The following is an 83,930-nucleotide window of genomic DNA, read 5'->3' on the forward strand; positions in this document are numbered from 1 at the left end:
CTCGATGAGGTGTGTGAGGGGGGAGGGCTCGTTGCGGGAGGCCGGCTGCAGGCTGCCGTCAGGATTTCGAAGCCCCGCGCCCACGGCGGCTGCTTTTGGAGTGGTGACCGCCCGCTCCAGCAGCGCGTCCACGCAGCCGGCATGCACGAAGGCGTCCGGGTTGAGTAGCAGCGCAAAAGGGGTCTCGACCAGCGCCAGGGCGGCGTTGACGCCTGCCGCGAATCCCAGGTTTTTCGTGTTCTTGATGATCCGCGTAGGCACGCCGCCGGCGTCGAACCGTTCCAGGCTGCCGTCGCTCGAGGCGTTGTCGATGACCAGCAGCTGCCACGGGGAGCGGGTATTCTCGGACAGGGCGCGCACGCACCTGGAGAGGTCGTCTCCAGAATTCCAGTTGACTACGCAGACCGTAACCGCTGGCCGATCCCTCTGGTTAGCCGCCCGCCGGCGACGAGCATTCCGAAGAAGACCCAGGTAAACCCGAGCCAGGTCCCGTCGGTGAACTCATAGGTCACGAGCAGCGCCAGCGCGGCGGCTACGAGGCCGAACAGGATGTAGTGCGTCGTCTCCCAGGTCACCACGGCCGAGCCCAGCGCACGGAACGCGGGCCGGGCGGCGGCAACCAGCGCCGCGAGAAGCAACAGGAACCCCACGATGCCCGTATCGAAAAGAATGTGGAGCGGGAGATTCCCGATCCAGCCGCCGGACGTCGCTCCAAGGAGGTAGACATACGAGCCCGTCCCATTGCCGAAAACGGGGCGATGCAGCCAGCCGTTCAGGGCGAGTCGGGCGACCTCGAATCGGCCCGTGAGCGACGACGTGCTCCCCGCCTGGAAGAAGCCTCGTCCGTGTTGCATGAAGACGGAACCACCCTTGACGCATCCCGGAGCCTGGGTTGGGTTGGAGGTTGCGGGTGGTGGCCCAGATGCCGGCCCCGCGCCGACTGTGGGTATCGCCGCTGCGGGCTGGCTCGAGCCTGGGGCGGCCATTGGACAATCGACGACCGACATTGCCGTCGCCAGCGCCAGGCCGACGGCGATTCCCGCCAGGCTGGGGTTGACGAAGTCGGCCAGGCGCCTGCGCCGCCCAAACAATCCCCGCCTCAGCGCGAACGCCAGCATGGAAAGCATCAGTAGTGGTCCAACCACCCAGACGACGCGCGTCGTGCTGATCACGAGCCCGGCGACGATGATGCCCATCGCGATCCGCAGAGCCCATGTTCGCCCGCGTGTCTGCGCGCCCGGGGACAGGCTGAGTGCAAACGCCAGCGCCCAGACGGTCAGCAGGTAGCTGGCGAAGATGTTGGGTTCCCACATCGTGCTCGCGACCCGCGGAGCAATGATCACAAGGTTGCCCGCGGCCGTGCCGTCGAAGGCGATGCCGACGTGCGAGTCGACCAGGGCGTACAGGATCGCCTCAACGATGCCGATGGCCGCCACGATCGTCCCAACCGCGATCCAGACGAGGGCGGCGCGAACGAGGTCCGCCCGAGTACGAATGAAGACAACCGCCAGGCCGTAGAGGGCGACCATGCCGACCAGCACCAGCGTCAGACGCAGACTTTCCCGCGGCGCCGGTGAAAAGACGAGGGACGAGAACGCCCCAACGGCCAGCCAGCCGGCGAGGCAGTATTCGATCAGGCCGATGCGCACCGGGGCGATGCGCCAGGTCACGATGGCCCAGACGGCCAGCACGACCGCGACGATCAGCTCCAGCCGGAGGTTGATGCCGTGCCAGCGGATGCCGAACCTGTCGGCGGAAACGGCTCCCACCAAAATGACGAGAGGTAGGAGTCTCAGCAGCTCGGTCGACATCGGCCGGCGATCCTCCGGCGTGGACGCTTCAGGTTCGTCGAGCGACCCCCAGGCAAGCGTCCGGGGCGCGCTCATTTCTGTCCAGCTTCCTCGCGAGCCGCTTCGGCCGCCGGCTGCGCCGTAGGGACTGTCGTCGGTGCCGGGACCGCAACCAGGATGAATTGGTAGGCGAACACCGATGGACGCAGCCCGGTGAGCCAGGCCCGCAGCCGTCGCTTGGACCGGGCCCAGACCCGGGTAACGCGGTTGAGCCCTTCCGACAGCGGGTACCCGTGGACACCCTCACGATGGACGACGGTGAAGCCCCCCTGGCGCAACATCTCCTGGGCCGTCTTCAACGTAAAGAAACGCAGGTGGGTCCGATCCATGATGCCCCAATCCTCATAGTCGAACTTCCCGAGGAGCAGGCGCAACCGTACTTTGAAGTGGCCGATGTTGGGAATCGACACCACGATCAGGCCGTCATCCGAGAGCTTTGGCCGCGCCATCCGAAGCACCATCACCGGGTCTGCCGTGTGCTCGAGCACATCGCCGAAGATCATGGCATCGACCTGCCGGCGGAGCTGGGTCCAGACCGCCGGGTCGTCGATGCTGCCCACGATGACTTGGTCGTAGTGCGGCCGCGCCTTGTCAGCCGCGCCCGGATCGATCTCGATGCCCGCGAGCCAGCGCGGTGGGCTGCTGCGGCGCAGGAACTCGCCGATGTACCCGACGGCGCATCCGACGTCGAGCACCGCCGCGCTCTCACGCGTCAGCCGCGCCAGCCGGTAGCGAGAATCCTCTGCCGTGGCCGCCACGCGCCCGACGTAAATAAACTCGTCCCGGTTGAACATGGGCACTGTCCAATTATGGCTGCCGAATAGAGGGGGTCGTACAAGCACCCGATGCTATGCTGGCAGACGGGATATGTCGGAGCCTCGCGCCGTCGCAACGGTCGATGCAGCGCCATCGGCGGAGTCCGACGCAAGCCCGAGCGGTTCGCGTTCGACCGGCATCGAGGTGCTGCGACAGCACCGCGTCGGCTTGATGGTCGTCGCCTACGACGCCGCGCGACACATCGAACGACTGCTGTCGCGCATTCCGGCGGATGTGGTCCACAACCTCACCGAGATCTTTGTGCTGGATGACTCGTCGACCGATAACACCTACGACGCCGCCGTTGCAGCCGGCAAGACCCTTGGCTTGACCAACCTTCGAGTTTTTCGGACACCCATGAACCGCGGCTATGGCGGAAACCAGAAGATCGGATACTCCTATGCCATCGACCGCGGCTTCGATTTTGTCGTGCTCCTGCACGGCGACGGACAGTATCCGCCCGAACTCATCCCGGAGCTACTTGCCCCGTTCAAGGATCACCGGGTGGACGCCGTGCTCGGGTCGCGGATGCTCAAGCCAAGAGACGCTCTGCGTGGTGGCATGCCGCTGTACAAATGGCTGGGTAATAAGGTGTTGACGGCCTTCGAGAATCTCGTCCTCTCCAGGCGCCTTTCGGAATTTCACACCGGGTACCGCGCCTTCCGGGTAGCCAACCTGCGCCGCGTCCCCTACCGATATGACAGCGACGACTTCCACTTCGATACCGAGATCCTGATTCAGCTGCTCTCCGCCCACAGCCGCATCGTCGAGGTTCCGATCCCGACCCACTACGGTGACGAGGTTTGCCATGTCAACGGGGTGCGATACGCCTGGGATTGCGCGAAGGCAGTTGTGAAATACCGGCTCTTCACGATGGGCCTCCTGTATGACCCGCTGCTCGATTTTTCCCTGTTCGACACCGAAACCTACTTCTTCAAGCGGGCCCCCAACTCGCTCCACCAGTACGTCCTCCGCCGCAATACCGGGCCGGGGCAGAGGGTCCTCGACCTCGGGGCCGCTGCCGGCTACATCAGCGCCGAGATCGCCAAGCGCGGAGCAAGCGTGGTCGCGGTCGATGCGACCGCGCCGGCGCACAGTGGGACGGCTCAAGCGGTCGCCTACGATCTCGATGCCGACTTCGACGCTTTCTTCGGGCCGAACCAATTCGATACCGTGATCGCCCTCGACGTCATCGAGCATCTCAATGAACCGGAGGCGGCCGTCCAGAAGATCGCGCGCGTGCTCAAGCCCGACGGGCGCCTGGTCGCAAGCACGGCAAACATTGGCTACTTCATCGTGCGCGGGCTCCTGCTGCTTGGGATCTTCAATTACGGAAAGCGAGGCATCCTCGACAAGACGCACAAGCGGTTGTTCACGGTCCGGTCCTTTCGGCGGCTGCTGCGGACCTACGGGTTTGCCGTCGAGGAAGTCCGTGGCTTTGGTCCTCCCATCCGGGACCTGATCTCGGATCGGGGCGCCTTTCGCCTGCTCGATTCGTTCCTGGGAACGCTGGCGAGAATCCTGCCAGGCCTGTTCGCCTACAACTACGTGATGATCGCACGACGCCTGCCGAGCCTCGAGGAGCTCTACACGGCGACGGTCGGTGAGGCGGCCCGCGTCGGCTAGCGTTTCCCCCGAGGACGCCGCGCTCGCCCGCGGTCTGCACCGGCTGCGTGCGCTGGGCCCGCGAGTTCTTCTGATCACCGCCGCCGCCGTGCTTGGGCTGATCGTCAAGATCGTCATCGACGCCACCACTTTCGGCACGAACGATATGTTCGCCTGGCGGAACTTCCTCCACGAGGCCCACCGGTTCGGTGGCATTGGCCTCTACCAGATGGATCCGCAATTCAACCACCCGCCGTTCATCATCACCTTCCTCTATGGCATCGGAGGCGCTACCCGCATCAGCGGCCTGCCCTTCCAGTTCTGGCTACGCCTCCCCGCAATTGCCGCTGACCTGGGGAGCCTCGTCCTGGTCTATCGCATCGCCCAGCGGGAGGGCCTCCAGGTGCGGACCTCGACGCTGGTGCTCCTGGCAATGGCACCCGCCTCGATCATGATCTCGGGCTTTCACGGCAATACTGACCCGGTGATGATCTTCTTCGTCCTGCTCTCGATCTATTTCCTGGACCGGCAATCGCCCTGGGCGGCAGGAATCGCCGCCGGCATGAGCCTGAACATCAAGGTCGCGGCCCTCATCTTCCTTCCGGCGATCCTCTTCGCCTTCGTCGGCTCCCGCCAACGCGGCAAATTCCTCGCGGCCGCCGTCCTGACCGTCGTCGTCGGGTCCCTGCCCTACCTGGTCGAAGACCCCCTGCTGATCGCCCGCCATACGCTGGGCTACACGAGCCTGGCCGGTCACTGGGGCGTGACCAGGCTGATGAGCTGGCTGCCACCTGGCTTCAGCATCGTCGAAAAGGCCTACGTGCGATGGGGCGGGGTGGCCTTGCTGGTCGTGATCGCGGGGATCGCCTGGTGGCTCAACCGCTCACCGCGGCGGCCACCGCCATTCATGCAGGCCGGGCTGAGTGTCTTCCTCTTCCTTGGCCTGACGCCGGGCTTCGGCGTGCAATACCTGGCATGGACCGTCCCCTGGGTCGTCGCCCTCGGGCGCACCGCCACGATCGCCGTCTACGCGGCCTGCGGTCTGTTTCTATTCGCCGTGTACACCTTCTGGTCGCAAGGGTTCCCCTGGTACCTGGCGGACTCGAACGTCATCGGCGATTGGCGTGGTGGCATCATCGTCCTCGAACTGCTCTGCTGGCTCTCGATCCTGGCGGCGCTCCTGATGAGCATCGCGAGCATTGCCCGGCGTCGCCAGCGCAATAAGGTGCTGGCGTGACGGATATTGCGGCACGAACCCTGGAGACACTCCAGGGGGTCGATCGGTATAACCGATGGATTTTTGAGCGGATTCGGCCAGGCCTTGGCCAGCGTGTGCTCGAGATCGGCTGTGGAACAGGGACGATCACGCAATTCCTCGCGGATCGGGACCTGGTCGTCGGGGTCGACGTTTCCCCCGAGTACATCCGCGAGGCGGCCGAGCGGAACCGGACTCGGGCGAACGTCGTGATCCGGCTTTATGACATCACAGACTCCATCGAGGAGTTGCGTCAGTACCGGTTTGACTCGGCGGTCAGCGTGAACGTTTTCGAGCACATTGATGACGACATGAAGGCCATGGCCGCTGTCCATGCGCTCCTCGAGCCGGGCGGCCGCTTCAACCTGCTCGTCCCGAGCCATCCTCGCCTGATGAGCCCTTTCGACCGAGCCATTGGGCACTATCGTAGATACACGAAGGCGGAGTTGAGGAGCAAGCTCGATGCGGCGGCCTTCAAGGTTCATGCGATCCGGAGAAGCAACCCTGTCGGCGCCCTTGGCTGGGCCGTGAACAATTGCCTGTTACGTCGGCGGCAATTGGGTGGAGTGGCGATTTACGATCGGCTTGTGCCGGCCATGAGCTGGTTCGATCGGCGCCTTGAACTCCCCATCGGGCTCTCGCTGACCGCGTGGGCGAGCAAGGTCTGAGTGCTAACGAGTGATCTGGTTGGGCTCTCGAGCCGCTTCGGCGGAGGTTAGGCGGACGAGTCGTTCAGCGGGGACGGGCGGAACGCGGGGCGCCGACGCCAGCTCGGCGAGACGCGCGACATGGTAGTCGTCGTCTTTTCCGAAGAGCCATCGACGCGGCGTGAACCGGATCCGTATCAATGAGCCGAAGGCCTTCACGCCGTCCAGCCAGGTGAGTTTCTTCCCTTCTTCTCGGCTCCGCGCGTAGTAGGTGATCGGAACTTCGTGAATTCGGTACCCAAGGCGCAGCACGCGACCGGTGATCTCAGGCTCGATTTCGAATCGTCGCGCTGAGAGCTTGAGACGGCGCATGAGGTCCGCTCGCATTGCCTTGAAGCCGGTTTCCATGTCCTGGATGTAGCAGTTGAACAAGACGTTCGTGGCCGTGGTCACCAGACGGTTGCCGAGGACGAACCAGTAGGAGTAGGCGGTGTGGCTGGCGAAGCCGCGCACTCCGTAAACAACGTCGGCCCGTCCTTCGCGAATCGGCCCGATGATCCTCTCGTACTCCATCGGATCGTATTCGAGGTCAGCGTCCTGGATGATCACGACCGGTGCCGAGAGCCTGGACAACCCAGTCCGGATCGCGGCGCCCTTGCCTTGATTGGAAGCATGTCGGACGCATTCAACCCGCGGGTCGCCGGCGTAAGTCTGGGCAACCTGGAACGTTCCATCAGTCGAAGAGTCATCCACGATGACGACCTGCTGGACGCAGGGCTGAAGCAGGACTCGCTGGAGCACCTGACCGAGTGTGCGCTCTTCGTTGAACGCCGGGATGATCACACCGAGCTCGGGCTTGATCCCGGCGGATTCAGCGTCCGCGGCTGCCATCTCGGCCCCAGTCTAGCAATCGGGACCATTGGCTATGCTCTACGCACAAAATGGCCGGATTCCTCAATCGCGTCACGGTCCTGTTCGTCGCTGTATGGGCAATTCGAAGCCTCATCGTCATGGGCACCGCCACGATGAACGAACACTACCGAACGGTGTTGAAGACGCCGCCCAGTGTGACCCAGTCGATGGTTGGAACGAGCTTCGACCAGAGCCTTCTCAAGATTGACCGGGCGATCCCCCGCACGGCGCGGGTGGCGGTCATCTGGAGCGAGCCAGCGCCCGGCTATTCGACGGCATTTTTCTGGTCAACCTACTACCTCTATCCACGCCGGGTCGTGCTGGGCCTCTTAAACGACCCGAAAATCGACTACGGAGAGGATGTGATCATTTTCGTCCGGGGTCCCGGGCAGCCGCCACCGGCGCCGGCAGGCTTCACGCCTGTCTCCACCGATGCCTATCCCGATGCCATCGTGACAACCTATCGACGCGACAATGGTTGACGGACACATCGTCATATCGATCCTGACGTTGATCGCCTACCTTGCGATTTCGTATGTCGTCGGCAGGCTGCTCGTCGCCCGCTTGACCACGCACCCGAGTCCGCTGCTCCTTACCGGAGCGCCGCTCATCGGTGCTGGCATTCTTGCTCTACAGCTGTGGCTCTACGGAAGCGTGCGGCTGCCGTGGAACCGCGTGACGCTGCTCCTGCCGTGGTTGGTCCTCGTCCTCCTCAGCCGGCGCCGATTCTGGGCAGCCCTGGTCGGCGATTGGGAGCTCGCGACGCAGGTTGGGCGCGCCCTAACCCGGCTCGAGCCGCTCGAGCTCGTACTGGCGGTTACCGGCATGGTCTTCGCCCTCACCTACTTGCTCAACCTGGTGACGCAGCCGGTTACGGGGATCGACGCAATCGCCATGTGGCTTTACAAAGCCAAGCTGTACTACGCGCAGAACGCCGTCGATTTGAGGCCGGTCGCCCCCGACGACGTTTACCGCAACCTCGACTACCCGCCGCTCTTCTCGCTGATGGTCAGCACCCTCTATGTGCTGATGGGTCGGGTCGACGATATTTTCGGCAAGTCGGTGAATTTCCTCTTCTTCGTCGTCGGGACCGCGAGCTTTCTCGCCCTGGTGCGCTCACTGATGAGCCGCGTGCTCACCGTCCTGTTCGGCTTCCTCCTCGTCGCGATGCCGATCTTTTCCTTTGCTCTCTTCAGCTCCCACTACATGGGCTGGGCTGACTACCCCTTTGGAATCTGGATGCTGGTCGCGCTGATCTACCTGTTCGATGGCGTGCGTGCCGACGACGGTGTGTCGCTCCTCTTCGCGATGATCGCGGCGGCGATGGCAGCCCTCACGAAAAATGAAGGGTTGAGCTTCCTCGCGATCATTCTGCTGCTACTCGGCTACCGACTCGCCCGCAAGCTCGCCGCGTCTCGGGCGCTCCCCCCGATCGAACCCCGTCTTCTCGCGACCGGTCTGCTGGCCCTGGCCCCGGTTGTCCTGTGGCAGCTTTACATCAGGAGCCGGGGGTTTGACCACGCGGTGCTCAGCCACCGCCAGTGGGGCCAGTTGCTGGCCGCCCTCCCCGGCAGGGCCGTGCAGATTGTTCGAGGCACCCGCCCGCTAGCGACCTTCGCCCTTGACTACCCGTGGATTGCCGTCAGCTTCGTCCTGGCAAGCCTGCTGCTGTTCATCCGGCGGCCGCGGATCAGTGGATGGGTCTACGCGGCGGTGGCCGGCCAGATCGCCGCCTATTTCATCGCGTACTTGCTGACCCCCTACGACCTGGACTACATCCTGTCGACGACGCTTGGTCGCCTGTTCCTGCAGCTGGCTCCATCCATCCTCCTGCTGCTGGCGATCACGCTCGGTCAACCCGAGGCGGCCGTGCAGGATGCAACGGTCAAGCCAACGAACAACGCGGCCAATGTCGAACGTGCGGCCCGGTGACTCGGATGCTCAACGGGTTCTGCCCGGGCCGACCAGCCGCCCGACCACGATGCTCGCCCTCCGGCTGAAGCGGGCGGCGAGCGCGGTGTCCGCGGCCGTTAGCGGCTTCAAGACGAACAGACCCGCGGCAAACAGGATGAGATACAGCGCCGTAACGATGAGTGCGCCGGTCACGTTGGCGGGACGAAAGACGAGCCCGGGGACCGACGCCACCCCGGCCGCGACAGCGAGCCGAAGCGCGAACGACCAGGGATAACGGGCCCGGATCCGGTGCGCCGCCACCAAGTAATCACTGAGATGGGCGATCACGTTCGCTGTTCCAGTCGCGGCGATCGCGCCCAGAGCGCCGAGTGGCGGAATCAGGGCGATATCGAGGACGACATTGAGGCCGCCGGTTGTGGCGCGGATGACCAGCGCCTGGCGCTGCGATCCGGTTGCGAGCATCGATGAAAGCGGAATCCCCGCGGCGAGGAAGCTGGAGATGAGCCAGAAGCCACCGTAGATCGCCATCAGCTGCGCGGCAGGCGCGTACCCCGGCCCGAAAACGCGTCGGGTGATCACACCGGACAGCAGGATGAGCGGTGGGTAGACAACCAGCGCCAGCAGGAGGTGGACGCGGACATACACGCCGAAGAAGGGTCGAACGCCTTCCGGTCCGCGGCGAGTCTGCACCTCAGCGAAGCTGGAGATCGCCGTCCCCGCCCATCCGCTGAGCAGCTGGCCGAGTTTGACGAAAATCAGCGTGGCTACGGCGTAATAGGCGATCTGCGCGGGGTCGCGGCGCAGGGCGCTGAGCAAGATCACGTCGATCTGGCCCGCGAGGCCCAGGTTAAATACGGTAGCTCCCCAGGCGGCGACCGCGAATCCGGCGATCGGTGCAAGAGCCGTCCTCGCGCCCGGTCCCCTGAAGAGCATCTGCCCGAGGCCGCGAAACAGAAGGATGACCGTCGCCGCGAGGTAGGAGATCACGACCGTCAGGCTGGCCGAGACCGGGCTGCTCAGGCCCATCCCGACGACCGCCACGAAGAATGCCAGCGCCACTAGCTGGCCGACCGTGCGGGCGATCGCGACGTCACGCGCACGTAGGCGCGCATAGGCGTACGAGGTCGTGAACTCGATCGCCCCCTGGCTGACGAGGAGGGCCGCGATCGCGGTCCAGTAGCGGTCGACGAGCGGGAGGTGGAGGACACCGGCCAGGGGGCCATGAAAGAGGCCCAGCGCGACGACGGCGCCCCCGTAGACGAGCAGCCGGACGAGCACCAGCCGGCGGACAACGAAGCCAACCCTGTCGATCGCGCCTTGCGCGAGCAGGGACGATACGTAGCGCATTACCGTCTCGGGAAATCCCAGGCTGAGTGCGATGGCGGTGAAGGTTGCGGCGTTGACAAGGAAGGAGTACTGGCCAAAGTTATCCGGGCCGAGCGCGCGCACCAGGACGAGACTGAGGGCGAGCGAGGTCAGCACCTCGGCAATCCGAGACACCTGGGCCCAGCCCGCACCGGCGGCCACCTTGCGCGCCAGGTCCGGTGGTCCCGGGTCAGGCAGCAGAGGATCGTCGGCCAAGCTTTCCGCCCCTCTCAGGCAGCGCCCGAGGTGGCTCCGCGCACCGTCGAACCCGTCAGCCCCGCGAGGAGTATCTCGTACTCGTCGGTGATGCGATCCCAGGAGTAGGCCTGGGCGCGATTGCGTGCCCGCTCGCGCATCCGGTCGACGAGCGGCGGATCGCGCAGCACGGATTCGATCGCCCCCGGCAGCTCGGTCTTGGGGTCGCGGAACATGATCGCCGCATCGGCAGCCACCTCCGCATTGCTTTCCGTCCAGCGCGCGATGACGCAGTTGCCGTGCGCAAGCTGCTCCACCAGTACCGGGTGGGTCCCGCCCACTTCGGCGCCGAAGAGATAGGCAAAGGCGTTCGCGCTCAGCTCGTGGTAGGCGTCGCCGAACTGATACCCGGTGAAAATCACGCCGGGCGGGGCGATTTTCCGAAGCTCCCGCTTGTAGTCCTCGCTGTAGGGGGCATCGCCGACGACGACGAAGGGAAGCGACGGCGCAACCTTCGCATAGGCGGCGATCAGATTGTGCAAGCCGTTTTCCGGAACGAAGCGCCCGACGGCGAGGAAATAGCCGCGCGGCTTGAGCCCGAAGGCTTGAAGCGTCTGCGTGCCAACGGCGGACGGCACCTCGGCGCCATACGGGATAAAAGTGGACTGCCTCCCATACTCGCGCTCGTAGTAGGTGGCGACGGCGTTTGAATCGGCGATGACCGCGTTAGCCATCCTGGCAGCGGCACCCTCCGACCATCGGAGGTAGCGGCGTCCCAATCCGCCCCACTTTCGCCGCGCCCAATCCGCACCGTCGACGTTGATCGCGACCGGGATGTGGGCCAGGCGGAACGCCCGAGCGAAGACGGCGTTGCCGACGCCGAAGATGAGAGCCGCATCGGGGTGGTCGCGGATCAGCGCGTGCGCCGTCGACAGGGCCGAGTGCGTGAGCGTCTCGAGACCCTTGGTCCGCACCGCGGGCAGGACGACCCGCTCCATCCCGAGATAGGTGCTGCCCGCGGCGCCAGGTTGTCCGGCGCGGCAGTAGACGAGCACGCGGTGACCGCGTGCCACGAGCCGCTTGCCGACCTGTTCCACGCAGGTCTCGAAGCCGCTGTAAGAGGCCGGCACACCACGGGTGCCCAGCATGGTCAGCCGCATTCAGCTCGTGACCGGCGAGAGACTGGCGTTGAGCGCCTCGGCGTAAACGGCATGGGTCTGGCGGGCAACCTTCTCCCACGAATAGCTGGCCGCGCGGCGTAGGCCTTTCTCTCGAAGCTCCCGGCGCAGGTCGTCGCGCTCGAGGACGGAACGCATCGCCCCTGCGAGTGCGCTCGTCGAGGTGGGATCGACGAGGACTGCCGCGTTCCCCAGCGTTTCGGGCAGGGCCGACGCCGAGCTTGCCACCACCGGGCATCCGGAGGCCATCGCCTCGACCGGGGGAAGGCCAAACCCTTCGTACAGGGACGGATAGACAAAGAGTGCGGCTCGATTGTACAAGAGGTTCAGCGCGGCCTCGCTGAGGTAGCCGGTGAAGACCACGCGATCTTCAAGCCCATGACGTCGGAGCGCGCGCACGAGGGGGTGGGCCGCGGGCTGCTGCCTGGCGACCAGCACCAGCTTTCCTGGGAATTGCACATCGCTCACGAGCGAGGCAAAGGCGTCGATCAGGCGTAGGAGATTCTTACGCGGCTCGAGGCTGCCGACAGCCAGGATGAAGGGATCGCTCACACCGCCGGGGAGGGCCTGGTGGCGCGCGTCGGGGAGCGGTCGGAACGCGCTGGAGGGGGCAAGGTGGATGACCGCGACCTTCTCAGGGGCGAGCCGGTATCGTCGGATGAGGTCCGCGCGGGTGTGCTCCGAAATCGCGATCACCCTCGAAGCCCGTCGCACCGAGGGCGGGACCAGGGGCGTCAGGATGAGGCGGGTGCGCCAGGGGACAGCCTGCGGATAAACGGCGAAGGAGAGGTCGTGCACAGTGACGACAGTCGCGCATCGGGCGGCAGGCGGCGCCACGTAGGTCACGTGCAGGATGTCGGAGCGGTGCCGGCGCACGGCGCGGGGCATGGCAATGGGGATGCGCAACAGCGCCTGGCTGGGCCAGATGCGGACCAGCTCGAACCGTTCGGGCAAGGTGAGCATGGCTCTCAGCTCGTCGGGGCGCGGCGTCAAGACCTGGTACCGGTCCTCCGAGGGGAGCGAGGCCAGCCCGCGCAGCAGGTTGAGGATGTAGGTCTCATTCCCGGTCTCCCGTTCGCCCACCATGTGAGCGTCGACGGCGATCCTCACCGGTGACCGCAGCAGGCGTGGCCCATCCGTTGCCAAGGATAGTCTCCGCCGGATCGGCGTTCGACTCGCGCACAGGCCCACAGAGTGACCTCCCCGGTTTTGCTACTTAGATGCTACTCATGGTAGGATGCAGGTATGAAAGTGAGCGTGAGCTTGCCCGAGGACGATCTTGTCTTCGTCGATCAATACGCCAAGCAGGAGGGGTATGACTCGAGGTCGGCTGTCATCCACAAGGCTGTGCGATTGCTGCGTGCTTCAAGATTGGGAGCGGCCTACGAGGAGGCCTGGCGTGAATGGGCGGCTAGCGGCGATGAGGAGCCGTGGGGATCTACCTCCGCTGACGGACTTCCGTCCTGATGCGTCGCGGTGAGATACGGGTTGTCGACTTTAATCCTGGTCGTGGCACTGAAGCGAAGAAGCGCCGCCCAGCTGTGATCGTTAGCAATGACGGAGCAAATGCCGTCGCGGCCCGCCTGGGGCGCGGCGTCATCACCGTACTTCCCATCACGTCGAACATCCGGCGGATTTATCCGTTTCAAGTGCTGCTTCCAGCGGCTGCTACCGGCTTGCGGCAGGACTCAAAGGCCCAGGCTGAGCAGGTAAGGTCCATATCGGTCGAACGTCTGGGCGAGCCGATCGGCCTGGTTCCCGGTGCGATCATGCCGCAGATCGATGAGGCCCTGCGACTGCACCTGGATCTCTAGCCGGGAGCCGCTCGAGTCACATCGCTTCTGGGGACCTGCGACGGACCCTCCGTAGAATGCAGCAATGCCGACCTACCAGGCCGACGCGATCGTGTTGCGCCGGTTGGATTACGGAGAAGCCGATCGCATCCTGACGTTACTGACGCGCGAGCACGGCAAGCTGGCGGCCATCGCCAAGGGATCGCGGCGCGCGAAGGCGCGAAGCGGCAGCGGCCTCGACCTTTTCACCCGGTCGCAGATGATGCTGGCGAAGGGCCGCAACCTGGACGTCGTGGCGCAGTCGGAGCGCCGTGGCGATACGAGGAACATCAGCGGTGACCTGCAACGGACGGCATATGCCTGCCTTGTCGCCGAGGTGGTCGACAAAGTCCTGGAGGATCGCCACCCGGTCGATGAGATCTTCGACCTCGTCGTCGTGACGCTTGCTGACCTGAATGTCCTCGAGCGCTCGCCGCGCGCCGATGGGGCGTGGTTCCTGATGCGTATGCTCGACGTGCTGGGTTACCTGCCGCAGCTGCAGGACTGCCCCAGCTGTGCCGCCGTGCTGCCCGAGGCGCCGGGCTGGTTCTCGCCCTTGCTCGGTGGCGTGCTCTGCAGCTCCTGCGGTGCGGACGACCAGGCCGGCTCGCCGGTCTCGGTGAACGGCCTGAAAGTCCTGCGCTTGATGGCGGCCGGCCAGCGAGAGCTCTATGACCGGCTCCGGCTGTCCAGCGAGCTCTTGCACGAGGTCGAGCAGGCGCTCGAGGCGCAGCTCGAATACCATCTCGACCGCCACTTGAAGAGCATCGAATTCATCCGGACCATCCGCTGATGGCGACCGAACCGGAGACCCCCCACCCTAACCCTCCCCCGCAAGGGGGGAGGGAGATCATGGAAAAGCTGGTGTCGCTGGCGAAGCGGCGGGGCTTCTTCTTTCAGTCGAGCGAGATCTACGGCGGCATCCAGGGCGTCCAGGATTTTGGACCGCTGGGGGTGGCCTTACGCAACAACATCAAGCGTGCCTGGTGGCGCGCCATGGTCGAGCTGCGTGACGACGTGGTCGGCATCGACGCCGGCATTCTGATGAACCCGAAGGTGTGGGTCGCATCCGGGCACGTCCAGAATTTCACCGACCCCCTCGTCGAGTGCAAGAAATGTCACCAGCGGTTCCGCGCCGACCAGGTGAACGGGCCGCGCCACGAGACGGACGGCGGTGAGTTCACCGAGGCCCGGCAGTTCAACCTGATGTTCAAGACGTTCATGGGTCCGGCCGAAGATTCGAGCACGCAGATCTACCTGCGGCCGGAGACGGCGCAGGGCATCTTCGTGAACTTCGCGAACATCCTGAATTCGACCCACATGCGGCCGCCATTCGGTATCGCGCAGATCGGCAAAGCCTTTCGCAACGAGATCACCCCGGGGAACTCGATCTTCCGGCTGCGCGAGTTCGAGCAGATGGAGCTCGAGTACTTCGTTCCACCGGCGGACGAGATGAAATGGCTCGAGTACTGGAAGGAGCAACGTCTCAACTTCTACCTGGCCCTCGGCATCCGCCGGGATCGCCTCCGTTTGCGCGCCCACGGCAAGGACGAGCTGGCGCACTACGCGCGCGGAGCGTTCGACGTCGAGTACCAGTTCCCCTTCGGCTGGTCGGAGTTGGAAGGGATCGCAGCCCGTGGCGACTATGACCTGACCGCTCATCAGCAAGCATCGGGCAAGGACCTGACCTACTTCGACGACCTCATCCGCGAGCGTTATGTGCCCCACGTCGTCGAGCCATCCGCCGGTGTCGACCGGACGATGCTCACCGTGATGATCGACGCCTATCACGAAGAACAAGTGCGGGATGAGCAGCGTGTCGTGCTGCGCTTCCATCCGTCGATCGCGCCGGTGCAGGTCGCCATCCTGCCGCTCTCCAGGAAAGAGCCCCTGCTGGCGACGGCGCAACGGGTCGAGCACGAGCTGCGGCCGCACTTTCGCACCGAGTACGACGACACGCAGTCGATCGGCAAGCGCTACCGCCGTCAGGACGAAATCGGGACGCCCTTCGCGGTGACCATCGACTTCGATACGATCAACGACCAGGCTGCGACCATCCGCTCGCGCGACGAGATGACACAGGTGCGGGTGCCGCTCGCCGGCCTCCGCCAGGCCCTCGAGGAGCGGCTCCGCTGAAGGCTCTCATCCTCAGCGGGGGAAGGGGGACTCGCCTGCGGCCCATCACACACACGAGCGCCAAGCAGCTGGTGCCGATCGCGAACAAGCCCATCCTCTTTTATGCGCTGGAGTGCGTCGTGGCCGCAGGGATCACCGACGTCGGCATGATCGTGGGCGACACGGAAGCCGAGATCAGGGCGGCCGTCGGCGACGGGGGCCGCTGGGGCGCGCGCGTCACCTATATCCGGCAGACGGCCCCACTTGGGCTCGCCCACGCGGTGAAGGAGGCGCAGTCCTTCTTGAAAGATGATCCGTTCGTCATGTTCCTCGGCGACAACCTGGTGCCCGACGGCATCGCGGCCTTCGTCGACCGGTTCCACTCCAGCCGGCCCGAGGCGCTCATCCTGCTGGCCCGCGTCCAGGCGCCGGAGCGCTTCGGCGTGGCCGAGCTGCGGGACGGCCAGGTGGTGAGCCTCGAGGAGAAGCCCAAAAAGCCCAAGTCGGACCTCGCCCTCGTCGGCGTCTACCTGTTCACCTCCCGGATCTTCGAGGCGGTGCACGCGATCAAGCCGTCCGCGCGCGGCGAGCTCGAGATCACGGACGCCATTCAGTGGTTGATGGACAACAAGGCGCGGGTCGAGCCCCACGTCATCGCGGGCTGGTGGAAGGATACCGGCCGGTTGGAAGACATGCTCGAAGCCAACCGCATCGTGCTCGACGGCCTCGAAGCGCGCAACGACGGGGAGGTCTCCGGCGACTCGAAAGTGATCGGGAAGGTCGTGATCGAGGCGGGAGCGCAGATCGTCAACAGCGTCGTCCGAGGACCGGCCATCATCGGGGAGCGGACCCGGATCGAGAACTCCTACATCGGCCCCTTCACTTCCATCTATTACGGCGTCGAGATCAAAAACAGCGAGATCGAGCATTCGATCGTGCTCGAGAACAGCAAGATCTTCGATGCCCCGGTCCGCATCGAGGGCAGCCTGATCGGCAAGGAGGTCTTGATCCACCGGACGCCGGCCCTGCCGAAGGCCCTGCGCCTGATGCTGGGCGACCACTCGGAGGTGGACCTGGCCTGACGCGTTATATATAAGGATGCAGCGCTTCCTCGCCGCCGGCGCCATCGCTGCGACGATCTTGCTGAGTTCGGCCATCTCGGGCGCGGCGGCAGGAATCCCGATGCCTGCCTCGTCCGACTATGTCCTCGGGTCTTTCGTCGCGCCGTGCGGGCCGCAGGCCACGTCGAGCTGCCCCCTCTATGCGGATGGCGCGAACCAAAGCGCGCCGTCGGGCGGCGCCTTACGGTACTCGCCTTCGGTGCGCCGTGCGTCGACGCGATGGGCGTCTACGGAACCCAGCTCTTCAACACCTCGAGCTGCACCACTGACGACAAGCTCGTCCCCCTTGCCCAGGCCTGGCTTCGCGGCTACCAGAGCACGCACGGGAGCAGCACGCCCCAGGCCATTCTCGTTCTGGGAACGAGCAACAGCCTGACGGCCGCGCCTGATGTCCTGAACGGCGCGCTCACTGATGCCCAAATGCAGGCCTCGGCCCAGGCCTGGTTCACCAACGTCGTGCAACCCGTTGCTGCCGGACTTTCCGGGCCGGCGCCGGTCACGGTTTGGGCCGGTAGCGACATCGAGCAGAGCAGCTCGGGCAGCTGGTATGGACCCGGTCCATCGAGGATATGGGTCGATGCCTTCGGCGCCGCCGCGGCCGGTTCGCTATCGTCCAATCGGCGCTGTTCGGGGAACGATCCATTCCGCCTCGCCGACTACGGCGACAACGTGCTCACCGGGGGCTGGACCAACGACGATATCTACCACGTGGCCTGGGGTGCGCCGGTCGCGTGCGCCGTGCCGCAGATCTATTTTCCGTTCATGGCGCAGAACTGGGCCGGGCTCAACCAGTGGGCGCAGGCAAACGCCAGGCCGCCGATCATCTTCACCGGCCCGATGTCACGCGGTGGGGCCGGGGGGACGCTGAGCGCTTCCGACAGCTGGAGCCAGCTAGCCGCGGCGACTGGACAGTCATCGCCATACCTCACCGTGATCGGCGCGCTGAACGCCATACCGCCTGATGCGCCGGCCGCGCCAGTCGCGATCGCATCGGACAGTTCGGCCACGGTGTACTGGTCGGCGCCGGCGTCAGACGGCGGCAGCCCGGTGACGGGCTACACGCTCACCGCATCGGCCGGGAGTGTCAGCGGTCCCTCGAAAACCGTCAGCGGCTTGCCACCGGTGACCAGTGCAACCATCGGCGGCCTGACGAATGCCACCGCGTACACCTTCTCGGTGACGGCGACAAATGCCGCGGGCAGCGGGGCGGCATCGCCTGGCTCGAACACCATCATTCCGGGGCGGGGTACCTATCATCCGTTGACGCCGGCGCGCATCTTCGATACGCGCCAGGGATCCGGAGCGCTCGCAGGCGGAAGCACCATCACGGTGCCGGTCGACGGCGCCGGCGGCGTCCCTGCGGATGGTGTCTACGCCGCAGTGATCAACGTCACCGTGACCAACACGACAGCGCCCAGCTACCTGACGATCTATCCGGCAGGGATCCCCCAGCCGCTCGCCTCCAGCCTCAACTGGACGGCGGGGCAGACGGTACCGAACCTGGTCGAGGTCGCGGTCGGTCCGGGAGGCCAGGTGAATGTCTTCAATGCGGCTGGATCGACTGATGTGATCTTCGACGTTGAAGGGTACGTGGCGACGCCGGCCGCGACACCCGGTCCGAGCGGCCTATTCAACGCGGTCGCGCCAACCCGCATCCTCGACACGCGCTCGACCGGGGCGGTCGGAGCAAACTCGAGCATTACCTTGCGCGTGGCCGGCAACAACGGTGTGGTCCCGACGAGTGGGGCCGCCGCCGTGGTGCTCAACGTGACGGTGACGAGACCTTCGGCAGCCAGCTACCTGACGGTGTACCCAACCGGTAGCAGGCCGACCGCATCGAATCTAAACTTCACGGCCGGCCAGACGGTGCCGAACCGCGTCATCGTGCCACTCGATGCCAATGGATCGATCAGCTTCTACAACGCCTACGGCACCGTCGATGTCATCGCCGACATCGGCGGATGGTTCACCGATGCGACCAATCCGAGCGCGACCGGGACCCGCTTCGCGCCCGTCCCACCCACGCGCATCCTCGACACCAGGAGTACGCAGATGCTCGGGCCCAACCAGTCGATGGCGGTCTCCATCGCCGGCAACGGACCGATCCCGAATTCCGGCGTGGTGGCCGTGGTCGTGAATGCCACGGTCACTGGTTCGAGCGCCGCCAGCTATCTCACCGCTTGGCCGGATGGCGATCAGCGCCCCTTGGCGTCCGACCTCAACTTCACAGGCGGCGCAACGATTCCCAATATGGTCGTGGTCAAAGTGGGCTCGGACGGCAAGATCGATCTCTACAATGCCGCCGGCGCGGTCGACGTCGTGATCGACGTGATGGGCTGGTACGGCTAGACAGTTACAGTCGTAACGCTTCTGTGCGTCGCGGCGCGTCTATATAACGGGCGCAAACTGGCCCTTGCCGGCCGCGTTGTATTGGCGTGAGGAAGCTACTCGCGGTTTGCGCCGCGTTGCTGCTGGCCGGCAGCCTTTGGCCCTCGAGCCGGCCCGCGCTGGCGGCCTCCGCCGACGTGTCGGTGCAGCAAACCTTGATCAACCAGGACCGCGCCGCGGCCCAGTTGGCGGCGCTGACCTGGAGCTCGTGCCTGGCCGCTGTGGCCGTGCAAAACGCCGAGCGGATCATGACCCAGGGCTACCTGTCGCATACGAACGGACCCACCCTCGACCTCGGCTGCGGGCAAGGCGCGACCCAGGGTGGAGAGAACATCGCCTACATGTCGGGTGGCATCAACGACGCCCAGGCGAATTCGATGTTCATGAACAGCCCACCGCACAAGGCCAACATCCTGGGGCCATATCAATACGTGGCGACAGCCTGGTCGGTCGCGCCAAATGGCTACGCCTACATCGCCGAGGAATTTCTCGGCGCGAGCGCAACCGTGGTGCCGAGCGGCTATCATCCGCTGCCTCCCGCGCGCATCCTCGACACGCGCACGGGAGTCGGCGGGATCCCGATCGCACCGCTTGGGCCGAACAGCACGCTAACCGTAACGGTGGTTGGCCAAGGCGGCGTGCCGGCCACGGGTGTGGGCGCGGTCGTCATGAACGTGACGGTCACCAACACCAGCTCGCCCGGCTACTTGACCGTGTTTCCGGCTGAAGATCCGCGTCCAACGGCGTCAAACCTCAACTGGATCGCCGGCCAGACCGTACCGAACCTGGTCCAGGTCGCCGTCCGTGAATCGGGCCAGCTGACCATCTACAACGCGGCCGGGTGGACCAACGTGATCTTCGACGTTGCCGGATATGTCCCGCTGATCACCGGCACACCGGGGCCGGACGGCTTCTACAATCCGCTCGTCTCCGCCCGCCTGCTCGACACCCGCACCGGAACGGGTGCGCTCCTCGGCGGCCAGACGCTACCGCTGCAGGTGACCGGGCGCGGAGGCGTGCCCTCGATGGGTGTTGCGGCCGTGGTCCTCAACGTCACGGTCACGGCACCCACGACGGGAGGGTACGTGACGGTTTTCCCAGCGGGGGCGGCGGTGCCACTCGCATCGAACCTGAATTTCACCGCGGGGCAGACCGTGCCGAACCGCGTCATCGTCAAGCTCGGGGCCGCCGGGCAGGTCGCCTTCTTTAACTCGGGCGGAAGCGTGCAGATCATCGCGGACGTGAGCGGCTGGTTCACGGATGCCAGCATCCCCTCGGCGACCGGAAGCGTGTTCACCGGTGTGACGCCGGTCCGCATCCTCGATACGCGCTCCGGAATCGGGGGATTCTCATCCCCGGTCGGACCGGCCGGCACGATCGTGCTTACGCTCGCTGGATGGGGTGGTGTGCCGCTGATGACCTCGACTTCGCCCGTTCCCGCCACGGCCGTGGTACTGAACGTGACGGCCGTCAACCCCTCGACGGCGAGCTACCTGACGCTGTTCCCTGATGGCGCGGCGCAGCCCAGCACGTCCGACTTGAATTTCATGGCCGGACAGACGATCCCGAATCTGGTGGTGGTGCGCATCGGCGCCAACGGCAACCTCGACTTCTTCAACGCCGCCGGCACCACCGACGTGATCGCCGACGTCGTCGGCTGGTACGGCTGATCACGTAAACAATTTTTCCCTCCCCCGCTGGCGGGGGAGGGAGATTTCGGCTAGGATTTCCGGGTATTGTTTCGCCGCTGCTCCGGCTTGCTTATGGCAGCCCTCTTGTTCGCCGGCGCGTCACTGCCGGCGGCTGCGGCCGATTGGCCCACCTACCATCGCAGTAACCTGCGCGACGGCAACGACACGAGCGCCTCACCATTCAGCGCGATCGGCCAGCAGTGGGTCTCGCCGACACTCGACGGCCACGTGTATGCCGAGCCGCTGGTGGTGGGCACGCAGGTCATCGTCGCCACCGAAAACAATTCGATCTATTCGCTCGACGCCACCACGGGCGCTGCCACCTGGGCCGCTCCCGCGCATGTCGGAGCGCCCGTCACCATACAGAATCCGCCGTTCTCGTGCGGCAACATCAGCCCGCTCGGGATAACCGGCACGCCGGTCGTCGACCCGGTTGCCGGCGTCATCTACGCGGTCGCGTTCATCCAGCCGAGGAACTACGAGCTCGTCGCCTACAACCTGAGCAACGGGACGCAGAAGTTTGCACCGATCCCGATCGCTCCGACCGGGTTCGACACGCGCGTGGAGCAACAGCGCGCGGCGCTGGTGCTCGCCAACGGCATGGTCTACGTGCCCTTCGGCGGATATGCCGGCGACTGCGGTAACTACCACGGGTGGGTGGTCGGGATCAAGGCGGACGGGAGCAGCACGACGCTCACCGTCTTCCAGGACCAGGCGCAGGCCGTCTGCCCAGCGGGTGCCACTGGACGTGAAGCCGGGATCTGGGGACCCTCCGGGCCGGCGGTCGACGCCACGGGCAATGTCTACGTCGCCACCGGTAACGGCGGCGACACCACGAACTACGACTGCGGGGAGACCGTCTTCAAGCTGAATTCGTCGCTGGCCTACGTCGACTCCTGGGCAACAAGCGACTGGGCCTCGCTGAACGGCAGCGATACCGATATCGGATCGCTCGGCCCGTCGATCGTCGGCGCCACGGGCAACCTCATCTTCCAGACCGGCAAGAACGGGTGGGGTTACCTGATGAACGCCGGCGCGCTATCGGGCAACGCCAACCACATTGGTGCTGAAGCGTTCAACGGACCGGTCTGCAACGCGGCGATCACCAGCAACAACCCGGCCGGATCGCAACGCGACCAGGTGTTCGGCGGCGTCGCCTATGCCGATCCGTACATCTACGTCCCCTGCCCCGAAGGGATCAAGGCGCTCAAGCTGGGGGCGGGGCCATCGTTCTCGATCGCCTGGAGCAGCAGCCAGGGATCGAGCCCGGGCCCGCCCATTGTTTCCGGCGGCGTGGTCTGGGCTGTCGACACCAACTCCAACACGCTATACGGCTTCGACGCGATCACCGGCCAGTTCCGCTTCAGTACCGGCGTCGGTGGCCAGACGCATTTCTCCACGCCGGCAGCCGGCCAGGGGCGGATCTTCCTGGCGGACGGTTTTGCGGACGTGATCCGGGCCTTCGGCCAGAGCGCCGGACGATACCATCCGCTTGCCCCCAGCCGGATCTATGACAGCCGCGGCGCCGGCGGGGCACTTGGACCGAACACGACTCGCGACATCCAGGTCACGGGGCAGGGCGGCGTCCCAGCGAGTGGTGTGTCGGCCGTCATCATGAACGTGACCGTCACGAACACAAGCGCGACGAGCTACCTCACCGTCTTTCCGACCGGGTTCACTCGACCCGTTACCTCCAACATGAACTGGACGCGGGGCACGACGGTCGCCAACCTGGTGGAAGTGGCGGTCGGGGATGCCGGCCAGGATACGGTCTATAACGCGTTCGGCAACACCGATGTGGTCGTCGACGTGGCCGGCTGGGTCTCGATCCCCGGTGGCACGGCGACGCCCGACGGGTTATACAACCCGCTGGTGCCGGCCCGGATCCTCGACACACGGAATGGGACCGGTGGATTCACCATGCCGATCGGGCCCGGGCAAACGATCGACGTCCAGGTGACCGGACAAGGCCTGGTGCCCGCCAGCGGAGTGGCGGCGGCGGTGTTCAACGTGACCGCGACCAACAGCACCACGGGCGGCTACCTGACGCTGTTCCCCACGGGCGGTACGGCGCCGCTGGCATCGAATGTCAACTTCTCCGCGAACCAGTCGGTGCCCAACCGGGCGGCGGTCGTGCTCGGGACCGGTGGCAAGGTCAGCATCTACAACCCCTCCGGGACCGTCCACGTCATCCTCGACGTCAACGGCTGGTTCACCGACGCGACCACGGGCGGCACCGGCAGCTTGTTCACGGCCGTGACGCCCAGTCGGATCCTCGACACCCGCAACGGCACGGGCGGCGTGTTTGTGCCGGTGGGTCCGAATCAGAGCATCGCGGTCCAGGTCGCTGGGAGAGGCGGGGTTCCGCCGATGGCCAGCACGGTTCCGCCAAAAGCGGTGGTCATCAATGTCACCGCCGTCGCTCCGACCGGAGCCGGTTACCTGACGGTCTGGCCTGACGCGGTCACGCGGCCGGGCACCTCTGACCTGAACTTCGCGGCAGGACAGACCGTGCCCAACCTGGTGGTCGTCCAGGTCGGCGCCACCGGCAAGATCGATGTCTACAACGCCTTCGGCAGCACGCACGTGCTGATCGATGTAATGGGGTGGTACGGCTAGCGTTTCTCTGTCCTACTGCAAGATGCCGAAGACGTCGAGCAGCACGTGGACCTTGGTGTTCCCCCCGTTTTGAATCCGTAGCTTGCCGGCGTTGGAGCCCGTCCCGAACCCAACCATGAAGAAGTTCGGGACCGCGTTCACTGGTCCGCCGTAGTTAACGTTCGACACCGGGGCCGCGACGCCTCCGGGCGTGAGCGCCAGCCAGCCGGGAATGGCAAAGGTCGGCGCGGGATTCCCGGCGCCATCGCTCGCCACGGCCGTCAGGTTGCCGAAGAGACCGACGGCATCGCTTGGGATTCCCGTGAAGGGGCCGAAGTCGAAGGACTGGCCCCCTAGGAGAGGGCCGACATGCGCGCCGGACCCCGTCCCATTTCTCGTGTCGAGGACCCTTGCGGCGACAAACGGGTTCCCCGTGCCGTCAAGGGCGTCCACTCGAACGGCGTTGAGGCGCTTCCAGGCAGCCTGGAAGGTCCCGATCGGGGCGCCGGCCAGGGCTCGCGATGCCCAGATCGAGCCGTCGTCTTCTCGGAGCATTTCGAGCACGCCCGCACCAGGGGTCATGTTCGGAGCGCCAGCCCCACCGAGACTGAATGGAACCTGCGCGAGCCGGCCATTTCCCCCCGCGATCATGTCGATCCCGCTGGCAGCCTGCCCGAACACCCCATAGCCGACACTCGCGGCGCCGACCACCCCCGCGGACGAGAGCGCGCCACCGGCATTGCCGACCACTCCGGCGGACGCGTTTCCGGGGCCGGCGTTGCCGACCACCCCGACGGAGCTGAGCCCCGCACCGGCGGTGCCGACGATCCCGTACGAGGTCACGCCGGCACCGGCCGTTCCGGCAACCCCGTTGGAGGTCGCGCCTCCGCCGGCCTGGCCGGAAACGGCGTTACCGAGATTCGAGCTTGCGGACAAGCCACTCCCGGTGCCGGATCCCTGGAGGACCGCCGCGTTGGCGTTGTTGGCGCCGGCGACCATGAGGGCGACCGCGTTATTCGAGGCGGCACTGGCGTCGATATGGAGGAGAGGACTCGCCGGCGTCGCGGTTGTGGGGTGGAGGTCGGTTGTGGCGTTGGCGTCGTTGGCCTGGCCGAGCGTCATCGCTCCGCCGTTTGCCGCGGAGACAGGGATCGCTTGCAGGGCGACGCTGCCGGCGGCACCGGCCACCGCAGCTCCCGCCAGCCGCAGCAGGTCGCGCCGGCTGGGGCTCCCATCCGTGTGCGGGAGAATTCGGCGAAGCTCGTCGAGTTCTCGTCGCTGCTCCTCGAGGATCGCGCTCAGTCGAGCGACTCGCTCTTCGAGACTCGCTTCGCCTCGGGTTCTATGGCGCGGCATGTTTCACCTGTGCCGCGGGTGGCCTCGACGTTTTCCGGCGGACCGCCGGGGCCTGGCTGGCGACGAGCTTTCCGAACCCGCTCGCGCGTTTCTTACCCGCGGGGGCCTGCGCGGCCGGTTTCCGCGGCGTTCCCGATCCTTCCATGCTCCGCCTCCCTGTCGTTCGGATTCGCGCGTTGAGGCGGAATTATACTGACTGAATTGGCCAAGCGCTTCGTGCTCTTGACCGTGGGGGCGATGCTCGCGTTGGGGTTTTCCTCGCCGGCTTTCGCCGGACGCCCCCACCCTGACCCTCCCCGGCAAGCGGGGGATGGAAATCATCCCGTTGCAACGCACCATCAGCGAATCCCGACGTCGGACGCCAGTCTCGAGTCGCGAGTCCCCACCCCGACCCGCGCCACACCGCGAACATCGCTTCGTCCGAATGTCATTACGGGCGGCACGTGGACACCACTCGGCCCGACCCCCGTCGCGGACGAGAAGAGCATCGGGGCGACGGCGCAAACCACCAGCGACTACGGCCGAGCGTCGGGTCGCGTCACCAGCCTGGCGACCGATCCGGCCAATCCCAACATCATCTACTTAGGGGCGGCGGGTGGCGGCGTCTGGAAGAGCGCCGACGCAGGCGCCAGCTGGAACACGCGCACCGACTCGCAGCCGTCGATCGCGATCGGCTCGCTCGCGGTGGATGCCGTCGGAACGACGATCTACGCCGCCACCGGCGAGGACAACGCGAGCGGCGATTCGCAACGCGGCCAGGGCATCCTCAAGAGCGTGGATAGCGGCACGACCTGGACCGACGTTGGTCAGACAACCTTCGCGCAGGCTCGAATCGGCGGGATCGTCGTCGACCGCACCACCAGCGGAGCCACCGAGCGAGTCTTTGCCGCGACCGACGGCGGCCTCTTCGTTTCGATGAATTCCGGCATGACCTGGAGCCAGGTCGTACTGCCGATTACGCCGCTCCCCGGCCAGACAGCGTCGCAGCGGGTCATGCAGGTGCTGCAGGATTCGACGGGCCGGTTCTGGCTCGCCGTCTCCGATTTCTGTCAGACGGAGCTGGGCAGCGTCATGACCAGCCCCGACGGCGTGACCTGGAGCACGAGGTTCGCGGCGCCGTCGTCCGGCGCCGGCCGCGTTGCACTCGGCATCAGCCCCTCGGGCACGGTTGCCTACGCCGCGCTGGCGACCTGCGCCAACTTCGGGAACGTGCTCGGGATCTGGAAGTCGGTTGACAGTGCCGGCAGCTGGACGCAGACCGCGGCGCCGCCCCCATACTTCAGCGTCCCCGGCGTGACTCCAGCGATAAGCCAGGGGTGGTACGACACGGCGGTCGCGGTCGACCCGACCAATTCCAACAATGCCGTGTTCGGTGGGATCACCGTGATCGCGACCGGTGACGGCGGCGCCCACTTCAGCGACGTCGGCCAGGCCTATCTGGGCGGCAGCATCCACGTCGATTTCCACGCGCTCCAGTTCGCGGGCGCGAACACCTTCTATGCGGGGAACGACGGCGGCATCTGGCAGGGGACGGAGACGCTCGGTTCCACTACGGTCAGCGCGAGCTGGACGAATCTCAACGCCAACCTGAACACGATCCAGGTGTATCGCGGGGCGGCGCTCGACACGAGTCACGTCCTCGGTGGCAGCCAGGACAACGGATCGCCGGGGATCTTTCCCGGATCGCCGGCCGTCGCGCCCGCATGGCAGGAATACCTGGACGGGGACGGCGGCTACAGCGCCATCGACCCGACCCCGGGCTCGACAACCATCTATGCGAGCATCAGCGGCGGCCAGATCTACAAGGGCAGTTACGCCCCGCCCGGCGGGCCGGATCCGTACTGGCCCTACGATACCTTCGCCGAAGCGGACCCCTGCCCGGCCGCCGGCGGGTTCTCGGCGTGCAGCGACCCGGTCGCGTTCGTCCCCCCCACGCTGATGGACCCGAGCAACCCCGCGAGGCTGCTCACCGCCAGGTCCCGGGTCTACCAGTCGACGACTGGCGGTCTCCCTGCGGGAAGCAGCTGGTCGGCGATCAGCCCCTCGCTGGCCACGGCGCCGACGCCCGTGGGGGCGACCGATGTGATCGCCAGCATGACGATGGGAAGCACGCCGGGCACGGCGGCCACGGTGTGGACGGGAAGCTACTTCGGCGCGGTGTGGCGGAGCAGCAACGCGACCAGTACCGCCGCCACCTGGACGAACGCCACCGGCAACCTGCCGGCCTTCAGTCTCACCGCGCACGTCCCCGGCGATGCCTGGATCTCCGGAGTCGCCGTCAATCCGACGAACACCTCGGAGGCATGGGCGACGATCGGGGCAATTGGGGTCGGCCACGTCTGGCACACGACAGACGCCGGCGGGTCGTGGACGGGCATCAGCGGCACCGGGGTGACCGGCGTCCCGGACGCGGTGGTCAACGACATCATCCTCGACCGATCCGATAACGCGACGCTCTACATCGCCACGGACTTCGGGGTCCTAACGTGCGCCACATGCACCGGGGCAACGCCAGCCCCGGCCTGGTCGGCACTCGGGACGGGCCTGCCAAACGTCAAGGTCGACGCCATCACCCAGACGCAGCTGGCGAACCAGGTGGTCGCCTGGACCCACGGGCGGGGTGCGTGGGTGATCGCGACCGCGCCGGTGCTGGCGGTCAGCCCGACGAGCATGACCTTCACGGTCGGCGCGGGCGGGGCGAAGCCGCCGACGCAGACGGCGACCGTCACCAACCAGGGGCTCGGCACTCTGTCCTGGGCGCAGACGTCGAACGCGACCTGGCTGTCGGCGATGCCGCTGTCCGGCACTGACGGTCCCGGCGCGTCCAGTCCGGTGACGGTCACGGCCAACCCCAGCGGGCTGGCGGCCGGCACGTATAACGGGACGCTGACGTTCACCAGCAACGCTGGTTCGGCCACGATCACCGTGACGCTGATCGTTCCCGTCTTTCCGGGCCGGTACAAGCCGCTGGTTCCGGCTCGCATCCTGGATACTCGCCTCGGAACCGGTGGATTCGTCTCGCCGGTCGGGCCGAACCAGAGCATCTCGGTGCAGGTCGCCGGCCAGGGGGGTGTGCCACAGATGGCCTCGGCGACCCCGCCTTCGGCGGTGGTACTGAACGTGACGGTCACCAGCCCGACCGCCGGGAGCTATCTGACGGTCTACCCAACCGGCGTCGTCCGGCCGACGGCGTCGAACCTGAACTTCGTTGCGCGGCAGACCGTTCCCAACCTGGTCGAGGTCGCGATCGGTCCCGACGGGAAGGTCAACGTCTATAACGCGTTCGGCAGCGTCGACGTCGTCTTCGATGTGCAGGGCTGGGTCACGACCCAGGGGACCGCCAGCGGAAGCGACGGCCTCTTCCGTCCCCTGGTCCCCGCGCGGATCCTCGACACGCGATTCGGCACCGGCACCGGGGGTGTGGTGGCGCCGGTCGGACCGGGCGCGACGATTCATTTGGAGGTGGCGGGCAACGGCGGCGTGCCGGGCGCAGCCTCGACCACACCGCCGGAAGCGGTGGTGATGAACGTGACCGTGACCAATCCGAGCGCGCCGAGCTACCTGACCGTGTTTCCGACGGGCGCCTCAAAGCCCGTGGTTTCGAACCTCAACTTCGTCGCGGGCCAGACCGTGCCCAATCGGGTCGAGATCAAGCTGGGTACGAACGGGCAGGTCGACATCTTCAACGCCGCCGGGTCGGTGGACGTGATCGCCGACGTGAACGGCTGGTTTACGGACGCTTCGGATCCAACCGCGGCCGGCGGCGCGACAACCGGCCTGACGCCCGCCCGCGTCCTCGACACCCGGTTTGGCACTGGCGCGCCCCAGACCCCGGTCGGGCCGGGGGCGACGATCTACCTCCAGGTTGCGGGCAGCGGCGGCGTGCCGGCGATGGGGAGTGCGGTTCCGCCCACGGCGGTGATCCTGAACGTGACGGTGACAAATACGACGGGCCCAAGCGACCTGAGGCTGTTCCCGAGCGACGCCTCCCCCCAGCCACCCAATGCCTCCGACCTGAACTTCGTGGCGGGCCAGACGGTCCCCAACCTGGTCGTCGTCAAGCTCGGCGCCGACGGAAAGGTTGGCATCTACAACTCGGGCGGACAGACCGACGTCATCGCCGACGTCCTGGGCTGGTACAACTGAGGCCGCTGCCCGAACTGTCGTAGGCGGCTGCCCATTCAGGCAGGCAGGCCTGCCTAGCCATCAGTCCCAACCGGCCTTGTCCGGAGTTCGCGCCGCCGGGAAACTGGGGGTCTGCGATTTCACGCCGCGTTACCGCCTCGGTCCGGCTGGCGCTTCGTCGCGCTGACGGCGCTTAGCCTTGTTGTGCCGGTTGCAACCGCCGGCTTCATCAACCCGTCGACGGCGCTGGCCGTTGCCCCGTCGCCGCCGGCTGTCCAATTCGTCAACACGAACCTCTCACTCTGGAAGGAAACCCTGTATGCCGGATTTCAGGTTCTGCATGTTGTCGGCGAGCTCCAGAACAACGATCCGGCGCGGAATGCCCAGAACATCATGGTCGACTGCCAGCTCTCGAACCAGGGAACGGCGCTCAACGTCGAGGCCAGGGACTCGGCGGAAGTGGAGGTCCTCCAGCCAGGTGAGAGATCGCCCTTCGACGTGCTCTTCTTCAATCCGCCCGCGGCCGATGCCGCCTCCTGCGTCATCAGCGATGCGGCGAGTCCGCTTCAGCCCAACCACAACTTCCTGGCGCAGATCACCAGCGTGACGACCGGGTCAGACGGCTTTCAGCACGTCAAGGGCACGGTGCAGAACCTGAACGCGGTCACCGTCGCCAACGCCAGGCTCCTCTTCACCTTCTACCAGAACGCGACGGACAATCCGCTGCGGACGATCGCGGAGGACCGTCTCTTTGTCAACGATGCCAACGCGATGGCACCCGGCTCCACCAGCGCCTTCGAACTGCTTCGCGCGCAGCCGGCGTGGGACGGGGTGGCCTCGGCGCTGCTGGTCGAAGCTCCAGTGCCCGGGGTCGGGTTCAGTCCTGCCAGCATCGCGCTCACGCAGGTGATCACGCGCAGCACCGCGCCCCAGGTGATCAGCCTCACCAATATTGGGACCGGCGATCTCCACATCGGCCTGATCTCAAAGGGCGGCGATCATCCGGGCGATTGGAGCGAGACCGATACCTGCGCGGGGTCGACGGTGGCCTCCACCGCGAGCTGCACCATCTCCGTCGTCTTCACACCGGCGAGCACCGGCGATCGGAGCGCAAGCCTGACCGTCGCCGACGATGCCAATCGCAACCCACAGGTCTTCACGCTTACCGGTACCGGCATCGATCCGCACGCGGTCGCGAGCCCGACCCCACTCAACTTCCCGCCGCAGCCGCTGGGGACGACCAGCGAGCGTCTGCTCACGGTCACGAACACGGGCGTCGGCGATCTGCACCTGACCAGCGTGACCAGCGGCGGACCGAACCGCGACGACTTCATCGTTGACGCGAGCGCGGACGGCTGCTCCGGTGCCACGGTCGCCCAAAGTACGGCGTGCACCGTCGGCATCCAGTTCTCGCCGACGGCGGTGGGCAACCGAACCGCCACGCTGACCATCGCTGACAATGCACTCAACAGCCCGCAGCTGGTTACGGTGAACGGCACCGGGATCACGGCGACGGTGAGCTTCAACTCTGCCGATGGGACCTACGCGTTCGGCAACCAGCTCTACCAGACGACGGCGCAACAGACCATCACGATGACGAACACCTCGCAGAGCGTGGTGAACGTCGCCGCGGTCACCGCGGGTGGGAGTAACCCCGGCGATTTCCCCGTCCTCTCGGACGGCTGCAGCGGACAGCGGATCGCGGCCCAGGGAACGTGCAGCGTAACGGTGGGATTCATTCCACAGGCGACTGGTCCGCGAAGCGCCAGCCTGTCGTTTGCCGACAACGCGCCGAACAGCCCGCAGATGGTGACGCTGACCGGGAACGGCACGCTCGGCGGGCAGTACCTTCCGGTCGCCCCCAACCGCATCTACGACACGCGCACCAGCGGCATCGGCCCGCTTGGACCCGGTGAGGAGCGCCCCGTGCAGGTGACCGGCTCGCAGGTGCCGCCCGGCGCGGTTGCCGTGGTGCTCAACGTCACGGTGACCAACACGACCCGCGCCAGCTACCTCACCGTCTTTCCGACTGGGATCTCGCGGCCAACCGCATCGAGTCTCAACTGGACGGCGCGGCAGACCGTGCCCAACCTGGTGGAGGTGCCACTCGGTAGCGGAGGCCAGGTGTCGTTCTTCAACGCCTACGGCAATACGGATCTGATCCTCGACCTGCAGGGCTATGTCAACCCCGCCGCCGCCACCCCGGGAGGTGCGGGTTTCTTCAATCCCTTGCCTCCGCTGCGCGTGCTGGATACCCGATCGGCCGGTGTGGGCGTAACGGCGGCGGGTAAGGTCGGAGCACAGGGCTCGATCGATGTCCAGCTCACCGGCCGCGGCAACGTGCCCGTATCCGGCGTCTCCGCCGTGGTGCTCAACGTCACGGTGACCAACCCGTCCGCGCCAAGCTACCTGACGGTGTTTCCGACGGGCGGAGCGGTCCCGATCGTGTCCAACCTGAACTTTTCCGCCGGGCAGACGGTGCCGAACCGAGTGGTCGTGATGGTGGGCACGGGTGGGAAAGTGACCTTCTTCAACGCCGCCGGCACCGTTGACGTGGTGGCCGACATCGGTGGCTGGTTCACGGATTCCAGCAATGCGCTCGCCACTGGCGCCGGGTTCGTCGGCGTGACGCCCAACCGCATCCTCGACACGCGAAGCGGCGCCGTTCCCCTCCGCCCAGGGGAGACGCGTTCCCTGATGGTGACCAGCGGCTCGGTGCCGTTGATGACGTCGCCGACGCCCCCTCGGGCCGTGGTGCTCAACGTCACCGTGACGAACCCGACGTCGCCCAGCTATCTCACGGTCTTTCCGGACGGCACACCGCCGCTATCATCCGACCTGAACTTCGTATCCGGACAGACGGTGCCGAACATGGTCGTGGTCAAGGTGGCATCGGACGGTACGATCAAGATCTTCAACGCCACCGGGTCGGTGGATGTCGTCGTCGACCTGGTCGGCTGGTACGGCTAAGCGGCGACCGATCCCCTTGACAGGCCCGGCACCCGGTTGGGTATAGTCGGCCAGAAGGGTCGGCGGACGGCAGCTCGAATTCCAATTCAAGGGAAGGGTTTTGGCGATAACGAGCTCAGACCACTATACGTGCACACTTATCTCACCCATCGTGGTGCTGGAGCACCGGCTGGATGGGGAAGATCTGGCGTGGGTGCGGGACCATCTTCGCCGTTGCGAAGCCTGCCGGGAGCGGGTCGACCTTTTCCGCGAGCGGCTCCTACGTGTGCAAGGACCGGCGCTGCCCCCCACGCCCAGCCTGCTTGCATCTGTTCGCCGGCGAGCGTCAGCCTATCGCGAGCGTGCGCTGCCGGCGCGCCGGTATGCGACGGTCGCCGTGATGGCCCTCCTACTCGCAGGGCTGTTCGTGTCGTCGAGTCCGCGATTCGCCGCCGACGCCGTAAAAGTGGCCCCGGTTTCATCCACCCTGGTCGACACGGGATCGGCCGGCGTGACCAGGCCGTCGACTGTGCCTTCGCGCTCCGCCACACTGGAGCCCAGCGCGGTGCCCGCCATTTCCCAGGCGGGAACAGTGCCGACCGTGGTCGTGCCCTCCGCGCACCCAGCCCCCACGCGCCCGCCGGCGCCCACTCCGGCACCCGTCGCGGCGGCGCCTCCAACCGTGCACTTGACGGTAACCCCGCTGTCCGGTCTGGCTCCCTTGACAGTGACCGCCAACGCCGCGGGGTCAGCGAGCGTAAATGGAATCGCCAGCTACGTGTTTGACTTCGGGGATGGCACGGGCCCCGCGTCGGGCGCTATCGCCTCGCACACCTATTGCCGAGTTGGGCATTATCAGTTGTCGCTTACCGTGACGGACACTGTGGGGCTGCACTCCACCGCCTACTGGCCCGTGGACGTGACGCCGCAGGATCCCCCGGCCCCTTCCTGCTAGGCGGCGACCGCAACCGCCGGCGCTACGGGCGGTGCGCGATCGCCTCCACGCCGCGTTTGGCGAGTTCGGCTTCGACGTCAGCGTCGAGGAATCCTCGCGCGGCATCCAACCCCCGTAGGGTTGCGTCCAGGTGGGCCAGCGTCAGCCCGCGCACGAAAATGTGAGCCTGTTCGCCTGAAGCGAGTTCCGCCATCGGTCGCATCGCGGCCGGGATCCATGCCGCATCACCAGGCAGCGACATCGAACGCAGTGCCTCGTGCTCGCCCTCGACGTCGTCGATAAAGTGCTGATGGTCGGCCCGCCGGAGAATGAACAACCGCTTCGACCCAGGCGTTCGGTCGAACAATTCGTACACGCTGGCCAGGGGGATCATCGTGTCTTGCTCGGCCGCGAGATACAGGGTGGGGACGTCGCGATCCCAGGAGAACGTGAGAGTCAGAGGAAGAATCCCCGGCCTCGGGCGCGAGCTTCCACCCGGGACCATCGCGACCACGCCCTTCACACGCGGCTCGACCTCGGCCGTGGCCAACACCGTCCATCCACCGAAGCTGTGCCCGACCAACCCAATTCGCGATGCGTCGAGCACAATCCCCGTGTCCGTCTCACCAAGGAGATGGTCGAGGAGGAATCGGATATCCGGCACCCGGCTGGCGATCACCGCATCGATCCGCGCGGCGCGTTCCGTATCCATCTCGCCCTCACGGCGCGCCAATTCCGATGCGACCCTCTCGGAGTGGTCCATCGCGGCGACGACGTACCCGTGACTGGCGAGATGGGTGGCGAGGAACGTAGCCGACCGCCGGTGTCCACCGCTCGAGTGGGAGTAGACGATCAGCGGGTGCGCCTTTCCCGGCTGCGCCGGATACCAGATCTCACAGGGGAACACCCGGCCCCGCACCAGATCGGATGCCTCGATCGTGCGGACACTGACCGGGAAACGCCCTGAGGCGAACGGATCGTAGTCGGCGACGGCCATCGCCCCCACCCTAGCAGCGCTTCAGAGTCGCCTAAACCAGTCTGACGCGGAGGGTCGGGTCAGGAGGATCGCGACCGGAACAGCGGCGAACGGGCCGGTGATCGCGAGGTAGGCGATGGATGCGAGGTCGTCTTGAGCCGCAATGCTGGCGGCTAACAACCAGAGCATCAAAGCCAGCCAGATCCCCTCCAACCCCAATGCGAAGATGCGTGAGATTTTCCAGAATCGCAGACCGGTAAGCGCGACCCACAGCAGCGCGATTCCGAACAGCAGCGGTGGATACACGGCAACGCGGCCGATGGTGTTGCCGTCCGGACCCAGCAAGAACTGTGGGTCGATGAGTGCCCGAACAGCCGGCGCGACCAGCAGGATGCCCTGAACGCACATGATCACCTGGGCTGCCACGACCGGACGAGCCGTTCGGCGCCGGCGGGATCTCGTCGGTGCGTCTGCGGTCACATCAATCACGACGCTAGCGCTGCGCCGTACCTGCAAGGGCGATGAACCAACAGTCGCTAATGGTGCCTTGCTACGGTACGCCTCATGGCGGCTGCTCGGTTGGCCAACGCCGGGATCGCCGTGGTCGTTGCCCTTGTGGCCACCAGCTGCCAGGGCTCGTCCGGTGCGGCGCCGACCGGATCCGCGCCCGTGGCCATGACGGCGAACCCCTCTCCCGCCGAGTGGCCCACGTACATGGGCGACACGATGCGCAGCGGCGTGGGCCCGGCAACGCCACGTGCCACCTCCCCCCATCGCACCTGGACGGCAAAGGTGGACGGCGACGTGTATGCGGAGCCGCTGGTCGCCGGTCTCTCGGTGATCGTGGCCACCGAGCAGAACACCGTCTATGCGCTGAACGCGGCGACCGGCGCCGTCCGCTGGCGTCAGCACCTCGGCGACCCGGTTCCGCGCCGGCTGCTCGAGTGCGGCAACATCGATCCCAACGGCATCACGTCCACGCCGACGCTCGACACGGCCGCCGGCATCGTCTACGCCGTAGCGATGCTGAACACACCCATCCGGCATGAGCTGTTTGCGCTGAAGATTTCTGATGGGAGCACCATCTGGCACCGCGTGGTGGATCCGCCGGGCGAAGATCCCGGTCACCAACAGCAACGCGGTTCGTTGAACCTGTTCCGCAGCCGCGTCTATTTTTCCTGGGGCGGCTTCACCGGCGACTGCGGCAATTACCACGGCTGGGTCATCGCGGCGCCGACGGACGGCACCGGGTCCTTGCTCACCTGGCAGGTCCCGTCGGTCAATCGCGGCGCGATCTGGGCTCCACCAGGACCGGTGATCTCCCCCGACGGAAATGTCTGGGTGACGACCGGAGACACCGACGTGCAGGCGCAGGGGGGCGTCTACGACGGAGCCAACGCCGTCGTCCGCCTGAACGCCGATCTTTCCCCGATCGACCAGTGGGCATCGAAAGAGTGGCGGTATCTCAATCAGTACGACATCGACCAGGCGTCGATGTCGCCCGCGCTCCTATCGGACGGGTTGGTCTTCATCACGGGCAAGGAAGGGGTCGGTTTTCTCCTTCGAGCGCGCCACCTCGGCTGGATCGGCGGCGAGGCGTTTAACGCCCGCGCCTGCAAAAGCGGCGGCCCGGCCCTCGGTGCGTTCGGTGGCGCCGCGGTGGCAGCGGGCCTCGTCTTCGTCCCCTGCAAGGACGGCCTCGCGGCCCTCCGCATCGACGCGTCGAAGCCGTCCTTCTCGCTGGCGTGGGAGGCCGCGCCCTACGCGAACTCCGCCATCTTCGCCTATGGGCTCGTGTGGACAGTGGCCTCGGATGCCGGGACCTATCGCGGCAACTGGAAGGGCACCCTCTATGGACTCGACCCCGTGAGCGGAGCTGTTCGCGCTCAATTGCCGCTCGGTCCGATCCCGCACTATCCCTCGCCGGCGGCGGCCGGTGGCAGCCTATATGTGGCGGGGCTCGGTGTCGTCTATGCGGTCAGCGTTTGACATGGGCCGGCCAGGGCGCGGGCGCCCTGACCGGGAAGTGTCGCGATCTGCGTGAGCTGACCGCCGTCCCATAGGTAGAGCTTGTCGAAGGAGAGCAGCCAGGTTCCGTGGCTGTCGGCAAGCGCGTCGTCGATCAAGGTGGAATCCGGTGCTAGCTGGACTGCTTGCTGCGGAGCCGTCACCACCCACGCGCCTCCGCGGCTGCTCCCAGGCACGCTGTAGTCGGCCTCCCCCTCGGCAATGGGAAAACCTCGAGCATCCAGTCCAAGCGGACGCAGGGACTTGCCTGGGACCTTGAACCAAACGGACACTGTTTTGCTGGCAAAATCAAACCGCGCCAATCCGCCCAGGGGATCCGTCGCCCAGGCCGCGTCCTGACCGACCACGGCCCAGATATGCTGGCTGAGCCCAACGGAAGGGTTGAAGGGAGCCGGCGCATCGGGCGCCTGTAGCTCTTCGATTTTTCGGGTTGAGGCATCAAGGGTCCATAGGCCGCCGCTATCGGCTCCGCAGCCTTCGAGGCATGGCTTGATCAGGTAGACCTGGCGGCCCGAGTACGCCACCGCCTCCCAGAGGGAGGGACTGTCGAGCAGCACACGGTCAGCGGCGGCATCGACGGTGACGACATGGACTTTCGAGCCGATTGGACCCGGACCGGGACCGTTCTGTGGGGTTGGTCCTGCTGGCGGATAGATCATCTCCGAGTAGGCATAGGAGGCACCGTTCGGCGATAGCAGCCGCGGAGGAACCGGGAGCCAGCGGCGCGCCTTCCAATCGTATGACGGTCCGCCGAGCCCACCAACCGAGGTGCCGTTTGAGCCGTGGTACCGCGAGCTGCTGAGGTCGCTTGACGGATCCGGCGTAAACGATCCCCCCGAATAATCCACAAAGCCGCTGATTCCGCGGCCAATCCCGATTGGCAACTTGCAGGGCGTCTTCGTCGATGTTTGGTTAGTGGGAGTCACGGAAGGGCCGCTGACGACGACCACAGTCGGGGTTGGAGTCGCCGTTTGTGCGGGAGCTGACGCAACCGGACCGCAAGAGCTCAGAGCGATGACGGCTACGGCTAGCCAGAGACGTCGCATGCATACGAAACCCATTCGGCGGGTCAGGAGTTACGGTCCTACCGGTAGACCCCGTTGTGGCCCAGGCTGTAGCGGCCGGCATTGGGGAAGTAGGTAAGTCCGTGGGGCTGGCCGCCCACACGAATCGTGTGCAGCAGCTTGCCGGAGCTCGTATCGATCACATAGAGCACGCCGTTATAGCGGCCCGTCGTCCAGAGCTGCGATCCATCGGGCGATAGCTGGACCATGTCGGGGCTACCACCAATTCGCCAGGTCGCCACAACCGAGCGGGAGGCAAAATCGATGACCGAAATCGTGCCCGCCAGCCGGTTCGTGACGTACAGGGACTTTGTGTCACGAGACACCGCCAGGCCATGCGCGCCGCGGCCGGTCTTGATGAAACCGACCTCCTTCATCGCCACTGGATCGACGACAGAGACGCCCCCGCGCCCCTGGTTCGCCACGTAGAAAACGCTGCCATCTGGCGACAACCGGACGTCGACCGGTAGGCCGCCGACCTGGACAAAACCGACGATCTGCATGTTGACCGCGTCCACCTTGACGACCACCCCGGCGAATTCCGTGCTGGCCAGCAGGTAGCTGCCGTCGGCCGAGAAGTCGAGATGGTCCACGCCACGCCATGGGATGGGCACGCTACGGATTAACTGAAAGGTATGGGGATCGCGAAAATCCAGCCGGCGCAACACCTCGGCGACGACGATCGCTTTGGTGCCGTCCGGCGTGAAGTAGAGGTTGTACGGGTCCGGCACCGCGATGCGTCCGGTCAGCGCTCCGCTGCGGGGGTCGATCACGGACAGCCTGCCGGAGCCCTCATCGTCGACGTAGAGCCGGCTGAGGTCCCACGCCGGGGCGACATGATGGGGGATAGCACCGACGTAGTAGTGGGCGATGACCCTGAACGTTGTTGGGTCGATGACATCGAGCGTGCCGCTGGCACTATTCGGCACATACACCCGTTCCGGGATGCCCGCGACCGATGGGCTCAACGTCCCGGCCATCGTCGCCTGGTAGACGTTGACCGCCGTCGGCGATGTTGCGACCACAGGATCAGCCGTCGTGTCGACCGTCGGCGCAAAATCCGGCTGCGTCGCGGCGACCGGCATACTCGGTCGCGCAGTGGCCTGGGCTAGGAATCCCATCGGATGCATCAACACCACGCCAGTCAGGCTGCCGCACAGGCCGATTCCCGCGGCCAGCGCGATCAGGCTCCGGCCCGGAGTGATCATTTTGCGCCCGGATGGTAGCAGTTTCACGACGCGGGTCCAATCGAGGTGCAAAGGCTGGTCGGATGGAGGTCCGGAATGTTCCCGCCGCCGCAGACCCAGGCCCGATTCATCAGCACCGCCACTTGTATCCCGTGCCGAGGGAGAAACATGCTCTGGCGCTGCCAGGTGGCGTCGATCAGCGTGAATAGCCAGGGAACGACGGCGTTGCCCTCTCCGCCCACGATGACAAGGTGTCCGCCCAGCATGACGGCGCCCGCGCCACTCGTTGCCGCCGGCAAATCGGGAAGCCGGTGCCAGGTTCTCGACGCGGGGTCGAGGCAGTCGACCCGTGCCGAGTATGGGAACTTCCCACCGGCCACACAGGCCATGCCCTGATAGGTGAAGCCGGCGACGTGGTGACGCGCTGCGGGTAAGGCGGGGAGGTCGGTCCAGGTTCCGAGGGCCGGGTCGTAAACCTCGGGTATGGGGACACTGTTCATCGACGTATCTCTTCCGCCAACCGCATAGAGTCGGTCGCCGAGGGGGATCAGGGCAAAGGCCGCGCGCGGGTGACGGACGGATGCGACCCGGTCCCAGTGATCCTGCGCAAACCGATAGACGGTGGCACGCGCCCGGCCCCCTGAGAATCCGCCCGCCACGTAAAGCTGGCCGAGCAGGACAGCGGCGGCCGGGTGGTCGAGTGCCTCTGGCAATGCAGGGCCGAGCGACCAGGAGCCGTTGTAGGTAAAGACCGTGTTCGTATTACGCCCCGTGGCATCAAAGCCAGCGATGACGAACAGGGTTCCGTCGAGCTCGGCTGAGGCGAGCTCTTCCCGTGGCTGGGGGAGTGACAACTCCTGCCGCTGTCCCACCTGAACATAGGCTGCCGGTGGAGGTGGACTGGCAACTGGCGTCGACGTGGGCACCGGCGAGGAAACGAGAGACGGCGGGCGGCTTGACGCCACGGTGCCAGCGGCCGGCACGCATCCAACGAGGAAGGCAGCGAGCCCGGCCACCAAGGGAAGCCGACCGATCATCAGAAAGTTAAAGCGTTGGAGAATGTGAAACCCGGCGGTAAGGTACCAGATTCTGTGCCACTCGCAGCTTATATGGCTCATGTCACCGTTCTGCTCTTGGGATCCACGCCTCAGTTTCGCCGCCTCCGGCTAAGTTAAGGGCGTGCCGACGCCCGGTTCAATCCAGCGAACCTACCTCGTGCTCCTGCTGGGCAACACCCTGGCGGCCTCACTGATCTGGGGAATCAACACGATCTTCCTGCTCGATGCGGGACTCTCGAACCTGGAGGCGTTTGCGGCCAATGCCTTTTTCACGGCCGGCATGGTGCTGTTCGAGGTGCCAACCGGTGTGGTGGCTGACACCGCCGGACGCCGCCTCTCGTATCTGCTCGGGACCGTGACGCTGGCTGCTTCGACGTTGCTCTACGTGCTTCTGTGGCGAATCCACGCGCCCTTCTGGGAGTGGGCAGTCGTATCGGTTCTTATCGGTCTGGGATTCACGTTCTTCTCCGGTGCGGTGGAGGCCTGGCTGGTGGACGCGCTCAAGGCGACGGGCTTCACCGGCGAGCTCGAGGCGGTTTTCGGCCGCGGCCAGGTCGTCACCGGGGTGGCGATGCTCGGCGGCTCGGTCGCGGGAGGCTTGATCGCACAACAGACCAGTCTCGGGGTGCCCTTCGTGCTGCGTGCCCTCATCCTTGCCGTCATGTTTGTGGTTGCGTTGCGGCTGATGCACGATGTTGGCTTCTCGCCCGAGAAGGCTGGCGGGGTGCTGACCGAAATCCGAAAGATCACCTCCGCGTCGATCGAGTACGGCTTGCGAGTGCCGGCGGTCAAGTGGCTGATGGTCGAGTCCTTGTTCACCGGCGGTGTCGGGATCTACGGCTTCTATGCGCTCCAGCCATACCTGCTGCAGCTGTATGGTGACCGACGCGCCTACGTGATCGCCGGTCTCGCGGCAGCCGTCGCCGCCGGCGCACAGATCCTCGGTGGCCTGGCGGCACCCCGGATCCGACGACGCTTCCGCCGCCGCACCTCGGCACTGATCGCGACCGCGACCCTTGGCGTGGTCGTCCTCGCCCTGATGGGAATCATTGAGAAGTTTTGGGTGGTGATCGGGCTTGTTGTGGTTTGGTCACTCATCTTCGCGGCCTCGTCGCCCATCCGCCAGACCTATATGAATGGCATGATCCCGTCGCGACAGCGAGCTACCATCCTCTCGTTCGATTCGCTGATGGGCTCGGCCGGCGGCGTTTGGGCCCAGCCCCTCCTCGGTCGGGTTGCCGATGTGTGGGGATACGGGCCGTCGTACGTCGTGGCAGCTGCCATCTCAGCGATCGCCCTGCCAGCACTCGCGCTCTCGCGACGTCAGAACGCACCGGCGGACACCGTTCAGCCGGTTGCGGCGGAGACTCTTCCCGGGCAGCCTGTACTGTAAAGGCGCCAGTGAACATGCGGGGCTCATCGCCTCGAGGGAATCAGCTCGAGCGATACGGGAGATGGGTTGCGATCGCCGGAATCGCGCTCGTGGTCTCGGGTCGCCTCAGCAACAGCTTTGGACTCCTGCTATTCGGTCTTGCCCTTGCGCTTCTTGGGATCGGCCTCGGCATCCAGGCGGGCAGGGGGTACATGCAGATATATGTCCGAGAGCTGATTCCGGGCGGGACTGACCAGGCGGATCCGTTCGCGGGCCAGATGAATAGCGGTCAATCGGAAGCTCCAGACGGGATCCGCCGCTATGTTGGCACGGTGGTCTGGCCGGGAGGCGTCGGCAAGGGAATCCTCCTGGAGTTGTCGTCGTCGGGAATGAGCACCAAGCCAACCTGGATGACAGGGCTACTCATGGCGAAGCGCCCGTCCTGGACATTGCCCTGGTCCGCGGTGCGTGGTGTTGAGATCGCGACAATTCCCGGGACCGGATCGGCTCCATCCCCCGTTAAGTTCTCGATTGCCCAACCGTCGACCGTCGTCCTCTTCTTCTGCCGAACGCCGGCGGCCCTGCTGGATGATGTCCTTGGACGTCAGGGTCAGCGGCAGAATTAGATGCCGGGTCGATAGACGGCCCCCACGCCTGTCAGGTGACGACGAAGAGTTCCGGATTCTTCCGCGGCCACACTGATAGCAATTAAGCGGGAGCGCTCGGAGATCGCCTGAGGAGCATTCCTGCGGCCACCGCAGCGAGCTCAGAACCCTTCAAAAAGAACATGCCGGTGGTTAACAAAGGATGGCGTGCGAGCTTCCTCCAGTTCCGGAAGAAGGCGGGCCGGAAGAGCAGATTGCCCTGGGAAAGCGATCGTGGATGCTTCCGCAAGTAGGTGCGTGCCGTACCGGAGTAATACCATTTCTTGGCCAGCTGCTCGGCCAAGTGAAGTCGGCCTTCGTCGTGAAGGATGATGGCCACCGCGCGAGGCAATCGCTGTCCCGCCGCAGCGCGAGCGCTGAGATCCCAATCTTCGGGCCCGGTCAGACTCTCGTCATATCCGCCGACGGACCGAAACACCTCTCGTCGGAAAAAGCGCGCCGCTTCAATCGTGTCATCTCCGAGATAGCAACTGCGTTCCAGGGCACGGCAGTGAGCCCAGAATCCCTGCCCGACCGAGACTTCCGGAATGATGACTGCTGGAGCATCGCCCGCCTCAAGCGTGGCTACACAACTGGAGACGACGCCTGGCTCGAGGCGCATGTCCGAATCCACGAAAAGCACATAGGATCCCCTCGCAAGCTCGGCGCCTCGATTGCGCTGGGCGCTTCGCTCCGGACCCCAAGTTTCGATTCGATCCGCGAACCGCTCAGCAATGGCCGCGCTGCCGTCGAGCGAGTGGTTATCCACCACGATTAACTCAAGGTCTCGATAGGTCTGCGCCCGGACACTGCGCAGACATCCTTCCAGCGTGCGCACCGAATTCCGCGTCGGGACGATTACCGAAACAACCGCCATACCAGAGGAGCCATTCGGACAATAACACCCTTCTCGTCGCTGGCGCCGCCTTTCTATGTCCGAGGCTGGCCTCGGCGGTCGGCGTCTGGTAACGGCAACCACAACGGCAAACTCGCGGCGAAGCCCGGCTCAAAGCCCGGCGGGGATTGTGACGAGGGGAGGCTTTAGATTGGTAGAGTCTCGACGGTGCGCATTCTCATTCTGAATTGGCGCTGTCCCCGAAACCCACATGCCGGCGGGGCTGAGGCGTTCACCTTTGAGGTCGCCAGGCGTTTAGTGGCTGAAGGTGATGAGGTCGAGTGGTTCAGCGCAGCATTTCCGTCCGCCGCCGCGGACGAGGAACTAGACGGCATTCGACTGGTCCGGAAGGGAAGGCAGTGGACGGTGCATTGGGAGGCCTACCGTCACTATCGACATTCCATCAGCGAGCGATTCGACGCGGTTATCGATGAAGTGAATACTGTGCCGTTTTTCACCCCTCTCTGGTGTCACATTCCGAGGTGGATGTTGATCTTCCAGCTTGCCCGGGAGGTCTGGTGGTACGAGAGCCCGTTTCCCCTAAATGCGCTCGGCTATGCCACGGAGCCGCAATACCTGAAGTTCTACCGGACAACGCCCGTATTGACGATTTCGAACTCGACCGAGACTGACTTGCGTCGCATGGGTTTCACCGGGCCAATTACCGTATTGCCCGTTGGCGTGGAGCCCATTGAGGAACCAGTTCGGAAGAAGCAGTCAGTACCGACATTTGTGTATGTTGGTCGGCTCGTTCCTTCGAAACGAATCGTTGATATTGTGCGCGCCTTCGCGGCTTTCCACGAGGCGGCTCGTGAGGGCCAGTTATGGCTGATCGGCGACGGCAGCGAATCGTATGTGCGGCGTTTGAAGGCGGAAGCGGCTGCTCTGAAGGTGATCGATAACGTCGAGTTCTTTGGCAGGGTCTCCGCTGGCGAGAAACACCAAAGAATGGCGGCGGCCCACATCCTCCTGATGGCCTCCGTTCGAGAGGGCTGGGGTCTGGCCACGACAGAGGCAGCGGCGTGCGGTACGCCGTCCGTTGTCTACGATTCCCCGGGTCTGCGCGATGCTGTCAAGGATGGAGAGACAGGCCGCGTCGTTTCGGCATCACCCGGCGCGCTCGCGAATGCGATGCTGCAGTTGTGGAACGATCCGTCGCAATACCAACGAATGGCGGCGGCCGCCACCGAGTCGGCCAGGCGGCTGTCGTTCGACACTACCACCGCGCTTTTCCGTGATGCGATCGGCCTAGCGAGCAACTAGGTGTCCTCGCGATGACTGCCAAGGAGTTGCCGCCGGCTGGCTCCGGCGTACATGGAGGAACTCAGTGGGGCTATCGTTCCGTCAGCGCCAGTTCAAGGCGAGAATCGACCGTCTTCCGATCCTTCGTCCTGAAATACCAATCGATCGTTCGGTGAAGACCTTCAACGAACGGCAGGCTCGGGCGCCAGTCTAAGAGCTCCTTGGCGAGGCTATTGTCGGCCACCCGGTTCATGGGGCCGGTTGGCATCTCCGGCCTGAGCAGAATCTCCGCCTCATGGCCGGTGTAGCGGAGAACTTCTCGGACTGCTTCGATTACGCGGGTGCGCTCCATGGTGCCCAGATTGATTGGAGATCCGTCCTCGACTCTTTCCGCCGCCCGAATCGTTCCATCGACGATGTCTGAGACATACGTCCAGTTCCGAATCTGCTGGCCGTTGCCCCAGACCTCAAAAGGGTTCTGCTTGGCAAAAGCCCGCGCAATCATCGCTATGACTGCATGATCCTCCTTCCCCCGCTCGCCGTAAACCGTGAAATAGCGGCACGAGACACCCTTCATCCCATAATCTCGCACGTACGCCTGAAGTGTCATCTCGCCCATCAGCTTGGCCCATCCGTACATGTTGTCAGCGTCGAAGGGTGGCCCGGCCATGTCCTCGGTCAAATAGAGGATTTCATTCGGGTCGCGCTGCCGAAAGTTTGGATAGATACAACCAGACGATGCGTACACCACTTTCTCCACGCCTGACTTGTGACACGCCAGGAACACCCGCCCATCGAGCGCGAGGTTCGATGCGCAGGCCGCCTGGTGTAGCTCCACGTACCCGCGTCCACCATGGTCCGCGGCAAGATGGAATACGATGCTGACCCCCTTTGTTGCTGCTTCCGCAACTTCAGGGTCGAGCAGGTCAGCGTAAACAAACGTAATACGTCCCCCTGCAAGATGGTCGGCGAGGTATTCTTCGCGTCCGGAACTTAGATTGTCGACGACCTTAACGTCAGCACCCTTGGCTACCAGGCGATCCACGAGGTGAGAGCCGATGAATGAAGCTCCGCCTGTGACCAACGTTCGACGCCCCTTCCATTCCACGACGTTGCCCTCCTCAATTTAGAGCTATGTTTGCGGACTATCTGAAAAAGCCGAGCTCCAGGAACCGAACGTAAACATCGCCAAAAGTCCTATTGTCGCGCACGGTGGTGAGAATCCGTTCGAGTTCGTGGGCGGTGACCCAGTTTGCGAGCGCCAATTGCAGCGACTCACCGACCGAATAGTTGAACTCGCAGGGACCCAATTTTGTCAGTATTCCCAGGCACTCTTGTGTGCCACTGATGAATTCGGGTGCGAACTCAAAAGACAGAACTCGGATGGGGCGCGACAGCCCCTTCAGGACCTCGGCTTCGTAGCCCTCTACATCAATCTTGCAGAACGCTGGAGCGCCGAATTCCTGAATCATTTCATCAAGAGTGGTGATCGGCACGGTTATAGATTCTTTCCAGCTGTGGCTCTGAAACGCCCGAAATCTTCCACTTGCCTTGACTGTGTCGAGCCAGTCCTCGGACATAGAGGAAAGGGCATTCGCGGGGCTAATCATCAGTTCGCCCACCCCCGGCCGACTTCCAGCGGCCTTAGGAACAACAGCTAGGCGGCCACTTCGGCCGTACTGCTTTCTAAGCGCTTCAGCACATGACGGCTGGGGCTCAATCGCGACCACCTTTGCGCCGAGATCCAAGAAGACAGCGGTTCGGTTTCCGACATTCGCGCCTACGTCGAAACACAGGTCGCCGTCGCGCACAAACTGCCTGTAAAAGGTCTCAGCATGGTGGCGGCGCCGGGCGGTGTTGCCACTCGCTCGTTGAACTCGATCCCAGGCCGTTTTCGTTGTACCCCAGAGACCGTGCCGTACAAGAAATTCGATAATCGCCCCTACCGCAGGCGAGCCAATGCGCTGAGCTTGCTCCCTTGCCTGAAGGTTGCCTGGCTGCCGCGAAAGGGCCAGGGCAACTGAATAGAGGAGGCAAGATAATGCCAGCGCTGCCATCGCTATGGATACGTAGAACGGTCCAGTCGCTGGCAAGGGTAGGCCAAGCCAAATCAGTGTGTAGGAAATGGCACCTGCGGCGACCAAAAGCACGCCAACAACTCCCAAATTCTGAGCACCGCTTGCGAGGATTCCATTAGGTGCGACGATCCCACCGGGAGAGTCAGGCTCCGGTTGGCGAGTAGGTCTCGTTGGACGTCGGCGAGCAAGGGCGTAGGCCAATACGGCTATGCCGAACGCCCACAGCAGCGTAAACCCAGTCCCGAGGCGTTCCCACGGGTGGGTGGAGAACGAGAAAATCTGGGGCCCGTGCGATGTCGCTACGAAAAACAAGTTGAACAGGGAGTCCCCCGGCAAGTGCGAGAGACCGTTGTTCACGCGCCAACCTACGTCGATGGTCCGCCTCAATTCGAACCATGCTGGGCCCGTGGTCGAGCCGGAGGCGACGACTTCTTCAGAATTTAGGAACGTGGTTGCAAGGCTTTGGCTTGATTCAGTACCCGAGACAACACTCTTTGCAAGAAGTGACGCCCTGATCAGCGGGCCAAGAGTGACGCCGTCAGACGGACTCAAGACGTGGGACCCGGCACTGACGGCGACGGGCCCGTAAACGCTCCACTGAGGCAACCGCTCGGGAGTCAGCTCGTTCTGCATCGATGTCTTAAGCGTGTCAATCGCAACGTTCAGTTTTGCCGCTCGTGACTGTGCCATGAGATAGAAGAGACCGGAAGACTTCAGGTCGTACCTGCCATCCGCACCGGGAATGACCTCAACGGTCTTGTCGTTGCCGACTGTGAGCGATGGCGTCGAGGGATCGACCTGATAGATGACCGGAAGGTCGAGTGCCTGAAGCGCGGGCAGGGCGTCATTGGTCTCACCAGCCGTGCCCACGATGAGAGCTACTGCGGGAGCCTGAACGACTGGCGAACCATTCCCAGGCAAGGTCCAAACAGCCAGCCCATCATCGTGGTTGCCTAACTGCTGGGGCGCGCCAAGTATTGTGGTTAGCTTTAAGACCAACGTTTCCGATGCAGTTCCCGTCGGCGATTCTCCAATGTGCGGCCCAGTCGGGCTAACAATGTAGGTCGCACCTACGCGACGAGCAAGGTATTGAAAAAGTTGGTCGGTCAGGTAACAATAGGCCACGCTCGGATCCTTACAGAACACCGTCAGCGCATCGCGAGCCCCTAAGAGCTCCACGACTGGATGAGTCGCGGACCCAGGGGAGAACGCGTGCCCCAAAGGGACCCTCTCCGGCACGGATAGGTCTGGAACGCCGGGCCGTGCCTGGGTCCAGGGGCCGCCGAACCATAAGACCGACCCGGGGTCGCGATCGCTTTCCAAGATTGTCCGGAGAGCAGAGAAAGAGGCCGGTTCATTTGTCGGTCGAGTGGTTGATCCTAACTGTCCAGTTGCCAATGGAAATAGGGACGCCAGCGCCAAAGCGCCGGTGGCTGCGGTGCATACAACGGCAATGAAAACACCCGCGCGCCGTACGATGGGCCTTTGCTTCTCAAGGGTCACCATGTGCCTCAGCCAGAAGGCGATGAGGATGGAGTATGGAATCACCACGAGGAAGTAGAGCTTTGAGGCCTCTCGAAACATGTTCCAACCCGGAACGTGGTGAAACATCCAGCTATAGATTTCACCGAAGGGTGCGTTCGTCTGTTTGATGAGAAATGCCGAACCCAATGCCACCAGGCCAAGCCACAGAATCTCGGGACTGACTCGGCGAGCGACGAGGGGAAGAAACGCAAGCAGAGGCAGTAGAAAAAATACGGGACTAAACTCCACCGTTTGGAACCAACTTGGTGCTCCCCAGGTCCAGAACGGGTCCACGGCGGCCAGGCCATGGAACAACGTCATGAAGGCAATCCAGGGCCCGGCAGGCAAGTTGAGTCCATAATCCCCGTGATACGTGAACAGCGCGAAGGTCCAATAGCTCTCGCAACCGGCGAGGGTTATTAATGACACTCCTACGAGCACTGCGCGATGCCCCACCAGCTTCCAGATCGGCTGGGTAACAGCAAGCACGATCATGTATGCAAGGCAAGCCAGGACGGTGAGGTACATGATGCGAAACTCGTACGCCGACTGGAGGGCAAGCAATAAGCCTGTCACCAGTGCCCACGCGAGCGATCGCAATCGCATCGACCTGATGAAGCTTGCGAAGACCAGCGGAGCCAGAACCTCGGCCACGGCAAGGAAAGTGTGTCCGACGGTTGAGACCTGCAACAAGGCCGTGTTCCCGGCAAAAATGATCGCCACGAGCAGCGCCCACCGCGACTTCCCGAGCAGCTCGCGGCCAAGCACCCACGGAGCCACAAAGCTGAGTGCAGCAAAGGGCCAGAAGTAGAGCAGCTTCTCGACCAAGCCCCATGACAATCCGAGATGTGTTAAGAGACCAGCTGTGGCGAAAATTGGAAACTCAAAGGACTGGCCAAAGTTCTTCAATCCGAATCCTAGGGTCGGATCCCAGACAAGCGGCCACGGCCACCACGTTTGCAACCTCCCCGGCGATTCCCAGGTCCAGTCGCCCGCGGTGAGAGTGGTGGTAGTAAGCCACTTGTTGTAGAAAAGAAGACCGAGGGCCGAAAGGCCCAGAACCTGTAGTCCAGTTGCAATGCGGTCGGATGGTCGGAAGCGTCTTGTCGCGCGCCTGAAGGGTTCATGCCACACAGACTGAACCGCACCCCGAATGACCCCACTTGCCGATGGCACCGTTACCTGGAGACGATTGGCTCCTCGCCTATTGATGGCGCTCACCGACGCGCGACACCTAAACGCGTTCTAGCCAGGTGTTTAGGTGCATGCCACTATCAGAGGATGCCGCCCTCGCATCGAATCGCTCGAGCCACCACCAGAGCCGCGTGTCGTCGAGGTGCAGCCTGTTCGCGGCCAGATGCAAAAGCAGCTGCCAGACCTTGGCCCAATGGGCTGAGTAAACGACCCTGGACGCCCGCAACCCCACACCCCGGCACATTGTCGTTAGATCTTTTGCCGAGTAGTGACGCAGGTGGCCGATCCGCCGATCATGGCGCGCGTACAGACCTCGAAGGAGCAGGGGCATCCGATCGAGCGCATTAGGTACTGCCAGAAACACGTGGCCAGCCTCGCGCGTTACGCGCGCGATCTCCGAAATGGCCTTGAGATCATCGGGTACGTGCTCGAGCACGGCGATTGCGGCCGTCGCTGCGAAAGCCTCATCGGCAAATGGCAGCCTCTCGCCGTCGCAGACAATAAAGAGGCAGCGCTCACCAACGCCCTCACCATCGGCGAACCGCCGAGCCGACTTCATACCACTCAGCGATATGTCGCAACCCACCGCAATCGCGCCCCTGCGGGCGCTCTCTATCACGGTATAGCCCGACCCGCCAGCGCCTACATCCAGGTAGAAACCGGGTGGTCCTCCATTGCCCCACATACTTGTGACTCGGTTCACATAGACGGACTCCCAGTGTTCCAAGCGATAAGCTCGATACTCGCTGTACTCCCGGTTGTAGAAGGTGCGCTGGTGAGAGTGTTGCATCTCCTCACTCGCGGCTTCGGTGCCCGACAAGATTGGGACCCCATCCTCGACTGGAAATGTGTGTCCTCCACGGCAGCGTAAATTGTCTCGAAACTCCAACTCAGTTCGGCAGATTGGGCATCGAAGGATCTTCGTTAAGATGCCGAGCGCGGTTGTGCGCGTCGTTAGTGCCGGTGTCATCCGTCCGAGGATCCTAACGTTCGGCCCCTGCGACGGCCATTCCGTTCCGTTGCGTTCGAGTCCATGCGTCTGAGAAAATCCGCCGCCATTCGAATTCGGAGCCCAGTTGCGTCGCTGCAGCTCGGGCGAGTTCGAGCGCCGGGCGGTCACTGAGATAGTCAGCGATGGCGTCCGCCAGGGCGTCAATGTCGTACTCGACGACGCGGCCGGCCCCTCGGCTTTCGACTAGTGATGCTATTGGCGGGACGCCGGTGAGAACGACTGGTAGACCGCACGCAAGGTACGTCCTGATTTTGCCCGGGTCGGCGTATTGAGTGAAGTTGAGCAGATCCGGCACATATGGCGCCACGGCGAGGGCGCAGCCTGTCAGCCGTGACTCGACCAATCGGTGATCCTCGATGGCTCCAGTGAACTCAATCGTCGTTTCCAGGCCGAGCTTTTTCGAGAGCTCCCGTAAGGTGCCGGCGTAGGGGCCGTCACCAACGATCATGAGAGCTGCCCGCGGAACTCGTGCCTGAACCTTCGGAAGCGCTTGGATCAGGGCCTGAACCCCCTGCTTTTCCAGTAGGTGGCCGAGGAAGGCAATCCTGTACGGGTCTGCCCGATCGAGTGGGATGCGCGTGACCCGCTCGAAGTTTGCCCCGTGGCGGACAATCAGTTGCGGGGTCCGCGGCTGGCGACCGTCGCGCTCAACACGAGCGGAGACGATCTGTTCGGACACACTCCATACGAGGTCGACATGCCGAACTGCAAAGGAATCGATGGCGTGGTAGGCGCGATTTAAGATAGGGCTTCGAAAGCGGCGCGGGCTATAGTCCACGGTATACAGAATTACCTGGCGCACCCTTCCCCGCGCCCGTAGATACAGTCCGGCCAGCGCCAACAGGCTATCTGCCGCGATAAATGTCTCGAATGGCTCGCCTCTAACGGAGCTCCACCGGACCGTTCTGAACAGCTCGGTTACGTATCGCGCTGCGCCTCGCGGACCGGGTCTGCGCACGCTCGCCAGCGATTTTCCCCGGGAGTACATCTCGCAGTACGAGTCGGTCGAATCCACAAATAGGGGATGGCCAATGAAGAGGAATCGCTCGGTTCGGGGGATAAGGTAGTCGCGGAGAGCGGTTCCAGCTCCAGTCTGCCAGTAGTGACTTGCCAGGACTGCGGTCGTGGGTGCCGTGCCGTTCGATTCGCTCATCGTGCCCGGTGTCGAGCGTAATAGCGGAGAATCCGGAGCCTGTAAAAGATGGCGGCCGTGTCCCATAGGACATTGAAGACTGCCCCAGGACTGACGGTGCTATCGAAGTGATAGTCGAGGTCGACCGGGGCCTCCATAACCTTCCTGTACCCGAGGCTCCGCGCAACCACCAACAGCTCCAAATCAAACGCGAACCGCTTGATGGCGAGGAGGGGAACCACCTCTTCGAGGACTTTGCGCTTAAAGAGCTTGAGGCCGGTTTGTGTGTCGCGGAGCTTCAACTGGAAAAGGGTGCGGATCAGAAGCTGGTAGATCGAGCTTTGAAATCGACGGAAAAACGGATAGTGAACGTTAGACATCGGATGCCGCTTCGACCCGATAACGGCGTCGCAGTCGAATCCGTCCATCACGGCCAGAAACGCCTTGACGTAGCGAGGATCGAGCTCCATGTCGGCATCGATAAAACTGATGAGCTCGCCGCTGGAGCGGCTGACTCCGCACCGCAGCGCGTAGCCTTTGCCCATGTTGACGTTGTACTGGACCACCTTGATGTGCGACGAAACAACGCTCTCCGCTTCGAGGACGGTGTCATCGGTATTGCCGTCTGAGACAACGATCACTTCATAGGTGATTCCCAACCCGTCAAGTTCGCCCAGCAGCCGCCGGAGGTTCTGGGCGATGCGCTTTCCCTCACGATAGGCAGGCACGATGACCGACAGGCGGGTGCCGGGCTTGGTCAGCTCATTCCCTGACGGAACAGTCAACCGGTCTGGCGGGCGATCGAGGATCTCGATGCTTATGAGATCGCCTCCACGGGCCCTGCGCCAACAACGAGCTCAGGCGGGGGGCAGAATACGATCGTCTGTGCGCTTGATCTTTGTGCTAGATACAGGACGCCGAGCCCAACGACCAAGGCCAGCATACAGATATCGACGACCTGCACCACCCGCATGAGGCTTCCGTGGAAGAACAGGATGGCAATCGGTTCCAGTGTGGCAAGCGGAATCAGAATAGCCAGGAATGCCCGCCGACCACTGGTCTGATGGGTGGCGATCAACACCGCGGCGGCGCCGAGCAAGGTCATCCCGGCCGCGTACCAGGGCAAGTAGGCCGCGCCGCGGATGTAGGCCTTGCCTGCGAAAGCTGACAGGAAAAAACCTGAGGCTAGCGTGAGCACCACGAGTCCCACGGCGCCACCCGCTGTAACCAGTCCGACCGATAACCAGACCAACGGCGAACCGCTTGCACCCTGCGACTCGCGGAAGATGACTTTGGGAAAGAGGACGATTGCAACTCCAGCCGCCGCGTAGTACAGCGCCCGACTCAAGGCAACCACAGCCGCGTATTCGCCGGCTGGACCCGGGCCGAAGAAGTGCTTGACGAGAAGGACGTCCGAGCTCAGTAAAACCGCAAGCGCGAGCGTACTGGGAAGAAGGATGCCGAGATAGGCTATCGCTGGGCGCTGCCAGGGCCACCTGGCCTTAATGGCAAGCTTGCGCCGAAGGAGTGCGTGCGCCACCGCGTACCCGATGGCGCCACCCAACGAAACGCCCAGGACGATGCCGACTGCGCCGAAAGCAATTCCAAGGATGACTGCGGCACCAAGCTTGAACGCGGCAAGACCGAAAGCTATGGACGAGAACGCCAGGAAGTGCTGCTCCCCCTGAAGATCGCCTATTAGGAGTGGCAGCGCTAACACAAATGGAAGCCCGGCCGACCCGGCGACGAGTAAGTCGATGGGGACTGCAAAGAAGCGACTGAGCCACGGCGACGCAACGAGCGCAAGCGCCGCGATGGCGAGACCGCCCAACAGGAGGAGTCGATTGCCGTCGTGCAGCATCGCTGCGCTCGAGGCATGCTGGCCGTTGGCCCGATCGCGGCTTGCTTCGCGTGCCATCATCAGGGTCAGTGCACTGGCAGGAAGCCCGACCAGCCCGAGCAGTGTCATTACCGTGAAGATCGCCCCATATTGGGACGGCTGCACGCGGTGGCTGATCACGACTTGAAACGCGAAGCCGAGCACCCCGGCCGCCATCGTGCCCGCCGACACGAGCACGTTGTGAACAACGATACGCTCGCCACGGGACGATGAAAGGACCTTTGCCCCCAAGAGCGAAATCTCTCCTCCTGCCTTTAGAGCCGCAAAGACAGCCTCAACCATAGAGAAGGTTATGCGCTCCGTCAACTCCTTCTCACTGTCAGGAAGGAGGCGCCCAGGCTGGTACCCGGTTACCTCTTTCTTAGGTAGAGGCCCGGCACGTGCCTATGCGGTCAACGAAACTACCCCGGCTGACAAACGTTTGCGGTTACGGATGGACGCCGGGCGTTGGACTCTCGGTCACAATGCGCAAATGCGTTGACTCTCTTGTGGATGGGTGCTAGTGTCCCGAGCGTAGCGTCCTAACGGGAGGGATTCTGGTGCCCGAACGTCGGGCTGTCTTGAGGATCGGATTCGACCGGAGCAAAGGAGGGGTACCTTGCAGTTCAAGAAGAGGCTTAAGCCTTCAGTAGTCATACCCGGAGCACTTGTAGTCGCGGTCCTTGTGCTAAGTTTTGCGGCGTCGCACACCTTTAACCTCTCAGGGGCCAGCCTTGTGAGTTACGGCTACGGATACGGCCCTGGCGGTGCTTGTGCGCCACCTCCTGTTCAGTTCCATCCGTTGGCGCCGGTCCGAATCTTGGATACCCGCGGCGGGACTCCGCTCGGAGGAAACACGACGATGGATGTACCGGTCGGTGGTATGGGTGGCGTGCCCGCCAACGCGACAGCAGCTGTGATCAACGTCACAGCGACAGACACCACCGCCGCGAGTTATCTCACTGTTTACCCCAAGGGAGCGTCACGTCCCCTCGCCTCGACCCTCAACTGGACCGCGGGGAAAACCGTCCCCAACCTGACTGAGCTCGAGTTGGGTGCAGGCGGAATGCTGACCGTCTATAACGCGTTCGGAAACACGGACGTCGTCTTCGACGTCAACGGCTATTGGTCGGCACCCTCGGCCGGCTGTCCGCCCGATGGGCTTTACCGCTCCCTGGTGCCGTCCCGGATTCTCGATACGCGCAACGCATCGAAGGTGGCTGCGAACAGCACCATCGATGTGCAGGTGACTGGCGCAGACGGAGTTCCGGCATCAGGCGTCGAAGCCGTGACGTTGAACCTGACCGAAACGAACGCGACCGCGCCGAGCTACATCACGGCATATCCGACAGGGTCTCCGCGCCCGCTTGCGTCCAATGTCAACTTTGTGGCCGGCCAGACGGTTCCCAACCGGGTGGTCGTCAAGCTCGGAACCGGCGGGATGATCACCCTCTACAACGCCTACGGGACGGTTGACCTGGTCGCCGACGTCAACGGCTGGTTCACGGATAACTCTGGGAGCACCCTGGCGACCGGCAGCGGGGACGTATTCGTCGGCGTAACGCCGAACCGGATCCTCGACACCCGTGGTGGAGGGGCCCTCCAGGCCAATTCGTCTGGGGTGCTAACGGTAAGCGGGGTCCCGGCAGCGGCACACGCAGCCGTTCTCAACGTGACCGTGACGAACCCGACCGCGCCGAGCTACCTGACGGTATGGCCCGATGGCGCTCCGCGTCCGCTGGCCTCGGACTTGAACTTCGTGAGTGGGCTGACCGTCGCGAACCTCGTCGTCGTCCAGCTTGGAGGCGGTAGCAAAGTCGACATCTACAACGCGTACGGCTCGGTTGATGTGATCGTCGATGTGGTGGGCTGGTATCAGTAAGCCAGCCGGAAGAGTCTAAGAAGCGCACGAGAGGGCCCGGGAGACCGGGCCCTCTTCAGTTACCGGCCAAACTGGCCAAATTCGGCGGCCTCTTCTGGTCCGCCGGCTTGACCCTGGTCATCGCCGCTCCCTGGTTGCTGCCGGGCTTCCTCTTCGGCACTGACTGGCCTGGACCGCGGCACTTTAGCGTTCCGGGCACGCTGTCGAACGACGCGCCGCTGCTGGCGCTTCTCGCCCTCGCGGCCCACATCGTGCCGGCCGAGATTGTCGGCAAGCTATTGATCGCCGGCACGCTGCTGGTCGCCGCCCAGGGCGCTTATCGCGCGATGCCGGGGGACGGGTTCATCCCCCGGGCGGTAGCCTCGCTCGTCTACACCGTCAACCCGTTCGTGTACGGCCGCTTGCACTACGGTCAGCTGTTTCTCCTCGCTGCGTACGCGATCCTTCCCTGGCTCGCCCTCTGGGTCCGCCATTTCCTCGCCGCCCCAACCCCCGTTCGGGGGTTGTTCGTGGCTGCGTGGCTGGTGCTAATCGGCGCGCTCGACCTTCATCTGTTTCTTGCCGCATTTGTCCTCTGCGGTGTGATGGGGATCGTCTACGGGATCAGCAAGGCCACGGATCATGGCTACCTGGCCCAGCTTGGCCTGGGCTCCCTGGTGGCCTCCGCCGCCGCGGGACTCGGCAGCGCTTACTGGTTGATTCCATTCGTTAGCGGATCGAGCCCAGAAGCCAGTACGGTCGCCGGGATCGGCGCTTCGGATATCCGCGTGTATCAGGCCGTCGGGGATCCCCACCTCGGGCTGATCCCAAATCTCCTCGGCCTCTATGGCTTCTGGGCCGAGAACATCGGACGCTTTCCATCGTTCAAGCTGTTTGCGCCGCTGTGGCCGATCGTTCTGGTCGCCTTGCTGATGATCGCCCTCGTCGGGTCGCTCTGGGTGCTTCTGGCACGCCACGAGGATAGCCAGCGTGACCTCAGGCCCTGGGTGATGGGGCTGCTGATCGCTGGGGCAATCGCCCTGGTCCTCGACGTCGGCGCGGCCGATTCACGCGTCGCCGTCCTCGTCACCTGGCTCGACCGGGCCTTCCCGCCATACCGGGGGATGCGCGATTCCGGAAAGTGGGCCGCGATCCTCGCCCTGGTCTACGCGCAGCTCGTCCCGCTTGGAGTCATCGCCGTTACTGCCTCGGTCAAGACGCGACTGCCCAGTGGCCGCCTTCGCGACCTCGCGCAGGCGCTCGTTACCGGCCTCGCCCTGGCACTGCCCCTCTACTACGGCAACGGGCTGCTATTCGGGATGCATGGCCAGCTCCGCCCGTCCCAGTACCCCTCCGGCTGGTACCAGGCAGATCGGCTTCTGCTGGCCGATCCGCATCCAGGACGAGCCTTGTTTCTTCCCTGGCACCAGTACCTCGCGATCTCGTTCGTGGATAACACCAACAAGGTCGTGGCCTCACCGGCTCCGTCGTTCTTCTCGATCCCGGTAGTGATCAGCCCGAACCCTGAAATCCCGGGGATCGCGGCACCCGGCGATCCGGACCAGATCGCCATCTCGGGCCTTGTCACCGCGGCCCGTGCAGGAGATTGGGCGCCGATCCTGGCCAAGCACAACATCAAATACGTGCTCGTGGCACGCGAGGTGGATTGGCGCGGGTATTCCTACCTTGCCGAAGAGCGCGGGCTGGAGCTGGTCGCCGACTACGGCTCGGTCGTGGTGTACCGCGACCTGCTCTGGACCACCTACTGAAGGTAGCCGGTGACGTCGATGATCACGTGGCTCGTCGCGCCCATGTAGACGGAAACGGTACCGCCCGCTCCAAAGAGCACGACAAAGGCGTTGGCCCATGCCGATGAGGCTGGGGAGAAGTTGACCGTGGAGTTGCCCGGCCACGCGGTTCCACCGGGAAGATGGCCAGGTACCCGGGTGCGGTGTAGCCGGCGGCTGTCAGGTTGCCGACGAGGCCAATCGCATTCGCGGGTATGCCGTTGCTGCCGGCGATCGTCCACGTTTGGGTGGTGCCGGCCGCCTGGATCCCGCTGACGCCACCAAGGCCGCCGCGGGTATCGACGACCCGCGCCGGCGTCATCGGGATGATCGTATTGAGGCGCCGCCAGTAGGCGACGGCCGGTGAGCCCTGCGGCGCGGGTTGCGAGACCCAGATCGCCCCATTGGCATCCCGGACCTGCTCGAAGTCGTTGGGCCGGTAATTCGGCGGCCCAGACGGCGGGCTGGAGAGGAAGCTATCGGGCAACGTCAGCTGCAGCACGCGGCCGTTTCCGAGAGCCGCCAGGTCGATGCCACCGCTCCCACCGATGACGCCGTACCCCACGTCTGATTCGCCCGAGACCCCGATCCCGGTGCTGCCCTTGCCCCAGCCGTTGAGGCCTTCGGAGACCGTCTTGGAGACCCCTCCGACGGTGATCACGCTGATGCCCCCTACCCCTGGATGGGGGCAAAGCCTGGATAGTCCGCAGCTGAGGTACCAACCGGTGGCAGGGTTCCGCCCGGTCCGATCGCGCCGATCAAGGGGATGCTCTGATTGGGCGAGTTCACCGGCACCGCCGGGGCCGGCACACCCTGGCCAAGCGCCTGCAGGATCGGTGACGGGCTGGTCGCTGACGTGGGAATGATGTTGGTGGGTAGCCCTGTGTCATTGGTGTGGCCCATCAGAATCGGACCGTCCCGTCGCCGCGGCGGCGGGAACGCCGCGAAGCACGGTGGCGCCGGCGGCCCCCACCGCGGCCGCGCCCGCCAGCTTTAGCAGGTCACGCCGGCAGTGCGCATTGCCGTTGCCGGGGTCGATGTCCGGCGTTCCGCCTTCGAGCCGCTCGAGGCGGGCTTTCATCTCCTCCACAAGGGCGGTGAGCTGCGCGACCTCGTCCTGAAGTTTCGCGCTTGACTGGCTTGCGGATCGACGGATCTCTGGCTTCATATCAGTGATCAGCCCGGAGGGTGAGGCTGTGGCTCAACCGGCGCGAGCCGGGAGCGGATCGGGCGTGCCCTCAGCGCCTGGGTCACCGGCGGCGGCCCCTCACGGTTAACCTGATCGGCGGCGTGATCGGGCACCGCGTGCAACGCCCGCCTCGTCGCTGCCGACGCGTTGACCGGTTCAGCGACCACCCTCCGTCTGGCCAACGGCCCTCCCTCCTCCTCCGGATCCCGCGGTGGGGACGCCACCGCACGAAGTTCCCGAGTTTACCGACCGATCTCCCAATGTCAAGAAAGGTTGCCCATTAGGGCACTCAGCCCCCACCCTGCCCTTCACCGCAGCGGGGGAGGGGAATTGAGACACCCGTACGCTCGCGAAAAGGGGAAGGACCGGTGACGGCAAGGGGGGAGTGAGATCGGTAAGCTACCCGCTCATGAGAAAACCGCGAACTCGGCGCTGGCTGCCGGCGGCGCTGCCGTTGCTGCTGGTCGTCCCGCTGGCGGTCGGCGGCACTTCGGCCAGGGCCGCAGCCGCGCCAACCTTCGCCAACTGGGCCCAGTCGCGCTTCGACCTGGCCAATAGCGGTCGCAACCCGAACGAATCGACCATCGATTCGACCAACGCGGCGCGCCTGCAGCAGGCCTGGGTTCGGACAGACGATGAGTCTTCCAATGCCGCCGCGGCGGTGGTCGACAACATCATCTATATGGGCTGCGGCGCCGCGATGTGTGCCGTTGAGGCGCCCAACCAGGTCTTGAAGTGGAAAGCGCGAATCCCCTCGGGAACGATCACCTACTCGGCGGCGGCCGTGGCCGGCGGACTCGTGTACGCGGGGACGAATACCAGCGGCGCCGTTTACGCCTTCGACGTCAAGACCGGCGCCATCCGCTGGAGTTTCCAAACCGCCGGCCACAACGTGTGGGCCGGGCCGTCGGTCGCCGGTGGCGTCGTTTACGTTGGGGGCGACGACCAGAACCTCTATGCCCTCGACGCTGGCACCGGCGCGAAATTGTGGAGCTTTAGCGCAGGAACGCCGATCGTGAACCCACCCGCGGTCGTCAACGGCGTGGTCTACCTTGGGGCCGGCGCCCTGAACGTCCTCTCCGCGAGTGACGGACGGCAGCTCTGGTCCGGGCTGGCGACCGCAGCCGGCGTGACGGCATCGCCGGCCGTCTCCGGTGGGCGGGTGTTCGTTGCTGCCTACACCCCTGGCATCCGCAGCACCCCGAACTTCTATGCCTTCAACGCGGCGGGATGCGGCGCCGCCTACTGCAGCCCACTCTGGTCAGCGGTCGTGGGCCTGCCGCCGCCCGCTCCGGGCGAGCTCGATGGGATCCAATCGTCGCCGGCCGTCGACCAGGGTTCGGTCTATGTCGGCGCTCCCGACGGGAGGCTGTATGCGCTCGACCCGGCGAATGGCGCGGTTCGCTGGGCCGGCCAGACCCACGGCTCGCAAACCACCGCGCAACACCCCAGCCCAACGCCGATCGCGTCATCGCCGTCGGTCGCCAATGGCGTCGTCTACGTCACCAGCTTCGATGGCTACATCTATGCCTACGCCGCTTCCGGATGCGGCACCACGGCCTGTTCCTGGCTGTTTGCCGCCAGTCTGGACGGTGGTCAGGGCAACGGGTATGTGTCGAATTGCTGGAACACGACGACCTCATCGCCGGTGGTGGTCAATGGCGTCGTCTACGTCGGCGGCTGCACCCAAACCTATACCGATGCGCTCTACGCCTTTACCGTGCTGCCCTGTCCACCGGGGAATCCGCCGGCGGGCGGCCAGTATCACGCGGTCTCCCCAACGCGCCTCCTCGATACGCGCACCAGCAGCGCGCTCGGAAACCAGGAGGCGCGCCGGCTGCAGGTCGCGGGAAGTGGCGGCATCCCGAGTAGCGGCGTCTCGGCGGCGATTTTGAATGTCACCGCGACAGCTACGACGGCGGCGAGCTACCTCACGGTGTACCCGAGCGGCGCGCTGCGGCCCATCGCGTCGAATCTCAACTGGGTCCAGGGCCGAACCGTGGCCAACCTGGTCGAGGTCGCTCTCGGGCCCGACGGTGCCGTGAACCTTTTCAATGCCGCCGGCTCGACCGACATCGTGGTCGATGCCCAGGGCTGGGTACAGGCGACCACGAGTACGGCCGCCTACGGCTCATACCTCAATCCGATGGCACCGTTCCGCGTCCTCGACACGCGGGACGGCACCGGTGGTCCCAATATCAAGTTGGGGCCCGGCGCCACGATCTCGGTCCCGGTCGACGGCGGCTTTTCCGACGCGCTCGCCGTCAACATGACGGTGACGAACGCCAGCGCCCCCAGCTACCTGGTGGTCTGGCCGGCCGGGCAGCCTCGCCCGAACAGCTCGAATCTGAATTTCGCGGCAGGGGAGACGGTCGCCAACCGCATCATGATGCCAGTCGCCGGATCCATCAACATCTATAACGCGGCCGGTTCCGTCGACGTGATCGCCGACCTCAACGGCGCCTTTCGCCCGGAGCGCTCCAACGGGACGACGGCCTGCCGCCTGATGCCCGTCACGCCCACGCGCATTCTCGACACCCGCAACGGTGGCAGACCGCTGGGACCGAGCACCTCGATGGCGGTGCAGGTCACCGGCACGGTCGTCCCGGCGAGCGCCAGAGCCGTGGTGTTGAACATCACGGTCACCGACACCTCCGCCGCAAGCTACCTGACCGCCTGGCCCGACCAGAGCCCGAGGCCGCTCGCGTCCGACCTCAATTGGACGGCTGGCCAGACGGTGCCCAGCCTGGCCGTGGTCGAGCTGAGCACCGACGGCAAGCTCGACCTCTATAACGCGGCCGGGACCACCGACGTGGTCGTCGACGTGGCCGGCTGGTATCAGTAGCTACCCGCTGCAGAGAATCGACGAGATTTTCGTGCTGAACGGCGGCCAGTGACAGAACTGGAGCACGATAGGGAGCTGAAGTAGTCCCACCGCGAGGTAGGCAATGGCGAAACCCACTACTAAGCCGGGCACGATCCACAGCTCGCGGAGGCGACGGGCAGCTACGCCCTGAATCACTCTCACCACTAGCGCGGCCAGGCAGAAAATCGCGAGGAGGTGGATGACAAGGCGAGGCAACGATTGCGGCTGGACGCTCATTCCGACAATGAGAAGCATGCCAACCGCAGGCGCCGCGACCACCGCCGCGATGACGGATCGCGGGCGGATAGCGGCGGGGATCAACAGCGCGAACGGGATGACGAACAGGACGATCGCGTACACCAGCACGAACCAGTAGGATGCTCGGCCCGGTGACAGGATCGGCGGCACTGTATCCAGGACCTCTAGGCCGTTACGACCTCGACCGTTAGTGAGGGCAGTGTGTACTGCGGTGGGGAAGTGGCCGGCGGTGAGGGCGGGGCGTAGCCGGCGGGGAGGGCAAAAGTAGTGCGGATCGTGTAGACGCCCGGAGGCACGCCCAGGGTTGGCATCTCGACGCTGTACGATCCGGCAGCGCACGTATTCGTCTCACCCACAAGGCAGTTGAACATCGTCGGATCGTCGTACGGGGCCTGGTGCCAGACGACCCGGCCGGCCTGGTCGAGCGCGGCGATGTCGATTCTCCAGGGCTGATAGACGCGGGTGGCCCTCAGGCCAAAGATCGTTAGAGTGATGTGTTCGGCTTGACCCTTGACGACCACCGGCGGCGTCTCGAGGCTGAAGTTGCCGCTCCGCGTATGACCATGGCCTGATGCGCGAAGATCCACGAGTCCTTTGCCGGCCAGTTCCAACGGCTTTCCTCCGTTGGAGAATTGCAGTTCCAGGGGCATCAGGGTTTGAGGGAGCGACTGGAGCGATACGGCGACGACCCAGTGCTCAGGGACGGCTGCGGCAGCGGCGCCGGGTGGGCAGGTGTTGTTCCAGTTGATCACGAACGTCAAGGCGCCGTTCTTCAGGTAGACCGTGTCCAGGTGGTTGTCGGCGCATGCCGCCGGTTGCAGGGCGACGAGGAGCGAGCCGGCCGGGGCGCTGAATGTGGCGAGGCACCCCGGCTCATCCGCGGCCGTGCAGGCCGCCGGTTGCCCGGCGACCACTTCTTGCGACCTGAGATCGTCGACGCTGGTCGCGGCGAAGATCCCGGGCTCGAACCCGCCATGTTTCGTCAGCACCGTGAAGTGGACTGGCGTCGCTCCCCGCGGTGGCGCTACTTGCCCGCAGCCGACCAGCATCGTCATGAGGCCGAGTGCGGCCGCGATCCTCAAGCCGTTCACCGATAGTAGGACGCGGCCCGCCGTGAAAAAGTTCCGCGCTTTTTTTGCGATCTGAGGCTGTCGTCGGCGACTACGGCACGCAAGACGCGGCGTTTGCCGCCTCGGGGATGCGCGCCTCCCCCCAGGCCTTACGCAAAAATCCGTAGAAAGGACGCTTATCGAGCTCCCGTTGAACTAATGGGAGCACGGCATTGGGCTTAAAACGCGGCAGGCTGGCGTGGGCGCTGGGGCTCACCCTGCTCATGGCTGCGATCTCCGGGGTTGCCGCGCCGCACCAGGCGCTGGCCGCTCTCACGGTACCCGCCGGGCTGAACTTCGGCCTCGGTAACGACCCGGGCAACCTCGGATGGATGACGTCGAGCGGCGTCCCGTGGCGCTACCGCTACACCTACCTGAGCGCCGGCGTGAACACCGGCAACGGCTGGGAAACCTGGAACTCGCCGCCGGGCCAGTACGCCGCGTACTACATGAGCGCCAGCGCGACCAACGGGTACATCCCGGTCTTTTCCTACTACGAACTGCTGCAGTCGAATCCCTCGACCGGCAGCAACGAAAGCGATCGAGACTTCAGCAACCTGAACAATGCGACGACGATGAACGCCTATTACGCGAACTTCGTCCTGCTGATGAAGACGGCCAAGACCTTTGGCGGGCAGGTCATCGTCCAGATCGAACCAGACCTGTGGGGTTACCTGGAGCAGCGGGCCAACAATGGGTCGCCGGCAACGTTATCCGCGTCGGTGGCTTCGTCCGGCTACGCGGATGTCGCCGGAATCCCGAACACCGCCCAGGGCTTTGGCGATGCGCTGCTGCACCTGCGCGATCTGTACGCGCCCAACGCGGCGCTCGGAATCCATGCCTCGTTGTGGGCCACGATGCGAGACCTGGCAAGCGATACGGATCCGACCCTTGACCCCAACGTCGTCGCCGATCAGACCGCAGCCTTCCTGAACGCCGCCGGCGTCGCGAGCAACGCCTACGGGAGCACCTTCGATGTGGTCTTCAACGACGTCGCCGACCACGATGCCGCCTGGTACGGGGACAACTCGCACTGGTGGGACCGGACCAACACGACGTTCCCAAATTTTGCCCGTTATCTGACCTACATGACCCGGCTGCACGCCGACACCGGTCGCCCGCTCATCGCCTGGCAGGTGCCGGTGGGCAACCAGTTCTTCCTGACGATGAACAATACCGACGGGCACTACCAGGACAACCGGGCCGAATACTTCCTCGGCCACACCAGTGACCTGGCCGCCGCCGGAATCGCGGCGGTGCTCTTCGGAAAGGCCAACGGGGGCCAGACCAACTACACCGACGACCGCGGCGATGGGATCACCAACAACGGCGGACGACCGACCAGTGGTTTCCAGTGCGCGGCGTGCAACGTGCATGTGTCGCAGTTTGCGGACGATGACGGTGGCTATCTCCGGCTGGCCGTCGGCGCCTACTATGCGGCCCCGCCCGCCCCTGTGCCTGGACCGGGCGGCGCCTACCATCCCGTGGTCCCGGCTCGGATCCTCGACACACGGACCACCCTGGGTGGACACCCGAGCCAGCTTTGCGCGGGCCAGACGCTCACGCTCCAGGTCGCCGGCGTCGGCGGCGCGCCGAGCGGCGCCTATGCGGCCGTGATCAATTTCACCGTGACGAACACGTCCTCGGCCTCGTACCTCACGGTTTTCCCCGGGGATGCCGCGCAACCGCTCGCGTCCAGCCTGAACTGGACCGCCGGCCAAACGGTCGCCAACCTCGTTGAAGTCCGCCTGAGCGCGAGTGGCGCGGTCAGCGTCTTCGACGCGTACGGACATGCCGATGTCGTCGCCGACCTGATGGGCTGGGTTTCCGCTCCAACCGCCACGCCCGGCGCGGCGGGTCTGTTCAACGCCGTGGTGCCCGCCCGCCTCCTCGACACCCGAGACGGCACGGGCGCGCCGAAGGCTGCGGTCGCCGGCGGCAGCTCCATCAGTCTCCAGGTCACGGCGCGGGGCGGGGTTCCGGCCGGAGGCGTGGTGGCGGTTGTTCTCAACGTCACGGCGACCAACGTCACCGTGCCGACGTACATCACCGCCTGGCCCGACGGGACGGCGATGCCCACCGCGTCGAACCTCAACCCAGCCGCCGGGCAGACCGTCGCGAACCGGGTCATCGTCAAGGTTGGCAGCGGCGGGCGCGTCGACCTCTTCAATGCGGCCGGCAGCGCCGACCTGATCGCCGACGTGGGCGGCTGGTTCACCGATGGCTCGGTGGCGACATCGGGCGGCACCTTCGTCGGGCTGACACCGTCGCGCATCCTGGATACGCGCAACGGCACCGGCGGCCTGGGCACATCGCTCTGGCCCGCGCAGCCGGTTGCGGTGCAGGTCGCGGGTCGCGGTGGCGTGCCTGCGATGACTGCGCCCACGCCCCCCACCGCCGTGGTGATCAACGTGACCATTACCGGGCCGACGGCCGCAAGCTATCTGACGGTATGGCCGAACGGCGCCGCACAGCCGCTCGCGTCCGACCTGAACTGGGTCGCCGGACAGACCGTTCCGAACCTGGCGGTCGTGAGGCTGGGGAGCGGCGGGAGGCTCGACATCTACAGCCCCTACGGCTATACAGACGTGATCTTCGATGTCGTCGGCTACTACCAATAACCCGTTTGAACTATCGGCGGCGTCGTGGTAACGTCGGCCATTCATGCGTAGGTTGATCGCGTCCCTGGGGCTGGTTGCCGGGCTGTTGATACCGCCGCCACTCAGCGCTATCGCCGCACCACCTGCGGTGACGCACGCCGATCCCATGGTGGGTCCAAATGCGAGGGACGAAGCGCGTCATGCACACGACCGGCTGCAGTTGAGCCCGGCGACAACGAGCCCCCACCCAGCCCTCCCCCGCCTGCGAGGGAGGGTGTATGGCCAAGCTGCGAGAGCAAACGCACAGCAGGGACCGGCCGTAAACCCCGCGGGCGGTGTCGACCGTGAAGTGTTCGGCTTTGCGCCCTATTGGGCGATCGCGAACAACTCGCAATGGAACTACTCGCTGCTCACCACAGTGGCCTACTTCGGCCTCGACATCAATTCCGACGGCAGCATCAACACCAGCACCAACGGCTGGACGGGATGGAACAGCCAGAACCTGGTCAACACCATCAATGCGGCACACGCGGCCGGCGATCGGGTGGTCGTGGTCATCAAAGCGTTCGACGTCGCCACCATCAACCAGATCGTCAACACCCCGGGCGGGACCCAGGCGGCGATCACGAACACGATCAATGCCATTGCGGCAAAGAATCTCGATGGGGTCAACGTCGATTTCGAGGGGTCCACGAATTCGCTCTATCCCGATTTGCAGAGCGGCTTTACGAACTTCATAAAGCAACTGTCCTCGCAGGTTCATCAGCGCTGGCCGCAGGCGATGGTCAGTGTCGACACCTACTCCGGGTCGGCCAGCTGGGACGGCGGGTTCTTCAAGATCGGCGACCTGGCGCCGAACGTCGATGCGTTTTTCATCATGGCCTACGACATGGCCTTCGGCAACATGCCCGGCCATGCCGGCGCCAACGCACCGCTGAACGGCGGGACGTACAACGACACGCTCTCGGTCTCGCAGTACCTGTCGAAGGCGCCGGCCTCGAAGATCTTGCTCGGCGTCGGCTACTACGGCTACAAGTGGAGCACGGTCGATAATTCACCCAACTCGGCCAGCAGCGGCGGCGCGGAGGCCGACACTTATGCCGGGGTGCTCAGTGACCTCAGCTGCGGCGCACAGTCGCTGACCCAGTCGTGGGACAACATCGCGGCCTCGCCGTGGGTGTCGTGGTACAGCCCGTCAACCGGCGATCCCTGCGGCGGCAACCACGGCAGCTGGCGCGAGCTGTACTACGACAACGCCGCCTCGCTGGGCGACAAGTACGACCTGGTCAACAACAACAATCTTCTGGGGACCGGGATGTGGGCGCTCGGCTACGACGGGACCTCGCAGGACCTCTGGAATGCGCTTCGTGTCAAGTTCGGCAACCCCTGGCCCGGTCAGTACCATCCCGTGGTGCCGACGCGCATCTACGACACCCGGAACGGAGCCGGACGGATCGGTCCCTGGCAGACTCGTACCGTCGCAATCGCGGGCGCGCCCGGCGTACCGGTACCCCTCAACGGGGTTGCCGCCGTCACCCTCAACGTCACCGTCGTGGGCGCCAGCGCCCCGAGCTACCTGACGGTCTATCCCGCCGGCAACACGCAGCCGGCGACCTCGAACCTGAACTTCCAGGCGAACACGACGGTGGCCAACCTGGTCGACGTGACGCTCGGCCGTAACGGCGCGATCAACCTCTTCAACGCCGCCGGCTCCACCGACGTGGTGCTGGATGTCTCCGGCTGGACATCAATCACCGGAAACGACAGCGACACCGCCGGGCTCTACTGCCCGCTGGTGCCGAGCCGGCTCCTCGACACCCGCTCGGGTCTAGGCGGTTCGACGACGGTTGGGCCGGGGCAGACGATCAGTTTCACGGCGCTCAACCGGGGCAATGTGCCGTCGACCGGCGTCGCGGCGGTGGCGCTGAATGTCACGGCGACCAACCCCAGCGCGGCCGGCTACCTGACCCTCTTTCCAGGCGGTGGCTGGCCACGCACCTCGAGCGTCAACTTCACGGCCGGGCAGACCGTCCCCAACCGGGTAATCGTCGGGGTGGGCTTAAACGGCCAGGTCAGCATCTTCAACGGGGGCGGCACCGTCGATGTGGTCGTCGACGTGAGCGGCTGGTTCACGGATGCGTTCGACCCGGCGGCGACGGGTGGCCGCTTCACTGGGGTTGCGCCGGCGCGGATCATCGACACCCGGTTTGGCACGGGCGGGACTCCTCGGGCACCGGTTCGTGCCGGAGCCCCGCTGACCGTGCCCGTTGCCGGACTCGGCGGGGTGCCCGCCATGTCCGCCATCGTTCCGCCGCGCGCCGTCGTTGTCAACGTGACCGTGACCAACACCTCGACGGCGAGTTACCTCGCCGTCTATCCCAGCGACGCCGTCACGCCTGGCAGCTCGGACCTCAACTGGATCGGCGGGGGGACGGTGTGCAACCTGGTGCTGGCCAGGCTGGGGGCTGACGGGCGCATCACGCTGGCGACCGGGAGCGGGAGCGCCGACGCGATCATCGACATCGTTGGTTGGTTCAACTGAGATCGCGGCTGACAGTTCCGGACTAACCTGAGAGGAGCCCGGGAGTGCAGGCAATGCCCAAAGAAGTGCGTTATTCTCCCAGCCTTGCGAGCCCCAAGGATCCGATTCATCACGCTCAGTGCCGTCGGGTTCGTTCTCGCCGGAGGGTGGCAATCGCAGTCTCTGGCCGTGGCGGCCGCCCCCAGTCAGGTCGCCACGCCGTCGACCGCGGCAAAGGCGCCGCTCCCCGGCCTGATCAAGGACGAACACCTCCGTCCGGTTTCGACGTCTAGGAAGATTTCAGCCTCGCAACTGTCGATGACACCGGCGAACCGGCGGCAGAGCGAAGCCGCGGCGCAACCCGCTGGGGCGCGACCCATGCAGGCCGCGCAGGCGACGAGCTCGGCCGACCAGTTCCTGACTCGGCCCTACCTTGTCTGGCACAACATCACCTCGGTCTTCGATCACTGCAACCCGGACTACACCACGGACGGCAAGGTGTGCGAGTTCGATGGATCCACCGGGCTGAAGTCGAATGGGGTCGACCCGTCCTTCTCGCTGGGCTATGCGCAGACTCCGGGCGGCCGGGATTACCTGTATTACGACGGCCACAATGGTTGGGACTACGCGCTCGCGTACGAGAACGTCTACAGCGCCGCCCCCGGAACTGTCCGGCTGGCCGGCATCGATTCCGTCAATCCGTGTTTCGGCACGAACGTCATCATCGACCACCCGAACGGGTACAGCACGCGCTATGGGCACATGTCCGCGCTCTATGTCAGTCCCGGACAGCTCGTCGACCGTGGCCAGGTCATCGGGGTGAGCGGCAACACCGGATGCAGCTCGGGTCCCCACCTCCACTTTGGCGTGTACGTCACCGCTTCGTGGACCGCGGTTGATCCCTGGGGCTGGTCGGGCGCGGGTGGCGATCCATGGCCCAGTGACCCGGGCATTCTCTGGCTCACGGGCACGGCGCGCTTTCCAATCCCGACGCCGCCGACCAACGTGGCGGCCGTCGCTGGAAACGCCTCCGCGATGGTCAGCTGGACTCCGCCGGCCTTCAATGGCGGCACGGCGATCAGCAACTACACCGTCACCGCCACGCCCGGGTCCCAGGCAGTCACGGTCAACGGCTCCGCGACAAGCGCCATCGTCTCGGGCCTGACCAACAACACCTCGTACACGTTCGCCATCACGGCAACGAACGGCATCGCGGCCACCCAGTCGAGTGCCTCGAACGCCGTCATCCCGTCGGCCTGGACGGGATTCTTCCGGCCGCTGACGCCCGCCCGCCTGCTCGACACCCGCACCGGCGTCGGTGGAACCGCCGCCCGCCTGGCCGGTGGCCAGACGATCGACGTCCAGGTGGTTGGGCGCGGGGGTGTGCCGGCAAGCGGTGTGGCGGCGGTCATCCTCAACGCCACGGTGACCAATCCAAGCCAGCTCAGCTACCTGACCGTCTATCCCACGGGGATCGCGCGTCCGGTGGCGTCGAACATGAACTTTAACGGCGGGCAGACCCTCGCGAGCCTCGCCGTTGTCGGCGTTGGCAGCGGCGGACGAGTGTCCGTTTTCAACGCGGCCGGCGCGGCCGACGTCATCCTCGACGTGACCGGGTGGGTCGCCTCAGACGGCACCACGACCGGAACCGCCGGGATCTTTCGACCGACCGCCTCGGCGCGGATCCTCGATACCCGTAGCGGAATCGGCTCGCTGGGCTCCGGGCAGTCGCTGAGCCTGAAGGTGGCCGGCCAGGGCGGCGTCCCGGCCGCCGGGGTCTCCGCCGTGGTCATGAACCTGACGGCGACGAACGAGACATCCGCCGGCTGGCTCAGCGCCTTCCCAAGCGGTGTGAGCACGCCGCCCAGCTCGAATCTCAACTTCGAGGCCAACGCGACGGTGGCCAACCGCGTGATCGCCTCACTCGGATCCGACGGCAAAGTCACGATCTACAACGGGGGTGGACGCGCGGACGTGATCGTCGACATCACCGGCTGGTTCAGTGACGGCTCGGACACCACGCTGACCGCCGGCGACTACACCGGCACGATCCCGACGCGGATCCTCGATACCCGTACCGCGGGAGGCCCGATCGGGCCGGGGCAGACCATGGTCACAGTCGCAGGGCTCGGCCCGGTCCCCGCGATGGGTGCACCCGTGCAGCCTCGTGCCGTGCTGCTGAACGTGACGGTGACGAATCCGACGGCGGCGAGCTTCCTGACGATCTACGCCAGTGGGCTCAGCCAGCCGGCCACGTCCGACCTCAATGTGACCCCCGGGGTCACGGTCACGAACCTCGTCGTCGCGGCGGTCGGCGCCGACGGCAAGGTCGTGGTCTTCAACCAGGCTGGGTCCTCACAACTGATCGTCGACGTCGAGGGCTGGTACAACTAGGGAGCATCACTTTCTGATGCTCGCCAGACCGATGCCTTCGGCCCTCGCCGCCTTGGCCAGCTGATCGTCCCAGCATGCAAGCGCCGCCTCGGGCGCCTGGGCCAGCGCTGAGGCCAGGTGAATAGCATCGAATCCGCGAAGTGCGCGACGCTCGGCCAGCTCGCCAGCGCGGTGCACGATCTCTTCGGAAACCGCGAGCCGGTCAAGCGCCGGCCACACGTCATTCAGCGCCGCAACGGCCTTACGAGCTTCTGCCCCGGTCAGGCGTCGGCTGCGGGCCGCCGCGGCCACGGCAGCGCGACATTCGGCGTATGCGATTACCGAGGTGGAACGGCGGTCGGCCTTGCGGAAAAGGTCGATGGCTATCTCGGAGTCAACTTCTCCGAGGACCAGCAGCTTGACGAGAGCGCTGCTATCGAAGTAGACGTTCGTTCCCGCGCTCCTCGACCACGACGTCCGACAGCGAAGAGCCAGGTCGCATCCTTCCGCGGACCCTGGGGAGGCCGGGCGGCTTGGTGGCGAGTGTCACCTCACCCCGCCGAACCAGCTCCGCCAACCGGCTCGGCAACTCCGTTGAGCGATGTGGGACGAGTTCGGCCACAGGCCGTCCCCGCTCGGTAACGACGATCGTCTCACCGTTGGCAGCCCGCCGGACGAACTCGCTCAGCCCGGCTTTGAGGGCGCGGATGCCGATCTGCAGCATTGTGGTCACATTTTATCAAATTGTAGTCATCTTCGCAACGCGCAAGCGGCGGAGGAAGATTGCCGCATTGGTATCCTTGATTCGGTAACCGTCGCTTTTCCAAGGAGGCACGCGCATGGCCGTCACCACGCAGGCACGTCCCGAGTCGCGCTCAACCACGACCAAGAAATGGGTCTTCCTCTTCGAAGAGGGCAACAAGGACATGCGCGACCTGCTCGGCGGCAAGGGGGCGGGTGTCGCCGAGATGACGCGGGCCGGGCTGCCGGTTCCCCCAGGGTTCACGATCACCACGGAGGCCTGCAACGCCTACTACGCTTCGGGCAAGAAGTTCCCCGACGGGATGTGGCAGCAGGCGCAGCAAGCGCTCCATCAGGTCGAGGAGAAGACCGACAAGCGGCTTGGCTACACGAGCAACCCGCTGCTGGTGTCGGTGCGTTCCGGCGCGAAGTTCTCCATGCCCGGGATGATGGACACCGTCCTCAACCTCGGGCTCAACCCGGAGACGCTCGAAGGACTGGCGAAGCTCACCAATGACCGGCGCTTCGCCCTTGACTCGTATCGACGCTTTATTCAGATGTTCGGCAAGATCGTCCTCGGCATCGACGCCGAAAAGTTCGAGAAGCGCTTGGAGCACGCTAAGGAAAAGGCGAGGGTCAAGACCGATCCCGAGCTGAAGCCGGAGCAACTGGAACGGCTGGTCAAGGAGTTCAAGGAGGTCGTCTTGAAGGAGAGCGGGAAACCGTTCCCGGACAATCCGACAGAACAGCTCCACGCCGCGATTGAGGCCGTCTTCTCCTCGTGGAACAACAAGCGCGCCACCGACTACCGCAATTTCAACAAGATTCCGCACACCCTGGGGACCGCAGTCAACGTCCAGACCATGGTCTTCGGCAACATGGGCCACGACTCCGGGACCGGTGTCGCCTTCACGCGCGACCCCAACACCGGCGCGAAGGTGCTCTACGGCGACTACCTGGTCAACGCCCAGGGCGAGGACGTCGTCGCCGGGATCCGCACGCCGCAGCCGATCGCCTCCCTCAAGAAGCAACTCCCGGAGGTCTACGGCCAGTTCGAAGAAACGGCGAACCAGCTGGAAAAGCATTACCGGGACGTCCAGGACCTCGAGTTCACGATCGAAAAGAAAAAGCTCTGGATGCTGCAAACGCGTTCCGCCAAGCGCACCGCGCAGGCGGCCGTGAAGATCGCCGTCGACATGGTCGCCGAGGGCCTGATCACCCAGGACGAGGCCGTCCAGCGGGTCGAGCCAACCCAGGTCGACCAGCTGCTCCATCCTCGGATCGACCCCAAGTCCAAGCCGAAAGTGATTGCGAAAGGCATCGATGCCTCACCGGGCGCAGCCAGCGGCAAGGCCGTCTTCGACGCCGACCGCGCGGAGGCGCTCGGTAAGAAAGGCGCGGCCGTCATCCTGGTGCGGATCGAGACCAACCCCGATGACGTCCACGGCATGATCGCGGCGAAAGGCGTGCTCACCGCGCGCGGTGGCAAGACGAGCCACGCCGCCGTCGTCGCGCGCGGCATGGGCAAGCCGTGCGTGGCCGGCGCCGAGAGCCTGAAGATCGACCTCGAGAAGCGCTTCTTCACGGTCGATGGGGTGAAAGTCGAAGAAGGCGACCTGATCACGATCAACGGCTCGACCGGCGAGATCATCCTGGGTTCCGTGTCGATGATCGAGCCCGCCATCAACAAGGACCTCAACACGCTGCTGACCTGGGCCGACGCCCGACGCCGGCTCGGCGTCTGGGCCAATGCCGACTATCCGCGCGACGCGAAAGTCGCCCGCAGCTACGGCGCCCAGGGCATTGGCCTCTGCCGCACCGAGCACATGTTCATGGAGCAGGAGCGGCTGCCCATCGTTCAGAAGATGATCCTGGCCGCTGACGAGAAGGAGCGGCGCCGGTGGCTCGCCAAGCTGCTGCCCTTCCAGCGCTCGGATTTCGTGGGCATCCTCAAGGAGATGCACGGCCTGCCGGTCATCATCCGCTTGATCGACCCGCCGCTGCACGAATTCCTGCCGAACTACGACGAGCAGCTGGTCAAGGTCACGACGATGCGCTTGAAGAAGGCGCCCAAGAAGAAGCTGGAGGCGGAAGAAGCGCTGCTCAAGGCGATCGAGGGGATGCGCGAGCAGAACCCGATGCTCGGCCTGCGCGGCATCCGGCTCGGCCTCCTCTATCCCGAGATCATCGAGATGCAGGTGCGCGCCATCCTGGAGGCTGCCATTTCGCTGAAGAAGAAGAACGTCGACGTCAAGCCCGAGATCATGATCCCGCTGGTCAGCCACGTGAACGAGCTGCAGCGCACGCACGAGACGGTGGAGCGGGTGGTCAAACAGGTCTTCGCCGAGCTGAAGACCGAGATTCCCTACAAGTTCGGCACCATGATCGAAATCCCGCGCGCCGCGCTGACGGCGGGGGAGATCGCGAAGGTTGCGGAGTTCTTCTCCTTCGGCACCAACGATCTGACGCAGACCACGTTCGGCTTCTCGCGCGACGATGCCGAGGGCAAGTTCCTGCTCAAGTACGTCGAGGAGAAGATCCTGCCGGTCAACCCCTTCGAGTCGCTTGATACCATCGGCGTCGGCCGGCTGATGAAGCTCGCCGTCGAGGAAGGCCGCAAGGCACGACCCAACATGGAAATCGGCATCTGTGGCGAGCATGGGGGAGACCCCGCGTCGATCAAGTTCTGCCACACGCTGGGCCTGAACTATGTGAGCTGCTCCCCGTACCGCGTACCGGTAGCGCGGCTGGCGGCGGCGCAGGCCGCGATGGAAACAAAAGAGCGGGACCGCTAGACGCAAACAACCCCCTCCCCCTGGGGGACTTTCTCTCTCCCCCTTGGGACTTTCTCTGCTAAGCACTCGCACTTTCTCCCTCCCTTTGCTCCCTCCCCGTTTACGGGGAGGGTCGGGGAGGGTTAATCCGCCGACTCAGCGACTCTTCAGCCTGACTTCAGCGCGTCATCCGACGATTGGCGCATGACCGAGCCAAACTCCCACTTGACCGAGTGGTCAAGCAGTGAAACGATGCGGGATACGTCGACTGCGAGCGCGCTGGTCCTGGGGTTCGGCTCCGGGAGGAGGGGAACATGAGTGTGATCGCGGCACCGAGCGCAAACGAGACAGTTCTCTACCGGTCCTCAGCCCAATTTTGGGTCTGGTCGAACGCAGAGGCGAAGCTTCGCGGCTTCGCCATCGGCAGCACCGCATTCATGGCCGGGTTTTTCACGGTCGCGCTTCTTCGGAAGTGGAATGCACAGCGAGCGAAGTGGCGGCAGATCGATGACGGCTGGGTCGAGTTGACAACGGAGCGGATCCGCCTGCAGTCGGCCGGCGAGGTGGAGGCAGGCGAGGCCCCATATGGGACCATTCGTGAGATTCGATATGAGGGCGACCGGGTTGCCGTCAATCTCATGGTTGGCGATCAATTCAAAATCCGGCCCACTGACGCGGCGCTCTTTCGGACGACCCTCGAGCAGGTCGCCCGCCCTAAGTTGTGGCGTGCCCTGCCGCTTGAACAGCCCACCTCGCAGGCCCCCGTCGTGCAACTGGAGCAGCGGGCCGGAGCCTTTAGCTTCGGAATACCAGCCGGTTGGACCCTCGTCGCAGACCTACAGAAGGCTTCCAGCCTGCTGCACGAGAACGTGGTTGCTGCGGTGGTCCACGACATTGGGTCCGTCGTGAACCCAAATGTCCGCGTCGCGCGTGAGGCGGGCCCGGTCCGCCGCGACGATCTTGAGCGGCTTTCCTGCGCCTTCCCGTCGCTGATAGTCGTGAATACTCCTGGTGGCGAGGTCATCGGACCACCCCGCCGGCTCGACATCGGTGGGGAGATGGGAATCGCGGCGACGATCCGCTTTCCCTCTCAGGACCTGGGAGGGCCCTGCCGCATCATGCGCATCCGAATCGCCCGCGCCGGCATCCCATACAACATCGAATTCATGGCAGACGACCGGCTCTTCGACACCTACCTTCCGGGGTTCGAAGCCATGCTTGCCAACTGGACGTGGCGCGACAAAGCGCCAGCTATTTCGAAGACGGCAACGCCCCGGGCGGCGGCAACGTCTGGCGGGTTGTTCCGAAAGCGCCTTCTCCCAGCTTTTGGCCTCTTCCTCCTCTCGTCCATCAGCTTCAGCCAGTCGAGCAGGACACAGGCCGCGACGGGGACGGTCATCAATATCTCGACGCTTGGCCCCAACCTTTGGATCGGGTGGGCCCTGGTCGCCGCCGCGTGGAAGGTTCTGTTGGCGAAGCGTCCCGGACTTCGCACCCAACGCTGGGGACGCTTTGCCGCGAGTTGGGCCGCAGCGGTACTTGCCGCCTCCGTCGCCGCCCTCTACTGGGTCACCGTACGCGGCACGAGTGAACTCTCCACGCCGCAAGATCAAAGCACCGCGCTGCTGTGGATCGGTGGCGCCGCCCTTGCAGCCGGGGTAGGTATGCGGTGGGCATGGAGCCGCGTTCTCCGCTTGGTTGCCCCACGATCGGCAAGCTAGCTCAGGAGGTCTTGGCGAGCGATCCCTGTCCCAGCAGATTTCCGCCGGCCTCGTCGTAGATCTTCCACTCCAATGCTCCGCCGGTCGGCGAGATACCAATTTCCTTCGCCTGGCACCCGGGTGCTCCGCTCATCAGGCCCCCCTGAGGCTGGGGTGCCAGTGAAGCGGAGGCACTGTTCGGGCTGTCGAGGACCAGGATGCCATGGCATGCCGCATTGGACTCCAGGCCAGGGAACCTGTATTCGCCGACGATGTCGCCGATCTTTCCGCCGCGGATCGTTGCTATCAGCGCATAGTCGCCTCCGCCAAAGAAATGTACTGATCCTTGCCAGGTACCGGCGTACGCGGTCGGCAAATCAAGTTGCGCCCCTCCTTGTGATAGGGAACCCTGACCAACAAAGGTCCCTCCCGGTTCCTCGTACACCTTCCAGTCAAGGGATCCCGTAGACGGGGTGATCACAATCCGCTTCGCTAGGCACTCAGGCGCCCCATTTATCAGTGGACCGACTGGCTTCGGAGTCAACTGCGATGAGCCACTGGAGGCTGCTTCGAGCATGAGGTTTCCTCGGCACACACTCGCACCCAGTCCCAAAGTCGGGTAGGTGTACTCGCCGACTTCGTCGCCAAGGTTTCCAGTTCGGAGCGTCACTTTCAATGCACGGTCAGCAGGTTGGGTGAACAAGTGCACGCTTCCAAGCCACGTTCCGAGTGCGCTCGCGGGTAGTGCTGAGAGTGTGACCGCTTTGCTCGAGGGAGCCTGGCTTGGCGATGACGTCGCGGCAGCGCTCGAGCTGGCGCGTGCCTGGGTGGTCGTGGCAGCTGCCTTGCTGGACGGCCGCGAAGCGGCGATCGCGACCCCACCGCCAATAAAGAGAATGAGTGCCAGCGCGGTAATTGCCGCTGGGATCCGGTTCCGCAATACGGTAGCCCAGAGCGCCGCCCTCGACAAACCGAGGCTGCTGCTGCGAGCCGGTGGTACCGCGACCGCAGGCTCTAATCGTGTACCCGAGAGGGCTTTGAGGAACTCCTCGGCGAGCTGAGTCGCCGAGGCCGGACGTTGATTCGGTGACTTGGCAAGACCGTGTCCGAGCGCCTGGTCCAGAGCTGCGGCGTTGGGCAGCGCCGGGCTGAGCTCCGTCAACCGCGGAGGCTCACGGTGGAGGTGACCCTGTATCGCCTCAGGTCCCGATCCAAAGGGCGGATGTCCGGCGACCGCCTCGAACAGCAGAGCCGCGAAGGCATAGATGTCCGAGCGCGCGTCGATGGCCCGCGTCTCGCCGCGGCACTGCTCCGGGGACATGTACGCAGATGTGCCCAGGGTTACCCCCTCTGCAGTCAGGCCGGCCTGATGCACCCAGCGGGAGATACCGAAGTCAGTGAGCAAGGCCGCATTGTCTTGCTCCCGAACGAGGATGTTGTTCGGCTTCAGATCACGGTGCAGGACGCTATGAGCATGGGCATAGTCGAGAGCGGCCGCGATATCGCGTGTCCAGGTTGGGAGGTTGGAAGTGACCTCTGAAGGTTTCGCCTGCAACCGCTCCGCGAGGGTCCTGGACTCGATCAGGTCCATGACGAGGAAGCAGGCATCACCTTCGATATCAAAGTCCGTGATCCGGACAATGCGCGGGTGATTGAGTTGCATGCCGGTTCGCGCCTCTTCACGGAAGCGCTCCTGCATGCGCGGCTGGGGAGCGAGAGGCGCGTGCATCAGCTTGACCGCGTGCCAGGTATCGGTTAAGAGCTGGCGGGCGGCGTAAACGGTCCCGAAGCCGCCAGACCCAAGCCGGCGTTCTAGCCTGTACTTTGCTTTGAGAACGCGTCCGATCCACGGATCGACTGTGCGGTCTGACCGGACGGTAGCGTCGTCCGGAGCCCGCCCAGCGTTATCGAGCGTCGTTGGAAGGTTTCGGTCGGCCGCCGCACGCCCGTCGTCTGCGCCGTTCACGCGTCAGATCCCCGCGTGCCGCGACGGAACGCCGGCAGGTAAGCCATGGCTGATCCCCGCCGCTAGTGTATCCACAGGCCCCTCTCTTTGCAATTAGGATGGCTTCCAACTGATGCAAGACCGTCAGCCCGTCCCGCTGCGGGTACGCCTGGGCGAACGAGAAAAGGTCATCACTGAGGCGGTTGTGATCGGCCGCGAGAGTGCACCGCCGTTCGACTGCTCTGACCCGCGGGTTTCTCGCCGTCACCTGCAGCTTCGTCCAGAGTCCGATGGATGGATCGCCGAAGATCTACGGACGCGCAACGGCACCTACCAGGCCGGCGAGCGAATCGGCAGGGTTCGCGTGGGCGCCGGAGTCGTCCTTCTCCTGGGCGATGCATCCAAGGGCATACCCATCGAGCTTGTGCCGGTGCCGTCTGGATCCAGGATTGCCGAGGCGACACCGACGCTGACGCTCGCGCGCTCCCGGGTCGAGGCGATTCACCACGCAGCAATTGATCTGGGACCGATGACGATCAGCTCGGCGATATCGGGGGACGTCACGATAGGCCGAGCGACTGACAATACGGTGGTACTCGCTGATCTAACCGTCTCCCGCCACCACGCGCGCCTGGTGCAAGCACCGGGCCGCACCCCTGAGCTGATCGACCTCAGGTCCCACAACGGCACGTACATCAATGGCGTTCGGATCGAACGAGCGCCGGTGACTGACACAGACGTCATCGGAATCGCCAATCATAGCCTCCGGCTGCGCGGAAACCGCCTCGAGGACTATGCGCGAGCCGACGACGTGAGTTTCGAGGCGGTCAACTTGAGCGTCCATATCGGTCCGAGCCAGCTTCTCGACGAGGTTAGTTTCAGTGTCCCACGACACACCTTCCTTGCGGCCGTAGGGCCATCCGGAGCTGGGAAATCAACGCTTCTGAGTGCACTCGCCGGATTCCGGCCGGCCGATCAGGGAACCGTACATTGTGGCGGGCGCGATCTTTATGCGTCCTATGACGAGTTCCGCCAGCGCATCGGCTACGTGCCGCAGGATGACATCCTGCACCCGCAGCTCACGGTTCGACGAGCGCTCCGGTACGGAGCCGAACTGCGTTTTCCGTCCGACGTCTCTCGCGCCGATCGAAATGGACGCGTCGATGAAGTCATCTCCGAGCTCCGCCTTTCCAGTCGAGCGCGGCAACGGATTGACCGACTGTCCGGTGGACAGCGCAAACGGGTTTCGATTGCCCTCGAACTGCTTACCCGTCCGAGGCTGTTGTTCCTGGACGAACCTACATCTGGCCTTGATCCAGGGATGGAGCAGGATCTGATGGAGCTACTCCAGCGGCTGGCCGCGGACGGCCGAACCGTGATCGTGGTGACCCACTCGGTGCAAAGCCTCAACCTTTGTGATCGAGTGCTCTTCCTGGCTCCGGGCGGAAAGACCGCCTATTACGGGCCGCCTAGAGACGCCCTGGCCTACTTCGGCAGGTCGGACTTCGCTCAAGTTTTCCGCGATCTCGAGCGTGGACAGCGTGACTTCAAAGAGGAGTTCCGCAAGAGTCCCGTCTACGACCAATTCGTGCGTCCGGCGCTCGTCCATTCTGAGTTCTCCCAAGAACGCCGCGCGGCAGTTCCAGCCCAGGCCCCGCCGCCCAGGCAGAATCGGTGGCGCCAGTTCTTGACGCTCTCGCACCGCTACCTGGCGGTCATAGCGAGCGACCCCGCGAACACCGCAATCCTCCTGCTACAAGCTCCGATCCTGGCTGCGATCATCCTGCTTGCCGTCAGTCCGGGCGGCTTCGATGCGGCCAACTCCAGCGCCCTCAACGCTGGGCTTCAGGCGATCCTTTTTCTTGTGGTAAGCGCGACCTACCTTGGCGCGGGAAATTCGATCCGCGAGATCGTGAAGGAGTTGCCGGTCTATACGCGCGAGCGAATGGTTGGCATCTCAATTCCCGCCTACCTGGCATCGAAAGTGATCATCCTCTCGGTGGTGACCGCGGCACAAGCCGGCGTTCTTGTCTGGTTGGGAACATTGCGTCAGGGCGGTACCGGCGGCGGCGCGCTCCTCCCTAACCTCCGGCTTGAGCTCTGGCTGGCGCTCGTTGCCACCGGCCTGGCAGCGATGGCGCTCGGTCTACTGGTCTCTGCGTTGACGAGCCGCGGTGACAAGGCTCTTACCCTGCTTCCCCTCATCCTTGTGCCTCAATTGGTGCTCACGCTCCCTCAGCTTCGCATTGACGACAAGCCCATCCTCGGACCGATCAGTTATGTGGCGAGCGCCCAGTGGGGTCATGCCGCGGCGGCCTCGACCATCCACCTCAATCAACTGATTTACCGCCGTGCCTCTTCCTTCGACCCGAGTCTTCCCGCAGGCGTAAATCCGGATCGTCCTTCAGCGGCGCTGGTTGATCGAGTTGCTCAGACTACGGACCTGGCGCTGACCACGCGGTGGCGGCACGACCCCCGGACCTGGATCACCGACGTCGGGGCGCTCGTTGGGCTATTTCTCGTCGAATTAGTGCTCGCCGGATATGCGCTGAAGCGCCGCGATCCTGCCCTGCTCTCGGCGTCGGCGCGTCGCCGGCGTTAACGCACTTTCGAGACGCGGAAACCGATCGGCGAGCTGATCGGCGCGGACGGCGGGAGGGCGGCCTCGAAGTCCTGTCCTTCGACACAATCAGCGTTTCGCCCGAGCGCGAGTCGAGCGGCCCGCTGGCACATCGATTCAATGTCTCCGCCTGACAGCCCGTCGATCGCGTCAGCCAACCGTTCGATGTCGATGTCTTCTGCTAGCGGAAGCGTTGCCGTATACAGCTGGATGAGTCTGAGGCGTCCTCCCCGATCTGGGAGGCCGATTTCGATGTGCTCGCTGAGGCGTCCGCCCCGGATCATCGCCGGGTCGAGCATATCGATCCGGTTCGTGGCGCCGATCACAAATACGCCCTCGAGCGGCTCGAATCCATCGATTTCCGTGAGAAGCTGGTTGAGAAGGATGCCCATGAAGCGATTGCCATCTGCTTGGTCGCTTCGTCGTCCGGCAAGCGCATCGAGCTCGTCGATGAAAACGATCGAGGGTCGGTGCTCGCGAGCCTCCTGGAACAGGCGCCGCACCCTCTGCTCTGCAACGCCGACCCACTTGTCCAGGATGTCGGCGACACTGATCGGGAAGAAGCTGCATCGCGTTTGCTCCGCCAATACTTTGGCAACCGTCGTCTTCCCGGTCCCCGGTGGGCCGAACAGGACCGCGCCGCGCGGCGCCTTAACGCCGAGCGCCTGGCCTCGGCGCGGATCTTCGATCAGCGTCTGAAGGACGTGCAGCGCGCTGATCGTCGCATCGGGCAGGACCAGGTCGTCCCACGTCTTGCCCGATGGATCGGTCGATTTCCGGCTGGCTGTACTGTCGAGCGCCGCGTCCAGGTCGGTCTGCGCGATCGCGCCACGTCCTGCCTTGAATGCGGACATCGCGGCCAGGTTGACGAGGCGCTCAAGATGTGCCGCAGAACGATCCTTGCTGCATTCGATCGCGTTGCCGAGGTCCAGCTCTTCCAGATTGGCGCGCCCCCGGAGGTGGACCTCAAGAATTTGCCGAATGGCCATTCCGTCGAGGCGTCCCACGGCTATCGGGTGATCGAAACGGCCAGGTACCAGCAGCGAGGCGTCGATCGCATTCAGGGCGGGCGCAGTTCCGATCAGAGCCAATCCATCGGTGTGGCTTGCCCGATCCAGGCCCACGATCCAGTCATCGGCGTCAACCAGATCGAGTCCCTCGATCAACACCACAACTGGCGCCTCCGCTGCCGCCGCTCTTAGCAGATCCTCAACCGCGGAAGCCTGGACACCGCGCTGACCCTTGAGCGTGAGGAATCGGCAGCCGAATTCGCCGGCGGTCGCAGCTGCCAGATAACTCTTACCGGTCCCAGGCGGCCCCCACAAAATGGCGCCTCCTTTCTTAAGACGAAGGCGCCGCGCCGCCTCCGGTGGTTGAAGCGCAAATTGCACGACGTCGCGTAGCTCGGCTTTCTCACGATCTCGGTCGCCAACGTCGGAATACTTCGGAAGTGCCACGTCGGATCGTGGGACGTTGGCTCCAGCGACCTGAGGGATCTGCAATTGGTCTAAGCAGTGGAGTAAACGGCTGCCAACGTCGTCGATCCCCAACAAGCTTGCCCGCTGTGGGTCTGAGCCAAACAACACCTGGCAAGCCAGGTCGGCCATTAGCGCTGCGTCATCACTTGTCATCGCGCTTTCCGCCCAGCTTGCCTCTGGGTGCCCCTTCAGCCAATCGCCGAAGGCCGACCTGAATCGCCTTATCAGATCATCCGTGACCGTAAGGGGCGTATCCGTCATGGGAACGAAGTCACAAGCCGGAGGCTGCGCCTGCATGTCCGTATGCAGAATCCGCACCCGGCGAAGGCCGAGCAATCCGATCTTGCCGTCGGTCTCGGACACATTCGCCTCTGTGGCGAAGATGGAGTACGTATCGTCAGTCAGGCGAGGAACGACCAGGATCGTCCGCTGGCTCGCCAAGGCATGGTCAAGGAGTTGCGCGAAGGTTGGATTCAGGTCGCGGCGGGCCCACACGATCTGGCACTGCGGAAAGAGGAGCTGGGGCAAGAATATGGAAGTCCCCCGTGCTGCCGCGGTAGACGCACCTGTTTTCGCTGATCCTCTATCGGCTGGGGCAGCGCCCATTGGACGCGTCACGTCCGGGTCCGCGATGCACAGAATTTGAACCTGACCCAGCTCAATCACGTCCCCCGCGCCCAGGCGTGCGCTCTGATCGGCGCTAAGCCGACGCCCGTTGAGCCAGGTCCCGTTCAAAGAGCCGAGGTCTGACACGAATAGTTCACCATCCGCCTGACGGAGGGCGGCGTGACGTCGCGACACCGACCTTTCCGCGTCCACGTCGGTGAGGTCGATGTCAGGGACGACCGCGCCATCGAGGGAACGACGTCCAATGGTCGAGACCTCTCGAGTAATCTCGAACACCCTGGGTCCCGCCTTAAAACGCAGCCGGGCGCTCACGCCTGGACTTCCTGGATGATCGTGGCTTCGAGCCAGTCTCGCCACACGAAGCCGTCTGGTAGCGAAAACACCGCGGACGTGCTGCCAAAGGTCAGGCTGTCACCGGAGCGCAATGAACAGGATTCGTTCGGCGCGAGGCGACGTCCGTTAACCGTTGTCCCGTTGGCTGATCCAAGGTCCTGGACATGGATGGTGTCATCCCGGTATATGAGCTCGGCGTGCCTCCTCGAGACCGATCGCTGAGGGTCGAGGCCACTAAGGTCGACGTCGGGTCGACCACCGCCGTCCCGCGAGCGGCGACCAAGCAGGCACTTTGGCAGTGTGATCGGGATTTCGATGGTGGAGAACTTTAAGACCGGGCAGGGGCCCACCACCGTCGAGGCGGTGCCCGCCGCGCCTGGTTCGGAGGTTACCCAGCCTGCCCGCGGGGCCTGAGTCAGGATGTCCTTGAGCAAGCCTTGGAGAGCGACGCTCGGCTCCATGCCAAGCTCGTCGATCAGCCGCCGCCGCGTCCCGTAGTAGACATTCGAAGCCTCTGCTTGGCGGCCGGAGCGGTAGAACGCCAACATGAGTTGGCCGCAGAGGCGCTCGCGGAGAGGATGCTCGGCGACCAGCGCTTGCAATTCGCCCACCAGATCGCGATGACGTCCAAGCGCGAGCTCGGCGTCGACTCGCGACTCGAGCGCCGCCATTCGCTTTTCATTGAACCGGGCTCGTTCGGCAACAGCGAATGGGCTGTCGCCGACATCCTCGAATGCCGGACCGCGCCAAAGCTCTAGGGCTTGCCGGAGTTTGCGAGCCGCAACCTCGGGGTCGCGGGCAATGGTCTGTTGACCCTGCTGAACGAGCAGGTCAAACCGATCTAGATCGAGTTGGTCAGCATCGACCCGAAGGACGTACCCGGGCGCCTGGCTCACCAATCGACGGTAGGGAGCGGTCCGGGTCAAGGGTTCCACCAGCTTTCGCAGCTGGGAGACATAAACCTGCAGGACGTTACTTGCGGTGTCGGGCGGGTCTTCCCCCCAAATCAACTTGATCAGCCGCTCGCTGGCTATAACTTTGTTGGCATTGAGCAGGAGGATGGCGAGCAAGGCGCGGAGCCTTTCGCCGCCGACAGGAAGGGGCCGATTCCCTTCCCAAACCTCAATCGGTCCGAGAACCCGGAATTCCATTTCCCTGCGTCTCGGCTCTCATTGTGCACCCGGCGAGCGGATCCATCAACTGAGGCATCATGCGAGGCACTGGATCTTCAGCGGGGCTTCAGTGCCGAACCAGTCGGTATTCAGCGCATGGCAGGATCGTGCTCGTCGCAGGGGCTACAGGCCCCGAAGCAAAAAGGAGGTCGCTGAAATGCACGATCTAGCGAAGACACGGAGATTCGGGGCCGCGACAAGATTCCTTCGAATCGTAGTGGCGGTGCTGCTGACGGGCAGTGCGCTTGGCGCGTTCTATCCAGCCACTCCCGCACTCGCTGCCAACAACACATTGCCTCTACCCGCACCGAACTGGTGGAACGGTACCTGCGATGGGAATCGATGGGCCAATGTTGGAGTCCCCGCTAGCCAGCTTCCATCGATCATCGCCCAGTGGAACGGCCTAATTGCTTGTGGGCCGGCGGATACACCTGGAACTCTCCCATCCGTCCAAGAGACCGCACCCCTCTCGCTCAATTGGGAGTGGCAGTGCGTTGAACTCAGCGAACGGTATCTCTACCAGCGCTTCGGGCTTCCTCAACAGCAGCTGAGTGGGGGCTCACAGGTCGTCGATGTCTACTGGTCGTACCTCCAGGCGCACAGTGGCGCTGCTCCATTGACGCTAGTTCGGCCTGGGAATGGTCGACTTCCCCTGCCTGGAGACGTCGTCAGTTACTCCGACGGTGGCTACGGGCACACCAACGTTGTCGTTGGAACTGGCAACGGAACCTTTACCACCATCGACGAAAATTTCAATGGAGGGACGACGGGAAATGCTACCTGGACAGCCACCGGCGGAAACGGCCAAAGCATCGTAGGCTGGCTCCACGTTACGGCGCCAGCAATTTCACCGGTCCGGGGAATTGCTTTGAGCTCCCCGGGACTATTCGGAACAGGAAAGGTTGGCTATTACGTAACAGGTGAAGGCCTCGTGCGTCCATTTGGCGGAGCGGTACCCGTCAAGGCAACCGGGCTGTGGTCTCCCGGGTCGGATATGATCCGGGGTTTGGTGCTCCGCGGCGACGGCAAGAGTGGCTATACGCTCGACTTGCTTGGTGGGATTCACCCGTTTGCCGCGGCTGGCGTGAAGATGCCGGCGACTCCGACGGTCACAGGTCTTTGGCCGAGTGGCGATATGACCCGCGGGATCGTCCTTCGGTCGGATGGCAGGAGCGGCTACACTCTCGATCTGCTTGGAGGGATCCACCCCTTCGCGATTCCGGGTGCGCAGATGCCTTCCACTCCGACCGTCACAGGTTTCTGGTCGAGCGGCGATATGACCCGCGGAATCGTGCTCCGGTCGGACGGTCTGACTGGCTACACCCTTGACCTGCTTGGCGGGGTTCACCCCTTCGCCGTCCCAGGGGTGCAGATGCCGCCCACCCCGACCGTGACCGGCTACTGGACGAGCGGTGACATGACGCGCGGTCTAGTGCTGCGCAGCGATGGCACGACCGGATACGTTCTGGACCTGAATGGGGGCATTCACCCCTTTGCCGCTCCGGGCGTACCGATGCCAGTCGTCCACAGCCTGTCCCAGGTCTGGCCCGGACAGGATGTGGCTCGCGGGATCGCTTTCGAGCAAAACCTCGCGATGCCAAACGGGACCGGCTTGGATGTTAGTGTCGACGGCAAGTTTGCTTACTTCTCTTAACGACCTTGCTCCTGTGCGACTCTGGGTGGAGGCGTCGGCCTCCGCCTTTCAACACTGATGGAGGGACGCGCTAAGCACGCGTCCCTCCCTCCTACTAGTCGCGACTCGTAGGGATGGTTGTCAGTGGTAAGAAATAGTCTCACTGAGCCGGTCGAGCACATCTTGCGAGAGGGCGGGTGGTTCCCGGGGCG

General features: G+C 64.6%; 59 protein-coding genes (1 of these 59 running past the window's edge). 28 read left to right on the plus strand and 31 right to left on the minus strand.

The annotated features are described in order from the left end of the window. The 3 genes in view from VHK65_03625 to VHK65_03635 are tightly spaced (at most 35 nt apart) and all read right to left on the minus strand, a layout consistent with a single transcriptional unit that may run on beyond the window. A protein-coding gene (locus tag VHK65_03625; protein HVS05238.1) for a glycosyltransferase family 2 protein crosses the window boundary here: on the minus strand, window positions 1-360 show its 5' end (the start). The gene continues 474 nt to the left of window position 1, outside the view; 360 of the gene's 834 nt are visible here — the first part of the coding sequence; its start codon is at window positions 358-360; the stop codon falls past the left edge of the window. 35 nt (window positions 361-395) lie between these two features. Next, on the minus strand, window positions 396-1,886 hold the full coding sequence (locus tag VHK65_03630; GenBank protein ID HVS05239.1) for a hypothetical protein: 1,491 nt from the start codon (window positions 1,884-1,886) through the stop codon (window positions 396-398). Beyond that, window positions 1,883-2,644: a class I SAM-dependent methyltransferase gene (locus VHK65_03635; protein ID HVS05240.1), complete on the minus strand. Its 762-nt coding sequence runs from the start codon at window positions 2,642-2,644 to the stop codon at window positions 1,883-1,885. The genes VHK65_03630 and VHK65_03635 overlap by 4 nt, the downstream gene beginning before the upstream one ends. A gap of 73 nt (window positions 2,645-2,717) precedes the next feature. Here VHK65_03635 and VHK65_03640 point away from each other — a divergent pair, with 73 nt between their 5' ends. Genes VHK65_03640 through VHK65_03650 form a run of 3 tightly spaced genes read left to right on the plus strand, consistent with a single transcriptional unit; the run spans window position 2,718 to window position 6,194 of the window. Continuing rightward, on the plus strand, window positions 2,718-4,292 hold the full coding sequence (locus VHK65_03640) for a bifunctional glycosyltransferase/class I SAM-dependent methyltransferase (GenBank protein ID HVS05241.1): 1,575 nt from the start codon (window positions 2,718-2,720) through the stop codon (window positions 4,290-4,292). Beyond that, window positions 4,270-5,508: a glycosyltransferase family 39 protein gene (locus VHK65_03645; GenBank protein HVS05242.1), complete on the plus strand. Its 1,239-nt coding sequence runs from the start codon at window positions 4,270-4,272 to the stop codon at window positions 5,506-5,508. The genes VHK65_03640 and VHK65_03645 overlap by 23 nt, the downstream gene beginning before the upstream one ends. After that, window positions 5,505-6,194: a methyltransferase gene (locus tag VHK65_03650; protein ID HVS05243.1), complete on the plus strand. Its 690-nt coding sequence runs from the start codon at window positions 5,505-5,507 to the stop codon at window positions 6,192-6,194. The genes VHK65_03645 and VHK65_03650 overlap by 4 nt, the downstream gene beginning before the upstream one ends. Window positions 6,195-6,197: 3 nt before the next feature. Here the strand turns inward: VHK65_03650 and VHK65_03655 are convergent, their stop codons facing one another. Beyond that, the gene (locus VHK65_03655) at window positions 6,198-7,064 is read right to left on the minus strand and encodes a glycosyltransferase family 2 protein (GenBank protein HVS05244.1); all 867 of its coding nucleotides are present in this window, start codon (window positions 7,062-7,064) and stop codon (window positions 6,198-6,200) included. Between the two features lie 50 nt (window positions 7,065-7,114). On the opposite strand from VHK65_03655, the gene VHK65_03660 reads away from it, so the two are divergent. Together VHK65_03660 and VHK65_03665 are read left to right on the plus strand one after the other, a co-directional pair. Continuing rightward, entirely contained in the window at window positions 7,115-7,567 is a 453-nt protein-coding gene (locus VHK65_03660) for a hypothetical protein (protein ID HVS05245.1), read from the plus strand. Beyond that, window positions 7,560-9,017, plus strand: a complete 1,458-nt coding sequence (locus VHK65_03665) for a hypothetical protein (GenBank protein ID HVS05246.1) — start codon at window positions 7,560-7,562, stop codon at window positions 9,015-9,017. Before VHK65_03660 ends, VHK65_03665 begins: the two co-directional genes overlap by 8 nt. Before the next feature lie 9 nt (window positions 9,018-9,026). On the opposite strand, the gene VHK65_03670 is transcribed toward VHK65_03665, so the two are convergent. The 3 genes from VHK65_03670 to VHK65_03680 are packed head-to-tail and all read right to left on the minus strand — an operon-like array spanning window position 9,027 to window position 12,847. Beyond that, entirely contained in the window at window positions 9,027-10,580 is a 1,554-nt protein-coding gene (locus tag VHK65_03670; protein ID HVS05247.1) for a hypothetical protein, read from the minus strand. 14 nt (window positions 10,581-10,594) lie between these two features. Next, the gene (locus VHK65_03675; protein ID HVS05248.1) at window positions 10,595-11,719 is read right to left on the minus strand and encodes a DUF1972 domain-containing protein; all 1,125 of its coding nucleotides are present in this window, start codon (window positions 11,717-11,719) and stop codon (window positions 10,595-10,597) included. Beyond that, the gene (locus tag VHK65_03680; protein ID HVS05249.1) at window positions 11,720-12,847 is read right to left on the minus strand and encodes a glycosyltransferase family 1 protein; all 1,128 of its coding nucleotides are present in this window, start codon (window positions 12,845-12,847) and stop codon (window positions 11,720-11,722) included. A 353-nt stretch (window positions 12,848-13,200) separates the two neighbouring features. On the opposite strand from VHK65_03680, the gene VHK65_03685 reads away from it, so the two are divergent. The 7 genes from VHK65_03685 (at window position 13,201) to VHK65_03715 (ending at window position 23,503) form a co-directional block, all read left to right on the plus strand. Next, entirely contained in the window at window positions 13,201-13,551 is a 351-nt protein-coding gene (locus tag VHK65_03685; protein HVS05250.1) for a type II toxin-antitoxin system PemK/MazF family toxin, read from the plus strand. Between the two features lie 64 nt (window positions 13,552-13,615). Beyond that, window positions 13,616-14,362 carry a DNA repair protein RecO gene (gene recO / locus VHK65_03690; protein ID HVS05251.1) on the plus strand — a complete coding sequence of 249 codons (747 nt, stop codon included), beginning with the start codon at window positions 13,616-13,618 and terminating at the stop codon, window positions 14,360-14,362. Window positions 14,363-14,421: 59 nt separating this feature from the next. Further along, window positions 14,422-15,705 (plus strand): glycine--tRNA ligase, encoded by a 1,284-nt coding sequence (locus VHK65_03695; protein ID HVS05252.1) that lies wholly within the window; start codon window positions 14,422-14,424, stop codon window positions 15,703-15,705. After that, entirely contained in the window at window positions 15,702-16,766 is a 1,065-nt protein-coding gene (locus VHK65_03700) for a glucose-1-phosphate thymidylyltransferase (GenBank protein HVS05253.1), read from the plus strand. The genes VHK65_03695 and VHK65_03700 overlap by 4 nt, the downstream gene beginning before the upstream one ends. A 144-nt stretch (window positions 16,767-16,910) precedes the next feature. Further along, window positions 16,911-19,154 carry a fibronectin type III domain-containing protein gene (locus VHK65_03705; GenBank protein ID HVS05254.1) on the plus strand — a complete coding sequence of 748 codons (2,244 nt, stop codon included), beginning with the start codon at window positions 16,911-16,913 and terminating at the stop codon, window positions 19,152-19,154. A gap of 86 nt (window positions 19,155-19,240) precedes the next feature. Beyond that, entirely contained in the window at window positions 19,241-20,863 is a 1,623-nt protein-coding gene (locus tag VHK65_03710; GenBank protein HVS05255.1) for a CAP domain-containing protein, read from the plus strand. Between the two features lie 93 nt (window positions 20,864-20,956). Beyond that, entirely contained in the window at window positions 20,957-23,503 is a 2,547-nt protein-coding gene (locus tag VHK65_03715) for a PQQ-binding-like beta-propeller repeat protein (protein ID HVS05256.1), read from the plus strand. 12 nt (window positions 23,504-23,515) lie between these two features. Here the strand turns inward: VHK65_03715 and VHK65_03720 are convergent, their stop codons facing one another. Then, window positions 23,516-24,838, minus strand: a complete 1,323-nt coding sequence (locus VHK65_03720; protein ID HVS05257.1) for a hypothetical protein — start codon at window positions 24,836-24,838, stop codon at window positions 23,516-23,518. Between the two features lie 201 nt (window positions 24,839-25,039). Here VHK65_03720 and VHK65_03725 point away from each other — a divergent pair, with 201 nt between their 5' ends. Together VHK65_03725 and VHK65_03730 are read left to right on the plus strand one after the other, a co-directional pair. Beyond that, window positions 25,040-28,984: a hypothetical protein gene (locus VHK65_03725; protein HVS05258.1), complete on the plus strand. Its 3,945-nt coding sequence runs from the start codon at window positions 25,040-25,042 to the stop codon at window positions 28,982-28,984. Between the two features lie 183 nt (window positions 28,985-29,167). Then, the gene (locus VHK65_03730; protein ID HVS05259.1) at window positions 29,168-31,933 is read left to right on the plus strand and encodes a choice-of-anchor D domain-containing protein; all 2,766 of its coding nucleotides are present in this window, start codon (window positions 29,168-29,170) and stop codon (window positions 31,931-31,933) included. A gap of 330 nt (window positions 31,934-32,263) precedes the next feature. Here VHK65_03730 and VHK65_03735 read toward each other — a convergent pair whose 3' ends face one another. The 3 genes from VHK65_03735 to VHK65_03745 form a co-directional block, all read right to left on the minus strand. Then, complete coding sequence (locus VHK65_03735; GenBank protein ID HVS05260.1) at window positions 32,264-32,650, minus strand: hypothetical protein; 387 nt, start codon at window positions 32,648-32,650, stop codon at window positions 32,264-32,266. Between the two features lie 239 nt (window positions 32,651-32,889). Further along, window positions 32,890-33,843, minus strand: coding sequence for a dienelactone hydrolase family protein (locus VHK65_03740; GenBank protein HVS05261.1), 954 nt, complete (start codon window positions 33,841-33,843; stop codon window positions 32,890-32,892). A gap of 21 nt (window positions 33,844-33,864) precedes the next feature. After that, a complete protein-coding gene (locus tag VHK65_03745) occupies window positions 33,865-34,302 on the minus strand; it encodes a hypothetical protein (GenBank protein ID HVS05262.1) in 438 nt (145 codons plus the stop codon). 84 nt (window positions 34,303-34,386) lie between these two features. Between VHK65_03745 and VHK65_03750 the strand changes: the two genes are divergently transcribed. Beyond that, window positions 34,387-35,811 (plus strand): PQQ-binding-like beta-propeller repeat protein, encoded by a 1,425-nt coding sequence (locus tag VHK65_03750; protein ID HVS05263.1) that lies wholly within the window; start codon window positions 34,387-34,389, stop codon window positions 35,809-35,811. Here VHK65_03750 and VHK65_03755 read toward each other — a convergent pair. The 3 genes from VHK65_03755 to VHK65_03765 form a co-directional block, all read right to left on the minus strand. Next, entirely contained in the window at window positions 35,793-36,698 is a 906-nt protein-coding gene (locus VHK65_03755; protein ID HVS05264.1) for a hypothetical protein, read from the minus strand. The genes VHK65_03750 and VHK65_03755 overlap by 19 nt on opposite strands. A gap of 236 nt (window positions 36,699-36,934) precedes the next feature. Then, a complete protein-coding gene (locus VHK65_03760; GenBank protein HVS05265.1) occupies window positions 36,935-38,122 on the minus strand; it encodes a hypothetical protein in 1,188 nt (395 codons plus the stop codon). Window positions 38,123-38,145: 23 nt separating this feature from the next. Then, window positions 38,146-39,138 carry a hypothetical protein gene (locus VHK65_03765; GenBank protein HVS05266.1) on the minus strand — a complete coding sequence of 331 codons (993 nt, stop codon included), beginning with the start codon at window positions 39,136-39,138 and terminating at the stop codon, window positions 38,146-38,148. A 142-nt stretch (window positions 39,139-39,280) separates the two neighbouring features. Here VHK65_03765 and VHK65_03770 point away from each other — a divergent pair, with 142 nt between their 5' ends. Further along, window positions 39,281-40,552 carry an MFS transporter gene (locus VHK65_03770; GenBank protein HVS05267.1) on the plus strand — a complete coding sequence of 424 codons (1,272 nt, stop codon included), beginning with the start codon at window positions 39,281-39,283 and terminating at the stop codon, window positions 40,550-40,552. Window positions 40,553-40,560: 8 nt separating this feature from the next. Beyond that, window positions 40,561-41,157 carry a hypothetical protein gene (locus VHK65_03775; protein ID HVS05268.1) on the plus strand — a complete coding sequence of 199 codons (597 nt, stop codon included), beginning with the start codon at window positions 40,561-40,563 and terminating at the stop codon, window positions 41,155-41,157. Window positions 41,158-41,239: 82 nt separating this feature from the next. Here the strand turns inward: VHK65_03775 and VHK65_03780 are convergent, their stop codons facing one another. Continuing rightward, the gene (locus tag VHK65_03780; protein ID HVS05269.1) at window positions 41,240-42,052 is read right to left on the minus strand and encodes a glycosyltransferase family A protein; all 813 of its coding nucleotides are present in this window, start codon (window positions 42,050-42,052) and stop codon (window positions 41,240-41,242) included. Between the two features lie 186 nt (window positions 42,053-42,238). Here VHK65_03780 and VHK65_03785 point away from each other — a divergent pair, with 186 nt between their 5' ends. After that, window positions 42,239-43,333 carry a glycosyltransferase family 4 protein gene (locus VHK65_03785; GenBank protein HVS05270.1) on the plus strand — a complete coding sequence of 365 codons (1,095 nt, stop codon included), beginning with the start codon at window positions 42,239-42,241 and terminating at the stop codon, window positions 43,331-43,333. 70 nt (window positions 43,334-43,403) lie between these two features. Here the strand turns inward: VHK65_03785 and VHK65_03790 are convergent, their stop codons facing one another. From VHK65_03790 to VHK65_03815, 6 genes are all read right to left on the minus strand, one after another. Continuing rightward, a complete protein-coding gene (locus VHK65_03790) occupies window positions 43,404-44,420 on the minus strand; it encodes an NAD-dependent epimerase/dehydratase family protein (GenBank protein ID HVS05271.1) in 1,017 nt (338 codons plus the stop codon). A 37-nt stretch (window positions 44,421-44,457) separates the two neighbouring features. Next, window positions 44,458-47,823: an FkbM family methyltransferase gene (locus tag VHK65_03795; GenBank protein HVS05272.1), complete on the minus strand. Its 3,366-nt coding sequence runs from the start codon at window positions 47,821-47,823 to the stop codon at window positions 44,458-44,460. Window positions 47,824-48,148: 325 nt separating this feature from the next. Then, window positions 48,149-48,928 (minus strand): class I SAM-dependent methyltransferase, encoded by a 780-nt coding sequence (locus VHK65_03800; protein HVS05273.1) that lies wholly within the window; start codon window positions 48,926-48,928, stop codon window positions 48,149-48,151. A 163-nt stretch (window positions 48,929-49,091) separates the two neighbouring features. Next, window positions 49,092-49,799 carry a glycosyltransferase gene (locus VHK65_03805; GenBank protein HVS05274.1) on the minus strand — a complete coding sequence of 236 codons (708 nt, stop codon included), beginning with the start codon at window positions 49,797-49,799 and terminating at the stop codon, window positions 49,092-49,094. Between the two features lie 470 nt (window positions 49,800-50,269). Next, window positions 50,270-51,037 carry a glycosyltransferase gene (locus tag VHK65_03810; protein ID HVS05275.1) on the minus strand — a complete coding sequence of 256 codons (768 nt, stop codon included), beginning with the start codon at window positions 51,035-51,037 and terminating at the stop codon, window positions 50,270-50,272. A 32-nt stretch (window positions 51,038-51,069) separates the two neighbouring features. Further along, window positions 51,070-52,329: a hypothetical protein gene (locus VHK65_03815; protein HVS05276.1), complete on the minus strand. Its 1,260-nt coding sequence runs from the start codon at window positions 52,327-52,329 to the stop codon at window positions 51,070-51,072. A gap of 664 nt (window positions 52,330-52,993) precedes the next feature. Here VHK65_03815 and VHK65_03820 point away from each other — a divergent pair. Together VHK65_03820 and VHK65_03825 are read left to right on the plus strand one after the other, a co-directional pair. After that, entirely contained in the window at window positions 52,994-54,013 is a 1,020-nt protein-coding gene (locus tag VHK65_03820) for a hypothetical protein (protein ID HVS05277.1), read from the plus strand. 107 nt (window positions 54,014-54,120) lie between these two features. Beyond that, on the plus strand, window positions 54,121-55,761 hold the full coding sequence (locus tag VHK65_03825) for a hypothetical protein (protein ID HVS05278.1): 1,641 nt from the start codon (window positions 54,121-54,123) through the stop codon (window positions 55,759-55,761). Between the two features lie 22 nt (window positions 55,762-55,783). Here VHK65_03825 and VHK65_03830 read toward each other — a convergent pair whose 3' ends face one another. From VHK65_03830 to VHK65_03840, 3 genes are read right to left on the minus strand one after another with little or no spacing between them, the layout of a single operon-like run. Further along, a complete protein-coding gene (locus tag VHK65_03830) occupies window positions 55,784-56,440 on the minus strand; it encodes a hypothetical protein (GenBank protein HVS05279.1) in 657 nt (218 codons plus the stop codon). A gap of 11 nt (window positions 56,441-56,451) precedes the next feature. Next, window positions 56,452-56,682, minus strand: coding sequence for a hypothetical protein (locus VHK65_03835; protein HVS05280.1), 231 nt, complete (start codon window positions 56,680-56,682; stop codon window positions 56,452-56,454). Then, window positions 56,666-56,947, minus strand: coding sequence for a hypothetical protein (locus tag VHK65_03840; protein ID HVS05281.1), 282 nt, complete (start codon window positions 56,945-56,947; stop codon window positions 56,666-56,668). Before VHK65_03840 ends, VHK65_03835 begins: the two co-directional genes overlap by 17 nt. Window positions 56,948-57,377: 430 nt before the next feature. Between VHK65_03840 and VHK65_03845 the strand changes: the two genes are divergently transcribed. Continuing rightward, window positions 57,378-59,813, plus strand: a complete 2,436-nt coding sequence (locus VHK65_03845) for a PQQ-binding-like beta-propeller repeat protein (protein ID HVS05282.1) — start codon at window positions 57,378-57,380, stop codon at window positions 59,811-59,813. Here VHK65_03845 and VHK65_03850 read toward each other — a convergent pair whose 3' ends face one another. Beyond that, window positions 59,814-60,242, minus strand: coding sequence for a hypothetical protein (locus tag VHK65_03850; protein HVS05283.1), 429 nt, complete (start codon window positions 60,240-60,242; stop codon window positions 59,814-59,816). Window positions 60,243-60,256: 14 nt separating this feature from the next. Then, on the minus strand, window positions 60,257-61,174 hold the full coding sequence (locus tag VHK65_03855; GenBank protein ID HVS05284.1) for a hypothetical protein: 918 nt from the start codon (window positions 61,172-61,174) through the stop codon (window positions 60,257-60,259). 200 nt (window positions 61,175-61,374) lie between these two features. Here VHK65_03855 and VHK65_03860 point away from each other — a divergent pair, with 200 nt between their 5' ends. The 3 genes from VHK65_03860 (at window position 61,375) to VHK65_03870 (ending at window position 68,716) form a co-directional block, all read left to right on the plus strand. After that, on the plus strand, window positions 61,375-63,822 hold the full coding sequence (locus tag VHK65_03860; GenBank protein HVS05285.1) for a hypothetical protein: 2,448 nt from the start codon (window positions 61,375-61,377) through the stop codon (window positions 63,820-63,822). Window positions 63,823-63,865: 43 nt separating this feature from the next. Continuing rightward, window positions 63,866-66,343: a glycosyl hydrolase family 18 protein gene (locus VHK65_03865; protein HVS05286.1), complete on the plus strand. Its 2,478-nt coding sequence runs from the start codon at window positions 63,866-63,868 to the stop codon at window positions 66,341-66,343. Window positions 66,344-66,427: 84 nt separating this feature from the next. Continuing rightward, window positions 66,428-68,716, plus strand: coding sequence for a peptidoglycan DD-metalloendopeptidase family protein (locus VHK65_03870; GenBank protein HVS05287.1), 2,289 nt, complete (start codon window positions 66,428-66,430; stop codon window positions 68,714-68,716). A gap of 6 nt (window positions 68,717-68,722) precedes the next feature. Here the strand turns inward: VHK65_03870 and VHK65_03875 are convergent, their stop codons facing one another. Together VHK65_03875 and VHK65_03880 are read right to left on the minus strand one after the other, a co-directional pair. Beyond that, window positions 68,723-69,190: a type II toxin-antitoxin system VapC family toxin gene (locus VHK65_03875; GenBank protein HVS05288.1), complete on the minus strand. Its 468-nt coding sequence runs from the start codon at window positions 69,188-69,190 to the stop codon at window positions 68,723-68,725. Continuing rightward, the gene (locus VHK65_03880; GenBank protein HVS05289.1) at window positions 69,129-69,419 is read right to left on the minus strand and encodes a type II toxin-antitoxin system prevent-host-death family antitoxin; all 291 of its coding nucleotides are present in this window, start codon (window positions 69,417-69,419) and stop codon (window positions 69,129-69,131) included. The genes VHK65_03875 and VHK65_03880 overlap by 62 nt, the downstream gene beginning before the upstream one ends. A 115-nt stretch (window positions 69,420-69,534) precedes the next feature. Here VHK65_03880 and ppdK point away from each other — a divergent pair, with 115 nt between their 5' ends. Next, a complete protein-coding gene (ppdK, locus tag VHK65_03885; GenBank protein HVS05290.1) occupies window positions 69,535-72,231 on the plus strand; it encodes a pyruvate, phosphate dikinase in 2,697 nt (898 codons plus the stop codon). A 293-nt stretch (window positions 72,232-72,524) separates the two neighbouring features. Then, window positions 72,525-73,931: a hypothetical protein gene (locus VHK65_03890; protein HVS05291.1), complete on the plus strand. Its 1,407-nt coding sequence runs from the start codon at window positions 72,525-72,527 to the stop codon at window positions 73,929-73,931. A 1-nt stretch (window position 73,932) separates the two neighbouring features. Here the strand turns inward: VHK65_03890 and VHK65_03895 are convergent, their stop codons facing one another. Beyond that, complete coding sequence (locus VHK65_03895; protein ID HVS05292.1) at window positions 73,933-75,876, minus strand: serine/threonine-protein kinase; 1,944 nt, start codon at window positions 75,874-75,876, stop codon at window positions 73,933-73,935. Window positions 75,877-75,988: 112 nt separating this feature from the next. Here VHK65_03895 and VHK65_03900 point away from each other — a divergent pair, with 112 nt between their 5' ends. Beyond that, window positions 75,989-78,457, plus strand: coding sequence for an ATP-binding cassette domain-containing protein (locus VHK65_03900; protein ID HVS05293.1), 2,469 nt, complete (start codon window positions 75,989-75,991; stop codon window positions 78,455-78,457). Here the strand turns inward: VHK65_03900 and VHK65_03905 are convergent. Next, window positions 78,454-80,481, minus strand: a complete 2,028-nt coding sequence (locus tag VHK65_03905) for an AAA family ATPase (protein HVS05294.1) — start codon at window positions 80,479-80,481, stop codon at window positions 78,454-78,456. The two genes, VHK65_03900 and VHK65_03905, sit on opposite strands and share 4 nt — an antisense overlap. A 407-nt stretch (window positions 80,482-80,888) precedes the next feature. After that, the gene (locus VHK65_03910; protein HVS05295.1) at window positions 80,889-81,983 is read right to left on the minus strand and encodes a BTAD domain-containing putative transcriptional regulator; all 1,095 of its coding nucleotides are present in this window, start codon (window positions 81,981-81,983) and stop codon (window positions 80,889-80,891) included. 1,096 nt (window positions 81,984-83,079) lie between these two features. Here VHK65_03910 and VHK65_03915 point away from each other — a divergent pair. After that, a complete protein-coding gene (locus VHK65_03915) occupies window positions 83,080-83,739 on the plus strand; it encodes a hypothetical protein (protein HVS05296.1) in 660 nt (219 codons plus the stop codon). Window positions 83,740-83,930: the final 191 nt, after the last annotated feature.

This window comes from Candidatus Dormiibacterota bacterium, assembly GCA_035544955.1.
Taxonomy (GTDB): domain Bacteria; phylum Chloroflexota; class Dormibacteria; order CF-121; family CF-121; genus CF-13.

Excerpts from the sequence above, each read along its gene's own strand:
- VHK65_03760 (HVS05265.1), bottom strand. The coding sequence starts at position 38,122 with ATGATCACTCCGGGCCGGAGCCTGATCGCGCTGGCCGCGGGAATCGGC.
- VHK65_03780 (HVS05269.1), bottom strand. The coding sequence starts at position 42,052 with ATGGCGGTTGTTTCGGTAATCGTCCCGACGCGGAATTCGGTGCGCACG.
- ppdK (HVS05290.1), top strand. The coding sequence starts at position 69,535 with ATGGCCGTCACCACGCAGGCACGTCCCGAGTCGCGCTCAACCACGACC.
- VHK65_03675 (HVS05248.1), bottom strand. The coding sequence starts at position 11,719 with ATGCGGCTGACCATGCTGGGCACCCGTGGTGTGCCGGCCTCTTACAGC.
- VHK65_03840 (HVS05281.1), bottom strand. The coding sequence starts at position 56,947 with ATGAAGCCAGAGATCCGTCGATCCGCAAGCCAGTCAAGCGCGAAACTT.
- VHK65_03715 (HVS05256.1), top strand. The coding sequence starts at position 20,957 with ATGGCAGCCCTCTTGTTCGCCGGCGCGTCACTGCCGGCGGCTGCGGCC.
- VHK65_03765 (HVS05266.1), bottom strand. The coding sequence starts at position 39,138 with ATGATCGGTCGGCTTCCCTTGGTGGCCGGGCTCGCTGCCTTCCTCGTT.
- VHK65_03635 (HVS05240.1), bottom strand. The coding sequence starts at position 2,644 with ATGTTCAACCGGGACGAGTTTATTTACGTCGGGCGCGTGGCGGCCACG.
- VHK65_03820 (HVS05277.1), top strand. The coding sequence starts at position 52,994 with ATGGATGTACCGGTCGGTGGTATGGGTGGCGTGCCCGCCAACGCGACA.
- VHK65_03660 (HVS05245.1), top strand. The coding sequence starts at position 7,115 with ATGGCCGGATTCCTCAATCGCGTCACGGTCCTGTTCGTCGCTGTATGG.
- VHK65_03665 (HVS05246.1), top strand. The coding sequence starts at position 7,560 with ATGGTTGACGGACACATCGTCATATCGATCCTGACGTTGATCGCCTAC.
- VHK65_03900 (HVS05293.1), top strand. The coding sequence starts at position 75,989 with ATGCAAGACCGTCAGCCCGTCCCGCTGCGGGTACGCCTGGGCGAACGA.
- VHK65_03880 (HVS05289.1), bottom strand. The coding sequence starts at position 69,419 with ATGCTGCAGATCGGCATCCGCGCCCTCAAAGCCGGGCTGAGCGAGTTC.
- VHK65_03915 (HVS05296.1), top strand. The coding sequence starts at position 83,080 with ATGATCCGGGGTTTGGTGCTCCGCGGCGACGGCAAGAGTGGCTATACG.
- VHK65_03890 (HVS05291.1), top strand. The coding sequence starts at position 72,525 with ATGAGTGTGATCGCGGCACCGAGCGCAAACGAGACAGTTCTCTACCGG.
- recO (HVS05251.1), top strand. The coding sequence starts at position 13,616 with ATGCCGACCTACCAGGCCGACGCGATCGTGTTGCGCCGGTTGGATTAC.
- VHK65_03720 (HVS05257.1), bottom strand. The coding sequence starts at position 24,838 with ATGCCGCGCCATAGAACCCGAGGCGAAGCGAGTCTCGAAGAGCGAGTC.
- VHK65_03695 (HVS05252.1), top strand. The coding sequence starts at position 14,422 with ATGGAAAAGCTGGTGTCGCTGGCGAAGCGGCGGGGCTTCTTCTTTCAG.
- VHK65_03750 (HVS05263.1), top strand. The coding sequence starts at position 34,387 with ATGGCGGCTGCTCGGTTGGCCAACGCCGGGATCGCCGTGGTCGTTGCC.
- VHK65_03630 (HVS05239.1), bottom strand. The coding sequence starts at position 1,886 with ATGAGCGCGCCCCGGACGCTTGCCTGGGGGTCGCTCGACGAACCTGAA.
- VHK65_03740 (HVS05261.1), bottom strand. The coding sequence starts at position 33,843 with ATGGCCGTCGCCGACTACGATCCGTTCGCCTCAGGGCGTTTCCCGGTC.
- VHK65_03845 (HVS05282.1), top strand. The coding sequence starts at position 57,378 with ATGAGAAAACCGCGAACTCGGCGCTGGCTGCCGGCGGCGCTGCCGTTG.
- VHK65_03640 (HVS05241.1), top strand. The coding sequence starts at position 2,718 with ATGTCGGAGCCTCGCGCCGTCGCAACGGTCGATGCAGCGCCATCGGCG.
- VHK65_03835 (HVS05280.1), bottom strand. The coding sequence starts at position 56,682 with ATGGGCCACACCAATGACACAGGGCTACCCACCAACATCATTCCCACG.
- VHK65_03865 (HVS05286.1), top strand. The coding sequence starts at position 63,866 with ATGCGTAGGTTGATCGCGTCCCTGGGGCTGGTTGCCGGGCTGTTGATA.
- VHK65_03655 (HVS05244.1), bottom strand. The coding sequence starts at position 7,064 with ATGGCAGCCGCGGACGCTGAATCCGCCGGGATCAAGCCCGAGCTCGGT.